This is a genomic window from Nocardiopsis sp. KDC1DS13DA1 (assembly GCF_055632325.1).
Genome location: NZ_JBVMUY010000029.1, coordinates 171,533 through 286,875, shown reverse-complemented (window position 1 = coordinate 286,875; position 115,343 = coordinate 171,533). Strand labels below are relative to the sequence as shown.

99 protein-coding genes and 1 other RNA gene (2 of these 100 running past the window's edge) are annotated in these 115,343 nt (G+C 71.4%); 55 read left to right on the top strand and 45 right to left on the bottom strand.

The genetic code is table 11. From position 1 onward, the window contains the following. The 8 genes from ACTVAJ_RS19325 to ssrA all read left to right on the top strand — a co-directional run. A protein-coding gene (locus tag ACTVAJ_RS19325; protein WP_470389590.1) for an NAD-glutamate dehydrogenase crosses the window boundary here: on the top strand, positions 1-336 show its end. Its footprint begins 4,530 nt before the window's first position; the window shows 336 of its 4,866 coding nt (coding positions 4,531-4,866); its start codon lies off the left edge, out of view; its stop codon occupies positions 334-336. 383 nt (positions 337-719) lie between these two features. Next, positions 720-2,852 carry a SpoIIE family protein phosphatase gene (locus ACTVAJ_RS19320; protein ID WP_470389589.1) on the top strand — a complete coding sequence of 711 codons (2,133 nt, stop codon included), beginning with the start codon at positions 720-722 and terminating at the stop codon, positions 2,850-2,852. A 60-nt stretch (positions 2,853-2,912) separates the two neighbouring features. Further along, entirely contained in the window at positions 2,913-4,034 is a 1,122-nt protein-coding gene (prfB, locus tag ACTVAJ_RS19315) for a peptide chain release factor 2 (RefSeq protein ID WP_470389588.1), read from the top strand. 371 nt (positions 4,035-4,405) lie between these two features. Then, entirely contained in the window at positions 4,406-5,095 is a 690-nt protein-coding gene (gene ftsE, locus ACTVAJ_RS19310; RefSeq protein ID WP_017596794.1) for a cell division ATP-binding protein FtsE, read from the top strand. A gap of 90 nt (positions 5,096-5,185) precedes the next feature. Further along, positions 5,186-6,097, top strand: a complete 912-nt coding sequence (gene ftsX, locus ACTVAJ_RS19305) for a permease-like cell division protein FtsX (protein WP_470389587.1) — start codon at positions 5,186-5,188, stop codon at positions 6,095-6,097. Between the two features lie 74 nt (positions 6,098-6,171). Then, complete coding sequence (gene smpB, locus ACTVAJ_RS19300) at positions 6,172-6,636, top strand: SsrA-binding protein SmpB (RefSeq protein WP_116244894.1); 465 nt, start codon at positions 6,172-6,174, stop codon at positions 6,634-6,636. Positions 6,637-6,659: 23 nt separating this feature from the next. Next, a complete protein-coding gene (locus tag ACTVAJ_RS19295; protein ID WP_470389586.1) occupies positions 6,660-8,708 on the top strand; it encodes a penicillin-binding transpeptidase domain-containing protein in 2,049 nt (682 codons plus the stop codon). A gap of 353 nt (positions 8,709-9,061) precedes the next feature. Then, positions 9,062-9,433, top strand: a transfer-messenger RNA (tmRNA) gene (gene ssrA, locus ACTVAJ_RS19290). A 652-nt stretch (positions 9,434-10,085) separates the two neighbouring features. On the opposite strand, the gene ACTVAJ_RS19285 is transcribed toward ssrA, so the two are convergent. Further along, positions 10,086-10,283: a hypothetical protein gene (locus ACTVAJ_RS19285; protein WP_470389585.1), complete on the bottom strand. Its 198-nt coding sequence runs from the start codon at positions 10,281-10,283 to the stop codon at positions 10,086-10,088. 559 nt (positions 10,284-10,842) lie between these two features. Between ACTVAJ_RS19285 and ACTVAJ_RS19280 the strand changes: the two genes are divergently transcribed. Together ACTVAJ_RS19280 and ACTVAJ_RS19275 are read left to right on the top strand one after the other, a co-directional pair. Beyond that, the gene (locus ACTVAJ_RS19280; protein WP_470389584.1) at positions 10,843-11,475 is read left to right on the top strand and encodes a hypothetical protein; all 633 of its coding nucleotides are present in this window, start codon (positions 10,843-10,845) and stop codon (positions 11,473-11,475) included. 14 nt (positions 11,476-11,489) lie between these two features. Beyond that, positions 11,490-12,353 (top strand): hypothetical protein, encoded by an 864-nt coding sequence (locus ACTVAJ_RS19275; RefSeq protein ID WP_470389583.1) that lies wholly within the window; start codon positions 11,490-11,492, stop codon positions 12,351-12,353. Positions 12,354-12,722: 369 nt separating this feature from the next. Here the strand turns inward: ACTVAJ_RS19275 and ACTVAJ_RS19270 are convergent, their stop codons facing one another. From ACTVAJ_RS19270 to nagA, 5 genes are all read right to left on the bottom strand, one after another. Further along, a complete protein-coding gene (locus tag ACTVAJ_RS19270; protein WP_470389582.1) occupies positions 12,723-12,869 on the bottom strand; it encodes a hypothetical protein in 147 nt (48 codons plus the stop codon). An 83-nt stretch (positions 12,870-12,952) separates the two neighbouring features. Then, positions 12,953-13,735, bottom strand: a complete 783-nt coding sequence (locus ACTVAJ_RS19265) for an isocitrate lyase/PEP mutase family protein (protein ID WP_470389581.1) — start codon at positions 13,733-13,735, stop codon at positions 12,953-12,955. Then, complete coding sequence (locus tag ACTVAJ_RS19260) at positions 13,732-14,595, bottom strand: cytochrome P450 (RefSeq protein ID WP_470389580.1); 864 nt, start codon at positions 14,593-14,595, stop codon at positions 13,732-13,734. The genes ACTVAJ_RS19265 and ACTVAJ_RS19260 overlap by 4 nt, the downstream gene beginning before the upstream one ends. Positions 14,596-14,716: 121 nt before the next feature. Further along, positions 14,717-15,025, bottom strand: a complete 309-nt coding sequence (locus ACTVAJ_RS19255; protein ID WP_470389579.1) for a hypothetical protein — start codon at positions 15,023-15,025, stop codon at positions 14,717-14,719. A gap of 83 nt (positions 15,026-15,108) precedes the next feature. Further along, positions 15,109-16,257 carry an N-acetylglucosamine-6-phosphate deacetylase gene (gene nagA / locus ACTVAJ_RS19250; protein ID WP_470389578.1) on the bottom strand — a complete coding sequence of 383 codons (1,149 nt, stop codon included), beginning with the start codon at positions 16,255-16,257 and terminating at the stop codon, positions 15,109-15,111. 612 nt (positions 16,258-16,869) lie between these two features. On the opposite strand from nagA, the gene ACTVAJ_RS19245 reads away from it, so the two are divergent. Beyond that, positions 16,870-17,385 (top strand): NADPH-dependent FMN reductase, encoded by a 516-nt coding sequence (locus ACTVAJ_RS19245; RefSeq protein ID WP_470389577.1) that lies wholly within the window; start codon positions 16,870-16,872, stop codon positions 17,383-17,385. Between the two features lie 254 nt (positions 17,386-17,639). Here ACTVAJ_RS19245 and ACTVAJ_RS19240 read toward each other — a convergent pair whose 3' ends face one another. After that, a complete protein-coding gene (locus ACTVAJ_RS19240; protein ID WP_470389576.1) occupies positions 17,640-18,548 on the bottom strand; it encodes a hypothetical protein in 909 nt (302 codons plus the stop codon). A gap of 463 nt (positions 18,549-19,011) precedes the next feature. Between ACTVAJ_RS19240 and ACTVAJ_RS19235 the strand changes: the two genes are divergently transcribed. The 8 genes from ACTVAJ_RS19235 to thiC all read left to right on the top strand — a co-directional run bounded on the left by ACTVAJ_RS19235 (position 19,012) and on the right by thiC (position 32,568). Next, positions 19,012-20,646, top strand: coding sequence for an SGNH/GDSL hydrolase family protein (locus tag ACTVAJ_RS19235; RefSeq protein WP_470389618.1), 1,635 nt, complete (start codon positions 19,012-19,014; stop codon positions 20,644-20,646). Positions 20,647-20,651: 5 nt separating this feature from the next. Beyond that, on the top strand, positions 20,652-22,562 hold the full coding sequence (locus ACTVAJ_RS19230; protein ID WP_470389575.1) for an MmpA family trehalose lipid delivery protein: 1,911 nt from the start codon (positions 20,652-20,654) through the stop codon (positions 22,560-22,562). Beyond that, positions 22,559-22,699 carry a hypothetical protein gene (locus tag ACTVAJ_RS19225; RefSeq protein ID WP_358569914.1) on the top strand — a complete coding sequence of 47 codons (141 nt, stop codon included), beginning with the start codon at positions 22,559-22,561 and terminating at the stop codon, positions 22,697-22,699. The genes ACTVAJ_RS19230 and ACTVAJ_RS19225 overlap by 4 nt, the downstream gene beginning before the upstream one ends. A 225-nt stretch (positions 22,700-22,924) precedes the next feature. Further along, entirely contained in the window at positions 22,925-24,274 is a 1,350-nt protein-coding gene (locus ACTVAJ_RS19220) for a glycosyltransferase family 4 protein (protein ID WP_470389574.1), read from the top strand. Beyond that, a complete protein-coding gene (locus tag ACTVAJ_RS19215) occupies positions 24,271-28,740 on the top strand; it encodes an alpha-(1->3)-arabinofuranosyltransferase (RefSeq protein ID WP_470389573.1) in 4,470 nt (1,489 codons plus the stop codon). The genes ACTVAJ_RS19220 and ACTVAJ_RS19215 overlap by 4 nt, the downstream gene beginning before the upstream one ends. A 17-nt stretch (positions 28,741-28,757) precedes the next feature. After that, positions 28,758-29,798: a cell envelope lipid trafficking protein PgfA gene (pgfA, locus tag ACTVAJ_RS19210; protein WP_470389617.1), complete on the top strand. Its 1,041-nt coding sequence runs from the start codon at positions 28,758-28,760 to the stop codon at positions 29,796-29,798. Between the two features lie 10 nt (positions 29,799-29,808). Beyond that, complete coding sequence (locus tag ACTVAJ_RS19205; protein ID WP_470389572.1) at positions 29,809-30,666, top strand: SOS response-associated peptidase; 858 nt, start codon at positions 29,809-29,811, stop codon at positions 30,664-30,666. 225 nt (positions 30,667-30,891) lie between these two features. Beyond that, on the top strand, positions 30,892-32,568 hold the full coding sequence (gene thiC, locus ACTVAJ_RS19200; RefSeq protein WP_470389571.1) for a phosphomethylpyrimidine synthase ThiC: 1,677 nt from the start codon (positions 30,892-30,894) through the stop codon (positions 32,566-32,568). A 273-nt stretch (positions 32,569-32,841) separates the two neighbouring features. Here thiC and ACTVAJ_RS19195 read toward each other — a convergent pair whose 3' ends face one another. Then, entirely contained in the window at positions 32,842-33,258 is a 417-nt protein-coding gene (locus tag ACTVAJ_RS19195; protein ID WP_470389570.1) for a DUF4345 domain-containing protein, read from the bottom strand. Between the two features lie 101 nt (positions 33,259-33,359). Next, positions 33,360-34,181 carry a methyltransferase gene (locus tag ACTVAJ_RS19190; RefSeq protein ID WP_470389569.1) on the bottom strand — a complete coding sequence of 274 codons (822 nt, stop codon included), beginning with the start codon at positions 34,179-34,181 and terminating at the stop codon, positions 33,360-33,362. A gap of 346 nt (positions 34,182-34,527) precedes the next feature. Here ACTVAJ_RS19190 and ACTVAJ_RS19185 point away from each other — a divergent pair, with 346 nt between their 5' ends. The 4 genes from ACTVAJ_RS19185 (at position 34,528) to ACTVAJ_RS19170 (ending at position 39,038) form a co-directional block, all read left to right on the top strand. After that, the gene (locus tag ACTVAJ_RS19185) at positions 34,528-35,202 is read left to right on the top strand and encodes a sigma-70 family RNA polymerase sigma factor (protein ID WP_470389568.1); all 675 of its coding nucleotides are present in this window, start codon (positions 34,528-34,530) and stop codon (positions 35,200-35,202) included. Continuing rightward, positions 35,199-35,555, top strand: coding sequence for a mycothiol system anti-sigma-R factor (gene rsrA, locus ACTVAJ_RS19180; RefSeq protein WP_470389567.1), 357 nt, complete (start codon positions 35,199-35,201; stop codon positions 35,553-35,555). The genes ACTVAJ_RS19185 and rsrA overlap by 4 nt, the downstream gene beginning before the upstream one ends. Before the next feature lie 835 nt (positions 35,556-36,390). Next, entirely contained in the window at positions 36,391-37,704 is a 1,314-nt protein-coding gene (locus ACTVAJ_RS19175) for an HD-GYP domain-containing protein (RefSeq protein WP_470389566.1), read from the top strand. Next, positions 37,704-39,038: an HD-GYP domain-containing protein gene (locus ACTVAJ_RS19170; protein ID WP_470389616.1), complete on the top strand. Its 1,335-nt coding sequence runs from the start codon at positions 37,704-37,706 to the stop codon at positions 39,036-39,038. The genes ACTVAJ_RS19175 and ACTVAJ_RS19170 overlap by 1 nt, the downstream gene beginning before the upstream one ends. A gap of 154 nt (positions 39,039-39,192) precedes the next feature. On the opposite strand, the gene ACTVAJ_RS19165 is transcribed toward ACTVAJ_RS19170, so the two are convergent. Further along, the gene (locus tag ACTVAJ_RS19165) at positions 39,193-39,933 is read right to left on the bottom strand and encodes a GntR family transcriptional regulator (protein ID WP_470389565.1); all 741 of its coding nucleotides are present in this window, start codon (positions 39,931-39,933) and stop codon (positions 39,193-39,195) included. Positions 39,934-40,077: 144 nt separating this feature from the next. Here ACTVAJ_RS19165 and ACTVAJ_RS19160 point away from each other — a divergent pair, with 144 nt between their 5' ends. After that, a complete protein-coding gene (locus ACTVAJ_RS19160; RefSeq protein ID WP_470389564.1) occupies positions 40,078-41,622 on the top strand; it encodes a histidine kinase N-terminal domain-containing protein in 1,545 nt (514 codons plus the stop codon). A gap of 373 nt (positions 41,623-41,995) precedes the next feature. Here the strand turns inward: ACTVAJ_RS19160 and ACTVAJ_RS19155 are convergent, their stop codons facing one another. Then, positions 41,996-42,250, bottom strand: coding sequence for a WhiB family transcriptional regulator (locus ACTVAJ_RS19155; protein ID WP_470389563.1), 255 nt, complete (start codon positions 42,248-42,250; stop codon positions 41,996-41,998). 288 nt (positions 42,251-42,538) lie between these two features. Continuing rightward, positions 42,539-43,471: a diacylglycerol/lipid kinase family protein gene (locus ACTVAJ_RS19150; RefSeq protein ID WP_470389562.1), complete on the bottom strand. Its 933-nt coding sequence runs from the start codon at positions 43,469-43,471 to the stop codon at positions 42,539-42,541. A gap of 148 nt (positions 43,472-43,619) precedes the next feature. On the opposite strand from ACTVAJ_RS19150, the gene ACTVAJ_RS19145 reads away from it, so the two are divergent. Then, positions 43,620-44,009: a hypothetical protein gene (locus tag ACTVAJ_RS19145; RefSeq protein WP_470389561.1), complete on the top strand. Its 390-nt coding sequence runs from the start codon at positions 43,620-43,622 to the stop codon at positions 44,007-44,009. 27 nt (positions 44,010-44,036) lie between these two features. Here the strand turns inward: ACTVAJ_RS19145 and ACTVAJ_RS19140 are convergent, their stop codons facing one another. The 4 genes from ACTVAJ_RS19140 to ACTVAJ_RS19125 form a co-directional block, all read right to left on the bottom strand. After that, positions 44,037-44,795 (bottom strand): RNA polymerase sigma factor SigF, encoded by a 759-nt coding sequence (locus tag ACTVAJ_RS19140; protein ID WP_051059085.1) that lies wholly within the window; start codon positions 44,793-44,795, stop codon positions 44,037-44,039. 41 nt (positions 44,796-44,836) lie between these two features. Continuing rightward, the gene (locus tag ACTVAJ_RS19135) at positions 44,837-45,262 is read right to left on the bottom strand and encodes an ATP-binding protein (RefSeq protein ID WP_470389560.1); all 426 of its coding nucleotides are present in this window, start codon (positions 45,260-45,262) and stop codon (positions 44,837-44,839) included. 125 nt (positions 45,263-45,387) lie between these two features. Next, complete coding sequence (locus ACTVAJ_RS19130; RefSeq protein WP_470389559.1) at positions 45,388-45,879, bottom strand: GNAT family N-acetyltransferase; 492 nt, start codon at positions 45,877-45,879, stop codon at positions 45,388-45,390. A 99-nt stretch (positions 45,880-45,978) separates the two neighbouring features. Continuing rightward, the gene (locus tag ACTVAJ_RS19125) at positions 45,979-46,569 is read right to left on the bottom strand and encodes a class I SAM-dependent methyltransferase (protein WP_470389558.1); all 591 of its coding nucleotides are present in this window, start codon (positions 46,567-46,569) and stop codon (positions 45,979-45,981) included. Between the two features lie 369 nt (positions 46,570-46,938). On the opposite strand from ACTVAJ_RS19125, the gene ACTVAJ_RS19120 reads away from it, so the two are divergent. Next, the gene (locus tag ACTVAJ_RS19120; RefSeq protein WP_470389557.1) at positions 46,939-47,376 is read left to right on the top strand and encodes a DoxX family protein; all 438 of its coding nucleotides are present in this window, start codon (positions 46,939-46,941) and stop codon (positions 47,374-47,376) included. A 107-nt stretch (positions 47,377-47,483) separates the two neighbouring features. Here the strand turns inward: ACTVAJ_RS19120 and ACTVAJ_RS19115 are convergent, their stop codons facing one another. After that, on the bottom strand, positions 47,484-47,675 hold the full coding sequence (locus tag ACTVAJ_RS19115) for a DUF397 domain-containing protein (RefSeq protein WP_470389556.1): 192 nt from the start codon (positions 47,673-47,675) through the stop codon (positions 47,484-47,486). A gap of 12 nt (positions 47,676-47,687) precedes the next feature. Then, a complete protein-coding gene (locus ACTVAJ_RS19110; RefSeq protein WP_470389555.1) occupies positions 47,688-48,527 on the bottom strand; it encodes a helix-turn-helix domain-containing protein in 840 nt (279 codons plus the stop codon). Positions 48,528-48,696: 169 nt separating this feature from the next. Here ACTVAJ_RS19110 and ACTVAJ_RS19105 point away from each other — a divergent pair, with 169 nt between their 5' ends. The 3 genes from ACTVAJ_RS19105 to ACTVAJ_RS19095 are packed head-to-tail and all read left to right on the top strand — an operon-like array spanning position 48,697 to position 49,363. Beyond that, positions 48,697-48,966 (top strand): hypothetical protein, encoded by a 270-nt coding sequence (locus ACTVAJ_RS19105; protein WP_470389554.1) that lies wholly within the window; start codon positions 48,697-48,699, stop codon positions 48,964-48,966. Continuing rightward, positions 48,966-49,205 carry a hypothetical protein gene (locus tag ACTVAJ_RS19100; protein ID WP_470389553.1) on the top strand — a complete coding sequence of 80 codons (240 nt, stop codon included), beginning with the start codon at positions 48,966-48,968 and terminating at the stop codon, positions 49,203-49,205. Before ACTVAJ_RS19105 ends, ACTVAJ_RS19100 begins: the two co-directional genes overlap by 1 nt. Further along, positions 49,202-49,363 carry a hypothetical protein gene (locus ACTVAJ_RS19095; protein WP_470389552.1) on the top strand — a complete coding sequence of 54 codons (162 nt, stop codon included), beginning with the start codon at positions 49,202-49,204 and terminating at the stop codon, positions 49,361-49,363. The genes ACTVAJ_RS19100 and ACTVAJ_RS19095 overlap by 4 nt, the downstream gene beginning before the upstream one ends. 115 nt (positions 49,364-49,478) lie before the next feature. Here the strand turns inward: ACTVAJ_RS19095 and ACTVAJ_RS19090 are convergent, their stop codons facing one another. The 7 genes from ACTVAJ_RS19090 to ACTVAJ_RS19060 all read right to left on the bottom strand — a co-directional run bounded on the left by ACTVAJ_RS19090 (position 49,479) and on the right by ACTVAJ_RS19060 (position 54,152). Further along, a complete protein-coding gene (locus ACTVAJ_RS19090) occupies positions 49,479-50,027 on the bottom strand; it encodes an ASCH domain-containing protein (RefSeq protein ID WP_470389551.1) in 549 nt (182 codons plus the stop codon). Continuing rightward, a complete protein-coding gene (locus ACTVAJ_RS19085; protein WP_470389550.1) occupies positions 50,020-50,430 on the bottom strand; it encodes a hypothetical protein in 411 nt (136 codons plus the stop codon). Before ACTVAJ_RS19085 ends, ACTVAJ_RS19090 begins: the two co-directional genes overlap by 8 nt. Before the next feature lie 252 nt (positions 50,431-50,682). Beyond that, on the bottom strand, positions 50,683-50,883 hold the full coding sequence (locus ACTVAJ_RS19080; RefSeq protein WP_470389549.1) for a hypothetical protein: 201 nt from the start codon (positions 50,881-50,883) through the stop codon (positions 50,683-50,685). Positions 50,884-51,077: 194 nt separating this feature from the next. Then, positions 51,078-51,311: a hypothetical protein gene (locus tag ACTVAJ_RS19075; protein WP_470389548.1), complete on the bottom strand. Its 234-nt coding sequence runs from the start codon at positions 51,309-51,311 to the stop codon at positions 51,078-51,080. Between the two features lie 156 nt (positions 51,312-51,467). Continuing rightward, positions 51,468-52,268, bottom strand: coding sequence for an amino acid ABC transporter ATP-binding protein (locus tag ACTVAJ_RS19070; RefSeq protein ID WP_470389547.1), 801 nt, complete (start codon positions 52,266-52,268; stop codon positions 51,468-51,470). Then, positions 52,268-53,230 (bottom strand): amino acid ABC transporter permease, encoded by a 963-nt coding sequence (locus ACTVAJ_RS19065; protein WP_470389546.1) that lies wholly within the window; start codon positions 53,228-53,230, stop codon positions 52,268-52,270. Before ACTVAJ_RS19065 ends, ACTVAJ_RS19070 begins: the two co-directional genes overlap by 1 nt. Positions 53,231-53,288: 58 nt before the next feature. Continuing rightward, the gene (locus ACTVAJ_RS19060; protein ID WP_470389545.1) at positions 53,289-54,152 is read right to left on the bottom strand and encodes an ABC transporter substrate-binding protein; all 864 of its coding nucleotides are present in this window, start codon (positions 54,150-54,152) and stop codon (positions 53,289-53,291) included. 389 nt (positions 54,153-54,541) lie between these two features. On the opposite strand from ACTVAJ_RS19060, the gene ACTVAJ_RS19055 reads away from it, so the two are divergent. Further along, the gene (locus tag ACTVAJ_RS19055) at positions 54,542-55,735 is read left to right on the top strand and encodes an NAD(P)-dependent malic enzyme (protein ID WP_470389544.1); all 1,194 of its coding nucleotides are present in this window, start codon (positions 54,542-54,544) and stop codon (positions 55,733-55,735) included. 105 nt (positions 55,736-55,840) lie between these two features. On the opposite strand, the gene ACTVAJ_RS19050 is transcribed toward ACTVAJ_RS19055, so the two are convergent. Together ACTVAJ_RS19050 and ACTVAJ_RS19045 are read right to left on the bottom strand one after the other, a co-directional pair. After that, the gene (locus tag ACTVAJ_RS19050; protein WP_470389543.1) at positions 55,841-56,947 is read right to left on the bottom strand and encodes a PadR family transcriptional regulator; all 1,107 of its coding nucleotides are present in this window, start codon (positions 56,945-56,947) and stop codon (positions 55,841-55,843) included. Then, a complete protein-coding gene (locus ACTVAJ_RS19045) occupies positions 56,948-57,799 on the bottom strand; it encodes a DUF4097 family beta strand repeat-containing protein (protein WP_470389542.1) in 852 nt (283 codons plus the stop codon). Positions 57,800-58,013: 214 nt separating this feature from the next. Between ACTVAJ_RS19045 and ACTVAJ_RS19040 the strand changes: the two genes are divergently transcribed. Continuing rightward, positions 58,014-58,595 carry a hypothetical protein gene (locus ACTVAJ_RS19040; protein ID WP_470389541.1) on the top strand — a complete coding sequence of 194 codons (582 nt, stop codon included), beginning with the start codon at positions 58,014-58,016 and terminating at the stop codon, positions 58,593-58,595. 65 nt (positions 58,596-58,660) lie between these two features. Here ACTVAJ_RS19040 and ACTVAJ_RS19035 read toward each other — a convergent pair whose 3' ends face one another. After that, positions 58,661-58,840 carry a DUF6104 family protein gene (locus ACTVAJ_RS19035; protein ID WP_073704231.1) on the bottom strand — a complete coding sequence of 60 codons (180 nt, stop codon included), beginning with the start codon at positions 58,838-58,840 and terminating at the stop codon, positions 58,661-58,663. Positions 58,841-58,855: 15 nt separating this feature from the next. Beyond that, positions 58,856-62,479, bottom strand: coding sequence for a multifunctional oxoglutarate decarboxylase/oxoglutarate dehydrogenase thiamine pyrophosphate-binding subunit/dihydrolipoyllysine-residue succinyltransferase subunit (locus tag ACTVAJ_RS19030; protein WP_470389540.1), 3,624 nt, complete (start codon positions 62,477-62,479; stop codon positions 58,856-58,858). A gap of 546 nt (positions 62,480-63,025) precedes the next feature. Here ACTVAJ_RS19030 and ACTVAJ_RS19025 point away from each other — a divergent pair. Continuing rightward, positions 63,026-63,400 (top strand): BlaI/MecI/CopY family transcriptional regulator, encoded by a 375-nt coding sequence (locus tag ACTVAJ_RS19025; RefSeq protein ID WP_470389539.1) that lies wholly within the window; start codon positions 63,026-63,028, stop codon positions 63,398-63,400. A gap of 26 nt (positions 63,401-63,426) precedes the next feature. Here ACTVAJ_RS19025 and ACTVAJ_RS19020 read toward each other — a convergent pair whose 3' ends face one another. The 3 genes from ACTVAJ_RS19020 to ACTVAJ_RS19010 form a co-directional block, all read right to left on the bottom strand. Next, positions 63,427-64,686 carry an MFS transporter gene (locus tag ACTVAJ_RS19020; protein ID WP_470389538.1) on the bottom strand — a complete coding sequence of 420 codons (1,260 nt, stop codon included), beginning with the start codon at positions 64,684-64,686 and terminating at the stop codon, positions 63,427-63,429. A 112-nt stretch (positions 64,687-64,798) separates the two neighbouring features. Further along, entirely contained in the window at positions 64,799-65,965 is a 1,167-nt protein-coding gene (locus tag ACTVAJ_RS19015; RefSeq protein WP_470389537.1) for an undecaprenyl-diphosphate phosphatase, read from the bottom strand. A gap of 125 nt (positions 65,966-66,090) precedes the next feature. Next, positions 66,091-67,194 (bottom strand): suppressor of fused domain protein, encoded by a 1,104-nt coding sequence (locus tag ACTVAJ_RS19010; protein ID WP_470389536.1) that lies wholly within the window; start codon positions 67,192-67,194, stop codon positions 66,091-66,093. Between the two features lie 204 nt (positions 67,195-67,398). On the opposite strand from ACTVAJ_RS19010, the gene rlmN reads away from it, so the two are divergent. Both rlmN and ACTVAJ_RS19000 read left to right on the top strand, forming a co-directional pair. Next, positions 67,399-68,496: a dual-specificity RNA methyltransferase RlmN gene (gene rlmN, locus ACTVAJ_RS19005; protein WP_470389535.1), complete on the top strand. Its 1,098-nt coding sequence runs from the start codon at positions 67,399-67,401 to the stop codon at positions 68,494-68,496. Between the two features lie 19 nt (positions 68,497-68,515). Continuing rightward, a complete protein-coding gene (locus tag ACTVAJ_RS19000) occupies positions 68,516-68,995 on the top strand; it encodes a hypothetical protein (protein WP_470389534.1) in 480 nt (159 codons plus the stop codon). A gap of 171 nt (positions 68,996-69,166) precedes the next feature. Here ACTVAJ_RS19000 and ACTVAJ_RS18995 read toward each other — a convergent pair whose 3' ends face one another. From ACTVAJ_RS18995 to ACTVAJ_RS18985, 3 genes are read right to left on the bottom strand one after another with little or no spacing between them, the layout of a single operon-like run. Further along, positions 69,167-70,765, bottom strand: coding sequence for an ABC transporter permease (locus ACTVAJ_RS18995; RefSeq protein ID WP_470389533.1), 1,599 nt, complete (start codon positions 70,763-70,765; stop codon positions 69,167-69,169). Next, complete coding sequence (locus tag ACTVAJ_RS18990; RefSeq protein ID WP_470389532.1) at positions 70,762-71,685, bottom strand: ABC transporter ATP-binding protein; 924 nt, start codon at positions 71,683-71,685, stop codon at positions 70,762-70,764. Before ACTVAJ_RS18990 ends, ACTVAJ_RS18995 begins: the two co-directional genes overlap by 4 nt. Positions 71,686-71,742: 57 nt before the next feature. Continuing rightward, entirely contained in the window at positions 71,743-72,420 is a 678-nt protein-coding gene (locus ACTVAJ_RS18985) for a TetR/AcrR family transcriptional regulator (RefSeq protein WP_470389531.1), read from the bottom strand. A gap of 154 nt (positions 72,421-72,574) precedes the next feature. On the opposite strand from ACTVAJ_RS18985, the gene ACTVAJ_RS18980 reads away from it, so the two are divergent. Both ACTVAJ_RS18980 and ACTVAJ_RS18975 read left to right on the top strand, forming a co-directional pair. Next, positions 72,575-73,402 carry a carbon-nitrogen hydrolase family protein gene (locus ACTVAJ_RS18980; protein WP_470389530.1) on the top strand — a complete coding sequence of 276 codons (828 nt, stop codon included), beginning with the start codon at positions 72,575-72,577 and terminating at the stop codon, positions 73,400-73,402. A gap of 238 nt (positions 73,403-73,640) precedes the next feature. Beyond that, complete coding sequence (locus ACTVAJ_RS18975) at positions 73,641-73,889, top strand: hypothetical protein (protein WP_470389529.1); 249 nt, start codon at positions 73,641-73,643, stop codon at positions 73,887-73,889. A gap of 273 nt (positions 73,890-74,162) precedes the next feature. On the opposite strand, the gene ACTVAJ_RS18970 is transcribed toward ACTVAJ_RS18975, so the two are convergent. Then, a complete protein-coding gene (locus ACTVAJ_RS18970) occupies positions 74,163-75,671 on the bottom strand; it encodes a CoA-acylating methylmalonate-semialdehyde dehydrogenase (RefSeq protein ID WP_470389528.1) in 1,509 nt (502 codons plus the stop codon). Positions 75,672-76,122: 451 nt separating this feature from the next. Beyond that, a complete protein-coding gene (locus ACTVAJ_RS18965) occupies positions 76,123-77,409 on the bottom strand; it encodes an aspartate aminotransferase family protein (protein ID WP_470389527.1) in 1,287 nt (428 codons plus the stop codon). A gap of 183 nt (positions 77,410-77,592) precedes the next feature. Between ACTVAJ_RS18965 and ACTVAJ_RS18960 the strand changes: the two genes are divergently transcribed. Together ACTVAJ_RS18960 and ACTVAJ_RS18955 are read left to right on the top strand one after the other, a co-directional pair. Beyond that, complete coding sequence (locus ACTVAJ_RS18960; RefSeq protein WP_470389526.1) at positions 77,593-79,197, top strand: PucR family transcriptional regulator; 1,605 nt, start codon at positions 77,593-77,595, stop codon at positions 79,195-79,197. A 154-nt stretch (positions 79,198-79,351) separates the two neighbouring features. Beyond that, positions 79,352-79,840, top strand: a complete 489-nt coding sequence (locus ACTVAJ_RS18955; protein WP_470389525.1) for an Lrp/AsnC family transcriptional regulator — start codon at positions 79,352-79,354, stop codon at positions 79,838-79,840. Between the two features lie 243 nt (positions 79,841-80,083). Here ACTVAJ_RS18955 and gabT read toward each other — a convergent pair whose 3' ends face one another. After that, positions 80,084-81,421, bottom strand: coding sequence for a 4-aminobutyrate--2-oxoglutarate transaminase (gene gabT / locus ACTVAJ_RS18950; RefSeq protein ID WP_470389524.1), 1,338 nt, complete (start codon positions 81,419-81,421; stop codon positions 80,084-80,086). A gap of 154 nt (positions 81,422-81,575) precedes the next feature. On the opposite strand from gabT, the gene ACTVAJ_RS18945 reads away from it, so the two are divergent. From ACTVAJ_RS18945 to ACTVAJ_RS18890, 12 genes are all read left to right on the top strand, one after another. Next, entirely contained in the window at positions 81,576-83,018 is a 1,443-nt protein-coding gene (locus ACTVAJ_RS18945) for a PucR family transcriptional regulator (RefSeq protein WP_470389523.1), read from the top strand. A gap of 386 nt (positions 83,019-83,404) precedes the next feature. Beyond that, on the top strand, positions 83,405-86,518 hold the full coding sequence (locus ACTVAJ_RS18940) for a DNA helicase (RefSeq protein ID WP_470389522.1): 3,114 nt from the start codon (positions 83,405-83,407) through the stop codon (positions 86,516-86,518). An 86-nt stretch (positions 86,519-86,604) separates the two neighbouring features. After that, on the top strand, positions 86,605-87,483 hold the full coding sequence (locus ACTVAJ_RS18935) for an Fpg/Nei family DNA glycosylase (protein WP_470389521.1): 879 nt from the start codon (positions 86,605-86,607) through the stop codon (positions 87,481-87,483). Positions 87,484-87,587: 104 nt separating this feature from the next. Continuing rightward, on the top strand, positions 87,588-88,607 hold the full coding sequence (locus ACTVAJ_RS18930; RefSeq protein ID WP_470389520.1) for a LacI family DNA-binding transcriptional regulator: 1,020 nt from the start codon (positions 87,588-87,590) through the stop codon (positions 88,605-88,607). A gap of 240 nt (positions 88,608-88,847) precedes the next feature. Continuing rightward, positions 88,848-90,551, top strand: a complete 1,704-nt coding sequence (locus tag ACTVAJ_RS18925) for an ABC transporter substrate-binding protein (RefSeq protein WP_470389519.1) — start codon at positions 88,848-88,850, stop codon at positions 90,549-90,551. A gap of 294 nt (positions 90,552-90,845) precedes the next feature. Further along, a complete protein-coding gene (locus ACTVAJ_RS18920) occupies positions 90,846-91,841 on the top strand; it encodes an ABC transporter permease (protein WP_470389518.1) in 996 nt (331 codons plus the stop codon). After that, a complete protein-coding gene (locus ACTVAJ_RS18915) occupies positions 91,838-92,749 on the top strand; it encodes an ABC transporter permease (RefSeq protein WP_470389517.1) in 912 nt (303 codons plus the stop codon). The genes ACTVAJ_RS18920 and ACTVAJ_RS18915 overlap by 4 nt, the downstream gene beginning before the upstream one ends. Next, positions 92,749-93,702, top strand: a complete 954-nt coding sequence (locus tag ACTVAJ_RS18910) for an ABC transporter ATP-binding protein (RefSeq protein WP_470389516.1) — start codon at positions 92,749-92,751, stop codon at positions 93,700-93,702. The genes ACTVAJ_RS18915 and ACTVAJ_RS18910 overlap by 1 nt, the downstream gene beginning before the upstream one ends. Positions 93,703-93,716: 14 nt before the next feature. Beyond that, positions 93,717-94,628, top strand: a complete 912-nt coding sequence (locus ACTVAJ_RS18905) for an ABC transporter ATP-binding protein (protein ID WP_470389615.1) — start codon at positions 93,717-93,719, stop codon at positions 94,626-94,628. A gap of 352 nt (positions 94,629-94,980) precedes the next feature. Next, positions 94,981-97,506: a glycoside hydrolase family 2 protein gene (locus ACTVAJ_RS18900; RefSeq protein ID WP_470389515.1), complete on the top strand. Its 2,526-nt coding sequence runs from the start codon at positions 94,981-94,983 to the stop codon at positions 97,504-97,506. Positions 97,507-97,783: 277 nt separating this feature from the next. Further along, positions 97,784-97,999: a cold-shock protein gene (locus ACTVAJ_RS18895; RefSeq protein ID WP_470389514.1), complete on the top strand. Its 216-nt coding sequence runs from the start codon at positions 97,784-97,786 to the stop codon at positions 97,997-97,999. A 192-nt stretch (positions 98,000-98,191) separates the two neighbouring features. Then, positions 98,192-99,355 (top strand): GDSL-type esterase/lipase family protein, encoded by a 1,164-nt coding sequence (locus tag ACTVAJ_RS18890; RefSeq protein WP_470389513.1) that lies wholly within the window; start codon positions 98,192-98,194, stop codon positions 99,353-99,355. Between the two features lie 143 nt (positions 99,356-99,498). On the opposite strand, the gene ACTVAJ_RS18885 is transcribed toward ACTVAJ_RS18890, so the two are convergent. From ACTVAJ_RS18885 to ACTVAJ_RS18855, 7 genes are all read right to left on the bottom strand, one after another. Beyond that, the gene (locus ACTVAJ_RS18885; RefSeq protein ID WP_470389512.1) at positions 99,499-101,070 is read right to left on the bottom strand and encodes a glycerol-3-phosphate dehydrogenase/oxidase; all 1,572 of its coding nucleotides are present in this window, start codon (positions 101,068-101,070) and stop codon (positions 99,499-99,501) included. Positions 101,071-101,415: 345 nt separating this feature from the next. Then, a complete protein-coding gene (locus tag ACTVAJ_RS18880) occupies positions 101,416-102,165 on the bottom strand; it encodes an MIP/aquaporin family protein (protein ID WP_470389511.1) in 750 nt (249 codons plus the stop codon). A 203-nt stretch (positions 102,166-102,368) separates the two neighbouring features. Beyond that, the gene (glpK, locus tag ACTVAJ_RS18875) at positions 102,369-103,868 is read right to left on the bottom strand and encodes a glycerol kinase GlpK (protein WP_470389510.1); all 1,500 of its coding nucleotides are present in this window, start codon (positions 103,866-103,868) and stop codon (positions 102,369-102,371) included. Positions 103,869-104,206: 338 nt separating this feature from the next. After that, a complete protein-coding gene (locus ACTVAJ_RS18870) occupies positions 104,207-104,998 on the bottom strand; it encodes an IclR family transcriptional regulator (protein WP_470389509.1) in 792 nt (263 codons plus the stop codon). A gap of 151 nt (positions 104,999-105,149) precedes the next feature. Continuing rightward, positions 105,150-106,163, bottom strand: coding sequence for a threonine aldolase family protein (locus ACTVAJ_RS18865; RefSeq protein ID WP_470389508.1), 1,014 nt, complete (start codon positions 106,161-106,163; stop codon positions 105,150-105,152). A gap of 66 nt (positions 106,164-106,229) precedes the next feature. Beyond that, positions 106,230-106,697 carry a MarR family winged helix-turn-helix transcriptional regulator gene (locus ACTVAJ_RS18860; protein WP_470389507.1) on the bottom strand — a complete coding sequence of 156 codons (468 nt, stop codon included), beginning with the start codon at positions 106,695-106,697 and terminating at the stop codon, positions 106,230-106,232. Then, on the bottom strand, positions 106,694-107,332 hold the full coding sequence (locus ACTVAJ_RS18855; RefSeq protein ID WP_470389506.1) for a type 1 glutamine amidotransferase family protein: 639 nt from the start codon (positions 107,330-107,332) through the stop codon (positions 106,694-106,696). Before ACTVAJ_RS18855 ends, ACTVAJ_RS18860 begins: the two co-directional genes overlap by 4 nt. A 220-nt stretch (positions 107,333-107,552) precedes the next feature. On the opposite strand from ACTVAJ_RS18855, the gene ACTVAJ_RS18850 reads away from it, so the two are divergent. The 5 genes from ACTVAJ_RS18850 to ACTVAJ_RS18830 all read left to right on the top strand — a co-directional run. After that, on the top strand, positions 107,553-112,841 hold the full coding sequence (locus tag ACTVAJ_RS18850) for an AAA family ATPase (protein ID WP_470389505.1): 5,289 nt from the start codon (positions 107,553-107,555) through the stop codon (positions 112,839-112,841). Positions 112,842-112,858: 17 nt separating this feature from the next. Then, positions 112,859-113,707: a lipase family protein gene (locus tag ACTVAJ_RS18845; RefSeq protein WP_470389504.1), complete on the top strand. Its 849-nt coding sequence runs from the start codon at positions 112,859-112,861 to the stop codon at positions 113,705-113,707. Positions 113,708-113,768: 61 nt separating this feature from the next. Next, positions 113,769-114,137 (top strand): BlaI/MecI/CopY family transcriptional regulator, encoded by a 369-nt coding sequence (locus ACTVAJ_RS18840; RefSeq protein WP_470389503.1) that lies wholly within the window; start codon positions 113,769-113,771, stop codon positions 114,135-114,137. Next, a complete protein-coding gene (locus ACTVAJ_RS18835; protein WP_470389502.1) occupies positions 114,134-115,102 on the top strand; it encodes a M56 family metallopeptidase in 969 nt (322 codons plus the stop codon). Before ACTVAJ_RS18840 ends, ACTVAJ_RS18835 begins: the two co-directional genes overlap by 4 nt. A gap of 133 nt (positions 115,103-115,235) precedes the next feature. Continuing rightward, positions 115,236-115,343, top strand: partial view of a DsbA family protein gene (locus ACTVAJ_RS18830; protein WP_470389501.1) — the 5' portion only. 666 nt of this gene lie beyond the right edge of the window; the window shows 108 of its 774 coding nt (coding positions 1-108); it begins with the start codon at positions 115,236-115,238; the stop codon falls past the right edge of the window.

The following is a 115,343-nucleotide window of genomic DNA, read 5'->3' as shown; positions in this document are numbered from 1 at the left end:
AAGGTCGCCGAGCTGTACTTCGAGCTCGCCGACCGGCTCGACATCAGCTGGTGGCGTGAGCGGATCATCGACCTGCCGCGCGAGGACCGGTGGGCGACGATGGCGCGCTCCGCACTCCGCGACGACCTCTACTCCGCGCACGCCGACCTCACCGGGCGCGTGCTGGAGGCGGCCGACACGGACTCGACCGCCGAGCTGCTCGACGCCTGGTCCGAGCAGAACAGCGACCGCGTGGAGCGGGCGGGGATCACCCTCTCGGAGATCCAGGAGAGTGAGCGCTTCGACCTGCCGACGCTGTCGGTGGCCCTGCGGTCCGTCCGCTCCCTGGTGGACTAGGGCCTGTTCGCGAACGGTGCCCCGGGGAGGCAGCGTCCCTGCCTCCGGGGTGCCCGGACCCGGTCCGAAGCGCGGCGGAGGACCGGGAACACCGACGAGGGGACGGCTGACGGTTTCCTGACCGAACCCTGGGGAAGGGGGGACGGGGCACGCGGTGTCGAACGCGTGCCCCGTCCCCCATCTGCGCGTATCGTGTTCGTATGAGTGCTTTCGCGCTTCTGGGCTGACACGCGACACCGGGCCGGCTCGGCCGCGGCCGACGACGGCGCCGCCGTCCGGAGGGCCGACGGGCGGTGCCCACGACGGGGACCGGGGGCTGGCGGGGCGCGGCGGGTGGCGCGTACGGGGACCCTCGTACGGGGCGCACGGGAGAGGGTGAGAGCGTGCGGGAGACCGACGGCTCCGACCCTGACACGGGCTCCGGACCGAGACTGCTGGACCGCGCCCTGGCCCGGGCCGTTCGGGAGACCGGAGCCTCGGTGGGCTCGGTGTACCTGTGGGCGCCGGGCGATCGGCTCCTGCGGCTGGTGGCGCTGGCCGGGGGTTCCCGGCAGGTCGCCGCGCCGTGGGCACGGGTGTCGCTGGTGGACCCGATCCCGGCGGCCGAGGCCGTACGCGAGCGGCGCCTGGTGTGGGTCGGGAGCCAGGCGGAGCTGGCCTTCCGTTACCCTCGGCTCGCGTTCGTACTGCCCTACCACCTCGCGCTGGCCGCCGCGCCGATCACGACCAGTACCACCGTGTGGGGCAGCGTGGTCCTGCTGTGGCCCGGATCGCGTCCGCCGCACCTGAGCGCGCGCGAACGCGAGGCGGTCGACAGCGTCTGCGACCGGATGGGCGCGGTTCTCCAGAACGCCGCCGAGGACGGTCACCCCGTCACGGCCGGAGGCGAGCCGCATGTCTGGTCCCCGCCGCGTCCTCGCCGACCCGGACTGGTCGAGGCGCTGGCCGCGGTGGACTTCGCGGGCCGCCTCCCGGAGGGTTGCTGCTCGCTGGACCTGGAGGGCCGGATCACCTTCATCGACGCCACCGCGGCCGATCTGGTCGGGAGCAGTGTCCCGCACCTGCTCGGGGCGCTGCCGTGGCAGGTGCTGCCGTGGTTGGACGACCTGGGCATCGAGGACCGCTACCGGGCCGCGGTGATCAGCCGTCGACCGACGTCCTTCACCGCGCTGTGCCCACCGGACCGGCGGTTGGACTTCCGGCTCTATCCGGACGCCTCCGGTATCAGCGTCCTCATCACCCCCGCTGACGGCACCGTCGCCGCCGTCAACCAGGGATCGGGGCACGCGGGCGACGCGTCCGCGCCGACGGGCTCGCTGTACGACCTGATGCGGCTGGCCGCCACGCTCACCGAGGCCGTCAGTGTCCGGGACGTGGTCGAACTGGCCGCCGACCAGGTCATGTCCGCCTTCGGCGCCCAGGGTTTCATCGTGTCCGTCACCGAGGGCGACCGGCTCCGCGTCGTCGGCCACCGCGGCTACCGGCCCGAGGTCGTCGACCGCCTCGATTACTCCCCCTTCCGGGACGAGACGTCGCCCAGCGTGCGCGCCCTGACCACGGGGGTTCCCCTCTTCTTCGCCTCCCCCGCCGAGATGGAGCGGATCAAGGCCGACATCCCGCGGTTGAGCGGAAGGGCGTCCTGGGCCTTCCTGCCGCTGATCGTCTCCGGCCGCCCGGTCGGGTGCTGCGTCGTCTCCTACGACCAGCCGCACTCCTTCACACCGGAGGAGCGGGCCGTCCTGTCCTCCTTCGCCGGGCTGATCGCCCAGGCCCTGGACCGCGCCCGCCTGTACGACGCCAAACACCAGATCGCCCACGGGTTGCAGACCGGCCTGCTCCCGGCCGCCCTCCCCGCGGTGCCCGGACTGGAGGCGGCCGCGCGCTACCTGGCCGCGGCCCACGGCATGGACATCGGCGGCGACTTCTACGACCTCATCCGCCTCGACGACACCACCGTCGCCGCCACCATCGGCGACGTCCAGGGCCACAACGTACGGGCCGCCGCGCTCATGGGGCAGGTCCGCACGGCCGTCCACGCGACCGCCGGAGCCTCTCCCGGGGAGGTCCTCAGCCGGATCAACCGCCTACTCACCGATCTCGACCCGGGCCTGTTCACCAGTTGCCTCTACGCGCACATCGACCTGGCGCGGCACCGCGCCCACCTGGCCTCCGCGGGGCACCCGCCCCCGCTGCTGCGCCACCCCGACGGGCGGGCCGAGGTCCTCGACCCGCCACGCGGGCTCCTGCTCGGTATCGACCCGGCCGCCGACTACGAGACCGTCGAGATCCCCCTGCTGCCCGGCGCCGTGCTCGCCCTCTACACCGACGGCCTCGTCGAAGCCCCGGGTACCGACCTCGGTGACGCCATCGCCGACCTCGCCGCCCACCTCGCGCGGGCCGGACACCAGCCGATGGACGTCCTCGCCGACGCCCTCGTCCGCCACGGCCGGTCCGCCGCTCCCCACAGCGACGACATCGCCCTGCTCCTGCTCCGGCCGAGCGCGGTCGGCGGATGAGGCCGACGGGCCCCTCCCCGGCCCGGGCGGGGGCCGTCGCGTACGCCCTAGACTGGGGGCGTGGCAGAACTGGACCCAGCAGAGAAAATCAAGGAGCTCGCGGCGACCCTCGCGAGTGTCACCGCCGTGGTGGACGTCGACGCGATGCGGACCGAGATCGCCGAACTGCGTGAACAGTCCGCCGACCCCGAACTGTGGGCCGACCAGGAGAACGCGCAGAAGGTGACGCGGCGGCTCTCCAGTCTGGAGTCCACGGTCAACAAGCTCGGTTCGATCGGGCAGCGCCTCGACGACCTCGGCGTGCTCTACGAACTCGCCGAGGCCGAGGAGGACGACGACACCCGGACCGAGGCCGACGCGGAGCTGGAACAGCTGCGCAAGGAGATCGGCGAGCTGGAGGTGCGCACCCTCCTCAACGGCCCGCACGACGAGCACGAGGCCCTCGTGACGATCAACTCCCAGGCCGGGGGCGTGGACGCCGCCGACTGGGCGCAGATGCTCCAGCGCATGTACCTGCGCTGGGCCGAGCGGCACGGCTACCCCACGGAGATCTTCGAGACCTCCTACGCGGAGGAGGCGGGCATCAAGTCCACGTCCTTCGCGGTCCGGGCGCCGTTCGCCTACGGCACCCTGCGCGGGGAGCACGGCACGCACCGCCTCGTGCGCATCTCGCCGTTCGACAACCAGAACCGTCGGCAGACCTCGTTCGCCGGGGTGGACGTCGTCCCTGTCGTGGAGCAGAGCGACCACATCGAGATCGACGAGTCCGAGCTGCGCGTGGACGTGTACCGTTCCAGCGGTCCCGGCGGCCAGGGGGTCAACACCACCGACTCCGCGGTGCGCATCACCCACATGCCGACCGGCATCGTCGTGTCCTGCCAGAACGAGCGTTCGCAGTTGCAGAACAAGGCGACCGCGATGTCGATGCTCCAGGCCAAGCTGTTGGCGCGCAAGAGGCAGGAGGAGCAGGCCGCCCTGGACGAGATCCGCGGTGAGTCGACGAGCAGCTGGGGCACCCAGATGCGCAACTACGTCCTGCACCCCTACCAGAGCGTGAAGGACGTGCGGACCGGGGCGGAGACCGGCAACACGTCGGGTGTCCTGGACGGTGACATCGACGGCTTCATCGACGCGGAGATCCGCTGGATGCGCAGCCGGGAACGGAACGACGGCCAGGGCTGACCCTCGGGGTGTCCCCGTCCGGGGACGGCGACACGTGCGGGGGCGGGCCGCCCGGGAACCCGGGTACCACCGGGGCACCGGGGCCGTCCGGACGCCTGTGCGACCGGAGTGGTCCGTGTCCCAAAGGTGATGAGGGCGACTCCGCACTTTTACCGAAAGGGCTATATATGAACGTTATCATCGGTTGACGCCTCCGATATGCTCGTGGCCATCGCTCGACGGTGCCATGATCTGGGTGGTGTGCCACGATCGGGACAATCCGGGTGGCGTGCCCCCATACACTGTCGATTGGCCATGCGGCCGGTACGATCCCGCGGGAAGCCGTGCTTCGACGCGGGTGCCCATACCTTCGAGACCCTTGTGATGCGCCTGTGATCCACTTCGACAACGTCACCAAGGTCTATCCGACCCAGAAGCGCCCCGCGCTCGACGGCGTTTCCATTGACGTAGACAAGGGCGAGTTCGTCTTCCTCGTCGGCCCCTCGGGCTCGGGTAAGTCGACCTTCCTCCGGCTGGTGCTGAAGGAGGAGAAGCCCGACAAGGGGCGCGTCCACGTCGCCGGCAAGGACCTCGCGCGCCTGTCCAACTGGAAGGTGCCGCACCTGCGCCGGCGCATCGGCTGCGTCTTCCAGGACTTCCGGCTGCTGCCGAACAAGAACGTCTTCGAGAACGTCGCCTTCGCGCTCGAGGTCATCGGCAAGCCCCGGCGGTTCATCCGCAAGGTCGTGCCCGAGGTCGTCGAACTCGTCGGTCTGGAGGGCAAGGCCGGACGCATGCCCGGTGAGCTCTCCGGTGGTGAGCAGCAGCGCGTCGCGATCGCGCGCGCGTTCGTCAACCGCCCGCAGATCCTGCTGGCCGACGAGCCCACCGGAAACATCGACCCCGCGACCTCGATCGGCATCATGAAGGTGCTCGACCGAATCAACCGCACGGGCACCACCGTCGTGATGGCGACGCACGACGCCGCCATCGTCGACTCGATGCGTAAGCGCGTGATCGAGCTGGAAGAGGGCCTCGTGGTGCGCGACCAGACACGCGGCGTCTACGGCCAGGCGTACTGACCTCTGGCGCGCCCGCGGCGCCGGGTCGCCGACCACCGCTGCGAGGACACCGGCGCGGCAAAGCTTCCAAGGATGGACCTGTAACAGATCATGCGAGCACAATTCGTTCTCTCCGAGACCTGGATCGGCCTGCGCCGAAACCTGACGATGACGGTCGCCGTCATCACCACGGTGGCCATCTCCCTCGCCCTGTTCGGTGGCGGTCTGCTGGTCAACCAGCAGGTGTCGGAGATGCGCAACTTCTGGGACAGCCGGATCACGCTGACCGTCTACATGTGCAACGACATCTCCCCGGCCGAGGCCTGCCAGGAGAACGGCGCCGCCTCAGAGGAGGAGCGCAACGCCCTCCAGTCCCAGCTTGAGGGCATGTCGCAGGTCGAGAGCGTCGAGTACATGTCCGCCGCCGAGGCGTGGGAGGACTTCCAGGAGCGGATCGGCTCCACGAACGAGGCGCTCGCCAACGCGGCCCAGGAGGGTGACATCCCGGACAACTTCCGGGTGCAGCTCACCGACCCGTCGCACTACAACACGGTGCGCGACGCGGTCTCCGGGGCTCCGGGCGTCGACAGCGTCTCCAACGACCAGAGCGTGCTGGAGGACTTCTTCGGCCTGCTCGACGGCCTCAAGTGGGCCGCCCTGGTGGTCGCGGGCGTGCAGCTGGCCGCGGCCGCGCTGCTGATCGGCAACACCATCCGCCTGTCGGCCTACAGCCGCCGCCGGGAGACCGGCATCATGCGCCTGGTCGGTGCGTCGAACTTCTACATCCAGCTCCCGTTCCTGCTGGAGGGCGCGATCGCCGGTTTCATCGGTGGTCTGATCGCCTCCGGGTTCATCGTGGCCACCCGGTTCACGCTGCTCAGCCGGATCGAGGAGTGGTTCCAGTTCGACGTGGCGGTGGACACGGGCGCACTGCTCGCCGTCATCGGCGTGTCGATCATCCTCGGTGTGCTGCTGTGCACCATCACCTCGTTCCTCACCCTGCGCCGCTACCTGAAGATCTGATCCGACGGTCGTCGGAAGGGGGCACGCGGGGGCAGGGGGCCGTGTGCCCCCGACCGTATTGAAGGGAAACCACTGTGGCACGGGAGACCGGTCGCAAGCCCATCGCGCAGAATCGGCGTGCCCGGCACGACTACCACATCGACGAGACCTACGAGGCGGGCCTGGTCCTGACCGGGACCGAGGTCAAGTCGCTCCGGGAGGGGCGGGCGTCGCTCGTCGACGGCTTCGCCCACATCCACGACGGGGAGGTGTGGCTGGAGAACGTCCACATCCCCGAGTACTCCCAGGGGACCTGGACCAACCACGCGGCCCGCCGATCCCGTAAGCTACTCCTGCACCGCGCGCAGATCTCCCGGCTCATCGGAAAGACCCGGGAGCCCGGATACACCCTGGTCCCGTTGTCCCTGTACTTCAGCGACGGCCGGGCCAAGGTCGAGATCGCCCTGGCGCGGGGTAAGCGTCAGTACGACAAGCGCCACGCCATCGCCGAGCGCGAAGCCAAGCGGGACATGGAACGCGCGCTTCGCCGCCGTCGATGAGGCGCCCGAAAGGAACACACACGGTGTCCCCCCGTCTCCTCGGCCGATTCGCGGCCGCCGGAAGCGGCGTGGCCATGGCCGTCACTCTGGCGGCGTGCACGCCCAACCCCAGCCCTGAGGTGGCCGTCCGCTCCTTCCTGCTGGCCTGGCAGAACGGGGACCACGAGCAGGCCGCCGCGTTCACCACCGGTGACACCGGTGAGGTCGCGGGCGCCCTGGCCGACGTCCACGACCAGCTCGACCTGGCGAACCTGCGGTTCGGCCTGGGGCCGATCGACCGCGAGGGCGACTCCGCGACCGCCGAGTTCGACGTGACCGCCGACCTCGGTATCGGCGACCCGACCTGGAACTACACCGGCCGGATGCCGCTGGAGTGGGGCCCGGACGGGTGGCGGATCACCTGGTCGCCGAGCGTGATCCACCCCGAACTGGACGAGGGTGAGCGGCTCGCGGTCAGCTACGAGATCCAGGAACGCGGCCAGATCCTCGACCGGGAGAGCCAACCCCTGGTCACCGGTGAGAGCGTGACCGCCTTCGGGGTGTACCCGGGGCGGATGGACGACGCCGAGGCGGGCGTGACCGCACTCGCCGAACTCCTCGACGAGGATCCGGAGCCGCTGCTGGACCGCGTGCGCTCCGCGCCGCCCGAGCAGTTCCAACCGCTCGTGCTGATGCGCGAGGCCAACGTGGACCAGGCGCTCGTCGACCAGGTCACGGCGATTCCCGGCGCGGGCACCGAGGCGGTCGAGATCAACCTGACGCCCTCCGTGGCCCCCGGAGTGCTGGGAGAGGTCGCCGGGACGGCGGAGCACCGGGTCTCGGCCCGCGTCCCGGGTCCGTACCAGGCGGGCGACACCGTCGGTCTGAACGGCCTCCAGAACATCTTCCAGAACGAGCTGGCGGGCTCGGCCACCACCCAGGTGGTCTCCCTGGGCGGTGACGGTGAGGAGACCGTCCTGGAGTCCTGGGAGGGCGACCTCAGCGGCGGTGTCGAGACCACCCTGGACGCGGCCGTGCAGCGCTCCGCCGAGGCGGCGCTGTCCACCCTGCCCGGGAACGGTTACCTGGTCGCCGTCGACGCCGCCAGCGGTGACGTCCTGGCCGCGGCGAGCGCGACCGGCGGTACCGCCGACGACGGAGCCCTCACCGGTTCCTACGCCCCGGGTGGCGTGTTCACCATCGTCTCCTCACTGGCGGCGCTGGAGTCGGGCGCGCTGGAGCCGGGCGCCGAGATGCCGTGCGGGTTCCAGACCGAGGTCGGCGGGCAGACCGTCACCAACCCGTCGGGGACCGTCGTGCCGCTGAGCCCGACCCTGGCCACCAACCTGGCGGCGCACTGCACCGTCGGGTTCGCGGACCTCGGGGAGCGGGTGGGCGCGGAGGCGCTCACCGAGACCGCCGCTCGGCTGGGCCTGGGCGCCGACTGGCAGCTGCCGCTGCCGGGCAACCCCGGCGAGGTGAGCATCGGTGACGGTGCGGCCGACGTCGCCCTGGCGATGAACGGCGAGCAGGGGGTGCGGGTGAGCCCGCTGTCCATGGCGCTCGCCGCCGCGGCCGTCGCCGACGGGACGTGGAACGCGCCGACCCTGGTCCGGGAGGAGGGGCCCGCCGAGGTGGCGCCCTCGGAGCTGGACGAGGCCGACCTGGAGGTGGTCCGGGAGGGGATGCGCCAGGCGGTCGCCACCCGGATGTCGAGTCTGAACCTGTACGGCGAGGAGGTCCTCGGCCAGGCCACCCGGACCGAGCAGGACGGGACGGCGCTGCACTGGTTCGTCGGCTACCAGGGGGACGTGGCCTTCGCGGTGCTGGCCGAGGTGGACCCCCAGCTGACCCTGACCGGTCACTACGCGATGAGTTCGGCGGGGTCCTTCCTCAACTACCTGGCCAACGGCGCGCCGGAGCCGGTGACGCCGACCCCGACGGAGGGCACCGGCGGTACGGTCGCGACCGGAGACGGGATCGGTGCCGCGAACGACGGGACCGCGGGCACGACCGGGGTCACCGGTCCGGCCGCTCCGACCGGGAACGCCTCGGGGACGACCGGGGACACCACGGGCCAGTCGGGTTTCTGAGCGGCTCCGGGACCAGCCGGACATCCGAGCGACCCTCCGGGCAACCCTCCGGAGGGTCGCTCGCGTCTTCCCCTATGACTGGGGCCGCGACAGGGGGTAGCGGCCCAGTAGGAGACAGGACCTCATCTCGGGGGAGGCTCTGTCGGTTCCCAAGGTCGGCCCGACCCTGCCGACCGCCCCCGCGGGAGGCGTAGACCTGTCTTGCGTCCGCGCCCGCGGGGGTTTCTCCCTGTTCGGACGGCCCCGGGAATCCGCTTGGTACCCACACCGTTGTACGGGTAGAGTGGTGCACGTCGAGCGCGCGTCGCTCGCGTGTCGGCCACCCGGAGACGGGCGGCTTTGACAACTTCACAGGGGGTGATCGGTTTCGACTTCGGTAGTCGTTCCAGGGGAAGCGGGTCGAGGGTTGCGTGTGTGACCTCGTAAATCCTGCATTCGCTTAAATTCAAGTGCCAATAAGAAGCACTCCGAGTTCGCTCTCGCTGCCTAAGCGATAGTGACTCTGTCGGTCTGAGCTCGTCATCGGCCCAGGTACCGGCATCAACTAGATGACTCACCGTCCGGATCAGGCCACGGGGCCCGGATGGGACACCTTCGTGGCTGGGCCCGTCAGCGATGTGTCTGTGTAAGCGCTGGGGCCGAGTAGAACGGCAGCACAGACTGCACCCGGAGAAGCCCTGGCTCGGTATTGAAGGACGCGGGTTCGATTCCCGCCACCTCCACTCGTTCGCGAGGCGGCCCTGTGCGCAAGCTCTGCTTGCCCGCGGGGTCGCCTCGTCGTGTTTTCCGGGGGCGCGCCAGGCCCCCGGCGTGCCCCCGGCCCTCGGCCTCCGAGGGGCGGTGGCGGAACCGATTCCCACGGTGACCGCCGTGGTGACCAGGGCCGTGGCCCTGGCGCTGCGGCACAGGGCCACCGTGGAAGACTTGGTCGTGCTGGCCGTGACCGGCCGGGCACGGGGCCGCTCCCCGCCGATCCCAGGTCGGGTGAGGGTGATCACATGGACAGCGCACCCTCCCTTGCCGTCCTCCGTCGCCTGTGCCCCTCGTGGGAGATCGACGCGTGTCGAGAACACGGGGGACCGGGTCGCCGTGCGCGACACCACGGGGATCATCCGGGCATGGCACCTGGAGATCCTGGGCAAGCGGTTGTGGGCCGTGTCCGGCCAAAGCCAACGGTGTCGTCCGGTGATCCCGTGGTCGGCTATCTGGGAAGCGGACGGTGGTTCGTTGGCGACGTCGCCGGAAGTCGGCGTACCTGCGACCAGACCCTCACCCGTCAGTACGGGATGCCCCGCTCACAGGTGAACCGGACCCTCGTCTCCGGACACCGTCAATGGGCCCGAGACCAGATCAACGACCTGATCCCGGACACCGACCTCACCTCAGGAGGCCGTTGACATGCTCACGCAACGGCCCTTCCAGACCTGCGTGGAACCCCGCTGAGGTCGCGGAGGTGATCCAGCCCGCGCAGTAGAGCTGCGCCAGCCGACCGGCCGGAGTGTCCAGCACGTCCGCGAACACCTCGCGCACCTTCTCGGCGGTCGGTGGATGGCACACCGAGTACGTCACCAACATGGCCGCGTCCGTCCCGGCCGGGGCGAGCTTCGTGCGCGCGGTCCTCCGGGGTTTGGGGTCGTGTCGCGGCGAAGATATCCAACACCCCTGGAACGAGGGAGCTGTTTCGTGAACGAGACCTACACCGGTTCCCACGAGAAGGACCAGTCTGCGGAGAACACCGTCACCTACGCCTGCGGGTGCCGTGCCGGGTTCTGCGAGTGCGTGTAGCCCCCATCCTGTGAGGCCCTGACCCCGTTCTCACAGCCCCGGCCGCCGTGTGTGGCCGGGGACTTTCGTGTGAGGTCTACCGAAGCGCGCTGACCATTCCCAACGTGGCTGCCGACGCGGAATCGACCCAGAGGCACTGCACCGTCCCGGATCACCATCTGAGGCGAGTCCTCGAAGGATTCATGCGGTTTGGTCGGGTTTCATGGCGAGACTGTTTGGTGACCGGATCCGGACACATCAACTTCGCCTGGTTCGGGGTTCGATACGGTTCGGCATACCCCGAGACAAACCGGGGCATGGCTGGATATCCCTTTCCGAAAGGTCCCCTGTGCGTATCCCCCGAAGGCGCGTGGCCGCCGTACTCGGCCTGACCTTGACCGCGACGCTCGGTACCGCAGGTGTGGCGGCAGCCCTGATCACCGACAGCATGTTTCCCACAGCTAACACCGCCAACGACTGCTGGAATCAGAATCCCCAGCAATACTGGCGGAACTACCCTTGCCGAACCGATAACTCCAACGTGTACTTCTACATGGATAGTGCCGGGGCGTTCGAACTGGAAAGTCCTGATCGTCGGGCTGTAGAGCAGACCATGAGCTGGGACTACGCCCCCACCGACCTGTATGTCGTCTACGATGACACCCCTGTCTTCTCGGGCGTCGGTGAAACCGACATCGTCTACCAGGAGGGTCGGGTACAGAACATACCCCCTAATATGGTGGGGTTGACCTGGTGCAACGACGCGGCCGGGGCCATCAGCGATGAGTGCGACCAACAGTATGTACGCATCCGGGGTAATGGAACGTACACTCGCGGACTCGCCTGCCACGAGACCGGGCACGCGGTCGGACTCCAACACGGAGAGAACTCCTCTCCTGAACTGTCCAATTCCGATTCCCGACTGGGCTGCCTGCATATCGATCCCCACAGCGGTCAGGGACTGGGGGCGCACAACCGCGACACGATCAACGCCACGTACTAGTCAGGAGGATCGCCATGTCTCGAACCAGCAAGCGAGTGTGGGCGTTCACCGCTGCGGGCGTGGGTGTGACCGCCGCTGCGGCCACGGTCGGTTTCACCGCCCTTACTTCTGAGCCTGATCCGGACGAACTACCCCTCACCAACGCCAGTGCCTCCTACCGCAGACCCGGCCAGACCGCCCAGGACTGGGTGACCTACGCCGATCACGTGGTGCTGTTCCGCGCGGTGGATGAGGTCGTGCACGACCCGGAGCCGATCGAGGTCGAGCGTGGTGAGGGGATGGTCGGCCGCACCGTCACACTCGAAACCCAGCGTGTGTTGTGGTCAGCGCCGAATCCGGCGCAGCCCGCACCTGAGGTGTATGAGTACCCAGCCTTCGGGTTCGTGTTCAACGACGGTGTGGACAACATGCACCCGGTCGGTACGCAGGATGAGCCACGTGTGGAGGTGGGGCACGACTACGTCATCGCGATCGACTGGGAGGAAGCGCGCTGTACGCCGGGGGACGAGCCCCAACCAGCGATGTGGATGGGGTTGGACAACAAATCAGTGGTTCCGGCGGACAACGGCGTGGTCGGCAACGGTGAGAGCGGGGGGCGTGTGGCCTCGGCGCAGGAACGTCGGAACTCCTCGGAGCGGGTCCTGCGTGCTGAGGGCACGTTCGAGGGTCGGATGATGGGCCACACCGTCGGATCACTTGCACGTGAGTTGGCCCGAACTGAGCCGCACCCGGCCCCGAGGGACTATGACAGTCAGGCTCCGCAGGTGTCCGGACTCCCTACCGAGGGTGCTGAACCCGGAGAGAACGCCCTGCCCGAGGGCGTGACGATGGAGGATCTGATGGAGTCCGTTCCGGAGGACACCTCCTGCTCTGAGTAGGGACGGGATGTCTTGTCCACGACGACACGGTCCCTCGACCACCGTCTCGGGTTCTGGCGGTCGTTGCAGCACCCCATCCCTGAAGGGGGGCGATGGACGACTTCGAGATCCGTGCGAGCCGGAAACCACAGGGGCACAGGAGGCTCCACGCCGAGCGTGAGCGCTACCTTGCCCTGGTGGAAGGAGAACGTGTCCGCGATCGGCACCCTGGTCGTGACCGTCTCGACCCTGCCCGAGCATCTCATCCGTGCCCTGAACGTTCCTTCGGCGTTCACGGCGGGATGGGAGGAGCCGAGTCTCTCCCGGGCGGTCCACACGCGTCCTTCGTGTTCACCCCCGCCGGCCACACCGCCGGCAGCGCGCTCCCTGTCACCTGAGGGCGATGGCGTACTCGTGGGTTTCGGGGGCCGCCTCGGGCCGGTCCTCCCGTGCCAGCGCCCCGGTCGTCGCGGCGGCGGAACCGATCCCCGCGGCGACCGCCGCGGTGACCAGGGCCGTGGTCCTGGCGCGTGTCATCTCTCCTCCGGGTGGGTCGCCTCGATCGTGTCCGCGGCCGGTGCGGCCGACGACCATCGTGCCCTAACGCCGCCCCGGAGCGGTCATCGGTAGGCGTCGGCCAGTGCCTGGGCCTCGGCGTAGGTGGGCAGGCCGTCCGGGACCGGCAGGTCCTCCCGCACGGCGGTCGCCGCCGCCACCGTCGCCTGGAGGGCCGCACGGAACAGCAGCGACCCGCAGCTGACGCGGCGCACACCCAGCGCGGTGAGTTCGGCCAGGGAGGGGCCGTCGGGGGAGTGCAGGATGTTGAGCGGCACCTCCAACGTGTCGACCAGGGCGCGGATCCGCTCCCGGTCGCGCAGACCGGGCACGAACACCCCGTCCGCCCCGGCCTCCTGGTACGCGGTCACCCGGTCGCCCGTCTCCTCCACCGGTCCCGACAGCCAGTGGGTGTCGGTCCGCGCGTTGACGAACAGCTCGGGCGCCGCACGCTTCACCGCGCGGATCACCGCCGACTGGTGTTCCGGGTCGGTGAGGGTGCCGTCGGCAAGCCCGTCCTCGATGTTGAGTCCGACGACGCCCGCCCGCGTCAGCGTGCGGGCGAGCTCGGCGACCTCGTGGGGGTCGTCGCTGAACCCACCCTCGACGTCCACGCTGACCAGGGCGTCCAGTCGGGCCAGGCCGCGGGCGAGCGCGACCGTCTCCGCCCTGGCGGCGCCCGCCGCGTCGGACTTGCCGGCCGCCGAGGCGACACCGAGGCTGGTCGTCCCGACCGCGCGGAACCCGGCCCCGACCAGTGCGGCGGCCGAGGCGTGGTCCCAGGCGTTGGGCAGCACCAGGGGTGCCCCGGTGCGGTGCAGGCCGCGGAACTCCTCGTGGGCGCTCATCGGTTCCCCTCCGCCAGGAGGACGTCGAGCACGCCGTGGGCCAGCGCCAGGGCGTGGGCGGAGCCGGGGCAGGGGCGGCGGCCGTGCCCGAAGGTGAGGTGGCCGGACATCGGACGGCCCGGGGCGGGCCGGTCGGGGTTGGGGAAGACGCCCGGGTCCCGGTTGGCGGCGGCGAAGTCGAGCACGAGGTCGGTTCCGGGCGCCACCCGGCGCCCCGCGAGGACGGCGCCGACCAGGGCCCGCCGGCGCGTCTGCCGGACCGGGGACGTGAGCCGCAGCGCCTCGGCCACGAGGTCCTCCGTGCCGATGTCGCCGGGGACGGAGAGGCCGAACTCGCCGACCACGGCGAGGGCGCCGCGGATCAGCCCCGCGGTGCTGTCACAGGACTGGGTCAGGAGGGCGATGCGCTGGGCGGTCTCCTCCCGGTCGCTCTCGGGCAGCAGGGCGGCCAGGGTCCGCACGCCCCCGTCGGCCGGGGCGACGTGTTCGTCGGGGGAGCCGGGCTGGTAGGCGGCGGCCACCGCCCGGGTGGCCGGGACGACCCGTGCGAGTGCGGCCGGGGCGACGCCCAGGTGGAGGGCGAGGATCTCGACGGGCACGAACGGCGCCGCCTCGGCGGGCACCTCCCGGGTCCTGGCGGCGGCCCGACCGCGCAGGAGGGAGGGGTCGAGGCCGGACAGCAGGTCCTCGGCGACCGCACGGCGGCGGTCGTGGTCGGTTCCCTCGCAGAACCGGACGGTGGTCCGCCGCAGCCGGTCCAGGGGGCCCTCCCCCTCGGGGGGCGGCGGTACGGCGAAGCGCGGATCGGCCAGGACGGTGCGTATCTCCGCGTGGTCGCGGACGTGGAGTACTGGAGTCATGCCGCGATCCTAGGACCGGGACGTTTCGGTGCCCGCCGAAGAGTTCCCGTTCCGGAGCGGCCCGCCGGGGAACGGACGGGGGCGGGTACCGGCCGCTGCCGCCCCCCGTCCGCGCGGTGGCTCAGGCCTCGGTGGCCCCCACCAGCCAGGCGACCTTGTGGGCCGTGACGCCCAGGCTCCCGCTGCTGCCCAGGTACACCCCGAACGAGGCGAGGAACGCGTGCCCGTGCTCCCGGCGCTCGCAGACCACGTCCTCCACCGCGTGGACCGACGCGGGGTTGCCGACCCTCAGCCTGGGCGAGGGGTCGTCCGCCACGTCGGTGGTGACGTCGTAGCGCGACAGCTCGGCGGCGAGTTTCTCCAGGTGTTCGCGTTCCTCGGTGGGCACGTGGGACGCCTCTTGGTCGTGTGCCCGTCTTGACTGGGCCATGGCGGATCCTTTCGTGTCGAGCGCTGTTCCTCGATGCCCCGACTCATTGTCACTCACAGTCAAGTTACCAGTACGTATAGCTCCTACGACACGCCGTCGGCCATCCACCCGCCGCGGTACATGACCCGTTCGACGGAGAGGTCCTCGGACATGAGCACGAGGTCGGCTGGGGCGCCGACGGCGATCCGGCCCGCACCCTCCAGTCCCAGCGCCGCGGCGGGAACCGAGGAGGCCGACCGCACCGCCTCGGGTACGTCGACCCCCAGGTCGGAAACCGCGTTGCGCACCGCCTGGGGGAGCACGATCGTGCTGGAGGCGATCGCGCCGGTCTCCACCAGCCGGGCCTCGCCCCCGCTGACCCGGACGCGCAGGTCGCCCAGCGTGTACTCGCCGTCCCCGAGGCCGGTCGCCGACATCGCGTCCGTCACCAGCGACACCCGGCCGGCGCCGGCCGAGGCGAACACCAACCGCGCGGCACCGGGGTGGACGTGCACGTTGTCCGTGATGAGCTCGACCGTCACCCGCTCGTCGCGCAGGGAGGCGGCGATCGGCCCCGGGTCGCGGTGGTTCAGCGGGCGCATCGCGTTGTACAGGTGGGTGGCGACGGTGGCGCCCGCGTCGAAGGCGGCGAGTGTCTGTTCGTAGGAGGCCTCGGTGTGTCCCACGGCGGCCACCACGCCGGAGGACGCGGCGGCGCGGATCAGCTCCAGGGCGCCCGGCAGTTCGGGGGCGACCGTGATCATCCGGACGTGGCCCCGTCCGGCCCGCAGCCAGCGGTCGAACTCGGCGGTGTCCGGGTCGCGCAGCAGCTCGGGGTCGTGCGCTCCGCACTTGGAGCGCGCGATGAACGGGCCCTCCAGGTAGATGCCCGCCAGTTCCCCCTCCTCGCACAGCTCGGCCAGCGCCGACACCTGGCGGACGGTGTCCTCCGGGGAGGCCGCGACCAGCCCTCCCACCAGCGACGTCACGCCCCGGGCACGGTTGAACGCGACGATCCGCCGCGCGCCCTCCGGGTCGGCGTCGGGGAACGCGTGCCCGGCCCCGCCGTGGATGTGGGTGTCCACCAGGCCCGGGGCCACCCAGCCCCCGCCGACGTCGTGGGTCCGGCCGGGGGGCGGCGCGCCGGTGCCGAGTTCGGCGACGCGGCCGTCCTCGACCCGCAGCCAGCCGTCGTGGACGCCGTCGGCGGTGACGACCCGGGCGTGGGTGAGTGTGACGGGAGTGTGCACCATGTTCGGGCTCTCTCTGGTTCTCGGGGAAGGGCGGGGTGCGGCCTGTGTGTCGCAAATTACACCGGCCCCCGCGGGGTCCCGGGCGCGGGGCCCGGGGCCTGTTCACGGGGGCGGGACCCCCTGCGGAACTGGGAAATCCTGACCTGTGGGACGCTTTGTCCACGAGGTGGACGTCCGTTCCGGGGGTGGTCCGGCCGTGACCGGAGGGGCGACACGCATTGACGATAGCGGTCGGCGCGCCGCATCATGGGGGCATGTCCGCCGGTGAGCTGCTTGTCCAGCGCCTGCATGTCGATCTTCGACAGCAGGCGAGCGCGCTCTGTCGTAGCTAGCGCCTTGCGGGGCCCGCGCGCCCCGCGCCACGGGTGTACCCCGTGCCCTCCGTGCCCTCGCAGACACCGGACACTCAGCTCTCCCAGTCACTGGGTTCCGGGCCGCCTTCCGGCCCGACGAGCACCCCTGCCAGGCCCGCACACCGAGTCCCGGACGACGGCGTCCGCGCCTGGTGTCGGTAGGGGAACGACGTCTCCTCCGGTGTCACCCAACGAACACCGCCCCTGACGCTTCCTCCGGTCGATCCCGGCTGGCTCTGACCGAACCCAGGAGTTCCGCATGACCCGCTTCACCGTGCTCGTCGCCGCCCCGCAGACCCGTTCCTCCGTCCGCGCCGCCGCACTGGACGCGGCGGCCGAGATCGCCGCCCGCGTGGGTGTCGACGCGCAGCCCTCCGTCGTCGACCTCGCGGAGATCGGCCCCGACCTGCTCACCGAGTCCGCGTCGTCGGTCGACGCCGCCCTGGAGCGGGTGCGCGAGAGCGACGTGCTGCTCGTCGCCTCCCCGCAGGTGCACGGCACCTACACCGGCCTGCTCAAGGTCTTCCTGGACCGTCTGCCCGAACTGGGCCTGGGACACGTCGTCGCGGTGCCGCTGGCCGTCGTGGAGGACCTGCGCAACAGCCGTGGGATCGAGGAGGACCTGCGCGTCCTCCTCGCCGACCTGGGCGCCTGGGTGGCCGAGCCCGGCCTGGTCCTGTCCGCGGACGAGACCGACCGGCCCGGACACGTCGTGAGCGCGTGGGCCGACGTCGCCGCGCCCGGCCTGAGCCAGGCCGTGGCCGTCGCGGTCTGATCCCGGACTCCGGGCCGCGCGGGGGCGCGGCCCCAAGGGTGTCCGCCCTGGTCCTGCGCTGCGCTTCGGACCGGGTTCGGGCGCCCGGGAGGCGGGTTGCTTCCTCCTCGGCGTCGCCTGTCGCTCGTACCTCGCTCGCGGCTCGCCTCGCCCGCCCGTCGCCCGCCACCACCCTCAACGGACGCCTACGGCGCAGCCCTCATCCATCAGCACCCCGCCGACGCCCGAACCAGAGCCCCCTGGGACGAAGGTCCTCAGCGGGCCCCGTCCACCGCGGTCGCGCGGCGGCGGCTGGTGTCGGCCTCGGCGCTGGCCACGTTCCCGCGGACCAGGACCACCACGACCAGGGTCAGCGCGAACCCGCCCACGCGCAGGGCGAACAGGACCGGGTCCTCGGGCAGGCTCTCGCCGAACAGGACGGTCCCGGCCACGACCATGAACACGTTGCCCACCACGTTCGACACCGGAGCGGTGATCGAGGCGCGCGAGCGCTGCAACGACGTCTGGAACAGCACGATCCCCACCGCCCAGCCCAGCGCGTACAGGTACGGGTAGGGCGACGTCAGCGCGGGCAGGACGGCCGCCACCACGCCGTGCTCGGCGAGCAGTCCGCCCAGCCCCTTGCCCTGGAGGCCGGCGCTGCCCTGGGCCAGTCCCGCCGCCGCACCCATCGCGGCGGCCGACACGTACCTGCCCCCGCGCCCCGCGGCGCCCATCACCGCCACGCACGCGACCACCGTCACCAGGCTGACGGTGACCAGGACGGGGGTGTTCGCACTGGTCCCCGTCTCGCCCCCGTCGGTGGTGGACAGTGTGAGCAGCCCGAGGGCGACCGGCATGATGCCGAGCGCCACGTACTCGCCCCGGGTGACGCGTTCGCCCATGACCAGGGTCGCGACGAGGAGTGTGGCCGCCACACCCGCCGCGAAGGCGGGCTGGGCGACCGACACCGGTGCCAGGCCCAGGGAGACGATGAGGCCGACACTGCCCAGGGCGGCGAACACGCAGCCGAACACCCAGCGCCGGTTGCCCAGCAGGACCCGGGCCAGATGGAGCGGCCGGTGGACGGAGATCGACTCCGACCCGTGCAGGGCACGCTGTTCGACGGTGAGGCCGACGGTGTAGACCATGGCGGAGGTCAGCGCGACCAGGAGTCCGATCACGGTGGATCCCTTCGGTCGGGACGGTGGTGCGGACCGGTCTGCAATGTATAACAAGTTCTAGTCTGCTCGTCACTGCGGACCGTTCGCACGGTGCCCGCCGGGGCCGACGTACTACCCTGTTGGTGAACCCCCTGTCCCCGTGTGATCGGCCGTGAACGGGGGAACCGTTCGTGACGGGTGAGAACCGGTTCCGGGTCTGCCCGAGTGACGTCACGCCGAGGAATGGGGCACGGTGCAGGACCCAGGCGAGCCCGACGGGGACGAGCCCGACAAGGACGACGACGAAGCCGCGGCGGGGGGCGACGCCGATCCCCAGCCGCCCCCCGGCGGAGCCGCGGACCGGTGGCGGGCCCTGGCCGACCGCGTCCTGCTCGGCCTGCGCCGCTTCGACCGCTTCCTCCCCGTCGCCCGGAACACCGACCCCGCCCGGTTCGAACCGGGCCCCCTCGGGCTGCTCGGCGTCATGCTCTCCGCGATGGCGGTCACCCTCCTGCTCGTCCAGACCGGTTCCGGCGGGGCCGGCGCCGCCCAGGGGGGTGAGGAGGGGCCGGTGGACGTCCCCGGCCCGCCGGAGGGCAGGCTCCGGCTCATGGTGGTGGGCGACTCCCTGGCCCAGGGCAGCAGCGGCGACTACACGTGGCGCTACCGCCTGTGGCGCCACCTGGGCGACTCCGGTGTCGACGCGGACTTCGTCGGACCCTACGACGACGTGTACGGGCTCGCGGACGGCGAGTTCGACCACGCCTACGCCGACCCCGACTTCGACACCGACCACGCGGCCCGCTGGGGGGCCACCGCCCGCGACCTCGCCGACGGCGTCGCCCGCGTGGCGGCCGAGCACGAACCCCAGTACCTGCTGCTCCTGGCCGGGATGGAGGACATCCTGGCCGGGGGCGGGGCCGACCACGCCCTGGCGGGGGTCGGTGAGACCGTCTCGACCGTCCGCGTGGCGCTCGCGGAGGTGCGCTTCGTCGTCGGGGAGCTGCCCGAGGTCGAGGGCACCGGTGACGACGAGCGGATCAACGAGGAGATCGACCGGTTCAACATGGGGGTGGTCGACCTCGCCCAGCAGCTGACCTCGCAGACCTCACCGGTGGTCGTCGCCCGGGTCGCCGCCGACTACGTGCCCTCCCGGGACAACTGGGACGACGTGCACCCCAACGCCCGCGGCGAACTGCGGATCGCCGCCGCCTTCGCCGACGCGCTCGCCGAACCGCTCGGTGTGGGCCGGGACTTCCCGCGCCCCCTGCCGACCGTGGCCACCGGGCCGCGCACCGCCCCCGAGCCCGACGCCGAGGAGTCGGCCGCCGGCCTGGTCCTGAGCTGGGACGCGGTGCCCGGCGCGACCGACTACCGGGTGGTCCAGCGCAGGCTGGAGCCGGACCCCGACGAGGCGTTCGTGCTGCCCGCCGAGGTGGAGGCGGACGGCGACCGCCGGTCGGTGCTGGTCGGAGCGCTGCTGAGCGGGGCCCGGTACGAGTTCGTCGTGCGCCAGTACAAGGGCCGGGAGGAGGGGGAGCACTCCGCGCCGCTGAGCCTGGTGTGGAGCCCGGATCCGCCCCCCGCCCCCACCGGCGTGCGCGTGGTCGACGGCGGCGCGACGGTGCTGTGGGACGCGGTCGAGGGGGCCACCCACTACGAGGTGTGGCTGCGCGTGCTGGCGTGCTCGCCCGGCGACGACGCCCGGGCGCCCGCGGACGCGCGCGGCGGGGCGCTGTCCGACGAACCCGGCCACGGGGACGGGGACCACCACGCGCCGACCGGTGAACCGCGGTCGTCCCCGACCCCCCGGCCTCCGCCCTCGCCGGAACCTCCGCCGTCCCCCCAACCCCCGCCCGATCCCGCCCCGTCCCCCGAGCCGACCTCCCCCGACCCCGTCCCGACTCCCGCTACGCCGCCCCCGCCCCGGGGGACGGAGTGCGAGCCGGTCGACGGCAGGGGGCCGGGCGGCGGCCAGGGGTGGTACCCCCAGGGGCCCACGGGGGCGGAGCCCCGCTGGGAGGCGACCGTGAGCGGCCCGTACGAGGTCGTGGTCCGCGCCCACCGCGACTATGTGGAGGGCGGGTACTCCGCGCCGGTCCTCCTGACGGACGGGTGAGGGCGGTGCGCCGCCTCGACCGGGTGCTGCCGTGGGCGGTGGGCCTCCTCGCCGGTGTCCTGGCGCTCGGACCGGCGCTGGGCCGCGGTTACGTGCTCCGGTACGACATGGTGTTCGTCCCGGAGCCGTCCCTGACGACGGTTCTGCGCGGAGCCGACGGCTTCCCCCGTGCGATCCCCAGCGACGCCGTGGTGGCGGCGCTGTCCGCGCTCGTCCCCGGGGACGTGGTGCAGGCGGTGGCGCTGCTGGGCGTGTTCACCGTGGGCGGCGCGGGCGCGGCACTGCTGCTGGCGCGCCCGGGCGGCGGGGCCGCCCGGCACGTGGCCCCGGCGGCCGCCGGGATCGCCTACGTGTGGAACCCCTTCGTCGCCGAACGGCTGCTGCTCGGCCAGTGGGCGATGCTTCTGGGATACGCGGGGCTGCCGTGGGTGGTGGGCGCTGTGGTCCGGTTGGGATCGGTACGGCCCGTCGCGGGGCTGGCGGGTCTGCTGTGCGCACTGGTCCCCGCCGCCGTGGGCGGTTTCTCGTCCGTGGTGCTGACCGCGCTCACGGCCGGTCCCGTGGTCCTCCTGCGCCGCGCGGGTGGAGCCGGGAACGGTCCTGGGTCCGCACCGCCCCCGGAACCGACCCACCCTGGCGGGGGCGGTGCGTGGCCCGCGGTGTCGCGGGCCGCCCGCGGACCGCGCGGGCGCGTCGCGGCGACGGGCCTGTTCCTTCTCGCCCTGCTCCTGGTGTCCCTGCCGTGGCTGCTGCCGTCCCTGGCCAGCGGTGCGGGGACCGACCCGGCGGGGGTGGCGGCCTTCGCCGCGCGCCAGGACACCCCCTTCGGTGTGGTGGGATCCCTGTTCCTCCTGGGGGGCGTGTGGAACTCCGGGGCCGTTCCGGCGGGCTACGGCGAGCCGGTGACGGCGACCCTGCGGTTGGCGCTGTGCCTGCTGGCGCTCACGGGTTGGGTGTGGTGGCTGCGCAGGGAGCGACCGGTGTTCGGTGCCGGTCTGTCGGTGGCGGCCGTGGTCGGCTTCGGGATCGCGCTGCTCGGGACCGCCGAGGCGGGACGGACCGCGCTGTCCTGGCTGATCGGGTTCTGGCCGGGTTTCGGGCCGTTGCGGGACGGTCAGCTCTACGTCGCCCCCCTCGCTCTGGTCCAGGCCCTCGGACTGGGGGCCGCGGCGGGGTGGTGCGCGAGCCCTCGTCCCGGGGCGCGGTCGGTGTGGCGGCTGGGCGCGGCGGTGTTCGCAGTGTTCCTGCCGATCGTGGTGCTGCCCGGGCTGGCCTGGGGCGCAGGGGGTCGGCTGGTCCCGGCGGACTATCCCCGGGCGTGGATCGAGGCCCGGGACGCGGTGGCCGCCGACGACCGCCCCGGAGCGGTCCTCGTCCTGCCCTGGAGCGCCTACCGGGGGCTGGACTGGGCCGGGGAGCCGGTGGTCGCGCTCGATCCGGCGACCAAGCTCTTCGACCGCCGCACGCTGTGGAACGACGACCTGCGGGTCGGGACCCCGGACGGCGGGACGGTGGTGGTGGCCGGTGAGGACACCCGTGCGCGCGAGGTCGCCCGGGCCCTGGGCACGGACCCGGCCACGGGGCTGCCGAGGATCGACGACCCGGAGGGGTTCGCCGGGCTCCTCGGCGGTCTCGGCGTGCGGTACGTGGTGGTCTCGGCACCGATTGATAACGAGTTCTTGTTGACCGTTCCCGGGGTGTCAGTCGTGGTCGAAGGTCCTGACATGGTCCTTTTCCGGGTGGATGATCAGCACGTGAAGGCGGATAAAGGTAGCGGAACGGGGTTGGAAGTTACCGGGGGGTTAGTTACAGTTGGGGCAATCGTCTGGTCTATAGCTAGATCAGGTTCTAGTCTCGTTCTCCAGCGTTCCGGTTTCAGAGCGAGGCCGGGCGCGCGGAAGGAGATCCCCAAGTGATCAAGGTAATCGCCGCCTGCGTGATCGGCGCGGCTCTGGCGGGAGGGGCCACCGTGGTGGCCACCAACGTCGCCACCGAGTCGACCGCGACCGCGGAACCGGTGAACGAAACCCTCTACAACTACGGCGACCGCTAGACCGCCGCCGTCGGAGAGGACCGGGGCGCCCCGTCCGGTGCGGGGTGTCCCACCCTCCACCCCTCACGGCCGGGGCGAACCCGGCCGCCCCTACCAGACGTCCGGTCGACGGGCCTGCTCGGCGTGCGCTCCGTGCTTCCCTCCCGTGATCGCTCCCTGGACTCGCGTCGGTACGCAAAGTGATCGACGCCGGTTCCGGCCGGACACCGCGCGGAAGGAGAGCGTGTGGTCATCGAGAAGGTCCACCACAGGGTCGGACCCGGCGTGCCCAGGCCGATCCTCCCCGCCCCTGACCCGGCGGCCGACGTCCCCGCGGCGGGTTGCGCCCCAACCCCGACCGACTCCGGCCCGACGGAGGCTCCCACGGAGACCGACCCCGGCCCGCGCCTGGACGGTGTGCGCCTGGTGATGATCAACTGGCGCGACCCGTGGCAGTCCACCGCGGGTGGGGCCGAGGAGTACGCCTGGCGGATCAGCCGCCACCTGGCCGAACGCGGCGCCATCGTCACCTTCCTCACCAGCCGCGAACCCCACCAGGCACGCGTGGAGACCCGCGACGGCATCGTCATCCGCCGGATGGGCGGCCGCTTCACCGTCTACCCGCGCATCATGGCCTGGCTCGCCCTGTGGCGGCGCGAGTACCATCTCGCCTTCGACTGCATGAACGGCATCCCCTTCCTCTCCCGCCTCGTCCTGCGCCGCCGGACCAGGGTGGTCAGCGTGGTCCACCACGTCCACGACCTCCAGTTCAACGCCTACTTCCCGGCCCCGCTCGCCTGGTTCGGGCGCTTCATGGAGTCCGCCGTCGCCTCCCGCGTCTACCGGAACTGCACCACCGTGACCGTCTCCGAGTCCTCCCGCGCCGCCATGCGGGACAAACTCGGCTGGCGCGCCCCGATCGAGATCGTCCACAACGGCGGCCTCCCCGCGCCCGAGGACCCGCGCGCCTCCGGGCGGACGCCCGCGCGCGACCTCTCCCGCCCCGCCGTCGTCAGCCTGGGCCGCCTCGTCGTCCAGAAACGCGTCTCCCGCGTGGTCGACCTGGCCGCCACCCTCCACGACCGGCACCCCGGCCTGAGCGTGCACATCATCGGCCGCGGTCCCGAGGGCGAACACCTCGCCGACCAGGTCGGGCGCGACGGCCTCCACGACCGCGTCCACCTGCACGGATTCCTTCCCGAGACCGACAAGAACGCGGTCCTGGCCGCCTGCGACCTGCACGTCACCGCCTCCCGGTTCGAGGGCTGGGGCCTGACCGTCATCGAGGCGGCCCGGCTCGGCGTCCCCACCGTGGCCTACGATGTGGACGGACTTCGCGATTCGGTCCGCGACGGTGAGACCGGTTGGCTGGTGCGCGAGGGCGAGGAGATGGCCGACGTGGTCTCCCGGGCGCTCAAGGAGCTCTCCGACCCCCACCGCGCCGAGGAGGTCCGCCGGGCCTGCCGGGCGTGGGCCGCCCGTTTCACCTGGGCGGCCAGCGGCGCACGGATGACCCGTCTCGTCGCCGCCGAACTCGGCCTGGCCGTGGCGGAGGACGGGATCGACACCGCGACGGGGGAGAAGGCGGGGAATTGACTTCGGCGGAATCCACCGCCAGGCGCGAACCGGAGGATTCCAGAGCACCGTCCGCCCCTGGCGGACCGCTGGACCACACGCTGCTCTCGCGGCTCAAGGTCCTCACGGTGTGTCTGCTCTTGGGCGCGCTGGCGGCCAGCATCGACCCCGGCAGGATCGTCAGCGACACCAAACTCGACCTGACGGCCAACCCCGGGGGGTTCCTGGAGCGCGCCCTGCACCTGTGGGACGCCTCCTACTTCGGGCAGATCCAGAACCAGGCCTACGGGTACCTCTTCCCCAACGGCCCCTTCCACCTGCTCTTCGACACCCTGGGCACACCCGACTGGATCACCCAGCGGCTGTGGATGGCGGTCCTGCTCGTCGCCGCCTTCCTGGGCGTGTACAGGGTCGCCGGGGCGCTCGGCCTGGGCACGGTCAACACGCGCATCCTCGCCGGGGTCGCCTACGCCCTGGCCCCCCGCGTGCTCACCCTGCTCTCCTACAACTCGGCCGAGCTCCAGCCCATGCTGCTCATGCCGTGGATCCTGCTGCCGCTGGTGCTCGGCGCCCAGGGCAGGCTCTCCCCGGCCCGCGGGGCCCTGCTGTCCGGGCTCGCCTTCCTGATGTGCGGCGGCACCAACGCCGCCTCGGAGCTGGCCGTCCTCGTGGTCCCGGGCCTCTACCTGCTCACCCGGGCCAACGGCCCCCGCAAGTGGCGGCTCATGGCCTGGTGGACGGGTGCGCTCGCGCTCGCCTCGTTCTGGTACGTCGTACCGCTCGTGCTCATGTCGCGGTATGTGTTCTCGTTCATGCCCTACACCGAGGACGCGGCCGTCACCACGGGTGTGACGTCCCTGCTCAACGCGGTGCGCGGCACCTCCAACTGGATGGGTTTCCTGCCCGACCAGGGCAACACCGCGCTGCCCTCGGGTGCGGCGCTGTCCACCACCCCGTGGCTCATCGCCCTCACCGCCCTGGTCGCCGGGCTCGGCCTGGCCGGGCTGATCAACCGGCGCACCCCCGAGCGCCTCTTCCTCATCGCCTGCGTCCTCACCGGTACGGCGATCATCGTCGCGGGCTTCACCGGGGACCTCACCGGCCCCCTCGCCCCCCTCATGCGCGACCTGCTCGACGGTGCCCTCGCGCCCTTCCGCAACGTGCACAAGTTCGACGCCCTGATCCGCCTGCCGCTCGTCCTCGGCCTGGCCCACCTGCCCGTGGTCGTGGCCCGGGACCGGGCCGAGCGCCGGGGCGCGGTCGCCGCACCCCGCGTGTACCGGGCCGTGGCGGGCGGGAGTTGCGCCCTCCTCCTGGCCACCCTCCTGCCGATCGGCACCGTCGGCATCGCCCCCCGCGGCGGTTACGAGGAGCTTCCCGAACACTGGCGCGAGGCGGCCGCGTGGCTGGGCGAACGCTCCGACGAGCGCGGGATGACCATGGCCCTGCCGGGTTCGGCGCGAGGCGAGTACGAGTGGGGCCGCCCCCTGGACGAACCCATGCAGCCGCTGCTCACCGGGGCCTGGACCAACCACCAGATCATCCCGTGGGGCTCGGCGGGCGTCTCCCGGCTCACCCACGAGATCGACCAGCGCGTCTCCTCGGGACGGGGCTCGGCCGGGCTCGCCCACACCCTGGCCCGGATGGGCGTCACCCACCTCGTCGTCCGCAACGACCTCCAGCGCACCGGCAACAACGGCGGCTGGCCCGCCCGCGTCCACCAGGCGCTGGGCGACTCACCGGGGATCAGCCAGGTCGCCGAGTTCGGCCCCGTCATCGGCTCCCTCGACCACCAGCCCGCCGCGCGCTGGTTCGACCAGCCCTACCCGGCGCTGACCGTCTACGAGGTCGCCGGGGCCGCGCCCACCGTCGGCACCGTCCCCGCCGACGCGACCGTCCGTGTCACCGGCGGCCCCGAGTCCCTCCTCCACCTGGCCGAACAGGGACTGATCGACGACGACCGCCCCGTCCTGCTCGGCGACGATCCGGGCGCGGACGCGATCGCCCCCCAGGACACGGTGGTCACCGACTCCGCGCGCCGCCGCGAGGTCGTCTACCCGGACGTGCGCCGCAACGTCTCGGCCACCCTGACCGAGGACCAGGAACTCGAACGCGACGTCCCCGCACCCGACATCCTCGACCCGGCGTGGGAACCCTACGTCGCCCACGCCGAGGACCTGGGCGTCGCCTCGGTCACCGCGTCCTCCTCCGAGAGCGGCGCCGGTGCGCGCGGCTCCGACCGCGACCCCGGCCACGCACCGCACGCCGCACTCGACGACGACCTCACCACCGCCTGGCGCTCCAGCGCCTTCACCGGAGCGCTCGGCCAGTGGCTGGAGGTGGAGTTCACCGAGCCCCGCGACGTCGACGGCCTCACCATCGCCTTCGACCAGCTGCCCGGTGAGCCGCCGCCCTCCCGGGTCACCGTCGTCACCGACAACGGCGAGACGGAGGTGCCGGTCGCCGAGACCGACGAACCGCAGGAGCTCATGGCCCCGCCCGGAGCGACCGCGACCCTGCGCGTGAGGGTCGACGAGCTGGCCTGGGAACCGGAGTACCGCTTCGGCACCCGCGTGGGCATCACCTCCCTGTCCCTGCCGGGGCTGGAGGCCGCCCGCACCCTGCGCGTTCCCGGACCGTCCGACGCCGGCACCCTGCTGTTCACCGGCTCCACCGGCACCGCGCCCGGGTGCATGGAGGGCTCCCACGTGTGGGTGTGCAACTCCCGTCTGGAGGTCCAGGGCGAGGACGCCAGCCGCCTGGACCGCACCTTCGGGCTCTCCGCCGCGTCGGCGGCGGGCGCGCACCGGGTGTCCGGCGAGGTGGTGCTCACCGACCCCCGCGAGGCGGAGAACGCCGCCAACCGGGTGAGCCCGTACCCGCACGTGACCGCCTCCTCCACCGCTGTGGAGCACCCCGCCGCGATGGGCCGGGGCACACTCGACGACGACGAGTCCACCGTCTGGTACCCCGACCCGGAGGAGAAGCGGCCCTGGCTCGACATCGAGCTCGGCGAACCGACCGAACTGGACCACCTGGAGGTCTCCTTCCCCCGGGCCGACAGCGTGCTCCGGCCGATCAGGGTCACCGTCGAGGGCGGCGACACCGTCCGCGAGGGCTGGCTCGACGGCAGCGGCCGCGTGGACTTCGCTGCGCTGACGGCCGAGTCCGTGCGCGTCACCTTCGAGCGCCCCGAGGGCCAGGACCTGGAGATCGGCACCATCACCCTGCCCGGGGTCGACCCGGTGGAGCCCCTCCCCGAGGGGGACGCGGCGACCGCCTGCGGTCTGGGCCCCACACTGCGGGTCAACGGCCAGCGGGTGGAGACCCGGATCTTCGCGGGTACGCTCGCCGACCAGCTCACCGGCCGCCCGCTGCGCTACGAGAGCTGCACCGACCTCGACCTGACCGAGGGCGAGAACCGGATCATCGTCGACCCCGGCAACCGGTACGACGTCCGCTCCGCCCTCGTCGAGACCGACACCTCCCTGGCCGACCGCGCGCCCGTGGAGACCGCCGAGGTCGAGCGGGTCCGCACCTGGGGGCCGGGCGAGCGCCGCTTCGACGTCGCCGTCGACGAGGAGAGCCTGCTCGTCGTCAACGAGAACTTCAACGAGGGCTGGGAGGCGACCCTGTCCGGTGCGGAGGGTGTGCTGGAGCCGGTCCGGCTGGAGGGCTGGAAACAGGCCTGGGTGCTCCCCGCCGGGAGCCAGGGCACCGTCACGCTCACCTACACGCCCGACACGGCCTACCGGACCGCGCTCGCGGTGGGCGCCGGGCTGGCCGGTCTCCTGGTGGTCCTGGCACTGTGGCCGCGTCGGCTCGTCCCCGCCGCGCTCGCGCCGGCGGTCGCCCGCGCGGCCGGGGCGACGGGACGCGCCGGCCGGGCCCTGCCCGCCGCGGGACCCGGATGGCTGAGCCGGTGGACGGTCCTGCCCCTGGGCCTGGCCTACGGAGTGTGGGTGGCGGGCGCGGTCGGCGCCGCCGTCGTCGCCGTGATCCTGCTGTGCGTCTGGTGGCTCGGCCGCCAGGCGCCCAGGGGGCTGCGGCACGCCCGACCGGGCAGACCCTCCCTGGGCGGGCGGACACTGCCCCACCTGGCCGGGCCGTGGACGGTCACGGTCGCACTGGCGCTGGCGGGCCTGGCCATGGCCGTCGGCACCCACCTCGCCCTGTACATGCCCTTCCACGACGTCACCGAGGTGTTCGGGGGAGCGCTGCGCGGTTGGGTGGCCCAGGCGCTGTGCCTGCCCGCCCTGACCCGGCTCGTCCTCGCCCTCGGCCAGCGCGGGGACGACACACCGCCCCCCGGTGGGGCCGCCCGGACCCGGATCCCCGAGCGGCTCCGCACCGTACCGTTCGACGGGCCCGACCGGGTCGGAGCGGCGTCGGCCGACGGGAACGGGAGCGGCGACGGGAACGGACACCGCAACGGTGACGGATCCGCGCCCGCACCCGACTCCGACGTCGAGGAGGCCCGCACGTGAGCGCACCGACCGAGGACATCGGCGTGGCCGGGGACGAGGGGACCGCCGCGGCCGTCCGGCCCGGCGACGACCCTCCGCCCCGCAGGGGCACCCTCCTGGTGGCCGCGGGGGCGTTCCTGCTGACCCTGGCCGCCCTGCTGCCCCTCTACGTCCACGACCGGGTGGCGCTCCTGCCCGCCTCGGCGGAGTTCGAGCTCAGGATGGTCGACGAGGACGCCGCCTACCTCGACGCGTCCACGTGGTCCCTGCGCGAGGGGGTCGAGCTCCGGCGGGTCGTCAGGGTGGACGCCACACCGCACGGCGGTGACTGGTCGGCGTGGGAGATGTCCGTGGACGTGTCCACCCCGGAGCGGATGATCGACCACTGGAGCCGCCGCGTCATCGTCGACCGGGCGACCGGCCGCGCCGTCAACTGCTGCGGTGAGCACGTCAACGGCGACCGGGCGGTCCGGCAGGCCGGGCTCGTGTTCCACTGGCCCGCGGGAGCCCCCGCCGAGGACGTCACCCACTACGACGCCGAGGTGCGCTCGGCGCCGCGCCTGGAGTTCGGGGGCGAGGGCCAGGTGGCCGGGGTGCGGGCCCGGCGCTACACCCAGACCGTCGAGTCCACCCAGGTCCCCGACTCGGCCAGGTCGGTGCCCGCGGCCCTGTTCACCCCCGGCGCGGAGGGGACGGTCACCGCCGCGCGGTGGGTGGAGATCACCCGCACCTACTGGGTGGAGCCCGTCAGCGGTCTGGTCGTCAACGCCCAGGAGGCCCGCTCCGAGAGCCTGCGCCCGCGCGGCGGAGGCGGTGAGGTCGGACTGCTCTCCGCCGAGCTGACCCTGTCCGAGGGGCAGGTGGCCGGCCTCGCCGAGCAGGCCCGCGTCCGCGCGTTCCTGCTCACCGCGCTCGACACCTGGGCGCCCTGGGGCCTCGGCCCGCTGGGTGCGCTGGCCGTCCTGACCGGCCTCGTCCGGGCGTGGCTGACCCGGGACACGGCGTCGCGCGACAGACGCGCCATGCGCGAGCACTCCGACTGGGTGGACGGACTCGGGGAGACCGGGCGCACCCCCTAGGATCAGACACATGTGCGGTCGCTATGCCCAGTCCCGGAACCTGCACCAGCTCCGGCTCGCCTTCGACCTCCCCGAGGAGACCATCCCGGAGGAGGCCGACCCCCGGGCGTGGCCCCCGCTGGACGACCTGCCGCCGGACTACAACATCTCCCCGGGCAGGCCCGTCCACGCCGTGCTCGGCCCGCCCCCGCGCGGGAGCCAGGAGACGGACGAGCCCGCCGGGCCGCGCCACCTGCGCACCCTGCGCTGGGGACTCGTCCCCTCCTGGGCCAAGGACCGCAACGTCGGCTACCGGATGATCAACGCGCGCAGCGAGACCGTCGCCGACAAGCCCGCCTTCCGCGCCGCCTTCCGGCGCCGCCGGTGCCTGCTGCCCGCCGACGCCTACTACGAGTGGCAGCTCATCGCGGCTGACGGCCGCGCCGAGCCGGGTACCTCGCCCGCGACCGACCCCCAGCACCGCAAACGCAAGGCGAAGTCGGCCAAGAAGCCGTTCTCCGTGCACTACGACGACGGAGCGCCGCTCGCCCTGGCCGGGATCTTCGAGCGCTGGCGCGACCCCGGGACGGACGAGAAGGACCCCGGCGCCTGGCTGTGGACCTGCGCGGTCATCACCACCGAGGCCGCGCCCGAACTCGCCCACATCCACGACCGCATGCCGGTCGTCGTCCCCTCCGACGACTGGGCGGCCTGGCTCGACCCCGAGTCCGGCGCGGCGGACCTGGCCCACGTCATGGCGGGAACCCCGGTCGACCGTTTCGCGATCGACGAGGTGTCCACCGACGTGAACAGCATCAAGAACAACGGGCCGGAGCTCCTCACCCCCGTTTCCCCCGCCGAGGGTGACGGGCCGGACACACTTTTCTGACCACGGGGCGGCTGGACACGGCCCGGGGGCCTCTGTGTATGGTGTGCGAGGCCACACGGCCACGCGCCCCGTTCCGGGCGCACGCACGTCGTCATCCCATCGTTGACGTGCGCACATGTGAATACGCAACGCGGGAGCTCGCGCCATGGCGGGCTGAGAGGGCGGCTCAACGGTGTCGCCGACCGCAGAACCTGTTCGGGTAATTCCGACGTAGGGAGGCATGCCATGACGGCTGCGGACAGCCGCGCCACGAGTCCCACCGCCGACGAGCGCCAGGTGACCACTGGTCCCATCATGGGATCACGGAAGGTCTACCGCGAGATCGACGACCCCGCCGGTTTCACGCTCCGCGTCCCGCAGCGCCGGGTGGAACTCAGCAACGGCAGCCACTTCGACCTGTACGACACGTCAGGTCCGTACACCGACTCCACCGCCGACATCGACGTCCACCGGGGCCTGCCCGGCACGCGGCAGGAGTGGATCGACGCCCGCCAACCCGTCGACGGCGCGGTCACCCAGCTGGCCCACGCCAAGGCCGGGACCATCACCCCCGAGATGCGCTTCGTGGCCACGCGCGAGGGCGTGGACCCCGAGTTCGTGCGCCAGGAGATCGCCATCGGCCGCGCGGTCATCCCCGTCAACCGCAGGCACCCGGAGTCCGAGCCGACCATCATCGGCAAGAACTTCCTGGTGAAGATCAACGCCAACATCGGCAACTCCGCGGTCACCTCGTCGGTGCCCGAGGAGGTCGAGAAGATGGTGTGGGCCACCCGCTGGGGCGCCGACACCGTGATGGACCTGTCCACCGGCAAGCGCATCCACGAGACCCGCGAGCGGATCCTGCGCAACTCGCCGGTCCCGATCGGCACCGTGCCCATCTACCAGGCGCTGGAGAAGGTCGACGGCGACCCCACCAGGCTGAGCTGGGAGATCTACCGCGAGACCGTCATCGAGCAGGCCGAGCAGGGCGTCGACTACATGACCGTCCACGCCGGCGTGCTGTTGCGCTACGTGCCGCTGGCGGCCAGGCGCGTCACCGGGATCGTCTCGCGCGGCGGTTCGATCATGGCCGCCTGGTGCCTGGCCCACCACAAGGAGAGCTTCCTCTACACCCACTACGAGGAACTCTGCGAGATCCTGCGGGCCTACGACATCACCTTCTCCCTGGGTGACGGCCTGCGGCCCGGCTCGATCGCCGACGCCAACGACGAGGCCCAGTTCGCCGAGCTGCGCACCCTGGGCGAGCTCACCCACATCGCCCGCGCGCACGACGTGCAGGTGATGATCGAGGGCCCGGGGCACGTGCCGATGCACAAGATCGCGGAGAACGTGCGCCTGGAGGAGGAGCTGTGCGGCGAGGCGCCGTTCTACACGCTCGGCCCCCTGGCCACCGACATCGCCCCCGGCTACGACCACATCACCTCCGCCATCGGCGCCGCCCAGATCGGCTGGCACGGCACGGCGATGCTCTGCTACGTCACCCCGAAGGAGCACCTGGGCCTGCCCAACCGGGACGACGTCAAGACCGGCGTGGTCACCTACAAGCTCGCCGCGCACGCCGCCGACCTGGCCAAGGGCCACCCCCGGGCGCAGGAGTGGGACGACGAGCTGTCCAGGGCGCGGTTCGAGTTCCGCTGGCAGGACCAGTTCCACCTGTCCCTGGACCCGGAGACGGCGCAGTCCTTCCACGACGAGACGCTGCCCGCCGAACCGGCCAAGACCGCGCACTTCTGCTCCATGTGCGGGCCGAAGTTCTGCTCCATGAAGATCTCCCAGGACGTGCGCAGGTACGCCGAGGAGAACGGCCTGGACACGGTCGAGGCGATCGAGAAGGGCATGGCGGACAAGTCGGAGGAGTTCGCGGCCTCGGGCAACCGGGTGTACCTGCCGCTGGCCGACTGATCGCGGCCAGCGGTGCCGTGGGAGGACGGCCCGCGGCACCGCTCCCGCCGCCGCGGCCGGTCCGTCCGGCCGCGGCGCGCCCCGCCCGGGGGCGCCGCTACGGTGTCCCCGGAGACCGGGACACACCCCGGTGGGACAGGGGAGGGGCCGCCTGATGGGTACCACCGCGACGACGGTGACGGAGGTGTCCCACACGCGCGGGGGCGGGAGCTGTCCGCGCGCAGTGAGCTGACACCGCTGTCGCGGTCCGGGGCCGCCCGGGCGCCTCCCGCCCTAGCGGTCGGCCCGCCCGGGGGCGGGCGCGCGCCCGCGTTCCACGGCGAGGCGGTGCCAGAGCACCAGCGCGGGCGGGACGACCAGTTCCACGGCGAGCAGCACGAGCATGAACGGGTCGGGGGTCCCGGCGACCGCGATCGACAGGAGCCGGGCGAGTCCGCCCAGGAACACGGCACCGCACACCGCGCGCAGGAGCGTGCCGCGCTCGGCCACCCGCGGGACCACGGTGAACAGCGCGACACCGACCGACAGCCACACCGCCGCGAAGAACCGGTAGTTGCTGTCGACGTTCACGGGCACGTCGGTCTCGCCCGGCAGTGCGGCGGGGCCGAGCGCGACGTCCATGACCCCGGTCGCGACCACGACGAGCGCGAGGAGGGCGATGACGGCCTGGAGGGGGCGGGGGGAACGCACGGGAGGACTCCCTTCGTGGAGGTGTACTCCGGACCCTAGGCCACGGCCTGACGGTTCCTCCGCCGCCCCCGTCCCCCGCGTTCCAGCGGGGGAGGCCCGGGTCAGCCCGGCTTGCGCGCGCTGGCCACCAGGTGCACGCCCACGTAGTCGTCGGACTCGGTGGCGCGCGTCTCCATCTCCACCAGGCGGCCCATCGACCGGGGGTCGCGGGCGAGCATCCCCTCCACCGTGGACGGCGACAGCACCGTGCGCGGCTTGATCCACTCCAGTTCGAGCCCGGCGTCGGCCAGGGTCTCGGTGAGCTGCTCGGAGGTGAAGCACCGGGTGATGGAGCCGTCCGGCCAGGGCACCAGCAGCACGTCGGCGCTGGGCGCGTGGCTGAGTTCGGGCCAGCAGTCCTGTTCCGCCAGCAGCGCCATGCCGAGCACCACGGAGTCGACGCACACGAGCGTCCGTCCCCCCGGGCGCAGGACCCGCGCGATCTCGGTCACCGACGACTCCGTGGCCAGGTGCCGCGACAGGACGCGGTTGTCGGCGATCACCCCGTCGAAGACCTCGGAGGCGAACGTGCGCAGCAGGGCGGAGTCGCCCACCACGTGCCGCAGCCGCCCGCGGGGGGCCGGGCGCGGCACCCCCGCGTGCCCGTTGACGAGGGTCAGGGGCCGGCGCACCGCCATGTCCTCGGACGGGAGCAGGGTCACCACGTCGTGCCCCGCGGCGACGGCGCGGTGGGTGCCCTGGAAGTCCGGGGTGGACAGGTCGAGCAGCCGGGCGGGCGCGGGCGGGAGCCAGCGCGCGAGCTGTGTCTCGGCGACGGCCCAGTAGAAGCGCCAGTAGTCCGACAGCCGGTCGGGTGCGGCGAACTGGGCGGCCGGGGACCGTGGGCGGTCCGATGCCGGGGTCGAGGACGGTCGCACGTGCACTCCTCTCCCATCCTTGTGTGGTCCTACCCGCACTCTCCCATGCCCTACCTCCGACGATGACGCCAAACGACAAAGTTCACCGCGAGGCGGCCCCCTTCTCCCCGCCGGGCCGGAATCAGCGCGCGGAGGGCGTTGTTGTCACCGACACCGCGCGGGACGCAGGGTCCCGAGCGCGGCAACGGATGTTGGGGAGGAATCTTCGGCTATGTCGACCGCCAGCGCGTGCCTGGAACGCGAGGAGGCCGTGTCCGCGCCACGCGGCGCCGGTGCGCGGGGCCCGGGTGCGGAGCCGTATCTTGGGGATATGGATGCTCCAGCCGGGACCAGCGCAGGGAGGCCGACGGGCTTGGAAGAGGGCCAGGAGACAGCACGTGAGCGGGAGGAGCGCTTCGAGAGGGACGTGCTTCCCTTCCTCGACCAGCTCTACTCCGCGGCGCTGCGGATGACCCGTAACCCCGCCGACGCGGAGGACCTCGTTCAGGAGACGTTCGCCAAGGCGTTCGGTTCGTTCCACCAGTTCAAGCAGGGGACGAACCTCAAGGCGTGGCTGTACCGCATCCTCACCAACACCTTCATCAACTCCTACCGCAAGAAGCAACGGGAACCGAAGCAGGCGGGGACCGAGGACGTCGAGGACTGGCAGCTGGCGCAGGCCGCCTCGCACACGGCCGCGGGACTCAAGTCGGCCGAGGCCGAGGCGCTCGAACACCTGCCCGACACCGACGTGAAGCGGGCGCTCCAGGAGTTGCCCGAGGACTTCCGGATCGCGGTGTACCTCGCCGACGTCGAGGGCTTCGCGTACAAGGAGGTCGCCGAGATCATGGGCACGCCGATCGGGACGGTCATGTCCCGGTTGCACCGGGGGCGCCGCCAACTCCGGTCCCTGTTGGAGGAGTACGCGGTGGACCGCGGTTTCCTGCCGACGGCGAGGACGGCGGCCTCCGCCGGTACCGTCGCGTCGGGGGCGTCCGCGGGCGGTCGGGGACAGGCGAACGGGTCGGATCGAGGAGATCGGCAATGAGCGGCGGCCACGGCAAGGACAGCGACACCCCCTGTAGCGAGGTGCTCGACAAGCTCTACACCTATATCGACGGTGAGCTGGAGGAGGGCAACTGCGAGCAGATCAGGCACCACCTGGACGACTGCGCGCCCTGCCTCGACGAGTACGGGCTCGAGGAGGCGGTGAAGAAGCTCGTCGCCAAGCACTGCGGGTGCGACCCGGTGCCCCTGGACCTGCGGGACAAGGTCCTCGGCCGGCTCGCCCGCGCACGTGAGGAATCCCTGGAGCGCGAGGCGAACGCGGACGGGGAGAACCTTGTGCGCGAGGTGAAAGAGGGCGAGGGAAACCTCGTGCGCGAGGCAAGTTCGGAGTAACCCGAGCCCGCCTTCGGGGCGGCGTCAGCGACCGCGACGCGCGGTGGCGGTGACTGGATTTCCGGTCACCGCTTCTTTTTTATGTCTTATGCTCTGCTGTCTTGAATTGTCATACGATGTCGTGTCATGAGTGTTCTGTAGTTGTTTGTGAGTATGTCGGGCTGGATTCCCCGTGTCTGCGGGGGTTTTGGACACGTGTCCACCCGGGTGCGGCGGGGGAGGGGTGTCGACACGCCCGGAGCGCTCGCCCTCTTTCGCGTCGTGACCGACTCGGAATGATTTTTCCCGCCGATCGAGATCCGTCGATCAACTGGTTACTACGAGTAGTCAACGCAGGTGGAGGTGGACGGGTGCGCGGGGTGGGATGGGCTCGCCCATGGACTTTTCGGCGTCGCTGGCCAGTGTTGTTCGGTGACTCAGAGTTATCAGTCGAGGTTACGATTTGAATTAGTAATTCCATACTTCGGAATTACTGGTGAGTTGGGTTCTCCGCCCGGGTTGCGGTTCGGGTTGTGGGTAATCAGGGACCCGTGTCGGCCCGTTAAACTGGACGCCATATCCAACGAATGGGGTAATTTACGCCGCGCCTCCAGGGGAATGGGGGGTGCGCGGCGTCGGGGGGAGAGGGGACAACCGTGTTCATCAGCATGCTCCACGTGGCGATGATGGTTCTTTGGACGGTATCCGCCTTCGCCGGATGGTCCTGGTGGTAGAACGGAACCGGTGAAATCATGACAGTCCGGTCGTCGTCGGCAGGGGGTGAACGGGGGTGCGGGCTCTTCCTGGGGGCGCGCGTGTCTACGTCGGAATCATCGTTGTCAGTGCTGTCACCATCGTGCTGGTCGGGCCGTATTCGGGCATCAACCTGAAGACCCTGGTCCTCGTGGCCGTCCTTTTCGTGGTCGCCGAGTCCATCAGCACCATCGTCGTCTCGAACGGCAAGATGGGGATGTCGCCGAGCTCGGCGGTGTCACTGGCCGCGGTCGTTCTGGTGGGACCGGTCGGGGCGGCGGTCGTCGGTTTCGCCTCCTGCCTGACCATTCGCAAGCAGATCCTCGTCAAACGCGCGTTCAACGGCGCGCAGTTCGCCCTGGCCGCCTACGCGGCCGGGCATGTCTACCTCCTGTGCGGAGGCACGGTCGGTGAACCCGTCCGCCAGGACTTTCCCATGATCCTGCTGCCGTACCTGGCGGCCGTGATCACCCACACCGTGGTCAACTCCGCGCTCGTCGGCGTCCTGATGTGGACGCTCGGCGCGGTCCGGCCCCGGCGCAGGAGCCCGATCCACTGGCGTCCGCTGGTGGCGGTCGAGCTGTCCTCGATCGGCTACCAGATGCTCGGGCTGGCCATCGCCGCGGTGTGGGGCGGGGTCGGCGTCATCGCGCCCCTGCTGGTCCTGCTGCCCCTGTTCATCGCGCGCTGGACCTTCGCCCAGCAGGCCGACGAGGCACGGGCCCACGAGGCCACGCTGGCCACGCTGTGCCAGGCGGTCGAGACCAAGGACTACTACACGCGCGGCCACTGTATGCGCGTCGCCGAGGGCTCCGCCATGATCGCGCGCGAACTGGGTATGCCCGCCGAACGGGTGCAGAAGATCCGCTACGCGGGGATGCTGCACGACATCGGCAAACTCGGGGTGCCCACCAAGGTGTTGCAGAAGACCGGGAAACTCACCGACGACGAGTACGCGGCGATCAAGCTGCACCCGACGCGCGGCTACGAGATCGTGCGCGAGATCAGTTTCCTCGACGAGGCCCTCGCCGGGATCCGCCACCACCACGAGCGGCTGGACGGGCGCGGCTACCCGATGGGCCTGGTGGGCATGGAGATCCCCGAGTCCGCCCGCATCATCAGCGTGGCCGACGTGTTCGACTGCCTGACCTCCACGCGCTCCTACCGCAAGGCGTGGTCCGTGGAGGACGCCATCGTCGAACTGCGGGACTGTGTCGGGACGCAGTTCGACGGACGGATGGTCGAGGCGCTCGTCCGGGCGGTCGAGCGCGAGGGCTGGAAGACCCCGGACATCGCCGAGCCGCCCGGGGGCTGCTACGAGGCCGCCGAGAAGGCGGTCGGGCGGGCCGGCGCACCGGCCGCCGAGGGCTCGGCGCACGCTCCCGCCGAGGCCGTTCCGGGCGGGCGTGACCGATGATGACCCAGAGGCAGTCCGACGATGCCCCGTCCACCCGCCCGCCGCTCACCGGCCCCGAGGGCGGTGTGCTCGGGTTCCAGAGATCCCGGGGACCGATCTGGCGCACCACGCGTCCCGTCCGCGCCGTGCTCGTCGCGGCGGCGGGGGCGGGCACGCTGGCCGCGGTCGTGTGGACCGCCGCGCACGGGGCCGTCGAGCCCTACGTGGCGCTCACCTTCTGCCTCGTCATCGCCCTCGGCGAGCTCGCGCGGATCACCCTGCCCGGACACCGGGAGGTCGCGCCGATCGCCTCGGCCGGGGCGATCAGCTACGCGTTCCTGGTCAGCCTCGGCGACGTGCCCGTGCAGCACTCCGCCGCACAGGTGGTCGCCGTGGTCGGGCTGGGGTTGGCGTTGGGCGAGCTGCCGCACGTCGCGGTCGGCCGGAGCCCGCGCGTGGAGGACCTGGCCCGGCGGGTCCTGGCCGTGATGCTCGTCGCGGTCGCCTTCCGACCGCTGGTCACGCAGCTGTCGCTGACCGAACCCTCGGTACGGGTCACGCTGGTCATGGCCTCACTGGTGCTGCTCGCCTGGCTGATGGACGCCGCGATGGCCGGTGTGCTGCGCGCCGAGCGGCTGCGTACCAACCTGCTGGTCGCGGTGCGCGACGAGGTGCGCGCGCAGTTCGCGACGGGTGCGGCGATCGGGGCCAGCGGCGTGCTGATCGCGCTGGCCTGCACGGTCACCGGTCTGGTGGGGCTGGTGGTGTTCAGCGCCCCGCTCCTGGTCTCCCAGGTCGCCTTCCGGCGGCACGCGGAGGTGCGGCGCACCTACCTGGAGACGGTGCGGGCTCTCTCACGGGTCACCGAGGTCGGCGGGTACGTGGAGAACGGGCACTCGCGCAGGGTCAGCCACCTCTCCCACGGCATCGCCTGCGAACTGGGCTTCTCCGAGGACCAGCTGCTGGAACTGGAGTACGCCGCCCTCATGCACGACATCGGGCAGCTGTCCCTGCGGGAGCCCATCGCGGGCGGTGCGACCGTGCTCGCCTCGCCCAGGGAGCAGCGGAGGATCGCCGAGCTGGGGTCGGCCATCATCCGGGAGACCGGGGTCCTGGACAGCGTCGCCGAGGTGGTCCGCCGACAGTGCGAACCGCTGGCCGGGGACGGGGACGAGGGGGTGCCGCCGCTCGCCAGCCGGATCATCAAGGTGGCCAACGCCTTCGACGACCTCGTCGGGGAGAACGGCGACGACGAGCGCCGGGCCGCCGTCCTGGAACGGCTCCGGATGGACACCGACAGCGAGTACGACCCGAGGGTGGTCGACGCCCTGGCCACCGTGCTCGCCCGCGCGTGAGGGCGCCGCCGGGGTGCCGCACGACGGGGCGGGCCGCGAGCGGGGAACGGGTGGCAGGCCCAGCCGAGGATGAGGCGTCCCCGGCCGTCGGGGCGCCCGGACACGGTCCGGAGCGCGGCGGAGGACCGGGGAAACACCGTCGGGCGCGGACGGCTCAGTCCGTCGGGGGGCGCAGGCGGGTGACGAACTTGTACCGGTCGCCGCGGTAGAGCGAACGCACCCACTCGACGGGGTGGCCGTCGGCGTCGAAGCTGTGCTGGCAGTGCAGCACCAGGGGCAGGCCGACGTCCACGCCCAGCAGCCGCGCCTCGTTGGGAGTGGCCAGCACCGTCTCGATCGACGCCTCCGCCTCCGCCAGCGACACGTCGTAGGCGCTCGCGAGAGCCTCGTAGAGCGACGCGTAGCGGTCGAGCTGCCTCCGCAGCCCGGGGAAGCGCCGCGCGGCCAGATGCGCCGTCTCCACGGCCATCGGCTCACCGTTGGCCAGCCGCAGCCGCTCGATCCGCAGCACGCGTCCGCCCGACCGGATCGCCAGGAGCTCGGCGAGCTGGTCGTCGGCGTTGATGTAGCTGACGTCGAGGATGCGCGTGGCCGGGTGCAGCCCGTGCGACCGCATCTCCTGCGTGTAGCTGGTCAGCTGGAGGATCTGCGCGACCTTCGGCTTGGCCACGAACGTGCCCTTGCCCTGGATGCGCAGCAGGCGGCCCTCGACCACCATCTCCGTCAGCGCCTGGCGCACCGTCGTGCGCGACGTCTCGAACTGGGTGGCCAGAGCGCGCTCGGGGGGCACCGGGTTGCCCGCGGGCATCGCCTCGATGAGCTCCAGGAGCTGCTTCTTCACCTGGTAGTACTTCGGCACCCTGGGGTTGCCGTCCAGTGTGCGCTGGCCTGTCATCGGTGTCCTCCCACGCGTCCCGACTCCGTCCACACACCCCTCCGGTGTGGTCGGCGCGGCGGGCCGTGCGGCCGCCGACTGGTGTGGACCACTGGTCGAGTGCGTATCTCTTGAGTATGCACGCCTTCATGGGATGATTTGTGAGTGCCTCACCTCAGTGATCTCATCCGACGCCACACCTCACTCAAGCAGGCGGACCTGGAGTGGATCCACTCCCTGGTCTCCGACTGGCAGCTGCTCGCGGACCTGTCGTTCGCCGACCTCGTCCTGTGGGTGCGGCTGCGCGGTGACGACGGCTGGGTGGCCGTCGCCCAGATGCGGCCGACGACGGGGCCGACGGCCTTCCAGGACGACCTGGTGGAGACCGTCCTGCTGGACGACATGACCGACGTCACGTCCAGGTCGGCGCCCCGGGTGATCGGGCGCCGCGCCCTCGTCGACCGCGCCTGGGCCGAGGGGCGGATCTGCCGGGACGGCGACCCCGACTGGTCGGGCGGCGTCCCCGTGCGGGAGGAGACCATTCCCGTGCGCCGCGAGGGCCGGCTCATCGGGGTGATCCAGCGCAGCACGAACCTCAGCTCCGCGCGCACCCCGAGCCGCCTGGAGCTCACCTACCTCCAGAGCGCCGGGGACCTGGCCCAGATGATCGCCGAGGGCGCGTTCCCGTTCAGCGACCAGGAACCGCTCATGGTGCGCTCCCCCCGGGTCGGCGACGGACTGCTGCGCCTGGACCAGAACGGCGAGGTGGTCTACGCGAGCCCCAACGCGCTGTCGGCCTACCGGCGCCTGGGACTGGCCGCCGACCTCGTCGGGGCCCGGCTGGACCGCACCACGCTGGAGTTGGCCGCGCAGGGGGAGGCCCGGGACGAGGCGCTCAACTACACCGCCAGCGGCCGCGCGCCGCAGGAGGCCGAGGTGGAGGCGCGGGGGGTCACCGTCCAGCTGCGCGCGATACCGCTGGTCATCGACGGAGTGCGGATCGGCGCGCTGGTCATGGTCCGCGACGTCACCGAACTGCGGCGGCGCGAGCGCGAGCTGCTGACCAAGGACGCGACCATCCGGGAGATCCACCACCGGGTGAAGAACAACCTCCAGACGGTCGCGGCGCTGCTGCGGCTGCAGTCGCGGCGGCTGGACGTGCCGGAGGCGCGCGCGGCGCTGGACGAGGCGGTCGGCCGGGTGGGGTCGATCGCGATCGTGCACGAGATGCTGTCGCACACGCCCGACGAGGTGGTCGACTTCGACGACATCGCCGACCGCGTCATGCAGATGGCCGCCGAGGTCTCCTCGACCGGCAGCACGGTGGTGCCGCGCCGGGAGGGCGGATTCGGGCTGCTGTCGGCGCTGGTGGCCACACCCCTGTCCATGGTTCTGGCGGAACTGGTGCAGAACGCGGTGGAGCACGGTCTGGGGCAGGGCCCCGGAAAGATCGAGGTCCGGGTCCGCCGCTTCGACGCCGTGCCGGGCCACCCGAGGGCGAGCAGCCTGGAGCTGGCGGTGTTCGACGACGGCGGGGGACTGCCGGAGGACTTCGACCTGGAGGGGACGACGAGCCTGGGGCTCCAGATCGTGCGCACGCTCATCGTGGGCGAGCTGGGCGGAACCCTGGCGATCAAGCCGAGGGAGGACGGGGGGACCGAGGTGGCGATCAGCCTTCCCCTGGAGCACGACGCGGGGGAGGTGCCCTGAGGGCGGGCCCGGCGTTCTTCACGCCACCTGTGCCTCAGGGGGGTTGCCGTTCGGGCACCGGCAGGGTTCTGCGGGGCGAGGCCAGCCGCGTAGCGAGGAACGAGCGGTAGGCGCCGCCGAGGGCGAGGAATCCCTGCCTTCGGGGTGCCCGGACACGGGCCGAAGCGGAGCGGAGGGCCGGGAGGTCTCGCGGTTCCGTTTCTTGGGTCGGTTGCCCGAGGGGGTTGCCGTTCGGGCACCGGCAGGGTTCTGCAGGGCGAGGCCAGCCGCGTAGCGAGGAACGAGCGGTAGGCGCCGCCGAGGGCGAGGAATCCCTGCCTTCGGGGTGCCCGGACACGGGCCGAAGCGGAGCGGAGGCCCCAGAGGACACCGCCTAGGCACGCACCATCGGTCGGCGCGTGGTGCCGCGCTTGCGCAGCAGGCGCCGCTCGTCCTCGCTCATGCCGCCCCAGACGCCGCCGTCCTGGCCGCTCTCCAGCGCCCACTTCAGACACGCCGAGCTGACCGGGCAGCGCTGACAGACCTCCTTGGCCTCCTCGATCTGGATCAGTGCGGGGCCGAAGTTGCCGATGGGAAAGAAGAGCTCGGGGTCTTCGTCACGGCAGGCTGCGTCATGGCGCCAGTCCATGCGGTCCACTCCTCACGGTGAGGCGATCGGGGGTTGTGAACATTTTCACGATCGGTCGGTGCGCAGGGCGCCCGGTGGATGGTTCCCACCGGAGGGTGTCAGGGCCGAAGCGGTCAGGTTTCACCCCACGGCCATGTGGGAAGCGCCCCAATTAACTCGCCCGTAACTCATGGCGATAACTTGAGCGTGACAGGCCCGCAGGGTCGGTGCAAGAGCTCTCGGGGTCAAAGGTCCCGATCGGCGTGTCGGGTGCGTCACAGTGCCCGTGAATGGTGTCTTTCGAGCCAATTAACAGATGATTCGTAATGCCTTCGGTACCGAGTGGAAGTTGACCTGTTCGCGGTCTCCCAGGTATTCACCATCGATTTGGAAGGCCCTGGGGTGGGACGACGAGATCTCCAGTGAGTCCAGGTCGTGCCAGGTGAGGTACCCGTCGCCGATCGCCGGTAGACCCTTGGGAAAGAACATCTGCGAAAGTACCCAGCCGGTGAGGGCGTGCGAGGAGTTGGTCAGCGCGAATGCGTCCAGACCCAGCTCGAAACGGGACGCGGGCGTGGGCTGGAGCGGTAGCGAGCCAGCGTAGGTCCACGGCGTGGTGTTGGTGACGAGGGCGAAATAGGCCCCGTCCCGGGGCGGTCCGCCCGCGGACACGCGCAGTGAGGGATCGCGGATATCTCCGCGGAAGAACAGCTTTACCGCCACTTCCGCGTACAGGGCCGGTGTGGCCCTGCGGCCGTGGGCGCGCTCGTGCTCGACCTGTTGGACGACGTCGGCGTCCCACCCGAACCCGGCGCAGAACGTGAAGTAGCGGTCGTCCTGGTCGCTCGTGATCCGCCCGAGGTTGATCTCGCGTTCGCGGCCCGCGCGGATCGCCTCCAGCACCGCGCTGGTCGCCTCGACCGGGTCCCCGGACACGCCCAGGGAGCGGATGAACACGTTGGCGCTGCCGCCGGGGATCACGGCGTAACGGGGGCGGCGCAGTCCGTCTGGGGTCGCCAGGAGCCCGTTGACCACCTCGTTGACGGTGCCGTCACCGCCCAGGCTCAGGACCAGCTCGAAACCGTCCGCGGCGGCCTTGCGGGCCAGCTCGCTGGCGTGGTCGCGGTAGGCGGTCTCGACGACGGTGACGTCCAGCTCGGCAGCCAGGGCGCCCACGATCACCTCTCGGGTGCGAGTGGTCGTCGTGGTCGCCTGGGGGTTCACGATGAAAAGGGCGCGCACGGCCCCAAGTGTAGGCGGTGCTCCGCGGGGGTTCCGGTGTCCCCGGGGCCCGTGGCGGCCCGGGATCCCCGCCTTGGGCGGGGGAACGGGCGTGAGCTGGGAGGGGAGCCGGATGGGGGCCTCCCGCGCGCGCGTATAGGCTCGTCGCGTGTCTACGCGTCCCGTCACCCTGCTCGTCGCCGCCGCGCTGGAGGCCCTGATCGGGCTCGCCGCGGCCGTCGGCGGCCTCTACAGCCTCGTCACCGCGGCCACCGGTCAGGCGGCGTCGGTCACCTCGGCGATCCCGCTGGCCTTCCTGGGCGTGGGATCCGGTGCCCTGCTGGTGTTCGTCGCGCGCGGCCTGCTGCTGCTGCGTGAGTGGGCCCGCACGCCCGTGGTGGTCACGCAGCTGTTCCTCGCGGTGGTGGCGTACTACATGTTCACCAGCGGACAGCTGCTCATGGGCGGCGTCCTGCTGGCGGTGGCCCTGTGCACCGCCGCGGCGGTCCTGGCGCCACCGACGACCGCGGCGCTCTTCCCCCGGGACGAGGGGGAGTAGCTCCGCGGCCGCGGGTGGACCGGCCGGTCAGTCGTCCGTGGTCAGGGCCTGGCGCAGCTGGGCCAGGGTCCGCGCCAGCAGACGTGACACGTGCATCTGCGAGATCCCCAGCTCCTGGGCGATCTGCGACTGGGTCATGTTGCCGAAGAAGCGCAGCAGCAGGATGCGCTTCTCCCGCGGGGGCAGTTGTTCGAGCAGTGGTTTGAGCGACTCGCGGTACTCCACGCCCTCCAGGGACTCGTCGACGATCCCCAGGGAGTCGGCCACCGCAGGGGCGTCCTCGTCCCCGCTGTCGGGCGCGTCCAGGGAGACCGTCGAGTAGGCGTTGGCGGACTCCAGGCCCTCCAGCACCTCCTCCTCGGTCATCTGGAGGTGCGCCGCGAGTTCGGCGACGGTCGGCGAGCGCCCCTCCCGCTGCGACAGGTCGCTCACCGCCTTCGTGAGTGAGAGCTTGAGCTCCTGGAGGCGCCGGGGAACCCGCACCGCCCAGCCCTTGTCGCGGAAGTGGCGCTTGATCTCGCCGACGATCGTCGGGGTGGCGTAGGTGGAGAACTCCACCCCGCGCTCCAGGTCGAACCGGTCGATCGACTTGATCAGCCCGATCGTGGCCACCTGGGTCAGGTCGTCGAGCCACTCGCCCCGGTTGCGGAACCTGCGTGCCAGGTACTCGACCAGGGGCAGGTGGAGCTCCACGAGCTCGTCGCGGATGCGCCGCCGCTCCTCGGAGTCCGCGTCGAGTTCGTTCAGGCGCTCGAACAACTCTCTCGCGCGGGCCCGGTCGGGCACCGCGTGCTCGGTCTTCGCTGTCAGAGCGGGCCCCCTTTCGCTCACGCGGACTCCAGCGTGCCGCGACGCTTGTACAGGACGATGTGCACCCGGTCGTCCGCTCCGACGCCCGCGTCGACCTCGCCCGCCAGGGCGGACAGGACGGTCCAGGCGAAGGTGTCACGCTCGGGGAGGCGGCCGTCGGCGGTCAGCACCGAGACGCAGATCCGCATCCCCTCGGGGGTGAGTTCGAACTCCGTGGTCAGTTCTGTGCCGGGCAGAGCCTGGGTCAACAGCATCGCGCAGGCCTCGTCGACCCCGATCCGCAGATCCTCGATCTCGTCGAGGGTGAAGTCGAGGCGCGCGGCCAGACCCGCCGTCGCCGTCCGCAAGACGGACAGATAGGCGCTGTCCGCGGGCATGTTGACGGTGACGGCGTCCCGGACGCCGATGGCGTCGGCCGTGGGCACAGCGGTTTCTTCGGTCACGTCCCTCCTTCGGGGGGCGAGGTTGCCGCTTGAATGCAATGTATCTCGTTTCACCCTGCCACCGCCGCAGGGAAGTGAGATCGTGTCCGCCCGATCCGGTACGAACGTGAGACGAACAGCCCTTCTCAGGAGTTTCGGGAACCCAGTTCGCGCAGCGCGTCGCCGTCCAGTCGGCGGACCGTCCACCCGTCCATCGGCTTGGAACCGAGCGCGGCGTAGAAGTCGATCGCGGGCGTGTTCCAGTCCAGGACCGACCACTCCAGCCGCGTGTAGTCGCGCTCCACGCAGATCCGCGCGAGGTTCCTGAGCAGGGCGAGGCCGTGGCCGTGGCCGCGCAGGTGCGGGCGGACGTAGAGGTCTTCCAGGTAGATGCCGTGCCTGCCGGTCCAGGTGGAGAAGTTGAGGAACCACAGGGCCATGCCCGCGGGCTCCGTCTCCCCGTCCTCCCCGACGTGCTCGGCGACGTGGCCGTACACGGCGGCGTCCGGCCCGAAGAGGGCGGTGCGGATGTCCTCCTCCGTGGCGGTGGCCGACTCCGGCTCCTTCTCGTACTCGGCGAGCTCCCTGATCATCCGGTGGATGAGGGGAACGTCGTCGGGGCGGGCTGGCCGGATCATCGGATCACCTCGGTCGGGGGAGGAAACGAACCCCTCCAGCCTATGCGCGGGACGGGGGTCCACCGGGGCGGAGGCCGGCAGCGGCCGGCCGGGGCGGGGTCAGGTGGGGCGGTGCGCCACCATCCTCTCCACCAGGCCGAGCATGAGGCGGTCGTGGTGGCCGACCTCGAAACCGACCTCCAGCGCGACCTCCCGTGGCAGCCGACGCGGGTGTTCGCGGCGCCGTTCCACCAGTCTGGCGGGGAAGCGGGTGTACTCGATGTGGTCGACGAGGAGGAGGCGGCCGCCCGGAACCAGGACCCGGTACATCTCCTCCATCGCGCGGCGCTGGTCGGGGACGGCGCACAACGACAGCGTGGACACGACGGTGTCGAAGGAGCGGTCGGGGAACCCCGTCCGCTGGGCGTCGCCCTCGACGAACCGGACCGGGCGGCCCAGGCCGTCCGCCCGCTCCCGGGCCCTCCCCAGCATCTCCGGACTCAGGTCCAGTCCCGTCAGCTCGACCTGCGGCGGGTAGTACCGCAGGTTGCGGCCGGTCCCGACGGCGACCTCCAGTGTGCGCCCGCGTGCGCCCGCGCACAGGATCTCGCGGGTGCGGCGCAGGGCGGGGCCCTCCAGGGCCTCGCCGAGGTCGTACCGGGCGGCTCTGCGGTTCCAGAGCTCGCGTGCGCGCTCGGTGCGCGGGTCCATGTCCTCCCCCGAAGGCCGTACCGGTGCCCCTGCGTCACGACTCTGCTGTGGCGGCGGCGCCGGGTCAAGCGCGGTGGCGGGTGTTTCCCCGTCCGTTCCCGAGCGCACCTCAGACGACTCCGTGTCCGGACCCTCGGAGGTCCGGTGCTGTGTGCGGATACATGGTCGCCTTCCTCAGCGGATCGTGTTCTCCCATGGCTCACTACCCGCCCTGGGGCGTCCCAAGGCGCGTTGGAACCAACTGTCCCCATCCGGCCAGCATCCGGAGCCGGTTCGAGAAATTCTGCCGGACGTGTCGATCCCGGCCCGGCCCGTTCGACCTGAGGGTGAGAGTCCGCCACGAAGGTCATCCGAACGAAGGACAGGGACATGACGACCATCGACACCGTGAAGACGCACACCCCCCGCCGCGCGGCCAACGTCGGTCTGTGGGTCCTCCAGATCCTGCTGGCCGGGGCCTTCCTGATGGGGGCCTACGTCAAGCTCGCGGCCACGCCCCAGGCGGTCGAGGGCTTCGAGCAGATCGGTCTGGGCCTGTGGTTCATGTACGCCATCGGTGTCATCGAGCTGGCGGGCGCGGTCGCACTGCTGGTCCCGGCGCTCAGCGGACCGGCCGCGCTGGGTCTGGTCGCGTTGCTGGTCGGGGCGACCGTGACCCAGTTGCTGGTGGACGAGCCGGTCACCGCGCTGGCCCCGGTCGCCTACCTCGTGCCGATGCTCCTGGTCGCCTGGGCGCGCCGTGCCCGCACCGCGCGCTTCGTCCGTCTGCTGTCCGGCCGGGGTCAGAGCGCGCTTCGGATGCCCTGACGGAGCCGTCGGCCTACTGGCGTGCCCTTATGTTGGCGGGTACCGTGGGTCAAGGATGAATGCAGAGGAGGCCCCGGCCATAGCGGTCGGGGCCTCCTCGCGTTGTACTACTCCGCGTCGCGGCGCGCAGCGGCGAGGAAGGCGTGCCACTCGGCCGAGTCGGCGAACGAGATGTGCCCCAGTCGCCGGTTCTGGGTGTCGCGGACAGCGGCTCCAGAGGGCAGGTCGGCGACCTCGACGCAGTTGTCTCCCCTGCCGCTGTAGCTGGACTTGCGGAAGTTCAGGTCGGATGAATGCATGACGTGTCCTTGCTAGATGAGTGATTCCAGGAACCGGACAGAAGCCTCCGGAGACTCCGCCTCGCTACAGATGTGGCCGAAGATACTGACGTATTCCTGGATCGCCTCTGGTTGCTCCAGGTACAGGTCCTCGGTGGCGGTCTCGATGTACACCAGTGGCAGGTCAGCCGGATCGGGGAAATCCAGAATCATGAAGGCTCCCTCCATCGAGGCGTGGGAGCCGGTCTCATCTCGTATGACCTGGATGTCGACGTTCGGTCGCTCGGCCATGTTCGCCAGATGCCGGATCTGAGCGGCCATCACTTCGGGGCCACCCACACGTTTGCGGAGTGCGGCCTCGTCGACCACGGCCCACACGCGTGGTGGGTCGTCATTGGCCAGGATCTCCTGACGGCGCATGCGTCCGGAGACCTTGCGTTCGATGTCGCTGTCACTGAGGACGCGACTGCCGCGAAGAACCGCTGCGGCGTATTCCGGGGTCTGGAAGAGGCCGGGGATGAGGAGCGCCTCGAAGGTGCGGATCATGCTGGCACCGGACTCGAAGTCGGCCAGACCGCCGCGCAGCACATCCCGGTACTCGACCCACCAGCCACGAACACGGGCCTCACGGGCGAGAGACATCAGCGCCTCCCGCATTTCGCCGCTCAGCTCGTAGACCTCCGCGAGGTCCTTCATGTCGCGCACTGAGGGGAGCTTCCACTCGTTGCGCTCCATGCGGCTGAGCTTGCCGGACGCCCACCCCAGCTGCTTGTTGACGCCGTCGATGGTCTTCCCGTGCTCCTCGCGCAGACGTCGCAGCAAGGCGGAGAGTCGCCTTCGGCGTGCGCTGGGGCTGTACCTGCTGTCGGCCACGCTGTGTCACCTCCTGGCCTGCCTGATCATAGGCCAGCTCTAGGGAATCAGACATATCACCCACATGTGATTCGCATCTTGAGAAAAGCATGTCACGTATCGCATGATGGTTCTAAGCATTCATCCGGTCGCTGAGAGTCAGCGACTCCGTGCTCTGAGGAGGCGCTCTGTGCGCTACCTGCTCCTGTTCCTGTTGGCGCTGTGGCCCCCGTCCCGCGCCGTGGTCCGGCCCCCGGTGGCCGACCGCGTCCCCGGCGCCGTGCGTCGGTGCGTGCGCGAGGCCGCCCGCCCCCGTCGCGCGGCGCGTGCCCGCCGCTACGCCCGTCCCGGCCCCGCGCTGCCGTCGATCGTCTCCGGGCCGGGCGACCTGCTGCGACTGGTCCCCGGGCCGCGACCGGCCGCCGCCGGTCTGAGCTGGCTGAGGGCGGGGTGGCGGTGATGGACAGCCCGGAGGTGCGCCGTGCGCTGGGGGAGTTGATCGCCGGTCGGTGGGTCGTCTCCTACGAGGTCGACGACGCGGGGGTGAAGACCTACACCGCCCGGCGGCCGGTCGGCTGGTCCGGCGACGGCGACCCGTTCGAGCGGTTGGAGGCGCCCTCGTACGGGGAACTGTTCTCGGTCATCTCCCGCCGTGGGCCGCGCGTCATCCCGCCGCCCCGGGACGGAGGCACGCGGTGAGCGAGCACCCGGAGGACGCCCCGCTGACGCCCGAGGAGGAAAGGGCGGTCGAGGTCCAGGGCCGCTGGGTCGCCCTGCGGATCGCCTGGGAGGACAGGCTCCGCGCCCGAGGCGAGCGGGTGCCGGGCCCGTTCGAGAACGTCGAGTGGGGCGACTGACCCGCCAGGGCGAACGTGTGCCCCGCGCGCCGAGCGGCACGCGGGGCACACGTGACGGAGGGGCGTCATACCCTCTCAGGACTGCCCGCGGTGCTGCGGCTTTTGCCGCAACGGGCTACGGGTCGACGAGTTCGATACCGATCGCGACCACACCCAGAGCCTCACGTTCAGGCGGATAGATCTCCCGAATGTTGCGAAGCTGGTCCTCGCGCGACGCGGTCGGGTTGACCGACGAGACCGGCTCATGCTCGAACATCTCGTCGAAGTCGGAGTACCGGGTGATCCGGGTGATCCGGGTGAGCGCTTCCTCCTCACGGCACTTGAACCGGAGAAGGTCACCTTCCTTCAACCGCTGACGGCTGCTGTCGTTGACTCTGATCTCGGTTGTCTTCTTCCCCGCCGCGATCAGGTCGAAGTACCGTTTGTAGATGCCCATCTCGTGCGCGCGGGGACGCTGGTCGAGGTCGGCGGGGCGGGAGTTCATCAATCGGCCCAGTTCCTTGACGGTGAAGCTTCGGAAGAAGTGCTTCGGATCGGTGAGCAGTTCGCCGACGAGCCACAACAGCGCGTCGACGTAGTGGTCGGTGCTGCCCGGCCACGTGGTCGTGTCGAGCATCCACGGTTCGACGTCGGCTGGCAGCGTGTCCGCTCCGCGGTCACGCAACAAGGACTTGGACAGTTTCGCACCCGTGGGAGCGAGGACCTGCGGTGTGAAGATGCGCAGCGGCATACGTGCCCCCGGGGGTGTCCAGGACACCGAGGGCGCCGTCGACGAGTTGGGAGCCGAACGCCCAGTCGCCGCCCTTGAGCATCACGCGCAACGTGGTGTCGTCGCGCACCAGCAACCGCTCCTTGACGAGATTCCGGTACAGGGTGGCCAAGTCGATGTAGGCGTCGTTCTCGGGGTCGATGTCGATCTCGTACGGGCCGTGGTCAAGGCAGACCGCGGCGAAGCAGGCGCCGTCCTCGTCGAGGTGTACCAGCTTGGTCCGGTCGGTGCGCTTCTCCGCCCAGCCGCATTCGGGGCAGGGGACCCGGATGTGCACGACCCCGTGTGAAGGCGCCATCCACCACCGGATCTCGTCAAGACGCTTCAGCGTGCGGAGGAACTCGCTCCGGGCGATCTTCGCCAGCAGGAACGCCGTCGTCTGAACCAGGTTGATGTCCAGGTGCGGGGGCCGTGATCTGAGTGCCGACGACGAACTCGATGCGCTTGGGTCGCATGGCGTGTACGTGGGGGCGCAACATGTCGATGGAGCGCAGAAGGGCGTTGGCCAGAACCGAGTTGGGTGAGAGCAACAGGGGTGGCCGACACGGTGTCACCTCTGGGGCTTGGGTATGCGCACGTTGTTGAAAATGAAGTCGACTCGGTGCTCGGTCGACTCGGCGGACACGGTGCAGAGTGACAGCGTGGACACGACGGTGCCGAAGAAGCGGCCGGGGAACTCCGGTCGCTGGGCGTTGCCCTCGGCGAGCCAGATCGAGGCGGCCCAAGTCGTCGGCGCGTTCTCGTCAAGCACGGCGGAGGGCGTTTTCCCGTCTCCAATGTGTACGCCGGATCGCTTTGACGGCCGCCATCACGAGCCGATGATCATTGACAGGACGAAAGAATTCCCGTGCACACGGGTTCTGGATCTCATTCGTGTGCGCGGGGCCTGGAGGTATGTGGCCGGAGCTGGGCACTGTTGGTGGAAGCGCCCGCCAACGGGCTTCGTCAGTTGTACAAGTAGTTCACGGACAGAGACCAGCCGTAGTCGCCGACGTAGGTACAATCGAACTCAATGCCATCATAGTAGTTGACCTGTGCGGCTCCGCGTCTTTGGCACTCCGCCTTGTCCGGATAGTAGCCTACCCACCTCCAGCTCAAGGCGTTGGCGGCGTTGGAGATGCCCACCGTCATTCCCAGGGAGAGGAGGAGGGCAGCGACTACTTGAGCGAATCTCTTCACCAGGGGAATTCCAATCATTGGGGGGCAATTCGTAATTACCCTAGCATTGGGTCTTATGACTGGAAAGAGCGGTGGTCGGTACTGTGCGTTATGGCTGGTCAACAGGTGGGGTGATCGGGTGCTTTGCGCGTCGGGTGACGCGCAAAGCACCCGTCTTCACAGCACCTTCGAGAGGAACGCCTGGGTCCGCTCCTGCCGGGGGTCGGTCAGCACGTCCTGCGGGGTCCCGGCCTCGACGACCACACCCTCGTCCATGAAGACCAGGGAGTCGCCCACCTCACGGGCGAACCCCATCTCGTGCGTGACCACGACCATGGTCATGCCGCCCTCGGCCAGGTCCCGCATGACGTCCAGGACCTCGCCGACCAGCTCCGGGTCCAGTGCGCTGGTGGGCTCGTCGAACAGCATGAGCGACGGCTCCATGGCCAGCGCCCTGGCGATCGCCACCCTCTGCTGCTGGCCGCCGGAGAGCTGCTCGGGGTAGGCGTCGGCCTTGTCCGGCAGCCCGACCTTCTCCAGGAGCTCCACGGCCTTCTCCGTGGCCTGGGCCTTCGGCACCCGCTTGACCTGGACGGGCGCCTCGATGATGTTGCCCAGCACGCTCAGGTGCGGGAACAGGTTGAACCGCTGGAACACCATCCCGATGTCGCGGCGCTGGGCCGCGATCTCGTGGTCGCGCAGCTCGTACAGCCGCCCGCCCCTCTGCCGGTATCCCATCAGCTCGCCGTTCACCCACAGGCGCCCGGCGGAGAGCTTCTCCAGGTGGTTGATGCACCGGAGGAAGGTGGACTTGCCGGAACCGGAGGGGCCGATCACGCACATGACCTCGCCGCGCTTCACGGTGAGGTCGATCCCGCGCAGGACCTCCAGCCGCCCGAACCGCTTGTGGACGTTCTCCGCGACCACCAGGGCGTCGGGGTCGTTCGGGGTCATCGGGTTCTCAGGAGTCTCGGCCATCAGTGCGCACCTCCGACGGCACGGTTGCGAACGCTGTTCTGGCCCGGGTTGAACCTGCGCTCGACGAAGTACTGGCCGACCATGAGCACGCTCGTGATCGCCAGGTACCACAGGCACGCGGCGACCAGCATCGGGAAGATCTGGTAGCTGCGGGTGCCGATCGCCTGGAGCTGGTAGAACAGCTCGATGGTCACCGGCACGTAGGCGAGCAGCGCGGTGTCCTTGAGCATCGCGATGGTCTCGTTGCCGGTCGGCGGGATGACCACGCGCATGGCCTGGGGCAGGGTGATCCGCCAGAGCACCTTGGTACGGCTCATCCCGAGCGCCTGGGCGGCCTCGGTCTGGCCCTTGTCCACGGACTGGAGCCCCGCCCGGATGATCTCGGCCATGTAGGCGCCCTCGGACAGCGACAGGGCGAGCAGGCCCGCCGTGTAGCCGCTCAGCAGGGTGCGGGCGTCGATCGAGAAGAACCGGAGGTCGCCCTCGATCCCCAGCGCGGCCAGGAGGTAGTGGTCGAAGGGCACGCCCAACTCGATGGTCGAGTACAGGATGGCCAGGTTGCCGAAGAGGACCGCCAGCACCAGGCGGGGCACGCCGCGGAAGAACCAGGTGTACAGCCAGGAGACCGACGTCAGGACGGGGTTGCCCGACAGCCGCATGACGGCCAGCACGACCCCCAGGAGCACGCCGATGAGCATCGACAGCAGCGTGGCGCTCAGGGTGATCCACACACCGCGCACGACCGGTTCGGAGAACATGTTCTCGAACATGAACGGCCAGTCGAACGCGTCGTTCGTGAACAGCATGTGCACGAACATGGCGGCGAGGAGCAGGATGAAGCCCGCGGCCACCCACCGTTCCGGGTAGCGGACGGGGACGGCGGTGATGGGGCCGGCGGAGCGGTCCGGGTCCGGGGTCTGGACCTTCCTCGGACCGCCCGCCGGTTCGTTGGGTGAGGACACGTCTCGGTCTTTCACTCGGTGGAGTGGTCTGGTGCGCTTGTCGGGGGTCGACCGCTACCTAGCCGTCAACGGACGGGTTGACCTCGGCGGTTTCGATCGCACCGGACCCGATGCCCCACTCCGCGAGGATGTCGTCGTAGGTGCCGTTCTCCATGAGGGTGTCGAAGGCCGCCGCGAGCTCCTCGGCGAACTCCGTGTCCTCCTGGGGCACGACGATGCCGTAGGGGGCGGCGTCGTACTGCTCGCCGATGAACTCCAGGACGCCGTCGCCGGTCTGCTCCAGGGCGTAGGCTGCGGTGGGCATGTCGGCCAGCGAGGCGTCGTTGAGTCCGGAGACGACCGTCTCGGTGGCCTGCGGCTGGTTCGGGAAGCGCTCGATCGTGACGGGTTCCTCGCCCGCCTCCTCGCACGCCTCGCTGCGGGCGGTGATGTCCGTGTCGTGCGTGGTGTTGGACTGCACGGCGATCCGCATGCCGCACGGGTTCTCCGGGTCGACGTCCTGCGGGTTGCCCGCCTGGGCGAACCACTGGGTGCCGGAGGAGAAGTAGCTCACCATGTTGACGGCCTGCATCCGCTCCTCGGTCACGGTGAAGGAGGAGGAGCCGAGGTCGTACTCACCGCTCTCGACGCCGATGATGATGGAGTCGAACGTGGTGGGCACCCACTCGGACTCCATGCCCATCTCGGCCAGGGCGGCATCGACGAGGTCGACGTTGAAGCCCTGGACGGTCTCGCCGTCGTCCTCCAGGAACTCACCGGGAGCGTAGGCGGCCTCCACACCGATGACCACCACATTGGAGTCCTGCTCGGAGGCAGAGGAGTCCCCGCTGCCGCCGCCGCAGGCGGTCAGCGCCAGGACGCCGGTGAGGGAAAGGGCACCGAGGAGGGTCCGCCGTGCGGACCGGGGCGTGTGCGTGGCCATGGTGGGGTCTCCTTCGAGCGCACGTCGTGCCTGGCCGAGGCGCGGGCAGGGGGCCGAACGCCCAGCTCCCAGGCAACATCCACGACATTCTGTACAAAAAGGGGCTACTGGGGTGCCGTCAATGGTGGCTACCCGGGATGTTCCTGTGGTCACCGTTGTGAGAGGATTGCGTAACGGGTCAACCCCGTGAGAGGCGGCCGCGCAGAACTCACATAGGAGTCCGGCGAAGAACGGCCCTCCCCGGAACGCACCTCCGGTCCGACGGGACCGGTGCCGTGGAGGCTCCCCTAGCACTCACACGTCTTCGCGCGTGGCCCCCGCCGCTACCCAGTCCGCCCTCGTCATGGCCGACGTCGGGCGTACACGCGAAACCTGAGGGGTTTGAGAAGTTGTCCACTGATGCGCACACCCATGACACGCCCACCGACCTGGACCAGGATCCGGCCTTCGCCCTGCACCGGGGCGGCAAGCTGCACGTGACCTCCTCCGTCGACGTCAACGACCAGGCCAGCCTGTCCCTCGCCTACACGCCCGGGGTCGCCCGCGTGTGCGACGCCATCGCCGAGACCCCGGAGCTCGTCGAGACCTACACCTGGAAGAGCAACCTGGTCGCCGTCGTCACCGACGGCACCGCCGTCCTGGGCCTGGGCAACATCGGCCCCGAGGCGTCCCTGCCGGTCATGGAGGGCAAGTCGCTGCTGTTCAAGCAGTTCAGTGGTGTCGACTCCGTGCCGATCGCGCTCTCCTGCACCGACGTCGACGAGATCGTCGAGACGGTCGTGCGCATGGCCCCGTCCTTCGGCGGCATCAACCTGGAGGACATCTCCGCGCCGCGCTGCTTCGAGATCGAGCGCAGGCTGCGTGAGCGCCTGGACATCCCGGTCTTCCACGACGACCAGCACGGCACCGCCATCGTGGCCGTCGCCGCCCTGCGCAACGCGGCCCGTCTGACCGGCCGGACCCTCGGCGACCTGCGCGCGGTGGTCTCCGGTGCCGGTGCGGCCGGTGTCGCGGTCACCAAGATGCTCCTGGACGGCGGCATCGGCGACATCGCCGTGGCCGACTCCAAGGGCATGATCTACGAGGGCCGCGAGGGCCTCACCCCGGTCAAGCAGGAGCTGGCCGCCAGCACCAACAAGGCGGGGCTCCAGGGCTCGATCGAGAGCGCCCTGGCGGGTGCCGACGTCTTCATCGGCCTCTCCGCCGGTGAGGTGCCCGAGTCGGTCGTGGCCACGATGGCGGAGAACGCGATCGTCTTCGCGATGGCCAACCCGAACCCGGAGGTCCACCCGGACGTCGCCCGCAAGTACGCGAGCGTCGTGGCCACCGGCCGCAGCGACTTCCCCAACCAGATCAACAACGTCCTGGCCTTCCCCGGCGTGTTCCGGGGCGCGTTCGACTCCGGCGCCAGCGACATCACCGAGAACATGAAGCAGGCCGCCGCCACCGCGCTGGCCGACCTGGTCGGTGACGACCTGTCCGCCGACTACATCATCCCCGGTCCGTTCGACGAGCGGGTGGCCCCCGCCGTCGCGGCCGCCGTCGCCGCCCAGGCGCGCGAGGACGGCGTCGCCCAGAAGTAGTTCGGACGCGGTGCCGACGCCCGGACACGGGTGGGGCCCGGAGAGCATGCCCCCGCGGCGCCTCCGGGCCCTCTTGTGTTCCCGGGGATTCCCCCGTCCCCGTCCTCAGCTCCCGCGGTTGCCGTCCGTGCCGGTCCCGGGGCCGTCCTGCTCGTCGACCGCGGTGCCCCAGGGGTCGGCGGCGGAACTCCCGTCACCGGGCGGCGTCGGCCGGGCCCCGGGCTCCTCGGCGCGGGGCTCCTCGGAGCCTCCCCCGGCGGTGGAGGTCCCGGTGCCGGCCGTGGTGTCCGGCCCCTCCTTCGCCCCCTCTCCCGGGCGCTCCTCGTCCCCGTGCTCCTCGGAGCGCTCACCGGGCGGTCCCCAGCGGCGCATGTCCCGGCGGATCACCTCGACGGTGTCGTCCAGGATGCGCCGCAGGTCGCTGGCGGCGGCCTCGCCGACGTGACCGGCCTCCCGGGCCACGTCGCGGACGCGCTCGGAGAAGTCGCGCAGGGCCTGGTCGAACTCCGGGGTGTGCGAGCGGTCGGAGCCACGGCCCCAGGCCGCGCCGAACGCCCCGCTGAACCCCTGGGCGAAGCGCTCCCACTCGCGGGCCCACGGGCCGCCGTCGCGGCAGCGCTCCCGCTGGTCCTCCTCGCGGCGCTCCCCGCCGTGCGCCTCCTCGGCGTCCTCCGCGGTGGAGGTGCCGGAGGTGTCGGAGGTGTCGGCACGCGGGGTCTCCCGGACGCCCTCGCCCTCCGGTCCCGCCTGCTCGCCCTCCTGCCCGCTCTCCCGCGTCCCGGCCGACCCGCTCCGGGGCTGCGCGGTCGGTTCGGGGGCCGGGCGGCGGGCGCCGCCGGACGCGTACTTCAGCTCCTCCCGCAGCGAGCTGATCGTCGCCCGGACGTCCTGCTTGACCGCCCGGGCGATGTCGCGCACCGAGTCGGTGATCTCCCGCTCCAGGTCGTCCAGGTCGCCGCTGCGCTCACGCAGCTCCTGGCGGCCCTTGTCGGTGAGGCGGTAGACCTTGCGTCCGCCCTCCTCGGTGTGGGTGACCAGCCCCTCCTCCTCCAACCGCGCCAGGCGCGGGTAGATGGTGCCGGGGGAGGGGGAGTACACGCCCAGGAAGCGGTCGCGGAGCAGGCTGATGATCTCGTAGCCGTGGCGCGGGCTCTCGTCCAGCAGCTTGAGCAGGTAGAGCCGCAGCCTGCCGTGGCCGAAGATGGTGGTCATTCAGGCCCCCTCGGGAATAGCCGCGGGTGTGGCGGGGGCACGGCGCAGCAGCGCGGTGCGCGCCGACACCGTGTTGGTGGTGATGGACGCGGGGTCGACGCCGGGGCCGATCTTCCCGCTGAGGACGTTGCGGGCCGGGGCGCTGCGCCGGTCCAGGGAGAAGTCGGTGTCGAGCTTGCCGGTGATGGAGCGCATCTCGACGGTCGCCGAGGTCTCCGCCGGGACGCGCAGGGCGATCTCGCCGGACACCGAGTTGAGGCGGACCCGCCCTGAGGGGGCGAGGTCGGTGTCGGCCAGGATCTGGCCGGAGGCGGTCTTGGCACTGAAGTCCGCGAGCCGCCCGCCCGCGACGGCGAGCTGGCCGCTGACGCTGTTGAAGGCCAGCGAACCGGACGGGTTGCGGACGGAGGCCTGGCTGTTGGCGGTGGTGATGTCGGTCGCGCCGGAGGAGTCGTCGAGGGTGATCTCGCCGGAGGCGGTCCGGATACTGGTGCGGGAGCCCAGGCCGGCGCCGACGACGGGGGCGCTGACCGTGTTCACCTCCACCGGGCAGTCCGCGGGGATGCGCAGGTTCACGGTGGCCCTGCGGCCGCCCATGCCCTTGTAGCTGTTGAGCTGGACCGGTCGCAGCCGGTCGAGGAGGCCCTGGCTCGTGAGGTCCTCGTAGTGGATGGTGAGGATCCCCGCCTCCTGGGTCACCAGGACCGGTTCGCCGACGATGTCGGTCACCTCGAAGGTGACCGGGTCGTCGGTGGGGAGGATGTTGACGTGACCGCCGATGATCCTGACCTTCAACGCGACGATGCCGTCGAGTGTGTGGGTCATCGGCTTGTCGATGGTCCAACGTGCCATCGTGCACCCTTTCGCTCGCTCGATGGTTTCACGATATGTCGCGAGTCGGGCGAACTCAAGATATGTCGCGGATCTCGGGGGTGGTTCAGGGACGTGTCGGGGCGGACCCTGAGGTTGACTGGTGTCCTTTTTGTCACTTTTGCAGGGTTTCCTTGGAAGGTCCCCCGGCGTCTCGACCGGCGCGGACGAAGAACCACTCCAGGAGCCTCCGAACATGCACCATCCCCCGAACCCCGACCCCGCTCCGCTCCGGCAGGAGCCCTACCTCCTCCCGCCGCCGCAGCCACAGGGCCGGCCGCACCGCGTGCCGCCGGTGCGCACCGACCGGATGCCGCTCGCCCTGAGGTTCCTGCGGGTGCTGTGCGTCCTGTACGCGACCTTCACCCTGTTGGGGGTCCCGGTCGCCGTCATCCTGCTCCTGAGCCTGGACAGCACCCCCTACATGACGGCGGAGTGGTACGCCGAGTGGGGCCTGGCCGTTCCCCGGCTCTGGCTCTGGGCGGTGGCGTACCCCCTCCTCGCAGCCTTCTACTTCCGTGCCGCCGCGCGACTCGGCCGCGGCGGCAGGACCGCGCGCGGCGCCGTGCTCACCGCCCTGGTCCTCGACCTGGCCCGGGCGCTGGTCGACGTCACGGTCCTGACCGTGACCGATCCGCTCGTGGACGGCTGGGTGATGGCGGCGGTCTCCTGGGTCGTCGGCCTCGTGGTCAGCCTGGTCGTCCCCGGGTTCCTCCTCCTGCTCCTGTGCCTGCGGTCCAGCCGGGACTGGCTCCGCGTCACCGACACCCGGGCCTGAGTCAGGACACGCGAAGGGGCCCGGGTCGCGATTTTGACCCGGGCCCCTTCGCGTTCGTTACGGCCCTACTCGTCGTCCTCGTCGTCCAGCCTGGCCAGCCAGGTGGCCAGGCGGTCGACGGGCGTCTCGAACTCGGGGTTGATGTCGGTGAACGCCCTCAGCTGCTCGGCGAGCCAGGCGAAGCTGACCTCCTCGTCGCCGCGGCGGTTCTCCAACTCCTCGATTCCGCGATCGGTGTAGTACACGACGCTCCGCCAGCCCTAGTCGGCCGGGGGGAACACCGTGTCCACCAGGGCACGCTGCTCCGCCTCGTGCCGCTTGGCCGAACCCGCGGCCGGAGCCGAGGAGGCCGGGCGCGAGATCCGGGTGAACGGACGGTCGAGCTGCTCGGAGAAGACCAGCGCCACGAACGGCCACGGGCCCATGTTCGCGGGCTCCTCCTGGACCCACAGGACCTCGCCCGCGTTCGGGAAGGACTTGAGCTGCTCCCGGATCTCCTCGGTCGGCAGCGGGTAGAGCCGCTCCGCGCGGATGATCGCGGTGTGCTTGTCCCCGCTCTTGCGGCGCGCCGCGTCCAGGTCGTAGTAGATCTTGCCCGAGCAGATCACCACGCGGCGGACCTTCTCGGGGGCGATGCTGTCGTCCCCGACCAGCGGCCGGAAGTGGCCGGAGGTGAAGTCCTCGGCGGCCGACGTGGCGGACTTCAGCCGCAGCAGCGACTTCGGCGTGAAGATCACCAGCGGGCGCTCCAGCGGCGACTTCGCCTGCCAGCGCAGCAGGTGGAAGTAGCTCGCCGGGGTGCTCGGCATGGCGACCGTCATGTTCTCCTGCGCGCACAGCTGGAGGAAGCGCTCGATACGGGCGGAGGAGTGGTCCGGCCCCTGGCCCTCGTAGCCGTGCGGCAGCAGCATGGTGACGCTGGAGCGCTGGCCCCACTTCTGCTCGCCCGCGCTGATGTACTCGTCGATGACGGTCTGGGCGCCGTTGACGAAGTCGCCGAACTGCGCCTCCCACATGACCAGCGCGTCCGGGCGGGTCAGCGAGTAGCCGTACTCGAAGCCCAGTGCCGCGTACTCGCTCAGCAGCGAGTCGTGCACGTGGAAGCGGGTGGTGCCGTTGTCGAACTGCTTGAGCGGCGTGTACGACTCACCGGTGTCGCGGTCCATCAGCGTGGCGTGCCGCTGGCCGAAGGTGCCGCGACGGCTGTCCTGGCCGATGAGGCGGACGGTGTGGTCGTCCAGCAGCAGCGACCCGAAGGCCAGCAGCTCACCGGTCGCCCAGTCGATCGCGTCGCTCTCGACCGCCTGCGCGCGGCGGGCGATCTGCGGCGCCAGCCGCGGGTGCGCCGTGAAGCCGTCGGGCAGGTTGACCTGCGTGTCGATGACCCGCTTGACCGTCTCGGTGCTGATCGCGGTCTCGACCACGGAGTGGTCCAGACGGCCCTCGGTGAACACCTCGGGCTTGACCACCGAGCCCGGCTCGACCGGGTTCTTCTCGACCTCGCGGGTCTCGGTGAAGGCGCGCTCCAGTTCGTTCTGGTAGTCGCGCAGGGCCGACTCGGCCTCCTCCACCGTGATGTCGCCGCGGCCGATCAGGGCCTCGGTGTACAGCTTGCGGGTGGAGCGCCTGGCGTCGATGACGTCGTACATCAGCGGCTGGGTGAACGCGGGGTTGTCACCCTCGTTGTGCCCGCGGCGCCGGTAGCAGACCATGTCGATGACGACGTCCTTGTTGAACGCCTGCCGGTAGGCGAAGGCCAGGTGCGCGACCCGGACCACGGCCTCGGGGTCGTCCCCGTTGACGTGGAAGATCGGCGCCTGCACCATCCGCGCCACGTCGGTGGCGTACACGCTGGAGCGGCTGTCCGACGGCGAGGTGGTGAAGCCCACCTGGTTGTTCACGATGACGTGCACCGTGCCGCCGGTGCGGTAGCCGCGCAGCTGGGACAGGTTCAGGGTCTCGGCGACCACGCCCTGGCCGGCGAACGCCGCGTCGCCGTGGATGAGGATCGGCAGCACCGTGAACCCGTGCGGACCCTTGTTGAGCAGGTCCTGCTTGGCGCGGACGATGCCCTCGGCCACCGGGTCGACCGTCTCCAGGTGGGACGGGTTGGCGGCCAGGGAGATCCCGATCCTGTCGCCGTCGGGCGTCTCGAAGACGCCCTCGGTGCCCAGGTGGTACTTGACGTCACCCGAACCGTGCGCGCTGCGCGGGTCCAGGTTGCCCTCGAACTCGCCGAAGATCTGCCCGTAGGACTTGCCGCAGATGTTGGCGAGGACGTTGAGGCGGCCGCGGTGGGCCATGCCGATGACGGCCTCGTCGAGCCCGGCCCGGGCGGCCTTGGAGATCACGCCGTCCAGCAGCGGGATCAGCGACTCGCCGCCCTCCAGGGAGAAGCGCTTCTGACCGACGTACTTGGTCTGGAGGAAGGTCTCGAAGGCCTCGGCGCTGTTGAGCCGGTGCAGGATGCGCAGCTGCTCGTCGCGGTCGAGCTTCTCGTGCTCACGCTCGACGTGCGCCTGGATCCACTCCCGCTCCTCCGGGCTCTGGATGTGCATGTACTCGATACCCACCGTGCGGCAGTAGGTGTCGCGCAGCACGCCCAGCACGTCGCGGAGCTTCATGACCTGCTTGCCGCCGAAGCCCCCGGTGGGGAAGGAGCGGTCCAGGTCCCACAGGGTCAGCCCGTGCTGGAGGACGTCCAGGTCGGGGTGGCGGCGCTGCTCGTGGTCGAGCGGGTTGGTGTCCGCCATCAGGTGGCCGCGCACGCGGTAGGCGTGGATCAGCTCCTGGACCCTGGTGGTCTTGTCGAGCTGGGTGGCGGTGTTGACGTGGATGTCCTGGACCCAGCGCACCGGCTCGTAGGGGATGCTCAGCGAGCGGAAGATCTCGTCGTAGAAACCGTCCTCGCCCAGCAGCAACTGGTGGATCCGCTTCAGGAACTCACCGGACTGCGCACCCTGGATGATGCGGTGGTCGTAGGTGGACGTCAGCGTCATGACCTTGCTGATGCCCAGCTCGGCCAGGGTGTCCTGGGAGGCCCCCTGGAACTCGGCCGGGTACTCCATGGCGCCCACGCCGAGGATGGCGCCCTGGCCGGGCATCAGACGCGGCACGGAGTGCACGGTGCCGATGCCGCCCGGGTTGGTCAGGCTGATGGTGGTGCCCTGGAAGTCGGCCACGCCCAGCTTGTTGTTGCGGGCCTTGCGGACGATGTCCTCGTAGCCGCTCCAGAACTCGCCGAAGTCCATCTCGTCGGCGCCCTTGATGGAGGGCACGACGAGCTGGCGGGAGCCGTCCGGCTTCTGCAGGTCGATGGCCAGGCCGAAGTTGACGTGCTCGGGCTTGGCCACACCGGGCTTGCCGTCGACCTCGACGTAGGAGTGGTTCATCTCCGGCATCGACCTGAGCGCCTTGACCATGGCGAAGCCGATGAGGTGGGTGAAGGAGACCTTCCCGCCGCGTGCGCGCCGGAGATGGTTGTTGATGACGATGCGGTTGTCGAACAGGAGCTTGACCGGGACCGCGCGCACGCTGGTCGCGGTCGGCAGCGCCAGACTCGACTCCATGTTGGTCGCGGTCCGCGCGGGTGCACCGCGCAGTCGCTCCTGCTTGACCTGGAGAGCATCGTCGCTCTTGGGTTCGGCTGCCTTGGTGGCCTTCTTCGGCGCGGGGGCCGCGGGGGCCTTGGTCTTCGGGGCCTTGGCTGCCTTGGTGGTCCCTCCGCCCTTCGCACCGGAGTCCGCGGGCTTGTAGTCCGCGAAGAAGTTCCACCAGGCCTTGTCAACGGAGTTGGGATCGGTCAGATACTTCTGATAAAGATCCTCGACCAACCACTCGTTGGGGCCGAAATCTGTCAGGGGTTGAGACGCCTCAGACGACACGGCGGAGATCGCCCACTTCCGCAGCTCGCTAGTGAATGTGGATGGAGACGGGTGGCTGCTGGCAAGGCGGGCTCAATGAACACATGGGTGGTCCCCGTGGTCCGGGGAGTATCTGACCTGGCCAGCACTCGTCCTGGTCCCAGGCTACTTGTACCGCTCTCCAAGCGGGGAACGCGAGCGTTGTTGAAACTAGGAGATAGCTAACAATCTTTCACAACGCCGTTGGCTCTACGTGGTGGTATGCGGGCGGAGGGTACGTGCGGTGCCTTGAATGTACTGGTTTGTGGCGTTTTCTGGGTGGGAGAGAGTTGACCGAGTCCGGCCATGCCGGATGTGGCGTGTCACACGTGTCCCGCGGTGGCCACGGTCCGGAGGCGCGGGGACACTCCTTCCGCGCCCCCGGAGCCACCCGGGGTCGCGAAACGCCGGTCATGCCCGCCACGGGTGCACGGATCTGTGCGCTGTCCGGCGTTTTCCCGCGCGAGAGCTGTCTGCGTGCCTACGATCACGGTACGAACTGGGGACACACGGCAGGGGGTGGGCACCGTGAGGGGGCTCGGGGAACTCGAGGCGGCCATCATGGACGCGCTGTGGCGGGCCGAGGGGCCGCTGTCCGTGCGCCATGTCCGCGAGACCATGGTCTACGACCGGGAAATCGCCTACACGACCGTCATGACCGTCGCCAACATCCTCTTCCACAAGGGGCTGCTGGACCGGGAGAAGGCCGGGCGCGCCTGGGTGTACTGGCCGCGCGAGACGCACGCCGAGTACACCGCGCGCGTCATGGACGAGGTGCTCAACGAGGGGCCGGATCCGGGGGCCACCCTGCTCAGCTTCGTGGAGCGGTTCAGCGACGAGGACATGGCCCGCTTCCACCGGCTGCTCGACCAGGCCCGCGGCCGCCGCGGCATCGCCAGCTGAACCGTGCCGTCGCCCCGTGTCCCCGGTCAGCGGCGGCGCAGGTTCCGCACGCTGGCGGAGGCGACCGCCGCCAGGGTCGCGGCCACCGTCAGGCTCGCCATCAGCGCGATCGACGGCTCCGCGCCGATCCGCTCGGCCAGCGGCCCCGCCACGACCGACCCCACCGGCATCGCCACGAACGATCCCAGCGCGTCGTAGGAGTACACGCGCGACAGCCGCTCCGGGGGCACGTTCTCCTGGACGGACACCTCCCATGCCACGCCGAACTGTTCCACGGCCAGGCCCGCCACGAACATCGCGGCGAAGAGCAGGAGCAGCGGGGCCCGGAGTGACAGCGCGTACAGCGGCACGGTCTGCACCAGGATCAGCGCGACACCGAACAACAGGGCCCGCTCCGGCTGCCACCGGGCCGCCAGGGCGCCGCCGATCAGGAGCCCCGCGGAGTTGACCGCCATGAGCAGGCCCCACTCGGTCCGGCCGAAGGTCGCGTCGGCCACCGCCGGGCCCAGGACGGACGTCGTCGCCGTCCAGGAGGCGTTGACCACCATGAACTGCGCCACGACGATCCACACCCACCGGCGGGACGTGAACTCGCTCCACCCCTCCCGGAGGTCGCGCAGGACGCTGGAGCCCTCCTCCTCGGCCCGGCGTGCCCCGCCCGGCACCCGCAGGAGGACGAAGGCCACCCCGGCCAGGGTGAACAGCGCCGCGTCCGCGGCGATCGCCCATCCGGCCCCCACCAGACCCACGACCGCGCCGCCCAGGGCCGCCCCGGCGAACATGCCCGTGTGCGTGCCGACCCGCAGCATCGCGTTGGCCGGACGCAACAGCGCGGGAGGGACGGTCTGCGGGGTCAGGGCCGCCGCGGCGGGGAGGTTGGCGGCGGCCGCCGCGCCGTTGAGCAGGCTCAGACCGACCATGAGGGGCAGCGACGCGGTTCCGGTGAGCAGGGCCAGGGCCAGGGCGCCCTGGCTGGCGGCCGCGAGCGCGCAGCCGCCGCGCAGCACCAGGGACCGGGGGAGCCGGTCGGCGATCACCCCGCCCAGGAGCAGCAGACACACGTTGGCCATCGACCGCGCGCCCACCACCAGCCCCACGTTCACCAGGGAACCGGTCGTGTCCAACACGGCGAAGGCCAACGCCACCGAGGCCATGCCGTTGCCCAGGTACATCAGGGAGCGGCCGAGCGCCAGCGCCCGGAACGCCGGGTGCCGCAGCGGGGCCAGGAGCCCCGCCCCGCGCGGTCCCGCGGGTGCCCGCGGGACCGTCTCGTCTCTTTCCGTCACGCCACGCCTCACGTCCCCGGTTCGCCCGACCCCGCCGGAGCACGATGCCAGGACGGGGGCCGCGCGTCCACGGGTTTTCGCGTCCGGCGGCGGCCGGTTCAGACGGAGGCGCTCACCCGGTCGCCCGAGGGTCGTAGGTCTGACCCGTGATCGGGTTGGTGGCCAGCCCGGTGGCGGGGTCGTAGTCGACGTCCATCCCCAGGTCGGGGTCGTGCAGCAGACCGGTCTGGGGGTTGCGCAGCAGACCCGAGTCGGGGTCGATCTCCCACCCCGTCACCGGGTCCACCTCCGGCGTCGCCGTCGGCTCCGCGGAGGCCCCGGGGGAGGGTTCGGGGGTGGCCCCCGCGTCGGCACCGGTCCCGGGCGACGGGCTCGCCTCGGGCTCGGGTTCCTCCTGGTCCCGGCCGTCCTGGTCCTCGGCGATGACCTCGCTGCGTCCGGCCTGCGACTCCGCGCCGCCCTGGGGGTCGAGCGCGCCGAAGCTGACCAGGGCCAGGATGAGGATGCCCAGACCCACGCGGTAGTAGACGAACGGCATGAAGCTGTGGGTGGAGATGAACTTCATCAGCCACGCGATGACCGCGAAGCCGACGACGCCCGCGATGACCGTTCCCACCAGGGTCGCCCCCCAGCCCGCGTACTCGTTGCCGCCGATGTCGGTGAGCTTGTACAGGCCCGCGCCGAAGACGGCGGGCAGCGCCAGCAGGAAGGAGTACTCCGCCGCTTCCTTGCGGTTGAAGCCGAGCAGCATCCCGCCGGTGAGCGTGCCGCCGGAGCGGGAGACGCCCGGGATCAGCGCCAGCGCCTGGAAGAGACCGAAGGTCAGGCCCCGGGAGACGGTGAGGTCCTCCAGTCCCCGGTGCTTGCGGGTGTACTTGTCGGCGAGGCCGAGGAAGACGCCGAAGATGATCAGGTTCAGCGCGACCAGGCGCAGGTCGCGGAACACGCTGTCGATCTGCTCCTCCAGGAGCAGCCCCAGGACCACGATGGGGATCGAGCCCAGGATGACGTACCAACCCATCCGGGCGTTGACGTCACCGCGCAGTTCGCGCACGAACAGCGACCTGGTCCACGTCGACAGGATCAGCCAGATCCTGCGCCGGAAGTAGATCAGCACGGCCAGTTCCGTGCCGAGCTGGCTGACCGCGGTGAAGGCCGCTCCCGGGTCGGGCCAGCCGAAGAGCGCCGACACCACGCGCAGGTGGCCGCTGGAGGAGATCGGCAGGAATTCCGTCAGCCCTTGGACCAGGCCAAGGATGATCGCTTCGAGCAGGGACATGTCGGTGGTCGCTCCGTGGTGGAAGCCCGCGGCAGGAGGTACCGGGGCACGCACGGCGAAGGGGCCGTGGCGGTATCTGGAAGGGGTGACCTGGGCAGCCTATCCAGAGTTGCGCCCCGAGCGGGTCACGGGCGGGACGCAGACGGTCCCAGCACCCAGCTGCGCCCCTCGGCGGCGAGCTTCTCCACGAGCGTGGCGCTGTCGTGCTCCTTGGCGAACAGGTGCTCCGGCCGGGTGATCGGCACGATCCACAGCCACCGCACCGGGTCGCCCTGGAAGGAGAGCCCCGACGTGTCCGGCGGCCGGTGGTCGGTCCGTGCGACCAGCGCGGACGGGTCCTCCAGCAGGAGCACCGCCCCCGCGTCGCCGCGCATCGTCCGGTCCTCGGGGTTGTCCAGCCACTTGACCGTGTGCCCGGTCCCGAACCACGTCACCGCGCGCCACGGGAACGCGCCGATCCACCGGAAGATCCGCGCGGCCCGGTGCGCGGGCATCGTGGTGGCCAGTGCCAGCTCCACCCGGGCGTGCCGTGAGGTGTCGGCCATGTACCGGTCCAGGGTGGGCATGCGCTGCCCGCACATGCCCACGGTGGACAGCACCGTGAACGGCCGCCCGGCGCGGGGCGGCCGCTCCGAGAGCCGCAGCAGCGGCGGGTGGCCGTCGGACACGTCCCAGTAGTGCCCGGGCTCGCCGACACGGCGGTTCAGGTGGCTGAGCACGGTGCGCTGCACACTCCGCCACGCGCCCGCGGCCCGCCGCCAGTCCCAGTAGGCCTCGGCGTGCACCACCCGCGGCCACAGCTGGTCGCGCACCGAGTCCAGGTCCCAGGCGAAGGCGCTGCGTCCGATCGCCTCACGCGCGTACCCCGGGAGTCCGCTGTCGGCCTCGGCCCAGCCGGGGATCACCGCGAGCAGCCCCTCCTCGTCGATCAGGGCGACGCCGTCGCCCTCCTCGAACCACACGGCGCGCAGGTGCGCGGGGTCCAGGCGCGGCCGGCCCTGCGGGTGCTTGGTGTGCGCCTCGGGCATCAGCGGGGCGCGGCCCTCGAACAGCCCGCCCTCCTCGCCGGCGACGGGGGCGGCGTCGTGGTTGGCCAGCCACACGGGGACCCGGATGCGGCCGCGCGCGTCGAGCAGGTAGGCGGCCGTGGTGCGGGAGTCGCACTCGACGACGACCCGGCGGCTCTGGTAGGGGCTGACCTCGTCGAGCAGGACGTCGATCCCTGTCACCGGCCCTCCCGCGTGCCGTACCCGTGTTGTCGCCCGCGTCCGGCCCCGGACCAGCCCGGTCCGTCCGGACAGTGCGTAGAATCGACGGTAGTGCCCTGACAGGCGGAGCCGCACCGCAGCCGCGTATAGGTCGTATAACGACCGGAGCCGCGCGGTCCCCGCGCCGGGCCCACGACCACCGACGCCACTCCGTTACGGATACCTATGCCCGCCGAGCTCACCTTCGTCGCCCCCCGCCGCGCCCAGCCGCCGCGGCACCTCGCCGACCTCAGCCCCGAGGAGCGGGCCGAGGTCGTGTCGGGTCTGGGGGAGAAGCCCTTCCGTGCCAAGCAGCTCGCCAAGCACTACTTCGGCCACCTGGAGTCGGACACCTCGGCGATGACCGACCTGCCCGAGGCCTCCCGGGAGAGGCTGGGGGAGGCGCTGCTGCCGACCCTGCTCACACCGGTCCGGCACATCACCTGCGACAACGGCATGACCCGCAAGACCCTGTGGAAGGCCTTCGACGGGGTGATGTTCGAGTCGGTGCTCATGCGCTACCCGGACCGCGTCACGCTGTGCATCTCCTCCCAGGCCGGGTGCGGGATGAACTGCCCGTTCTGCGCCACCGGACAGGCGGGGCTGACCCGCAACCTGTCCACGGGAGAGATCGTCGACCAGGTGGTGGCCAGCGCCCGCGACCTGGCGCGCGGCGAGGTCGCCGGGGGCCCGGGGCGGATCAGCAACATCGTCTTCATGGGCATGGGCGAGCCCATGGCCAACTACAAGCGGGTGCTCCAGACCGTGCGCCGGATCACCGACCCGGTGCCGAACGGGCTGGGGATCTCCCAGCGCGGCGTCACGGTGTCCACGGTCGGCCTGGTGCCCGCCATCGACAAGCTCATCGCCGAGAGCATGCAGGTGCGCCTGGCGATCTCCCTGCACGCCCCCGACGACGAGCTGCGCGACGAGCTGGTGCCGATCAACACCCGCTGGAAGGTCCAGGAGGTCCTGGACGCCGCGTGGCGGTACGCCGGGACCACCGGCCGCCGGGTGTCGATCGAGTACGCGCTGATCAAGGACATCAACGACCAGGCATGGCGGGCCGACCTGCTCGGCAGGCTGCTCAAGGGCCACCTGGTGCACGTCAACCTCATCCCGCTCAACCCCACGCCGGGCTCCAAGTGGACGGCCTCGCGTCCGGAGGACGAGCGCGAGTTCGTCCGGCGGCTCCAGTCGCACGGGGTGTCGGTCACCGTCCGCGACACGCGCGGCCAGGAGATCGACGGCGCCTGCGGGCAGCTCGCCGCGGCCGAGCGCTGAGCCGCCCGGACGGCGCCCCGTGACCGAGACCCTGCTGGCCTTCGCGGTCGCCGCCCTCTCCGGCCTGGTCCCGGTCATCAACATCGAGGTGTACCTGGTGGGCGCCGTCGCCCTGACCGACGGCGGCGCCCTCACCCTGACGGCGATGGCGGTCGCCGCCGGGCTGGGCCAGGCCCTGGGCAAGCTGCCCTACTACCACGTGGGCCGGGGCACCATCTCCACGCCGTGGCTGCGCCGCAGGGCCGCCACTCCGGGGCGCTGGACCGAGCGGGCGGCGCACTGGCGGCGCAGGGCCCAGGAACAGCCGGTGTGGGGGGTCGGACTGGTCGCGCTCAGTTCGTTCGCGAGCGTTCCGCCGTTCGTGGTGGTGTCGGTCCTGGCCGGGGTCGTGCGGCAGAACGTCGTGGTGTTCTTCCTGGTCACGTGGGTCACCCGCACCGCGCGTTTCCTGGTGGTGGTGTTCGCCCCGGCCTGGGCGATGTCCTTCCTCCCTGGGTGAGGCCCCCAGGCGCACTCTGCCGCGTCAATGAGTGATGTGAAGAATATGCCGAATGATTCTTTATAACCGATTCGGTGTTTTCTGTGTGGTGATCGAGCGTATTGACCGTTCTCTTCCGAACGGTGTTGACTTCTCCGCTCCCACCGGACCGCCCGACCTGGCGGAGCGGGGTCAGGCGCTGACCAGGTCGCGGCGGCGGAAACCGCCCAGACCCGCCGCCGTCGCGGCCCCGGCCGCGGCCAGGACGACGAGGAAGGGCACCGCGTCGAACTCCTCCAACGGGAGCTGCGACAGGATCTGGAACGGCCCGGCGTCCAGCATCCATCCGGGCAGGTCCATGATCAGACCGAACACGGTCACGACCAGGCCGTAGCCGTACCAGGCCCACACCAGCCCGACCAGGCGCGGCGCGACCCCGAGCAGCAGGGTGGTCAGTCCGACGAACAGCAGGACCACGGGCAGCTGGGCGGCGCCCGCCTCGGCCACCGTGCGGATCCAGTCGGGGTCCTCGGTGACCAGTGCCGCCCCGAGCCCCATCGCCAGCCCGCCCAGGAGCAGGACCAGGGTCGCCGCCAGGGCGCTGACCAGGACCGCCGAGCCCATCCACCGGATCCGGCCCACGGCGGCGGCCAGGGTCAGCTCGGCGCGTCCGGCGCTCTCCTCGGCGCGGGTGCGCAGGACCGAGAGGACGGCGAAGGCCACCGCGGCCATCACGACGTAGAGGACCAGCATGCCGAGGAAGCCGTTGGTCATGTTCTCCGCGTCCAGGCCCATGCGCCCCAGCAGTTCGGGGTTCTGCTCGACCATCACGTCGATCTCGGAGACGAGTGTGCCGAAGGACAGCGCGAACAGCGCCACGGCCACCGTCCACACGATGACCGACACCCGCTGCTGGCGCAGGTGCAGGGCGAACACCCCGTTCAGCAGGGGGCTCGCCCCCGCCGGTCCCGGACGCGCGGCGACCAGCCCCGCGCCCAGGTCGCGCCGGTCCGCCAGCGTGTAGGCGACCGCGAACAGCACCGCGATGACCAGCGCGTACAGCGCCAGCGGCCACCAGCGCAGGTCGTCGAACATCCGGGTCTGCTGGGCCCAGGCGAAGGGTGAGAACCACGACGGGGCGCTGCCGCCGCGCTCGGCGACGTCGCCGACGACGCGGAACATGAACAGCACACCCACCGCGAGGAAGGCCAGCCCGCTGGCGCCCCGCGCGTGCTCGGACACCTGGGCGCACACGGCGGTGATCGCGCCGAAGGTGATCCCGGCCAGGGCGATGCCGCCGCCGAAGGCCGCCGAGTCGGCCACGGCCAGGTCGTTGAACACCATGACCAGGGTCAGGAGTCCTCCGATGACACCGCAGACCAGCGCGTTGGTGACGAGCGCGGCGGTCATCTGCGCACTGGAGCCGAGCACGTTGGCGCGCAGCAGTTCGGCGCGCCCGCTCTCCTCCTCGGCCCGCGTGTGGCGGACCACGTGCAGGACGCTCATGACCGCCAGGGCGACCAGCAGAGTCTGGGTCATCTCGTTGGCGACCATCGAGCCGAGCCGGTACTCGTCCAGGCCGTATCCGGGTCCGCCGAAGACGACACCGGTCGGCGTCGCCATGACGGCGGCGCGCGCCATCCGCTGGGCGGGCTCGGCGAACATCTCCGCCAGGGTCGGCACGGTCATGGCGAGCAGGCCGACCAGGGAGGCCGTCCATACCGCCATGCGCACCCGGTCGCGGCGCAGGATGAACCGGATCAGGTGCCCGGTCCCGGTGAACGTGCTCATTCCGTGCCCCTCCCCTCACCGTTGAGGGCGGCCAGCTCGTCGCCGTAGTGGCGCATGAACAGCTCCTCCAGGGAGGGCGGGTTGCTGACGAGCGAGCGGACGCCGAGTCCGGTCAGGGCGCGCAGGGCCTGGTCCATCCGGTCGTTGTCGACGTCGAAGGTGACGCTGCCGCCGTGGACGGACAGGTCGTGCACCCCGGGGAGGCCCGCGAGCGCGCTGGCGTCGCCGTCGGTCGTGGCGCGGACCGTGGAGCGGGTCAGGTGACGCATCCCGTCGAGGGTCCCGGACTCGACGGTCCGGCCCCTGCGGATGATGGTCACGGTGTCGCAGAGCTTCTCGACCTCGGCCAGGATGTGGCTGGACAGCAGGACCGAGCGGCCCTGGGCACTGGCCTCGCGGACGCAGTCGGTGAAGACCGACTCCATGAGCGGGTCGAGGCCGGAGGTGGGTTCGTCGAGGATGAGCAGTTCCGCGTCGGAGGCCAGGGCGGCCACCAGCGCGACCTTCTGCCGGTTGCCCTTGGAGTAGGTGCGCGCCTTCTTGGTGGGGTCGAGTTCGAACCGGCCGAGCAGGTCGCGCCTGCGGACCGGGTCGACCGAGCCGCGCAGCCGTCCGAGCAGGTCGATGGCCTGGCCGCCGGTGAGGTTGGGCCACAGCGCCACGTCTCCGGGCACGTAGGCCAGGCGGCGGTGCAGGTCGACGGCGTCCCGCCAGGGGTCGCCGCCGAGCAGGCGGGCGGTGCCGCCGTCGGCCCGGAGCAGACCGAGCAGGACGCGGATGGTGGTGGACTTCCCGGCGCCGTTGGGGCCGAGGAACCCGGCCACCTGGCCGGGCTGGACGGTGAGGTCGAGGCCGTCGAGGGCCTTGAGGTTCCCGAAGCTCTTCTGGAGTCCGCGTACCTCGATGGCGGGTGATGACATGGGTGTCTCCTGGGGGATGACGCGTGGGTGGTGATCGTGAACGTGGCCGCCGGGGGTTCAGGACGTCTCCTCCGGCGGGTCGCTCACGTACAGGAGGTAGGCGTCGAGCATCGAGCGGTCGGCGAGCAGCCCCTCGGTGTAGAGCTCCAGGGCCGGGAGCGTGAAGTCCTCCGTCCACTCGCGGATGACCGCGCGGAAGTCCACGTCGGGTCCGGGGTGGCGCAGTGTGACGAGCAGCAGCAGCGATCCGGCCGCGTTGGCGGCCAGCCAGCGGGCCCGGGCCCGGGGTGCCCGGCTGGGGCGGACGGTGCCCGCCTCGACCCCGGCGTCGAGGTAGGACTCGATGTCGGCGGCCATGTGCTCGTACAGAGTGCGGGCCAGCTCCCCTCCGGCCTGGAGGCACCGGAAGAGGAACGCCATGTAGGGCGCGAACTCCTCCGCCTCGGCGAGCTGGTGCAGGACGGTCTTGTGGTCGGCGTCGGTCTCGGTGATGGACGCCGTCTTGACCTCGCGGACGATGCGGGTGACGTGCTCCTCGCAGGCGGTGCGCAGCTTGGCCTTGGTGCCGAAGTGGTGCATGACGAGGGCGGCGGAGACCCCGGCGCGCTCGGCGATCTCACGGACCGGGACGTCGAAGCCGTGCTGTCCGAAACAGTCGATGGCCGCGTCGCGGATGCGCGCGCGGGCGGTGAGGTCCTCCGTGCGGTCGGGGGGCCGTTGCGGTGTTGAACCCATGTTCATGAGACTAAACGCATGTTCAGCATTCTGACAAGATGTTCAGCACCACGGGTTCGTCGAAGTCGGGGATCCGCCCCGCTCGGGGCCCCGTAGACTGCGGGGCACGGTCCGGGGCGCCCCAGACGCTCCGGCGTCGAGGAGGGAGGCATCCATGGTGCGGATCGCGGTCGCCCAGTTCGCGCCGGGCCAGGACAAGGCGGAGAACGCGCGCTCGGTCGCCGAACTGGCGGCCCGTGCCGCGTCCGAGGGTGCCGACGTGGTCCTGCTGCCCGAGTACGCGATGTTCACCGCGTCGCGGACCGACCACCGCTACGTGAAGTCCGCCGAGCCCCTGGACGGCCCCTTTCTCTCCGCCGCGGCCGACACGGCCCGTTCGGAGGGCGTGCACCTGGTGCTGGGGGTGAACGAGACCACCGTCGGGGAGGGCGGGGCGGGTGAGGCCACCCACTTCACCAACACGCTCGTCGCGCTGGGCCCGGACGGTCGGCGGCGCGCCCTCTACCGCAAGATCCACCTCTACGACGCGTTCGGTGCCCGCGAGTCGGACGTGATCAGCCCCGGGCCGATCGAGGAACCGGAGACCTTCACCGTCGACGGCGTCGTCTTCGGCCTCCAGACCTGTTACGACCTGCGGTTCCCGGAGGTGGCTCGGCGCATCGCCGACGCCGGGGCGCACGTGCTGCTGCTGGCGGCGCAGTGGGTTCCCGGTCCGCTGAAGGAGGACCACTGGCGCACGCTGGCCCGGGCGCGGGCGATCGAGAACACCGTCTACGTCGCGGCCGCCGGACAGGCGGCGCCGTCGGGGGCGGGCGGGAGCATGGTGGTCGACCCGATGGGCACGCCGGTCGTCTCGGTGGGGGAGCAGCGCTTCGCGGTCGCCTCCGCGGAGGTTTCGGCCGCCCGGGTCGAGGAGGTCCGTGCCATCAATCCGGCCCTGTCGCTGCGCCGATTCGCGGTCACTCCGCGCGACCTGGACTGAGGCCCCGTACCCCTACTACTCAGTAGGCATCGGGCAAATCAGATGAATCCACGTCTCTTAACTGGGGTCTTCCCAGGGTTCGTTACTTAGGGTTATGATTTCCGTGCACGGAGTGATTTGGATCGGTCCGGACACTTCCCAGTGCCGGGAGCCTCTGATTCGATAAAGAGCCGGTAACTATCGGCCCGCCAGACTGTCCTAAACCACGGGGGGAGCAAGGACATTGCGCGGAACGAGCATGGTGTGTGCAACGGGTGCACGGCCTGACGACACGTCGGAAACCTACGTCTACGACCCGGAGGCGCTGACGGGGGACCAGCGCATGGGGGACGCCTGCGCCGTCTGCCACACCCGGTGGCCCCGACCCCGTAGGGTCCTCGGGCGGCTGCCGGACGGATGCCGCGTGTACGGGTGCCAGGAGTGCGCGGACCTCGTCGGCGCGGGGGCCGGTACGGCCTCCGGCCGGCCGGTGTACGCCGCCCGCTAGCAGCGGGGCGAAAGCCCGCGAGTCCCGTTCGGGAGCCCAGGGCGAACACGGTCGCGCTCCGGGTCCAGGGGGAGAGTCGGACCCGGAGCGCTTCCGCTGACGCGCCCGCTTCCATGGGGAGGAGGGGAATTGAGCGCGTCCTTCCAGGATGGTCTCCGTGGTCTCCTCCACCGGCCACTCCCCGTGAGGAGCGGCCGCCACCAACGATACTCCGTGTTGTCCGTGGTCGACCGTCAGTAAGAGAGATCCGTCCCGATTTCCCGTTAGGACGACCTAACCGTTCGTGGGAAAGCCCAGGTTGACGCCGCCCTCGGGGCGCCTTCCCGGGTCCGTCCAGCGCGCGGTGACCGCCTTCGTGCGGGTGTAGAAGTGCACACCCTCCGTCCCGTGCGCGTGCGAGTCCCCGAACAGCGACTGCTTCCAACCGCCGAACGAGTAGTAGGCCATCGGCACCGGGATCGGCACGTTGATCCCCACCATGCCGACCTGGATCTCGCTTTGGAACCGCCGCGCCGCGCCCCCGTCGTTGGTGAAGATCGCGGTTCCGTTGCCGTACCGGTTGTCGTTGATCAGCCGGACGGCCTCGTCGTAGTCCGACACCCGCACCACGCTCAGCACCGGCCCGAAGATCTCGTCGCCGTAGCAGTCCATCTCCGGGGTGACGTGGTCCAGCAGCGACGGACCGAGCCAGAACCCGTCGGACTCCCCGCCCAGGACCGGGTGCACGCGGCCGTCGATGGCCAGGGTCGCGCCCTGCTCGACACCCGAGTCCAGGTACGAGGCCACCTTGTCCCGGTGCTCGCGGGTGACCAGCGGCCCCATCTCACTGCGGTCGTCGTCGCCCGGGCCCACGCGCAGGCGCTCGACCCGCTCGCGGATCCGCGCGATCAGCTCGTCGGCGACCGAGTCCACCACCGCGATCGCGGAGATGGCCATGCAGCGCTCACCGGCCGAGCCGAACCCGGCCGAGACCGCGGAGTCGGCCGCCAGGTCCAGGTCGGCGTCGGGCAGCACCACCATGTGGTTCTTCGCGCCGCCCAGCGCCTGCACGCGCTTGCCGTGCTCGGCCGCCCGGCCGTAGATGTACCGGGCGATCGGGGTCGAACCCACGAAGCTGACCGCCGCCACGTCCGGGTGCTCCAGCAGGCCGTCCACCGCGACCTTGTCCCCCTGGAGCACGTTGAACACCCCGTCGGGCAGCCCGGCCTCGGCCCACAGCTCGGCGAGCAGCAGGGAGGCCGAGGGGTCCTTCTCGCTGGGCTTGAGCACGAAGGTGTTGCCGCAGGCGATCGCGACCGGGAACATCCACATCGGGACCATCGCCGGGAAGTTGAACGGGGTGATCCCGGCGACCACGCCCAGCGGCTGGAGGATGGAGTAGGAGTCCACGCCCGTGGAGACGTTCTCGGAGTAGCCGCCCTTGAGCAGGTGCGGGATGCCGCAGGCGAAGTCGACGACCTCCAGGCCGCGCGCCACCTCACCCTTGGCGTCGGAGACGACCTTGCCGTGCTCGGCGCTGATCACCTCGGCCAGGCGGTCGCTGTTGGCGCGCAGCAGCTCGCGGAACCGGAACAGGACCTGGACCCGCCTGGACAGCGACGTGTCGCGCCAGCCCGGGAAGGCCTCCCTCGCCGAGCGCACGACGGCGTCGATCTCGGGCTGCCCGGCCAGGTCGACCGTGCCGGAGACCTTCCCGGTCGCCGGGTTGTACACGTCCGCGCGACGCTCCGCGGGACCCTGGTGGCGGGCTCCGCCGATCCAGTGTGTGACGTTCTCGTTCATCGTTCCCTCTTCGTCGAGTACCGGAGCCGTCCACGGGCGGCCGGTCCGGGACCGGCCACCCGCGGCACTCCGTGTCTGCCTGTCGACAGGGGGCGCCCAGCAGCCACCCTGCGTCGTCCTGTTCGTACGGTCCTGTTCGTGCGGCCTCGCGGGCTCGGCCGGGGCTCGGGGCGTGGAGGACGGGGTCCTGCCCGCCCGTCACCCGCCACCGCCCTCAACGGACACCTTCGGTGCGGTTGCCTGGTCGGTCTCGCCGGTCGCTCGTTCCTCGCTCGCGGCTCGCCTCGTCCTGCAGAACCCCGTACGCCCCGCTGTGCCTGTGCGGCCTCGCGGGCTCGGCCGGGGCTCGGGGCGTGGAGGACGGGGTTCTTCGTCCTCGGTCTCGCCGGTCGCTCGTTCCTCGCTCGCGGCTCGCCTCGTCCTGCAGAACCCCGTACGCCCCTCGCGCACCTCAGGCCTGGGCGTCGACCGCGCGCACCGCGTCCAGGAGCAGGTCGCGCCCCTCGGCGGCCTCCTCGGTGGACAGGGTCAACGGCGGGGCCATCCGCAGCACGTTGCCGTGCACGCCGCCCTTGCCGACCAGCAGCCCGCGCTCGCGGGTGCCCTCCAGGACCCGCCCGGCCAGCTCCGCGGACGGGGCGCCCGTCTCCGGGTCGACCATCTCCACGGCGAACATCAGGCCCTTGCCGCGCACGTCACCGACACTGGGCAGGTCGGTCAGCGGGCGCAGGCCGTCGATGATCAGGCCGCCCTGGCGCAGCGCGTTCCCCTGGAGGTCGTGCTCCAGGACGTAGTCGAGGGTCGCCCCGGCCGCCGCCATCGACACCGGGTTGCCGCCGAACGTGGCCACGCCCAGCGCGTGCAGGCGGTCCATCAGGTCACCGCGGGCCACGACGCCGCCGACCGCGAAGCCGTTGCCCAGCCCCTTGGCGAAGGTCATCGCGTCCGGGGTGACACCGTGGTTGCCGATCCCGAAGAAGCTCGTCCCGGTGCGGCCCCAACCGGTCTGCACCTCGTCGGCGACGAACAGGATGCCGTGCTCGTCGAGGACCTCCTTGTAGGCGGCGTACAGGCCGTCCGGCGGCATCGCGAAGCCGCCCACGCCCTGGATCGGCTCGGCGATCAGGCACGCGACGTTGGGCGCGGTGGTGTCCAGCACGTCGCGCAGGTCGGCCACGCAGGCGGTGGTGTACTCCTTCTCCGACATGCCGCGGAAGGCGGGTGCCGCGCGGTCGGTGCCGTGCAGGTAGTGGACGTTGAGCGGGGACAGCGAGGAGTTCTTCCACCCCCGGTTCCCGGTCACCGCCACCGTGCCGAACGAGCGGCCGTGGTAGCTGCCGCGCATGGCGAGCACCTCGTCGCTGCCGCGCGCGTAGGTGGCCAGGAGCAGCGCGGTCTCGTTGGCCTCGGTCCCGGAGTTGGTGAAGAAGACCTTCGCGTCGGGGATCCCGGACAGCCGGGCGATCTTCTCGGCCAGCTCGACCTGGCCGCGGATGAGGTAGAGGGTGGAGGTGTGCACGACCCCCTTGGCGATCTGGCGCTCCACCGCCTCGCGGACCTCGGCCACGTCGTAGCCGATCATGTTGGTCACGATGCCGGTGAAGAAGTCGAGGTAGGTGCGGCCCTCGGCGTCCGTGACGCGTGATCCCTTGCCGCCGACGATCTCCAGCGGGGTCTCGTAGTACAGGGGAAGCCAGGAGGGCATGACCGCGCGGTGGCGCGAGAGAAGTTCCGACATGCCCCCAGTCTCTCCGCGCCCCCATCGGATGACCAGGATCACCATGTTGACAACATGGCGGTCGGTTTTACGGGGTGTAAATCCCGGTGGTCGGCGCCGCTGCCGTGGTCAGGTGCCCGGATGGTGATTCAGGGTGTAACGGGTCAGGGCTGCGGACCTGACAGTGCGTCCTAGTATGAGGGGGTGCTTCCCACTCTCGCCGAGGTCCTCCAGCTACCCGCCCTCCAACGCGCCCGCCCGCGCGTCGTGGTCGGTTCCGACCGCCTGGACGTCCCCGTGCGCTGGGTCCACATCGCCGAGGTCACCGACCTGGCCCACCTGCTGCGCGGCGGTGAACTGGTGCTCAGCACGGGTATCGCCATGCCCGACGACCCCGACGCCCTGCGCCGCTACATCGACGACCTCGCCAACGCCGGGGTCAGCGGGATCGCGGTCGAGCTCGGCCGCAAGTACCACGCCGAACTCCCGCCCGCCTTCCTGGACGCCGCCCGCGACGCGGGGGTGCCCGTCGTCCTGCTCGACCGCGAGGCGCGGTTCGTCGAGATCACCGAGGCCGTGCACATCCGCGTGGTCAACGAGCAGCTGGAGGAGCTGCGCGAGTCGGAGAAGCTGCACTCGGTCTTCACCCAGCTGTCGGTGGAGGGCGCCGACACCGCCCAGATCCTGCACGAGGTCGCCCAGCTGTCCGGCTGCCCGGTGGTCCTGGAGAACCTCACCCACCAGGTGCTGGCCTGCGACCTCAACGGGGAGGACCCGGGCACGCTGCTCACCTCGTGGGAGAGCCGCTCACGCGCGATCCGCTCGGGCAGCCACACCGTCCACGCGCCCAGCACCGGCTGGCTGGTCACCACCGTCGGCGCGCGCGGCCAGGACTGGGGGCGCCTGATCCTCATCGCCGGAGCCACCCCCACCCCGCGCCAGAGCATGCTCATCGAACGCGCCGCCACCACGCTGGCGCTCGGTCGGCTGCTGGAGCGCCACCAGGAGAGCCTGGAGCGCCAGACGCACCGCACCATCATCTCCGGCATCATCGACCGCGCCTACTCCGACCCGGAGGAGGCGCTGGTCCGGGCGCGGGCGGTCGGCGTGCCGCTCAAGGGGCGCGAACTGGTCGGGCTGGTCCTGCGGCTGCGCGAGAGCGGGACCGGGCTGGCGGGACAGGCCAGGCTGTCCGACACCGCCGAGGGCGCCGCGCGCGCCTGCCGGGAGCTGCGCCTGCCCGCGCTGGTGGGTTCGCTCGACGACCTGCGGGTGGGCATCCTGCTGCCGCTGTCGGGCAAGCAGCGGCTGGAGCCGACCCTGCACATGCTCGCCGAACGGGTGCGCAACGCGATCGGGGACGCGGCCGTGCTGGCCGTGGGGTCGTCGGCGGACGGTATCCGCGAGGTGCGCCGGTCCTTCCTGGAGGCGCGGCAGGTCGGCGACGTGGCCGTCCGCCAGAACGACCAGCGCCCCTTCTACCGCCTCCCCGACCTGCACCTGCGCGGGCTGCTGCACCTGTTCCGCGACGACGAGCGGCTCCAGACCTACGTCGAGCGCGAACTCGGGCCGCTGCTCGACCACGACGCCAGACACGGCGACGACCTCACCGACATGCTCCGCCGCTACCTGGGCGCGGGACGCAACAAGGCGCTCGCCGCCAGCCGGGCCCACCTGTCCAGGCCCGCCTTCTACGAACGGCTGCGCCGGATCTCCAACGTTCTCGACGCCGATCTGGAATCCGTGGAGACCTGTCTGTCACTGCACGTGGCCCTGTTGTCCCTGGACTCGGTGCGCGACGACCGCTGATCTGGGGGGACGCCGGGTACCCAGGTTCGGCCTCCGGTCGGAATCGGCCGTGCAGTAACGTGGAATCCGTCGTTGGTGGATGATGCAGCGGCGAATTCCAGAAGTTCACAGCCCAGAATTCATCGGATTCTTGTGGATGCAAGCGGAGGATCATGTGACCCACCAGGCGGACTCCGGTCCCGCACGCAGGAACAACGGCGTCGTCCTCGACGACACGGCCAAGCGCATCATCGAACTGCTCCAGGAGGACGGGCGGCGGTCCTACGCCTCCATCGGCAAGCTCGTGGGCCTGTCCGAGGCGGCCGTGCGCCAGCGCGTCCAACGCCTCCTGGAGGCCGGGGTCGTCCAGGTGGTGGGCGTGACCGACCCCATGATGCTGGGCTTCAGCCGCCAGGCGATGATCGGCGTCCGCACGAGTGGTGACCTGAACACGGCGGCCGACGCCATCTCCGACATCCCGGGCGTGGAGTACGTGGTGATCACCGCGGGCTCGTTCGACCTGCTGGTGGAGGTCGTGGCCGAGGACGACCCGCGGCTGCTGGAGATCCTGGCGGACATCCGCGCGGTCGACACGGTGGACACCACCGAGACCTTCCTCTATCTCAAGCTCCGCAAGCAGACCTACGCCTGGGGTACACGCTAGGCAGCGCCCGCCCTGGTCCTCCGCCGCGCTTCGGACCGTGTTCGCCACCCCCGGAGCGGCCGGGTCGAGGGGGAGAGCGCCTGGAGTGGCCCCGTCCGCGCCCAACGAGACGCGCGGACGGGGCCGTGCCTTGGCGAGATCACGGAGGGCGCGGGCATACCAGTAGCCTGTCGCGGAGGACCGTGATCGGGCGATGTCCGCCAAGGTGGTTCGGGGACGCTCCCGGCGCGGTGCGCCTCGGGGTCAGAGCCGGGCGAAGGCCTCGTCGAGGATGTCCAGCCCCTCGTTCAGGAGCTCGTCGGAGATGACCAGCGGCGGCAGCATCCGGACGACGTTGCCGTAGGTGCCCGCGCTCAGCAGGATCAGGCCCTGCTGGTGGGCGTGGGAGAGGACCTTGCCCAGCGCCTCCGGGTTGGGCGTCTTGTCCGCGTCCTTGACCAGCTCGATCGCGATCATCGCACCGCGGCCGCGCACGTCACCGATGATGTCGTACTTGGCGGCCAGCTCGCGCAGACGGCCCAGCATGAGTGCGCCGATCTGCCGGGCGCGCTCGACCAGGCCGTCGGACTCGATGGCCTCCAGGGCGGCCAGCGCGGCGGCGCACGCGGCCGGGTTGCCGCCGTAGGTGCCGCCCAGGCCACCGCCGTGGACGGCGTCCATCAGCTCGGCGCGGCCGGTCACGGCGGCCAGCGGAAGGCCGCCCGCGATGCCCTTGGCGGTCGTGATGAGGTCGGGGACGATCCCCTCGTGGTCGCAGGCGAACATGTCGCCGGTGCGGGCGAAACCGGTCTGGACCTCGTCGGCGACGAACACGATGCCGTTGGAGCGGCAGAAGTCCACGATCGCGGGCAGGAACCCGGCGCCCGGCTCGATGAAGCCGCCCTCGCCCTGGATCGGCTCGATCACCACGGCGGCGACGTTCTCCGGGCCGATCTGCTTGGTGATCTGGTCGATGGCGGCCCTGGCGGCCTCGGGGCCGCAGTTCTCGGCCCCGGTCGCCCAACGGTAGGGGTAGGCCATCGGCACGCGGTAGATCTCGCTCGCGAACGGCCCGAAGCCCTGCTTGTAGGGCATGTTCTTGGCGGTGAGGCCCATGGTGAGGTTGGTGCGGCCGTGGTAGGCGTGGTCGAAGACGACCACGGCCTGGCGGCCGGTGGCGCTGCGGGCGATCTTGACCGCGTTCTCCACGGCCTCGGCGCCGGAGTTGAGCAGGATCGAACGCTTCTCGTGGTCGCCCGGGGTGACGCGGTTCAGGGCCTCGCACACGTCCACGTACGCCTCGTACGGGTTGACCATGAAACACGTGTGGGTGAACCGGCCGAGCTGCTCGGCGGCGCGTTCCACGACGCGCGGGTCGGCGTTGCCGACGTTGGTCACCGCGATGCCGGAACCGAAGTCGATCAGGGCGTTGCCGTCGATGTCCTCGACGATCCCGCCACCCGCGCGCTCGACGTAGACCGGAAGCACGCTGCCGACGCCCTGGGCGACCGCCGCCGAACGGCGCTCCTGGATCGCGCGGCTCTTGGGGCCGGGGATCTCCGTGACGATCCGGCGTGACTGGACGACCTCGGACGTGGCCATGCGGCTGCCTCCTGTGAACGGGCTCGGGTGAGGGAGTCGATCCGACTGCCATGACCTTAGGCGGCGCGGAACGGGTCAGACATGGACACGGTGGATAATTGATCCAGGCACCTGCGCCAATGCGGCGCGAGACACGCGGACGGAGGGAGAACGGATGCCCCCGACCCTGGGCGCCCTGCTGCGGACGCCGCGTCTGCGGCTGCGCCTGCTCAACGGCGAGGACCAACTGGACCGGAGGGTCGCGTGGGTCGCGGTCAGCGAACTCACCGACCCCACCCCCTACCTGGCCGGGGGCGAACTCGTCCTGACCACCGGGGTGCGTTGGGCGGACAGTGACCCCGACCACCGCGACTACGTGCGCCGACTGGCCGAGCGGAGGGTGTCCGGGCTCGGGTTCGGGGTGGGCGTCGTCCTGGACGAGACCCCCCGTCCCCTGCGCGAGGCCGCCGCCGAGTTCGGGGTCCCGCTGGTCGAGGTGGCGCGGGAGACACCGTTCATCGCGGTGGGCAAGGAGGTGTCGCGGCTGCTGGCCAAGGAGGAGTACGAGGGGCTCACCCGCGCGTTCGCGGCGCAGCGCGAACTCACCCGGGCCGCCCTGTCGGGGGCGCCGGAGATCGTCGACCGCCTCGCCCGCGACCTCGGCGGCCGGGTGCTCCTGCTCGGCGACGACGGCGCCGTCAGACACGCGGCGCCCGCCGGCGCGACGCGGCACGCGGACGTGATCGCGGGCGAACTGCCCCGTCTCCGGGAGGCGGGCGTGCGCGCCAGCGCCTCCGTGGAGTCGTCGGGTGACCGGGTGTCCGTCCAGCCGCTGGCCACGGGGCGGCGTGTGCGCGGATACCTGGCCGTGGGGACCGGCGGTCCCCTGGGGTCGGACGAGCGCACCCTGGTCAACGCCGCGGTCTCCCTGCTCTCTCTCGAACTGGAGCGCAGCGGTCGGGGCTCCTCCGCACAGGCGGGGGAGGGCGTTCTCGTGGCGCTGCTGACCGGGGCCCTGGACCCCCGCCACGAGGGTTCGGCCCCGCTGCGCGCGATGCTCCCGGACGAACCGGTGGTGGTCGGTGCGGGCGACGCCGTCGGGGCGACCCATCCGCCCGAGGGCGTGCTCGTCGCGGAGCACGAGGGGCGCGCCCTGCTGCTGGCCAGGGCCGGGACCCCCGGCACCGTGATCCGCGAGGTGCTGGCGGGACCGACCGGGGTGAGCGAGCCCGTCGCCTACACCGAGCTCGACGCCGGTCTGGCCCAGGCCGAACGCGCGCGGAGCGTCGCCCGGGAGGGGGACGGCGGCGTGGTGCGCGCGGGCGACCTGCCCGGGGGGCTGCTCGGTCTGGCGGAGACCCCGGTGGGGACGCGCATGGCGGAGGACCTCCTCGCACCGCTCACCGCCCAGCGCACGGGGGCCGAACTCCTGGCCTCGCTGCGCGCCTACCTGGCCAGCGCGGGTCGCTGGGACGCCGCCGCCGAGTCCCTGGGAATCCACCGGCACACCCTCCGCTACCGGATGACCCGCATCCGGGACCTGCTTCCCGGGGACCTGGACGACCCCGACCACCGGGCGGAGCTGTGGATCGCCCTGCGGGTCCTCGGGGTCCGGTAGTCGTGCCCGCCCTGGTCCCCCGCTGCGCTTCGGACCGGGTTCGGGCGCCCGGGAGGCGGGTTGCTTCCTCCTCGGCCACGCCTGTCGCTCGTACCTCGCTACGCGGCTCGCCTTGTCGTGCAGCACCCCGCCGACGCCCGAACGGTGCCCGCCCTGGTCCTGCGCTGCGCTTGGGACCGGGTTCGGGCGCCCGCCGCGCCTGCGCCGCCGCCGTGGCCCCGCACCCATGAGCGCGGTGGACACGTGGCGTGCACGATGTCGTCACCCAGCGTGAAAGTCGGTGCGGTTTCCCTGTTCGACCGGCCCGGGTCCTGTTCTTGCATGACAATGGGCGTTGCTGGCGGGCGGTAATCACCCGATCACGGAATGGCGGGCCGGGGGGCGACGTGAGGTCACTGCGCGACGACGAACAGCAGATCGGCGGGCCGATCGTGCCCGGGGGGATCACCGGAATACCGGGCCCCGTCACCACCCAGGTCGGGCGGTCCGGAGTGGGATCGGCGTCGCTGCGCTGGAAGCCCCCGCTCGACCACGACGAAGTGCGCTCCGTCCTCGCCTACCTGCGCGCCTGTCTGAGCCGCGAGGCCGTGCACACCCACGTCGTGCGACCCCACGACCTCGACTCCGACTCCTGCGCCTGCCTCCCGCCCGGCCCCGAACTCCTGTTCAGCGGTGTCCGCGACACCGTGCCCCTGCCGCCGGAGGCGGCCCGGATCCTGCGCCTGGCCCAGACACGCGGCCAGGCCCTGCGCTACGGGTACCCGCTGGTGGTCCTGGGGCAGGGGGCCGACCGCGTCGCCCTCCCGCTGCTCACCACGGACGTGCGCGCCGTGGACGACCTCGACGGGGTCCCCTGCGAACCCGGCCTCCGTACCGAGACCGGGACCGCGGTCCGCGCCGTCGGCCAGCCCGACGTCAACGCCGCCCTCCTCGCCCGGCTCGGCGTCACGGACCCCGACGACCTGTTCGAACTGCGCACCCGTCTGCGCACCGGAGCCCCCGACAGGGGCCAGCGGCCGGCGGCCGTCGCCGGCCTCGCCGCGAAGGTGCGCACCCTCCTCTCCCGGCTGGAGGTCGAACGGGTCGACGACATCGACCCCCTCGGCACCAGGGGACGGCCGACCGCCCCCGGCAACGGGGCCCACAACGTCGCCGTGCTCTTCCGCGCCGGGCCCGGCGGCCAGCTCGACGGGGACGACCACGAGCCCGGCTCCGTCGAGGGCGTCCTCGCCGACCTCGACCCCTCCGACCGGGACGGCCTCGACCCCGAGGCCGCCGTCACCACCGCGCTCGAACCCTTCCTCGGCAGGTCCGCCAACGCCCGGCCGCTCCACCCGGACCAGGCCCGCCGCCCCCCGGCCGACCGGGCCGCCCGGCAGACGACCGCCGCCCGGGCGCCACAGGACACCGCCACGGCGGTCCCCGTCTCGGTCACCCCGCTCAACCAGTCCCAGTACACGGTGCTGGGCGCCGCCATGCGCGACCAGCTCACCGTGGCGGCCACCCCGCCCGGCAGCGGCGCCCACGACCTGGTCGACGCCCTCGTCCGCACCGCGGTCAGCAACGGTCAGCGCGTTCTGGTCTGCGCGCCCACCGAGGGCGACCTCGTCGAGCTCACCCGCCGCGCCGCCGTCGCTCCGGGGCACCCGGTCGTCCGCGTCGGCGGCCCCGAACACCGCGCGGCCGAGATCCGCCAGCTCAACCGGCTGCTCATCGACCACGCCGGGACCGCGCCCCCGACCGTGCCCGAGGGCACCGGCGGCGAACCCCCCTCGCACTGGGCGGACCTGGCCGACGACTGGTCCCGGGTCCGGGAGGCGTGGCGGGCCATGGACGCCATGGCCTCCGGCGGGCACGCGCTCGCCCAGCTCGCGGAGGAACGCGGCCGCAGTATCGCGTGCGGCTGGGATCCCGACGCCCTGTTCACTCCCGAACGCGGCGGCCCCGAGTACTGGCTGCACCGGGCCGAGCGCGCCGGGGCGGGCGGATTCGTCGGCCTCCAGCACCGGTCCGCCATCCGCCGTGAACTGGGGGTGAGCACCGACCCCGACAGTCTGGCCCGGCTGTGCGCCATCGCCCGGATGGAGAGCGAGTGGCGGGCCGCCGTCGACCGGCGGACCCGCTGCGCCCCGCTCGGTGAGCTCACCAGCGGACTGGCCGACGCCCTGGCCGGACACCGCAGGTCCAGCTCCGCCTGCCTCAGCGCGGCCACCGAACCGAGGCTCTGGCGCGGCCGGGCGGCGATCGAGAACCGCCTGGAGACCCTCAACTGGCACCACGGCACCGGCTGGCCGGGCGTGTCCAACCTGTTGGACACGCTGCCCACGTGGATGTGCCGCACCGACCAGGTCCGCGCCCTCCCGCCCCAGGCCGGGCTCTACGACCTCGTGATCGTGGTCGGGGCCGAGCGCACCCGGGCCGCCGAGGTGTTGCCCGCCCTCTACCGCGCGAGCCGGGCCGTCGTGCTCGGGGACCCCGCCCACCCGGGGCCGATGAGCGTGCTGGAACCCGCCGAGGAGCGCCGGGCACTGACCGCCGCGGGTATGACCGCCGACCAGCTCGACGACCGTGGGCTGCGGCACGGGTCGGGGTCGGCGCTGCGGGCCGCCTACAAGGCCGCGCCGCCGCTGCTGTGGCTGGACGAACACGTGGGGGCGGCCCCCGCGCTCGCGAAGGCCGCCTCCCGGCACTGCTACGGGGGACGGCTCGCCGTGTGCACGGTCCCCGACCCGGCGGGCGGCCCCGCCCTGGAGTGGCACGACGTCCGCGGCACGTGCGAGGCCGCCCCCGGTGCCTCCTACGTCAACCGGGACGAGGCCTACCGCGTGGCGGTGGTGGTCGACGAGATCGACGCCGGCTCGCCTCCCGACCACGTGATCGCCGTGGTCGCCCCCACCCAGCCGCAGGTGGCGCTGATCCGCCGCCAGCTCCGGCGGCGGCACCAGCGCCACGACGTGCGGGTGGGCGGGCCGGAGCTGCTCGGCTCCGATCGGGACGCCGCCGACGTCACCGTCCTGTCGCCGATGCTCGCGGCGGCGGCGCCCGCCGTCGCCGAACGCAGGGTGCGCCGGATGCTCCACCTGTGGTCGTCGGTGCTCACACGCACACGCCGACGCCTGGTGGTGGTCGGCGACCGGGGGTACTGGGTCGGCGGCGACGGGCCGCTGGCCGACCTGGACGCCCTGGTGTCCGGTACGCGCGCGGCGGCCGGGGCCGATCCGGCCAGGGACGCCCTCGTGGACGAGCTGCGCGGCGCGGGCACCTCGGTGGCCCCGCTCCAGACCGTCCAGGGCTGGACGGCGGACCTGGTCGTGCGCTTCGCCGCCCGGCGCCTGATCATCCTGCTCGACCGGGAGCCCGACGGCCGCGCCCTGCGCCACCTCATCGTCCGGGGCGAGGCGCTCAACCGGGTCACCGGGGACCCCGTGGTCCTCGTCCCCGCCTGGCGCTGTCTGGCCGACCCCCGCGCCCTGGTCGAGGAGATCCTCTCCGCCTACTGACCACGGAACGGACTACGCTGATCGCAGCACGATGTCCGGGTCGCGGTGGTTCGTCCGCTCCCCGGGGCGCGGAGGGGAGAACACGGGTGCCTGAGGGCCACACACTGCACCGTCTGGCGGCGCACTTCGACAAGACCTTCGGCGGCGGCGCGGTGCGCGCCTCCAGCCCGCAGGGCCGGTTCGCCGACGGAGCCGCGCGGGTGGACGGCCGGGTGCTCACCGAGAGCGAGGCGCACGGCAAGCAACTGTTCCTCGGCTTCGACTCCGGGGAGTGGCTGCGGGTGCACCTGGGTCTGTACGGGGCGTGGACCTTCGGTGACGCCGACGGCGAACGCCACCTGGGCGCGCCCCGCACCGGGGGCGCGGGCCGCCGCGAACTGGCACGGGACGCCGAGGGCTTCGTCGTGCCGCCCGCCCCCGTGGGCACCGTGCGCGCCCGGCTCGTGAACACCTCGGGCTGGGCCGACCTGCGCGGCCCCTCGGCGTGCGAGGTGATCACCGAGCCCGAGAAGCGCGCCGTCCAGGACCGGCTGGGCCCGGACCCCCTGCGCGCCGACGCCGACCCCGAGCGGGCGTGGCGGACGGTGAGCCGCTCGCGGACCAGCATCGCGGTGCTGCTCATGCGGCAGGACGTCATCGCGGGCATCGGCAACATCTATCGGGCCGAGTCCCTGTTCCGGGCGGGGATCGACCCGCTCACCCCGGGCCGCGACCTGACCCGGGGCCAGTGGTCCGCGCTCTGGGACGACCTCGCCGCCCTGCTCCGCGACGGCGTGCGCGACGGCTACATCATCACCACCCGCCCCGAGCACCGCCCCGACCCCGACGCGCGTCCGGTGCCCCGGCCGGACACGCTGTACGTGTGCTACCGCACGGGTGAGCCCTGCCGCGTGTGCGGCTCCCCGGTGGCCTCCGCCGAACTGGCCGGGCGCACCCTGTACTGGTGCCCCGGCTGTCAGGGCTGAGCCCCTTTCCGCACACGGTTTCCCGGCCCGGTGGCGTAGACTCCCAGCCGCGTTCTTAACCGGTTCAGTTTCCATGTGTTCATGGGGGTGCGTTGGGGTCTCAGATGCGGCGACCGACCATTGTGGACATCGCCCGGGTGGCGGGGGTGTCCAAGGGGGCGGTGTCCTACGCGCTCAACGGCAAGCCCGGGGTGTCCGAACGGACGCGTCAGCGCATCCTGGACATCGCCCGCGACCTGGGGTGGGCGCCGAGCGGCCCCGCGCGCGCCCTGTCCCCGGGGGGCCGGGTCGGCGCCATGGGGCTCGTCGTCGACCGTCCCGCGCACGCCCTGGGCGTCGAGCCGTTCTTCATGCAGCTGGTGTCGGGGATCGAGACGGAGCTGACCGCGGCCGGGGTGGACCTGCTGCTGCACGTCACCGAGGACCAGGAGGCGGAGATCGCCGCCTACCGGCGGTGGGCCGCCGAGCGGAGGGTGGACGGCGTGATCCTGGTCGACCTCCGGGTGGACGACCCCCGCGTCACGGCCGTGGAGGGACTGCCGCTGCCCGCCGTCGTGCTCGGCGGTCCGGAGGGCGCGGGCGGACTGCCCTGCCTGCACTCCGACGAGGCCGCCGCGATGCGCGAGGTGGTGCGCTACCTGGCCGCTCTCGGGCACCGCAGTATCGCGCGGATCGCGGGCCCGGAGGGCCTCCGGCACACCCGGGACAGGACCAGGGCCTTCCGGGACGCGGCCGTCGGGGCGGGACTCGGGCGGACGCGTACGGTGCACGCCGACTACACCGGCGAGGCCGCCACGCGTGCCACACGCAGACTGCTGGCCCTGGCGGAGCGGCCCACCGCACTGGTCTACGACAACGACCTCATGGCCGTGGCCGGTCTCGGCGTGGCCCGCGAGATGGGTGTGGACGTCCCCTCCCAGCTGTCCATCGTGGCCTGGGACGACTCCGTCCTGTGCGCCCTGGTGCGCCCCTCGCTGACCGCGGTCGTGCGCGACACCCTCTCCAGCGGACGCGAGGCGGCGCGGATGCTGATCGGGCGGGTGGCGGACGAGCGGGTCGAGAGCCGTCAGGCCCCGCCCGGGGAGCTGCACCCGCGCGCGAGCACCGGTCCGCTCGCCCCCTGAGGCGCCTCCGGAGCGCCTTCCCCGGGGCGGATGCGCAGGTCCTCCCGTTACAAGCGGATAACGCCCGTGCTGCCGGGGATTGACGACCCTGAGTCGGACATGTTGTTGTGGACGTCACTTACCCGGTTCAGTAACGGCCTTCCGCGCCCCAGTTTGGGAGCGCTCCCAGCCTGCCGTCCCAACGTACGGCGGAAGGAACACCCCCACCCGAAGGCCGACCGGGGAGAAGGAGGAGTCCTGATGAGAGCTCTGCGGGTTCCGGCTGCCCTCGCGGCCCTGGCCCTGGCGGCCACGGCGTGTTCGGGCGGCGGCGGAGAGGGTGGCTCGGGTGCCTACCCCCGGAACGAGACCCTGTACACCTCCGGCACCGCCTGGGGGCCGCCCGTGAGCTGGAACCCGTTCATGCGGGGCCAGTACGCGGTCGGCACGATCGGACTCGTCTACGAGCCGCTCTTCCTCTTCGACCCCACGGAGAACGAGTACGTTCCCTGGCTCGCCGAGAGCGACGAGTGGACGGCCGAGAACGTCCACGAGATCACCCTCCGCGAGGGCATCCAGTGGACCGACGGCGAGCCCCTCGACTCCCAGGACGTCGTCACCACCCTCGAACTCGGCCAGATGGACGCGTCCCCCTACAGCAACGTGTGGGACTACGTCGAGAGCGTCGAGGCGACCGACGAGCGGACGGTCACCGTCACCTTCACGGAGTCCCGCCCGCAGGAGTGGATGAACTGGGCCTACGCGAACCCGATCGTCCCCGACCACATCTGGGCCGACAGCAGCGAGGACGACCTCGTCGACAGCCCCAACGAGGACCCGGTCGGCACCGGCCCCTACGTCTACGGCGACCACGCCGACGACCGCATGATCTGGGAGCGCAACGACGACTGGTGGGCGGTCGAGCAGCTCGACCTGGACATGGACGCCCGCTACATCGTCGACATCGTCAACGCCTCCAACGAGGTGACGATGAACATGCTCGCCCAGGACGAGCTGGACCTGTCGAACAACTTCCTGCCCGGCATCGACCAGCAGCTGGAGAACGACGAGACCCTCACCAGCTTCTACGACGGGCCGCCCTACATGCAGAGCGCCAACACCGCCTGGCTGGTGCTCAACCACGACCGCGAGCCCATGAACGACGTGGCCTTCCGCCAGGCGCTCGCGCGGGCCATCGACATGGACCAGATCATCGAGGGCCCCTACTCCAACCTGGTGGAGGCGGCCAACCCCACCGGCCTGCTCCCGAGCTGGGACCAGTACGTCGACCACGAGCTGGTCGCCGAGGCCGAGATCGGCTACGACCCCGACGAGGTCATCGCCCTGCTGGAGGACGCCGGGTACCAGGACGAGGACGGCGACGGCTTCGTCGAGACGCCCGACGGCGACCCCATCGAGCTGACCCTCATGGTTCCCTCCGGCTGGACCGACTGGATGGAGGCCGCGCGCCTGATCGCGGAGAACGCCCAGGCGGTCGGCATCAACGTCGAGGCGGAGTTCCCCGAGTTCGACCTCCTGGTCGACAACCGCAACTCCGGTGAGTTCGACATGCTCGTCAACAACGAGCGCCAGCAGAGCAACTCGCCCTGGACCTACTACGACTACCTCTTCCAGCTCCCGGTCCAGGAACAGCAGACCACCGTCAACTTCGGCCGGTACGAGAACGAGGATGCCTGGGAGCTCGTCGAGCAGTTCGCGGCCGTGCCGACCGACGACGTGGCGGCCGCGGCCGAGATCAGCGCGCAGATCCAGGAGATCCAGCTGGCCGAGATGCCCGCCATCCCGCTCTGGTACAACGGCCTCTGGTCGCAGACGAGCAACGTGTACTGGACCAACTGGCCGAGCGAGCACGAGGACACCCCGAACTCCGCCGCCGCCCTCTGGAACGGGTGGCTGGAGCTGGGCGGCGTGCTCACGCTCGCCGAGATCGAGCCGGCCGGCTAGCGGTGTTCGTTGAGGGCCTCCGCTCCGCTTCGGCCCGTGTTCGGGCGCCCATGCGGCCAGGGATTCTTCATCCTCGGCTTCGCCTGACGCTCGTTCCTCGCTAGCGGCTCGCCTCGTCTTGCAGAACCCTGGCGGCGCCCGAACCCTCCGGGGTGGGAGCGCTCCCCTCCCTCCTCTCCAGTCCGGCCGGCCCGAGGCACACGGCCGGCCGGGCGGTCCCGGCAGGACCCTCCCCCCTCGGTGCGGGTCCTGCCGGGACCCACGTCCGCCGACAACACCCGAAAGGTCAAGCGCGTGTTGCGCTACATCGGCCGCAAGCTCGTCATCTACCTGTTGACGTTCGTCATCGCGGTCACCATCAACTGGATGATCCCCCGGTTCATGCCGGGTGATCCCGTACGGAGCATGCTCGCCCGCGCCTCGGTCAGCGACCCCGCGGCACTGGAACGCATGAACGCCTACTACAACGAGGTCTTCGGTTTCGACACCCCGCTCCACCAGCAGTACCTGAGCTTCTGGGGTGGACTCCTCCGAGGCGACCTGGGCGTCAGCATCATGCTGTACCCGGAGCCGGTCACCGACGTCATCATGCGGTCCGTGCCCTACACCATGGCGGTGCTGCTCCCGGCCATCCTGCTCAGCTGGATCGTCGGCAACCGCTTCGGCGCCTTCGCGGCCCGCAGCAAGGTGTTGGACAACACGATCCTCCCGGTGGGATACGTCCTCACCGCGACGCCGTACATGTGGCTGGCCCTGCTCCTGGCCTGGGCGCTCGGCGTCGTCGCGGGGATCTTCCCGGTCGCGGGCGGATACAGCTACGCCCTACGGCCGGAGTTCTCGTGGGTGTTCGTCTCCGACCTGATCAGCCACTGGTTCCTGCCGTTCCTGTCCATGTTCGTCGTGGCGCTCGGCGGGTGGGCGATCGGGATGCGCAACATGATCATCTACGAGCTGGAGGCGGACTACTCCACCTACCTCCAGGCCCTGGGCGCACCGCGCCGCCTCATCCGCCGCTACGCGTTCCGCAACGCGATGCTGCCGCAGATCACCGGTCTGGCGGTCCAGCTCGGCACGCTCATCGCCGGCGCCCTGCTGACGGAGATCGTCTTCAACTACCCCGGCCTGGGCACCCTCATCCTCGACTCCCTCAACAACCGTGACTTCTTCCTCCTCCAGGGGATCTTCCTCTTCGTGGTGGTCGGCGTGCTGATCGCCAACTTCATCATCGACATCGTCTACGTCCTGATCGACCCCCGTACCCGGGTCCAGATGACGGGAGGTGCGGCATGACCGACGTCGCTGGCGCCCCTGGCACCGACGGAGCGGGCACGGCGCCCGAACCGGCCGCCGAACGCCGACGCTCCGAGACCCTCCACTTCGCCCGGCGCAACCCCAAGCTGCTCATCGGCTCGGGCATCGTCCTGGCCCTGCTGCTCACCGGCCTCCTCGGCCCGCTCTTCATCGATTACGACCCCAACGAGTACGTCGGGCCGCAGAGCCAGCCGCCGAGCGGCGAGTACTGGCTGGGCACCACCAGCTTCGGTCAGGACGTGTGGGCGCAGTTCGTGTACGGCCTGCGCTCCACCTTCCTCATCGGGGCCTTCGGCGGCGGGGTGGCGTTCGTCGTCGGCACCGCCGTCGGCTTCCTCGCCGGATACAAGGGCGGATGGGTGGACGAGGTCCTCAACATGATCACGAACGTGGTGCTGGTCCTCCCGGCGCTGGTCGTGCTCATCGTGGCCGTCGCCTACCTCGACGCGCGCGGCGTGTTCGTGCAGGGCGTGTTCATCGGCCTGACCTCCTGGCCGTGGGCGGCGCGCGCGGTCCGGTCCCAGACCCTGTCCCTGGCCACCCGCGACTTCGTGGACCTGGCCCGGCTCAGCGGACGGCGGACGTGGCGGATCATCACCGCCGAGGTCGCCCCGAACATGAGCTCCTACCTCGTGATGACCTTCATCCTGCTCTTCGGCGGCGCCATCCTCATCGCCGCGGGCCTGGACTTCATCGGCCTCGGACCGACCAACGGCGTGTCCCTCGGCCTGATGCTGGAGAACGCGGTCGCCTGGAGCGCCCTCCAACTCGGGCTGTGGTGGTGGTTCATCCCGCCGGGGCTCGGCATCACCGTGATCGTCGGGTCGCTGTACATCCTCAACGTCGGGTTGGACGAGGTCTTCAACCCCAAGCTGCGGGAGCTGTGATGACTCTGCGCGTGAAGGACCTGAAGGTCTACTACCAGACGCTGCGCGGGGACGTCCACGCCCTCGACGGGGTCTCGTTCGACCTCGCCGACGGCGAGATCATGGGCCTGGCCGGTGAGTCGGGCTGCGGCAAGAGCACCCTGGGCAAGAGCCTGATCCGGCTGGACGCGCGGATGCGGCACGTCGGCGGCACGGTCGAGCTGGACGGCAGGGACGTGCCGATCGCCGACGACGACGCGATGGTCCCGCTCCGCTACCACGAGATCTCGCTCATCCCGCAGTACGCGATGAGCGCGCTCAACCCGACCCGCAAGATCGGGCGGATGATCAACGAGCTGCTCCGCGCCCGGGGCGTGCGCCCCGCTGACGTCGACGGGGAGCTGCGGCGCCGCCTGGAGCTGGTCGGCCTCGACCCGGAGGTGCTCGACCGCTTCCCGATCGAGCTGTCCGGCGGGATGAAGCAGCGCGTGGTCATGGTGATGTCCACGCTGCTCAACCCCTCCCTCCTGATCGCCGACGAGGTCACCTCGGCACTGGACGTGTCCACCCAGCGCTCGGTCGCCGAGTCCCTCGTGGAGTTCCGCGACCGCGAGTACGTGCGCAGCATGGTCTTCGTGACCCACGACATCTCGCTCGTGTACCAGATGGCGGACACGATCATGGTGATGTACGCCGGGCGCATCGCGGAGAAGGCGCCGGCCAGGTCCATCATCGAGGACCCGCGGCACCCGTACACGCGGATGCTCGTCTCGGCCCTGCCCGAGGTGGGGAGCACGGTCAGCGGCGGGCGGCTGGAGGGCATCCCCGGCACCCCGCCCGGACTCCTCGACCCGCCCCAGGGGTGCCGTTTCCGCGCCCGCTGCCCCATGGCCTTCGACAGGTGCGCCGAACAGCCGCCGCTGGTGGAGATCGAACCCGGCCACTGGGCCGCCTGCTGGAAGACGGGGGAGTGACGGTGACCGAGACCCTGCTGGAACTCGAACACGTGCACAAGGTGTACCGGACCGGCGCCTTCGGCGGCGGACGCAAGCGGGCGGTCCGCGACGTCAGCCTGACCGTGCGGGCGGGCGAGGTCGTCTCGCTGATCGGCGAGAGCGGCAGCGGCAAGAGCACCCTCGGCAAGATGGTGCTCGGCCTCTCGCGCCCGACGGAGGGCCGGATCCTGGTCGGGGGCACCGACATCGCCACCATCCGCGGGTTCGCCGCGCGCAAGGAGTACTACCGCCGGGTGCAGGGGGTCTTCCAGGACCCGTTCAGCTGCTTCAACCCCATCTTCAAGGCCGACCGGGTCTTCGAGATGGTCCGCGGCTCCTACTTCCCCGAGGTGTCCGACGCCGACTGGCGGGACCGGGTGCTCACGGCGCTCGGCACCGTGCGCCTGGACCCGGGCAACGTGCTGAACAAGTACCCCCACCAGCTCAGCGGCGGGCAGCTGCAGCGGATGCTCATCGCCCGGGCCCTGCTGCTGGACATCCGGCTCCTGGTGGCCGACGAGATCATCAGCATGCTGGACGCCTCCACCCGGATCGACGTGCTCAACCTCCTCGCCGACCTCAAGGAGCGCGGCCTCGGCATCCTGTTCGTCACCCACGACCTGTCCCTGGGCAACTACGTCAGCGACACCTCGGTGATCCTGCGCAGGGGGGCGATCGCCGAGATGGGGCCGACCACCCGGGTCTTCGACAACCCGCTGCACCCCTACAGCCGCCACCTGCTCTCCTGCGTGCCCCAGCTGCACCGCACCTGGGCGGAGGTCGACGCCGAGCTGGCGGCCCGTCCTCCGGAGGACGTCGAACTCCCGACCGTGGCCGACGACGACACCTCGGCCCCGCTCCTGGAGGTGGAGGAGGGGCACTTCGTCGGGATCGACCAGTCCTGAGCCCGCTCATGCGAGCTCACGCGCTCGGCCGGGGCTCGGGGCGTGGAGGACCGGGTTCTGCCCGCCCGTCGCCCGCCACCGCCCTCAACGGACACCTTCGGTGCGGTTGTCTGGTCGGTCTCGCCGGTCGCTCGTTCCTCGCTCGCGGCTCGCCTCGTCCTGCAGAACCCCGTACGCCCCGCTGTGCCTGTGCGGCCTCGCGGGCTCGGCCGGGGCTCGGGGCGTGGAGGACGGGGTTCTTCGTCCTCGGCTGCGCCGGTTGCTCGTTCCTCGCTCGCGGCTCGCCTCGTCCTGCAGAACCCCGTACGCCCCTCGCATCCATCACCATCACACGAACGGAATCGGAGTCCCCATGACCGTCTGGTTCGACCTGAGCGACGGGTGGACCGTGGCTCCCGTCACGCCCGACCCCGGGTCCCCGGCCGCCGGTCTCGGAGCGCTGCCCGCGACCGTGCCCGGGTGCGTCCACACCGACCTGCTCGACGCCGGGGAGATCGACGACCCCCACACCGACGACAACGAGACCCGGCTCGGCTGGATCGGCCGCACCGACTGGGTGTACACGCGCTCCCTGAGCAGGGAGGCGGCGGAGCTCGGCGGCGCGGAGGGCGCCGACGGCGGCCCACCCGAGCGCGTGGACCTGGTATGCGAGGGGCTCGACACGGTCGCCACCGTGCGGGTGGCCGGGCACGAGGTGGGGCGTTCGCAGAACATGCACCGCGCCCGCCGGTTCGACGTCACCGAGGCGCTGGCCTCGGGCGGGGACGACCCGGAGCTGGTCGTGGAGTTCTCCTCCCCGTACCGGTACGCCGAGGCCAACCGGGACCGCATGGGCCCGCTGCCCGCCGCCTACGACGAGCCCTACCAGTACATCCGCAAGATGGCCTGCAACTTCGGCTGGGACTGGGGGCCGACGCTGGTCACCTCCGGGATCTGGCGGCCGATCCGCCTGGCCGCCTGGTCGACCGCGCGCCTGGCCGCCGTCCGACCCCTGGTGACCGTGGAGGGGGCGGTCGGCGACGGTCCCGCGCTCGGCAGGGTGCGGGTGCACGTCGACCTGGAGCGCACCGCCTCCGGACGGGGGACCGCGCTGGAGCTCACCGCCCGTGTCGCCGGTCTCACCGCCACGGTGACCGCCGATCCGGGCGAGGACACCGCCGTCCTGGAACTGGAGGTGCCCGACCCCGACCTGTGGTGGCCGCGCGGTCACGGCGACCAGCCGCTGTACGAGCTGGCCGTGCAGGTGCGGGCCGGCGGGCGGGTGCGCGACACGTGGCACCGTCGGATCGGCTTCCGCGAGGTCGCGGTGGTCGACGCGCCCGACGAGCGCGGCACCGGGTTCGCGGTCACCGTGAACGGGCGGCGCGTCCTGGTCAAGGGGGCGAACTGGATCCCCGACGACACCTTCCCCGCCCGCGTCGACGCCGCCCGGTACCGGGAGCGGATCGGCCAGGCGTGCGCGGCGGGAGCCAACCTGCTGCGCGTGTGGGGCGGCGGGATCTACGAGTCGGACGACTTCTACCAGGCGTGTTCGGAGCTGGGGGTCCTGGTCTGGCAGGACTTCCTCTTCGCCTGCGCTGCCTACCCGGAGGACGAGCCGATCGCGGCCGAGGTGGCGGCCGAGGCGCGTGAGGCGGTCGTCCGGCTGTCCCCGCACGCCAGCCTCGCGGTCTGGTGCGGCAACAACGAGAACCTGTGGGGGCACGAGGACTGGGACTGGAAGCCGGTCCTGGACGGGCGGCCCTGGGGCGCCGGGTACTACCTCGACCTGCTGCCGCGCGTGGTGGCCGAGCTCGACCCGACCCGGCCCTACCTCCCGGGCAGCCCGTACTCACCGGGGGAGGGACGACACCCCAACGACCCCGACCACGGCGTCATGCACGTCTGGGACGTCTGGAACCAGCTCGACCACACCTGTTACCGGGACCACCGGCCGCGGTTCGTGGCCGAGTTCGGCTACCAGGCGCCGCCGAACCACGCCACGCTGCGCGCCGCGGTCTCCGACCACCCCCTGGCCCCCTCCTCGCCGGGCGTGGCCCACCACCAGAAGGCCGAGGACGGCGACGCCAAGCTCGCGCGGGGGCTGGCCGAACACTTCGGTGTGCGGGATCCGGGCTACGACGACTGGCACTACCTGACCCGGGTGCTCCAGGCGCGGGCGCTGGAGCTGGGCATCGGGCACTTCCGCTCCCTGTGGCCGCACTGCACGGGGACGGTGGTGTGGCAGCTCAACGACTGCTGGCCGGTGACCTCGTGGGCGCTGGTCGACGGCGCCGGACGGCGCAAGCCCGCGTGGTACGCGGTGCGCGGGGCGTACGCCGACCGGGTCGCCACGGTGCAGCCGACCGAGGGCGGGCTGTGCGTCGTGCTGGGCAACGACACCGACGAGGAGTGGACGGCGGAGGTGACCGTGGCACGGCACGCCGTCACGGGCGGGGACGGGGTCCTGGCCTCGTCCACGCACCCCGTGCGGGTGGCTCCCCGAGGGGCGCTGCGGGTGCCCGTCCCCGACCGGGTGTCCGTGCCGGGACGGGCCGCGGGGGAGGTGCTCACGGTCGACGGCGCGGGGGAGCGGGCGTGGTGGTTCTTCGCTCGGGACCGGGATCTCGACTACGAAAAACCGGAATTCGACGCCGAAACACGTGTGGACGGCGGGGATTTGCGGGTACGGATACGGGCCCGCGTCCTGTTGCGGGATCTGGTCGTCGAGGCTGACCGCCTCGATCCGTCGGCTGTGGCGGACCACGGCCCGGTGACCCTGATGCCGGGGGAGGAGCACACGTTCGTGATCACGGACGGTGCTCGTCTGGACCCGGAGACGGTTCTCGCGGCACCTGTTCTGAGGTGCGTCAACGACGTTCTGGCGACATCCGGGTGAGCGGAGGGTGACGTCCCGGTGACCAGTGTCACGGCCGTGTGCCCAGGCCGCCGGAGGGCGGTTATTCCCCCGGGCTCCGTGCGGGTTGCCACACCGAAATCCCCCGCGGACTGGCCTGGCTGTGATACGTTCGTGAGTGATTGTTAGTCGTTGAATTTCGCAGTTGGTGTATGCCCGCGGAGTTTGTGACCGGCGGGCGGTTTCTCGTGGATCGGCTCGCGGCAATTACTCGGGCGTGTGTGTAGGCGTCCGTGTAGACCGAGCTGAAGGAGAGAACATGGCTCAGGGCACTGTTCAGGGTACTGTGAAGTGGTTCAACGGCGAGAAGGGCTTCGGCTTCATCTCCCCCGACGACGGTGGGCCCGACGCTTTCGTCCACTACAGCGCGATCCAGGGGACGGGCTTCCGTAACCTCGAGGAGAACCAGCGCGTGGAGTTCGAGATCGTCGCCGGCACCCGCGGCCCGCAGGCCGAGAACGTCGTCGCGCTCTAAGCGGTAACGCAGTAGGACGCCCCCGGAGGTTTCGATCCTCCGGGGGCGTTCTCGTGTGCCCGGTCCTGGGGCCGCGCGGGCGGGTCGCCGCGCGTCCACACGCGCGCAAAAAGCGCGTGCGCCGCCCGGCCCGCCCTGTCAGGCTGTGCGTGCCCCCAGACCGACGACGTCCCCGAGGCCGGACCGATGACCATGACCGAACTGATCACCACACCCGTCAGCCCGGACATGCTGCGCGGAGCCGTCGAGGTGGAGCGCACCGAACGCGGGGTCCGGCCGCACCGCCTTCCCGCCTGGGCCCGGCGGCAGTTCCCCGACGAGGCCCTGGCCAGGATCGAGGCCCACACCTCCGGAGTGCGGCTGTGCCTGCGCACCCGCGCCACCGCGGTCGAGCTGGAGACCGTGCCGACCAGGACCCTCTACCGTGGTGCGCCGCCGCCCCCGGCCGGTGTGTACGAACTGCTGGTCGACGGCCTCAGGAGCGGTCGGGGCGTCGTGGCCGGCGGCGACGTCGTCACCGTGGACATGATGACCCAGACCGGTACCACCACCCGCGGCCGGCCCGGCACGGTCCGGTTCTCCGGGCTGCCCGACAGGGAGAAGGAGGTGGAGGTCTGGCTGCCCCACCGGGAGGCCACCGAGCTGATCGCGCTGCGGACCGACGCCCCGGTCCTGCCCGCCGCCGACCGCGGCCGGAGGGTCTGGCTGCACCACGGAAGCTCCATCAGCCACGGCTCCAACGCCGACGCCCCGACCGCGATCTGGCCCGCGATCGCCGCCGAACGGGGCGGCGTGGACCTGGTCAACCTGGGGTTCGGCGGCAACGCCCTGCTCGACCCGTTCACCGCGCGCACGATGCGGGACGCCCCGGCGGACCTGATCAGCGTCAAGATCGGCATCAACCTGACCAACAGCGACCTGATGCGGCTGCGCGCCTTCACCCCGGCCGTGCACGGCTTCCTCGACACCGTCCGGGACGGGCACCCGGACACCCCGCTGCTCGTGGTCTCACCGATCCTGTGCCCCATCCAGGAGGACACCCCCGGGCCGGTGATGCCGGACCCGGACGACGCGACGCTGAGCTTCCGGGCGACCGGGGATCCGGCCGACCGGGCCGCCGGGCGGTTGACGCTCAACGTCATCCGGGACGAGCTCGCCCGCCTGGTCGAACGCAGGGCGGCCGACGACCCGCACCTGTACCACCTCGACGGCCGTGTGCTCTACGGGGAGGCCGACCACGACGAGCTGCCGCTGCCGGACCGGCTGCACCCGGACACCGCCGGGCACCGGCGGATCGGGGAGCGGTTCGCGGAGGCGGTCTTCGCCGGCGGCGGGGCCTTCGCGCGGACGGTGTAGGAACGGGGCGGCCCGGCGGCCGGGGTGTGGACCCGGCCACCGGGCCGTCGGGGCGTGTTCCGCGGACACATACGCAGCATCTGCGGAACACGCCCTCAGAACCGGCCGCCCCTCCAGGGAGTGCGGAGCGGCCGGAGGCGCGGTCAGCCCTGCTGGAGCAGGGACTCGGCGCGCTGGCGCACCTCGGGGGTGTCCAGCCCGCGCACGGTCACGGTGGTGCGGCGGCGCAGGACGTCGTCGACGGTGACCGCCCACTCGCGGTCGCGCGCGAAGACCACCTGGGCCCAGATGTCGGGTCCGTCGGGGTGGATGCGCTCGCCCAGCCCGGGCTCGTCGCGCACCAGGCCCGCGATGTCCATCGCCAGGCTCCCGTAGTGCGAGGCCAGGTGCCGCGCGACCAGCGGGTCCAGGCGGGCGCCCGGCTCGCGGTCGATGATGATCCGGTGCGTGACCGCCTCGGGGCTGGCCAGCCCGGGCAGGGGCACTGTCTTGAGCGGGTCGGACATGTCCTCGGCCAGCGGCACGGCCGAGACCTTGCGCAGCTCGTCGAGGATCGTGCGGCCGATGTGCCGGTAGGTGGTCCACTTGCCGCCCGCCACCGACAGCATTCCGCCGCGGCCCTGGGTGACCACGGTCTCCCGCTTGGCGGAGCTCGTGCCGCCGGGGCCGCCGGGCAGGACCCGCAGACCCGCGAACGAGTAGGTGATGTTGTCCGGGTTGAGGTAGGGGGCGTCGATGCCCAGAGCGGCCTCGCCGAGGATCTGGTCGACGTCGCCGGGGACGACGCCCACGTCGGCGGGGTCGCCGGTGAACTCCTCGTCCGTGGTGCCCAGCAGCAGGCGGCCCTCCCACGGGATGGCGAAGGAGACGCGGTACTTGTCGACGGGGATGGTCAGCGCGGCGCGCCACGGCTCCGGCGTCTTCAGCACCAGGTGGGCGCCCTTGGACAGGCGCACGCTGGGCGCGACGCCGGGCTGCTCCATCTCCCGCAGGCGGTCGACCCACGGGCCGGTGGCGTTGAGCACCAGCCGCGCGTCGACGCCGAACTCCTGCCCGTCGACCCGGTCGCGCAGGTCGGCGCCGGTCACCCGGCCGCGCGTGGTGCGCAGGCCCGTGACCTCGGCGTGGTTGAGTACCACCGCGCCCGCGTCCACGGCGGCGCGGACGGTCATGATCGCCATGCGGCTGTCGTTCATCTGGTGGTCGCTGTAGGCGGCCACCGACTTCAGGCCCCGGGTGCGCAGGCCGGGGGCGAGCCGCGCGGCCTGGTTGGGGGACAGGAGGCGGCCCATGCCGTCACCGAAGGCGGACAGCGCCGAGTACAGGAACACGCCCGCGCCCATCTTGGCGGCTCCGTGGGGGCCGCCGGAGTAGATGGGGACGAGGAACGGCATGTGGTTGACCAGGTGGGGAGCCACGTCGGAGGCGAGGGAGCGGCGCTCCTTGTGGTTCTCCGCGACCAGGCGGACGTTGCCGGTCTGGAGGTAGCGCAGACCGCCGTGCACGAGCTTGGAGGAGGCGCTGGAGGTGGCACCGGCGAAGTCGCCGGCGTCGACCATCGCGACGCGCAGACCGGCCTGGGTGGCGGTCCAGGCGGCGGACGTGCCCAGGATGCCGCCGCCGATCACGAGGAGGTCGAACGTGCCCCGGGCGAGTTCCTCGCGCGTGTGCGCGCGGGAGGAGGCGGTGTCGTGTTGGTGGGTTCTGGCGGTCATGGCTGGGTGCTCCGTCCGTTCGGGAGGGATGGCGGGTGCCGCGCCTGTACCTGAACGGGCTCTGACGTTTCAGGCAGGTGTCCCCTGCATAATACGACAATGCCGAACGATGGTGAAGATAGACCTGCTGCTTACCGATGAGTACGGCCCGGATCGCGCGTCTTGACGGGGAAACCCGCGAGCGGTTCCCACCCTTGATGACCGCGCGAATGCAAGCGGTAGTTATCGTTCGATATTGTCGAACGCTCTGGTCAGTACCAGTCGCGGTGCGGGGGTGCGCACACGCGGGGAGCCGGGTACCGCCCCCGTGGCGGTACCCGGCTCCCCGCGTGTCCGGGACGGGCGTCAGCCGCCGAACCCGGTCAGCTTCCAGATCCAGGCTCCGATGACACCGCCCACGATCGGGGCGACGACCGGGATCCAGGCGTAGCCCCAGTCCGAGGACCCCTTGCCCGGGATCGGCAGCAGCGCGTGCGCGATACGCGGGCCCAGGTCGCGGGCCGGGTTGATCGCGTACCCCGTCGGGCCGCCCAGGGACAGGCCGATCGCGAACACGAGCAGACCGACCAGGAGCGGGGCCAGACCGGTGGCGAACAGGGCCGACAGGTCCACCTCGTCCCCGGAGACGTGCCCGGAGTTGGCGCCGATGCCGAGGATGCCCAGGACCAGCATCGCGGTGCCGACGAGCTCGGTGACGAAGTTGGCGACGGGCTTGCGGACGGCCGGTGCCGTGCTGAAGACCGCGAGCTTGGAGTCGGGGTCGTCGGTCGGCGCCCAGTGCGCGTGGTAGACGAGGTACACCAGCACCGCACCGGTGAAGGCGCCCGCCATCTGGGCGGCGATGTAGCCGGGCACCAGGGACCACGAGAAGTCCCCGATACTCGCCAGCGCGATGGTGACCGCCGGGTTGATGTGGGCGCCGCTCGTGGTGCCCGTGACGTAGACGGCCATCGCGACCGCCATACCCCAGCCGAACGTGATGACGATCCAGCCGGCGTTGTTGGACTTGGACTTGGCCAACACCACGCCGGCGACGACACCGCCACCGAGCAGGATCAGGATCGCCGTACCGACGAACTCTGCCAGATAAACCATGAGGACCTCCGCCCCGGAAGGGGCATGCGGGGTGCGGGAGGTCCGTCGCTCCGCGTCGGGGGGCGCGGGAGCGGGGCGACGTTGGACACACCCGTCACGTGATGGGGATGCGCGGGGCACGCGAGGTGCCCCGGGTGCCGCTCCCAGGGATCCCCGGCGGTCGCCGGAGGCCCCCGGGGGCGGTCGTCAGAGGAGGCGGCGGGCTACTGCTCGTCGGGGTGCTCGACCCAGTCCAGCGTGCGCTCCACGGCCTTGTTCCAGTTGCGGTACTCGCGGTCGCGGACCTCGGGGTCCATCTTCGGGGTCCACTCCGCGGCCTTGTGCCAGTTCGCGCGCAGGGTCTCCACGTCCGGCCAGTAGCCGACGGCCAGACCGGCGGCGTAGGCCGCGCCGAGGCACGTGGTCTCGGCGACCATCGGGCGCACGACCTCGGCGTCCAGGACGTCGGACAGGATCTGCATGAGCAGGTTGTCCGCCGTCATGCCGCCGTCGACCTTGAGCGTGGTCAGGTCGATCCGGGAGTCGGCGTTCATCGCGTCGACGACCTCGCGCGTCTGCCAGGCGGAGGCCTCCAGGACGGCGCGGGCGATGTGGCCCTTGTTGACGTAACCGGTCAGACCGGCCACGACACCGCGGGCGTCGCTGCGCCAGTGCGGGGCGAACAGGCCGGAGAAGGCGGGCACGATGTAGCAGCCGCCGTTGTCCTCGACCGTGCGCGCGAGCGTCTCGATCTCGGGGGCGGTGGAGATGAGGCCCAGGTTGTCGCGCAGCCACTGCACGAGCGAGCCGGTGACGGCGATCGAGCCCTCCAGGGCGTACACCGCGGGCTCGTCGCCCAGCTTGTAGCCGAGCGTGGTGAGCAGGCCGTTCTGGGAGGTGACCGGCTCGGTGCCGGTGTTCATGACCAGGAAGGTCCCGGTGCCGTAGGTGCCCTTGACGTCGCCCGGGTCGAAGCAGGTCTGGCCGAACAGGGCGGCGTGCTGGTCGCCGAGCGAGGAGGCCACGGGGGTTCCGGCGAGGTAGCCGCGGGCGGTCCCGTACACCTCGGAGGAGGAGCGGATCTCGGGGAGGATCGCGGCGGGGATGCCCATCGCGTCCAGGATCTCGGCGTCCCACTCCAGCGTGTGCAGGTTCATCAGCATGGTCCGGCTGGCGTTGGTCACGTCGGTGACGTGGCGGCCGGTCAGCTTCCAGATGAGCCAGGTGTCCATGGTGCCGAACAGCACCTCGCCGCGCTCGGCGCGCCCGCGCAGCCCGTCGACGTTGTCGAGCAGCCAGCGGAGCTTGGGGCCGGAGAAGTAGGTGGCCAGGGGCAGGCCGCACTTCTCGCGGAAGCGGTCCTGGCCGCCCTCGTTGCCGAGCTCGCGGACGATGTCGTTGGTGCGGGTGTCCTGCCAGACGATGGCGTTGTGGACCGGCTTGCCGGTCTCGCGGTCCCACACGACGGTGGTCTCGCGCTGGTTGGTGATGCCGACGGCGGCGACCTGGTCCGGGGTGATGTCGCTCTTCTGGAGGGCCTGCTGGACCACGACCTCGACGTTGGTCCAGATCTCCTCGGCGTCGTGTTCCACCCAGCCCGGCTGGGGGAAGATCTGTCGGTGCTCGCGCTGGTCGACCGAGACGATCCGCCCGTCCCGGTCGAAGAGGATGCAGCGGCTCGACGTGGTGCCCTGGTCGATCGCGGCGACGTACTGCTGACTCATCGGGTTGTTCGCCTTCCGGTGGACGGCTGCGGGTGGGAAGCCGGGATGGGTGTCGAACGGGTGAACTCGGTGTTGACCGAACGGCGTACGACATTGACGTATGAAGTACGCGTCAGTTTCATCCGTCTTTCCTTCCCATGTCAAGACGGTGTGACGCAATCGTGTCGCGTGGGTCACATGTCACGGAGAGTGAGCGTCGATGGGCTCACGTGAACTGTGCCAGGACCGGTGTCCATGCGGAACGCACCACTCCGACCAGCGGTTTCACGGCGCCCGAACACGGTCCCGGGTGCGGCGGAGGACGGCGGCGGGCGGCGGCGGGCGGCGGCGGGCGCCTCCTAGTAGGGGGACGCGCCCAGGTCGCGTGAGATGGCGCGGGCGGCGTCGCGGACGTAGGAGACCTGCTCCATGTCCGGTTTGCCGTCGTCCGAGGCCAGGCGCTCCACGGCGCCGCGCACCCCGATCCCGCCCACGGTGACGCCGCGGCGGTCCCGGATCGGGGCGGCGATCGACACCTCGCCCTCGACCAGTTCCTCGGCCTCCCAGGCCCAGCCGTTGTCGCGGACCTCCACGAGCTGCTCCTCCAGCGTCACCGGGGAGACGACGGTGTGCCGCGTGAAGGCGGGCAGCGACACGACGCCCTCGCTCTCGGAGGCCGGGGTGTCCTCCTCGGGGATGGCCAGGGGGTCGAAGGCCATCAGGACCTTGCCGATCGCGGTGGCGTGCAGGGGCAGCAGGTCGCCCACGTCGAGCGTCTGGCGGGTCGAGTCCGGGCGGAAGACGTGGTGCACCACCAGGACCTGGTTCTTGTGCAGGGTGCCGATGCGTACGCTCTCGCCGCTGCGTGAGGCGAGGGTGTCCGCCCAGTTCAGCGCCCGTGTGCGCAGTTCGTTGCCGTCCAGGTACCGGGTGCCCAGACTCAGCATGCCGCCGCCCAGGCGGTAGCGCCCCGACTCGGGGTCCTGCTCGACGAAGCCGACGTGCTGGAGCGTGCGCAGGATGCCCAGCGCGGTTCCCTTGGGCAGTTCGAGCGACCGCGAGATCTCCGCCAGGCTCAGCCCCCGGGCGCCGCTGGCCAGGAGCCGGAGGATGGCGGCGGCGCGTTCGATCGACTGGATTCTTCCCGGCATGGGGGTGCAACCACTCTCTAGTACGACAATGTCATACGCGAAATGCTACTACGCGATGTGACGCGTCACACCTCGTTCTGGTCCCGGATCCGCGTGCGGTCGGGCAAGTGTAGCCCTCGACCCCTGCTCTGACCTGCGCGGGAGGGGAGGATCACAGCTCCTGGGCGGACGTGACGATCCCGTTCGCGGCCTCGTCGACATTGCTGTCGGTGATGTCCAGGTGCACGGTGAGCCGGACCAGCGACCGGCCGATCGCCAGAGCGGCCACACCGTGTCCGGCCAGCAGTTCGACCAGGCGTGCGGCCGTCCCCTCCGGGGACTCCAGCAGCACCATGTTGGTCCTGGCCTCCGCGGAGAGTCCCGGGGCACCGCCGATCCGCCCGGCGAGCAGCGCGGCGCGCGCGTGGTCCTCCGGGATCCGCTCCCGGTGGTGGCGCAGCGCGTGTAGGGCGCCCGCCGCGATGATCCCCGCCTGCCGCATCCCGGCGCCCAGGAGCTTGCGGGCCCGCCGGGCGCGGCGGACGGTCGCGGCGTCACCGGCCATGGCCGAACCCACCGGCGCGCCGAGCCCCTTGGAGAAGCACACCGACACCGTGTCGAAGCCCGCCGCGACCTCGGAGGGCGCCGCGTCCAGGGCGGCCGCGGCGTTCCACAGCCGGGCTCCGTCCAGGTGCGCGCGCATGCCGTGGCCGTGGGCGAAGGCGACCACCCGCCGCTGCTCGGCCAGCGGCACGACCTGGCCGGTGAAGGTGTTCTCCAGCCACAGCAGCGCGGGTTCGGCGCGGTGCGCGTCGCCCGCCCGCGCCCCGCTCGCCCACGCGGTCAGGAGGTCGTCGGCCGGGAACGGGGCACCGGAGTACAGGCGCGGCTGCACCCGGGACAGGACCGCGGCCGCCCCCTGCTCGGAACCGATGAGGTGGTGGTGCTCATGCGCCCACACCTCCTCGCCGCTGCGCGTGGACACGTACAGCGCGAGCTGGTTGGCCATGTGCCCGGACGGCACGTAGACCGCGGCCTCCTTGCCCAGCAGGGCCGCGGTCTCCTCCTCCAGCGCTCGCACGGTCGGGTCCTCGCCGAACACGTCGTCGCCGACCTCCGCCTCGGCGATGGCGCGGCGCATGGCCGCCGTGGGGCGGGTCACCGTGTCGGAGCGCAGGTCGATCATCGGGGTTTCCTTCCACCGGGTGCGGAACCGACGATACTGCCGGAGCCCGGGTGGCTCCGAGGCGCGTCAGCCGTCCCCGATCCGCTCCAGTGCCCGGGAGAGCAGCCGGAGCGTCTCCAGGGCGCGTCGGGCCTCCTCCTCGCCCAGTTCACCCACCAGCTCCTCGGCGACCCGTGCGTGGTCCGGCCGGATCCGGCGCATCGCCGCCCGGCCTTCCTCGGTGAGGGCCAGCAGCTTGGCCCGGCTGTGCGCCGGGTTCGGCCGGTACTCGGCCAGCCCCTGGTCCACCAGCAGGTCCGCCATGCGCTGCACGCTCTGCCGCGAGACCCCGAACCGCCGGGCGACGGCCGACACCGGCCGGGGCTCGTCGGTCACCGCCCCCAGCACCTGCCAGCGGGCCGCCGTCAGCCCCGCCGGTCGGGCCAGCTCCTCGGCCACCGCCATGAGCTGGCCGTTGAGGCGGAACACGGTGAGCGCGGTCCCCGACAGCAGGTCGGAGGGGCGTTCGTCGGACGGGGGCACGGGCGGGGTCATAGGCGGGACGCCTCGGCCAGGACGGCGAAGGCCTCCGGGTCGTGCTGGGCGAAGAGCCGGTACCAGGCGTCCAGAACGCGCGGGGAGTACAGGTCCAGCGCCGCGAAGATCTCGCGCGCGAACTCGATCGGGGCGGTCGGGCCGGCGGTGATGAGGTCCCCGTCGGTCACCGCCAGATCGGACCGGTAGTGGGAGATCCCCGTGTAACCGGTGGCCAGGAGGTACTCGGGGGCGGCGCTGGTGTGGGCGCGGTCGTCGAGCAGCCCCTCGCGGGCCAGTCCGGCCGTGGCTCCGCAGATCGCGGCGACCGGGACACCGGCGTCGAGGAAGATCCCGGCGGCGGAGGCGAAGGGGGACAGCGACTCGGGGTCGGCGTCCCAGCCGTCCGCGCCCGGGAGGATCATCATCGCGCTCTCGGAGGGCTTGAGCTGGTGGAGCGCGATGTCGGGCAGGATGCCGAGTCCGCCCATCGTGGTGACGGGCGCGCCGGTCAGGCCGACGGTGACCACGTCGTACCGGCCGGGGCGGCGCTGCGCGTGTCCGTTGCGGATGTGCGCGACGGCGTGTCCGACCTCCCAGTCCGCCATCTGGTCGTAGACGGCGAGGTGGACGGTCCGCTTGAGTGGTGCGTTCATGACAACATCCTGTCATCGTGACAACATGGTGTCAATGGGGTTCGGGGTGCTGTCCGAGAGTGGTGGCGGGGTGGTGTGCCCGGTGGTCCGCGCCGTGATGACACGTTAGGGACTCCGTGCGGTGCGCGTGGGCATAATGGACCAGAAACGATCTGCCGTGCCTTTTCGGGCAGTGCACAACTGCATATTCCCCCGAACGAAAACGGAGAGGTTGACCCCCTTGCCGACCGGAACCGGCCGTCGCTTCCTCATCACCGTCGGCGTGTCCAGATACCAGCACCTGCCGAGTGAGGAGCAGTTGGCCAGCGTCGGGGACGACGTGCGTACCGTGCGGGACCTGTTCGCCGGCCTGGGCTACGTGTCCGTTCTGGAAGGGGTCGGGGAGTACGACGGCGCGAACGGAATCCGGGAGAAGATCCGTTTCTGGGCGGACGACGTCGAACTCGACGAAACCGACATCGTCGTCGTGTATTTCGCGGGCCACGGATACGCGCCCGACCGTGACCGGCACTACCTCTGCTGCTGGGACACGAAGATCGAGAACCCGGCCGCCACCGCGCTGGCCACCGAGGACCTCGCGCGCGTCCTGTGCGAGGGCCGCGGGAGGCTGCGGCGGCTCATGGTCGTCCTCGACACCTGCTCGGCCGGGGCCGGGGCCTCCGACGCGGTCGGGTACGCGCTCCGCACCCTGGCCTACCGGTTCACCGGCGGCGACGTGTCCGCGTCGGTCTGCTTCCTGTCCTCGGCCCGGGCCAAGGACCTGGCTCAGGAGGGCGCGTTCGCCCCCGCGCTGCGCGAGGCGGTGGAGGCCGCGACCGAACGGGCCGGTCAGCGCCAGCCCTACCTCGACCTGGCGTCGGTGGTGCAGCACGTCAACGACCACTTCGGTGAGCTGGGCGTCCACCAGCGCGCCGAACTCGCCAAGGGGGCCGGAACCGGCCTGGACCCCTTCCTGCCCAACCACTCCTACCGCGCCGACCTGCCCGCCGAGGGCACGGACCTGGACCTCCAGCGCCAGGCGGCGGAGCTGATCGAGCACTACGGGCCGCGCTCGCGCGGGGTCGAGTTCGAGTCCGAGCAGGGGCGCTACTTCAGCGGCCGGGAACGGGTCCTGCGCGAACTGGTCGACTGGATGACCGCCGCCGAGGGGGACGGGCGGGGACGGATCGTCACCGGGAAGCCGGGGTGCGGGAAGTCGGCGGTGCTGGGGCGGATCGTGACGGTGTCGGATCCCGACTACCGGCGGCGGCTGAACCTGGGCGAGGCACCGGAGGGGACGCTCGCCCCGGAGGGGACGGTGGCGGCCGCGGTCCACGCGCGGCACAAGCGGCTGGAGGAGGTGGTCGAGCGGATCTCGGAGGCCGTCGGAGCGAAGTCTCGGGCCCCCTCGGCCGCCGGACTCCTCCAGGAGCTGGCGCTGCGGGCGCAGACCTCGGAGAGGCCCGTGGTCATCGTCGTGGACGCGTTGGACGAGGCGGGGTCGGGGACCACCGCCGACTTCGTGGGCCGGGGAGAGCCGCGCCGCATCGCCCGTGAACTGCTGCGGCCCATGGCCGAGATCCCGAACGTGCGGCTGCTGGTGGGGACCCGCAGGGAGGTGGTCAGGGCGCTGGAGTCGGCGATGACCGTCATCGACCTGGACACCCACCCCACCGACACCCAGGAGGACATCCGGGGGTACGTGCGGCAGCTGCTGCTGGCCGCCGACGAACGGAGCGTGCGGACGCCGTACGCCGAAGCCCCCGAGCTGGCCGACCGGGTGGCGCGCGGGGTGGCGGGCCGGGCGGCGGGGGTGTTCCTGGTCGCGCGGTTGACCGCACGCAGCCTCCGCAAGGAGGAACGGCCGATCGACGTCTCCGCCCCGGGGTGGGAGCGGTCGCTGCCGAGCGGTGTGGGGGAGGCCTTCGACGACTACCTGGAACGGTTCGGCGAGGAGGAGGACCGGGTCCGGCGGATCCTGACGCCGCTCGCCTTCGCGGAGGGCCAGGGGCTGCCCCGGGGCGGCACCTGGACCGCGATGGCGTCCGGCCTCTCCGGGGTGGAGTGCACCGACGCCGACGTGGGTGACGTGCTGCGGTTCGCCAGCGACTACGTGGCCGAGGTGAGCGAGGGGGAGCGGTCGGTGTACCGGCTCTACCACCAGGCGCTCGCCGACCACCTGCGCACCTCCTACACGTGCGACGCGGCGCGGGCCCAGGACCGGATCGTGACGGCCCTGCTGGCCACCGTGCCGCGGCGACCGGACGGGGAGGGGCCGGACTGGTTCTCGGCGCTGACCTACATCCGGGACCACCTGGCCACGCACGCGTCGGACACGGACCACTTCGACGCGCTGGCGGAGGACCCGGTCTTCCTGCTGGCGGCCAGTCAGCGCCCGCTGCTGCGGGTGCTCAACCGGGCGTCCGGAGAGGAGGCCAAGGCCGCGAGGACCGCCTACGAGCAGGTGGCGCATCGTCTGTCGGGGGACTTTCCGCTGAAGGGTCGCACCGCCGACCTCCAGCTGTCAGCGAGGAGGTGCGGTGCGGACACCCTCGCGGAGCGGATCGACAAGTCGAGGCTGCCGTCGACATGGCGTACCAAGTGGGCGTGGTGGTCGACGAGCGGCGCGCACCGCCAGTTGGTGGGGCACACGAAGGCCGTCACCTGCGTGGCCACGACCTCCCTGGACGGCCACCGTGTCGCGGTCACGGGAGGTGATGACAAGACGGTCCGGCTCTGGGATCTCAGCACCCAGAGTCAGATGGGGGAGGCGTTGAGCCTCCCGGTACGCCCCACATGCATCGCCCTGGGAGAGGTGGGCGAGTACTCGGTTGCGGTGGTCGGCAGCATTGACGGCCGACTGAGAATCGTGGACCTGTCCACCAACCGGATCCTGGGAGACCCTCTGGAGGGTCACACCAACCTGATCAACGACGTCGCGCTGGTGTCCTTCCACGGCCTCCCCCTCGCACTGACGTCGAGCCAGGACGGCACCGCCCGGTTGTGGGACCTGTCGGCCGGATCCCCGATCGGCCCTCCTTTGGCGGCACATGGAAGCACGGTCGAGGCTGCTGCCCTGGGTGTCGTGGAGGAACGGATCATCGGGGTGACCGGCGGAGCCGACCGCCGGGCGTTCGTGTGGGACCTGACACCGCTGCTGTATGTCCCGGACGCTGGGGTTCGGCACGCCAACGACGCCTGGGGCTCGGACACCACGGTGGCCGAGGAGATGGCGGGGGTGCGCTGTGCTCCGTTCATGGCCCATATGGCGACGGTGTCCGCGATAGCCCTGACCGTGACACCCACGGGCCCCGTCGTGGTCAGCGGTGACATGAACGGGATGCTCAACCGCTGGAATCCGCTCGACCGGCAGCAGACCGGGCAGCCCACCCTCGCCCACCCGAACAGGATTCCCGGGCTCGCCGGTGTTCTCTCTCTCGACGTGGGCACGTCGTCGGGACGGCCGATGGTCCTGACCAACGGATGTGATGACGCCCGTGTGTGGGACCTGGAAACCATGCGTCAGCAGGGGCACCCGTTGCGTGGACACTCTCTGGGGCTGAACGGATCCGCCCTGAGCTGTCGCCCGGACGAGAGCTTCGCGGTAACAATCAGTGCCGACCTCACCGCCCGTGTGTGGGATCTGTCGGCGGATCAGCCGGAGGCGGGGCACGTCGAGTCGATCGACGCGGTCGCGGCCGCCACCCACGAGGGGCGCTCGTACGCGGTCACCGGAGGGACCGAAGGATTGCTGTACGTCTGGGACCTGGAGCGACTCCGCGGTGTCGTCCGCCCGCTGGAGACGAACCAGGGCACCATCCGAGCGGTGGCGCTGGCCTCGGTGGCCGACGACATGGTCGCCGTGACCGGGGGTGATGACATGAGCTTGAAGGTCTGGCGCCCGCTGCGGGACCGTGAGTGCCAGGTTCACCTGACCGGGCACACCAACGCCGTGACCAGTCTCCAGGTGGTCGAGTTGGACGGTCGACCGCTCGCGTTCAGCGGAAGCGAGGACGGAACCATCCGGGTGTGGGACCTGGCAGCGGGGACCGAGGCGGCGGGGCCGATCACCGGTCAGATCGGGGGTATCCGCCACATGCGGGCACGGGTGGAAGCCGGTGTCCTGTCACTCGTCGCCTGGACGACGCACGACCACCTCTACATGTGGACCTGGGACGGCGGATTCGACACGGCGCCCGAACGCGTGGTCGAGAGGGAGGCAAGGGACTGGGGGCGCAGACTCCGCACGATCGGGATCGGCTTTCTCGGTGGAACCGCGGTCGCCATGGTGACGAGCGGGGCCAACGATCTGCGCTGTTACTCCGTCGACCGGTGGACGCAGATCGGCCGGGCCGTACAGGGGCGGGGAACGACGCTCTACAGCGCCACCGTCTCCCCTTCCGGAGGCGGCCGCCTCGTCGCGGTGATGACCGCGCCCAAGGCCGTCCACCTGTTCGACCTGGACTCGGGTGCCCAGGTCGGGTCTGCACTGTTGTTCAGTGAGAACGGGCTACCCGGTGGCGTGTTCGTGCGGACGGCGTCGGGGCCCGGGTTTCTCACCGTCCACAAGGCGCAGGCACGGTTGTGGGATGTGGCGACCACCAGTCCCGTCGGTGAGGCCTTCTCCGGGCTGGACCACCGGATCCGGGGCGTCAGCGTGGACGAATCGGCGGGAACGGTCCGGACCATGAGCGTTGACGGGGTGCTGCGGACACACGATGTCGAGACCGGTCGGCTGACCGAACCGCTGCTTCCGAGCCGAAACACGGGTTTCTCCCTCAGCAGGGTCACCGAGACGACGTACCTGGCACCGAGTTGGAATCAGGTGACCCTGGTCGACACTGCCGCCAGGAAGGCACTCGGCTCCTTCCACGAACACGACCTCGATCCGTGGAGCGAGTGTGCCGTGCATGACCTGGATGACCGGACCCTCGCGGTGACCGCGGGCAAGGACGCGTGCCTCCACGTGTGGGACCTGGCGGACGGACGACGACTGGGCGAGCCGTTGAGCGGTCACACCGCCAGCGTCAGCGACGTACGGATCGCGCGTGTCGGCGATCGGCACCTTTTGGCCAGTGCGTCTGAGGACGGCACCATCCAGGTCTGGGACCTGCGGACCAGGGAGCGGGTCGCCGGGCCGTTCGGCGGTGACGGAACCCAGTGGTCCGCCGTCGACGTCGCCCGGATCGGGGAGCGCGGACTGCTCGTCGGAGGGACAAGGGAGGGAGAACTTCTCCTTTGGGACACACGGGAATGGTCCCCTCTCCGGTTGCCGGTACCGAGGTTGAGCGACGGTGTCACCTGGGTGCGCATCGTCGAGGCCGACGAAGTTCCGCTCATCGTCGCCGCCAACCTGGAGGGTGTCATCCGGGTCTGGAACCACGCCGCGCGGAGCATGGTCGGTGAGATCGGTACCGGGAGCAAGATCAACGACCTCGCGATCACCCGTTCCGGCGACCTCTACGCCGCCACCGACTCCGGACTCGTCGCCCTCCACCTGGACACCTCCTCCCTCACCCGTCCCTCCTGACCTCACAAGGAGCCCCCGTGCCCCGGATCGTCTGCGTCCACGGCATCGCCCAGCAGTTCAAGGGCGCCAGCACCCTCCTCGCCGACTGGGCCCCGGCGCTCGCCGACGGCGCGGACCGCGCGGGGGTGAGGATCGGGAGCGACGACGTCGCCATGGCCTTCTACGGCGACCTCTTCCGCCCGGCCGGCCACCGCTCCCTCGGCGTCCCCCCGTACGACGCCTCCGACGTGGCCGAGGGCCTGGAACAGGACCTGCTGCGCGCGCTGTGGGAGGAGGCCGCGCGGACCGACCCCTCCGTCCCCGGCCCCGACGCCCCCGTCCGCTTCGGCGCCCCGGGCTGGGTCCAGCGCGCGCTGACCGCCCTCTCCCACCACCCCTCCTTCGCCGGACTCGCCGAACGCGCGATGATCTTCGACCTCAAACAGGTACACGCCTACCTCACCGACCCCGGGGTCCGGACGTCGGCGCGGGAACGGGTCCTCGACCGGCTCACCCCCGACACCCGCCTGGTCGTCGCCCACTCGCTCGGCAGCGTGGTCGCCTACGAGGCCCTGTGCGCGGCCGGGAGCGCGCCCCGGCTCGACCTGGTGACGCTCGGCTCGCCGCTCGGGATCTCCGGGCTGATCTTCGACCGCCTCACCCCGCCGCCCTCCGAGGGCCGGGGCACACGCCCGCCGACCGTCGGGGCGTGGACCAACGTCGCCGACCGGCGTGACGTGGTCGCGCTGGTCAAGGAGTTGGACCCGCTGTTCGGCGGGGTCGACGACCAGCCGGTGGACAATGGTCCCAAGGCGCACGACGCCGCGCCCTACCTCACCTCCCGCGAGGTGGGCGAGGCGGTGGCCGCCGCGTTCACGGAAGGGTGACGGGCGCGGGCGCTCACTATCCTTGAGCGAGAACGGACGTCAGGTGCGGGGCGCAGGTGACATGGTTTCTGGTCTTGGACCGCTGGAGTCGGCGGTCATGGAGGTCCTGTGGGGGGCCTCCACCCCCCTGAGCGTTCGTCAGGTGCTCGGCTCCCTGCCGGAGGGGACCGCCTACACGACCATCTCCACCGTGCTGGAGAACCTGCGGCGCAAGGGCTGGGTCCGGCGCGAGCGGACCGGCCGTCTGTGGTTCTACGAACCCCTGCGCGACCGCTCCACCCACGCGGCCGAACGGATGCGCGACGCCCTGGAGGGCGGCCGGGACGCCGAGGCCACGCTCCTGCGCTTCATCGACGGTATGCGCCCGGACCAGGTGCGCACCCTGCGCTCCCTGCTCGCCGACCTTCCCGACGACGGGGAGGAACCGTGATCTGGTTCCTCGCCGCCGCCTGCGCCGTGTTCGCGCTCGGCCTCGGGGGCGCCCGGCTGGTGCGGCGCGCCGCGGGGGCGCACGGGGCCGGTCCGCGGACCATGCTGGCGCTGTGGACGCTGGCCACGGCGGTGTGGATCGCCTCCTGCGTGGCGCTCGCCGCCCTGCTCACCGCGGAGCTGCTGGGTCCGGCGGTCAAGGGTGTCGTGGCCGCCTGTCTCAGCCTCCTCCAGGCACTGGAGCGCCGGGAGGCGGCCCCGGGGGTCGGTGCCGCCGCCGCGCTGCTCCTGCTCGGGTCGGTCCGTCTGGCCTGGACGGGGCTGCGGCGCGGGTGGGCGGGCCGGTCGTGGCGGCGTTCGCACGACCGTGAGCTGCGGGCGGGGGCGCGACGGCGCACCCTGCACGGTCAGCGGGTGTGGCTCGTCGACACCCCCGAGCGCGGTGCCTACTGCGTCCCCGGGAGCCGCGGGGGCGTCGTCGTCACCAGCGGTGCCCTGGCGGCGCTGAGCGAACGCCAGACGCGGGCGGTCCTGGCGCACGAGCGGGCCCACCTGGCGGGCCGACACCACCTCCTCGTCGGCTGGGCGCGCCTGCTCGCCGCCGCCTTCCCCAGGGTTCCGCTGCTCAGGGCCGCGGCACACGAGGTGCCCGTGCTCGTGGAGTGGGCGGCCGACGACCGCGCCGTCCGGGAGGTGGGGACGCGCCCCCTGGTGTACGCCCTGGCCCGCCTCGCCGAGCCCCGGGCCGACCACGGGGACGCCGCTCCGGCTCTGTCCATCGGCGGTGCGTGCCCGGTCGAGCGGGTCCGGCGGCAGATCGCCCGGACCCGGGAGCGCCCTCGGCCCCGGGCGCGGGCGCTCGTCCGCGTCGTGCCGACGGTGGTCCTGTTGGCGGCCCCGCTCCTGTTCACGGTGGCCGCCACCGTGGTCGGTGTGCTCGCCCCGCACTGCGACTGCGCGGCCTGAACGCCGCCTCCGGCCGGCGCCGGTGACGCGTGACCCACCGCTCATCCCGCGCTCCGGCGTTTCGTTCTATCGAGAATAGAAGATCTTCTATGCTCGATAGAAACAAATTCCGGATACGGGAGAGGGGTGGGGTATGCCCACGTCGTCGCAGGGGCGTTCGGAGGGGCGGGGTGGGGCCTGGCGGGGCCTGCTGTGGGCCGGAGCGGCCGTTCTCGTCATCGCTGGGCTGCTCGCGGCCAAC

Excerpts from the sequence above, each read along its gene's own strand:
- ftsX (WP_470389587.1), top strand. The coding sequence starts at position 5,186 with ATGCGAGCACAATTCGTTCTCTCCGAGACCTGGATCGGCCTGCGCCGA.
- ACTVAJ_RS19285 (WP_470389585.1), bottom strand. The coding sequence starts at position 10,283 with ATGTTGGTGACGTACTCGGTGTGCCATCCACCGACCGCCGAGAAGGTG.
- ACTVAJ_RS19275 (WP_470389583.1), top strand. The coding sequence starts at position 11,490 with ATGTCTCGAACCAGCAAGCGAGTGTGGGCGTTCACCGCTGCGGGCGTG.
- ACTVAJ_RS19270 (WP_470389582.1), bottom strand. The coding sequence starts at position 12,869 with ATGACACGCGCCAGGACCACGGCCCTGGTCACCGCGGCGGTCGCCGCG.
- ACTVAJ_RS19265 (WP_470389581.1), bottom strand. The coding sequence starts at position 13,735 with ATGAGCGCCCACGAGGAGTTCCGCGGCCTGCACCGCACCGGGGCACCC.
- ACTVAJ_RS19260 (WP_470389580.1), bottom strand. The coding sequence starts at position 14,595 with ATGACTCCAGTACTCCACGTCCGCGACCACGCGGAGATACGCACCGTC.
- ACTVAJ_RS19255 (WP_470389579.1), bottom strand. The coding sequence starts at position 15,025 with ATGGCCCAGTCAAGACGGGCACACGACCAAGAGGCGTCCCACGTGCCC.
- nagA (WP_470389578.1), bottom strand. The coding sequence starts at position 16,257 with ATGGTGCACACTCCCGTCACACTCACCCACGCCCGGGTCGTCACCGCC.
- ACTVAJ_RS19245 (WP_470389577.1), top strand. The coding sequence starts at position 16,870 with ATGACCCGCTTCACCGTGCTCGTCGCCGCCCCGCAGACCCGTTCCTCC.
- ACTVAJ_RS19235 (WP_470389618.1), top strand. The coding sequence starts at position 19,012 with ATGCTCTCCGCGATGGCGGTCACCCTCCTGCTCGTCCAGACCGGTTCC.
- ACTVAJ_RS19205 (WP_470389572.1), top strand. The coding sequence starts at position 29,809 with ATGTGCGGTCGCTATGCCCAGTCCCGGAACCTGCACCAGCTCCGGCTC.
- thiC (WP_470389571.1), top strand. The coding sequence starts at position 30,892 with ATGACGGCTGCGGACAGCCGCGCCACGAGTCCCACCGCCGACGAGCGC.
- rsrA (WP_470389567.1), top strand. The coding sequence starts at position 35,199 with ATGAGCGGCGGCCACGGCAAGGACAGCGACACCCCCTGTAGCGAGGTG.
- ACTVAJ_RS19170 (WP_470389616.1), top strand. The coding sequence starts at position 37,704 with ATGACCCAGAGGCAGTCCGACGATGCCCCGTCCACCCGCCCGCCGCTC.
- ACTVAJ_RS19165 (WP_470389565.1), bottom strand. The coding sequence starts at position 39,933 with ATGACAGGCCAGCGCACACTGGACGGCAACCCCAGGGTGCCGAAGTAC.
- ACTVAJ_RS19155 (WP_470389563.1), bottom strand. The coding sequence starts at position 42,250 with ATGGACTGGCGCCATGACGCAGCCTGCCGTGACGAAGACCCCGAGCTC.
- ACTVAJ_RS19130 (WP_470389559.1), bottom strand. The coding sequence starts at position 45,879 with ATGATCCGGCCAGCCCGCCCCGACGACGTTCCCCTCATCCACCGGATG.
- ACTVAJ_RS19125 (WP_470389558.1), bottom strand. The coding sequence starts at position 46,569 with ATGGACCCGCGCACCGAGCGCGCACGCGAGCTCTGGAACCGCAGAGCC.
- ACTVAJ_RS19120 (WP_470389557.1), top strand. The coding sequence starts at position 46,939 with ATGACGACCATCGACACCGTGAAGACGCACACCCCCCGCCGCGCGGCC.
- ACTVAJ_RS19115 (WP_470389556.1), bottom strand. The coding sequence starts at position 47,675 with ATGCATTCATCCGACCTGAACTTCCGCAAGTCCAGCTACAGCGGCAGG.
- ACTVAJ_RS19100 (WP_470389553.1), top strand. The coding sequence starts at position 48,966 with ATGGACAGCCCGGAGGTGCGCCGTGCGCTGGGGGAGTTGATCGCCGGT.
- ACTVAJ_RS19085 (WP_470389550.1), bottom strand. The coding sequence starts at position 50,430 with ATGGCGCCTTCACACGGGGTCGTGCACATCCGGGTCCCCTGCCCCGAA.
- ACTVAJ_RS19070 (WP_470389547.1), bottom strand. The coding sequence starts at position 52,268 with ATGGCCGAGACTCCTGAGAACCCGATGACCCCGAACGACCCCGACGCC.
- ACTVAJ_RS19060 (WP_470389545.1), bottom strand. The coding sequence starts at position 54,152 with ATGGCCACGCACACGCCCCGGTCCGCACGGCGGACCCTCCTCGGTGCC.
- ACTVAJ_RS19050 (WP_470389543.1), bottom strand. The coding sequence starts at position 56,947 with ATGACCACCATCTTCGGCCACGGCAGGCTGCGGCTCTACCTGCTCAAG.
- ACTVAJ_RS19045 (WP_470389542.1), bottom strand. The coding sequence starts at position 57,799 with ATGGCACGTTGGACCATCGACAAGCCGATGACCCACACACTCGACGGC.
- ACTVAJ_RS19040 (WP_470389541.1), top strand. The coding sequence starts at position 58,014 with ATGCACCATCCCCCGAACCCCGACCCCGCTCCGCTCCGGCAGGAGCCC.
- ACTVAJ_RS19015 (WP_470389537.1), bottom strand. The coding sequence starts at position 65,965 with ATGTCCCTGCTCGAAGCGATCATCCTTGGCCTGGTCCAAGGGCTGACG.
- rlmN (WP_470389535.1), top strand. The coding sequence starts at position 67,399 with ATGCCCGCCGAGCTCACCTTCGTCGCCCCCCGCCGCGCCCAGCCGCCG.
- ACTVAJ_RS18995 (WP_470389533.1), bottom strand. The coding sequence starts at position 70,765 with ATGAGCACGTTCACCGGGACCGGGCACCTGATCCGGTTCATCCTGCGC.
- ACTVAJ_RS18990 (WP_470389532.1), bottom strand. The coding sequence starts at position 71,685 with ATGTCATCACCCGCCATCGAGGTACGCGGACTCCAGAAGAGCTTCGGG.
- ACTVAJ_RS18985 (WP_470389531.1), bottom strand. The coding sequence starts at position 72,420 with ATGGGTTCAACACCGCAACGGCCCCCCGACCGCACGGAGGACCTCACC.
- ACTVAJ_RS18980 (WP_470389530.1), top strand. The coding sequence starts at position 72,575 with ATGGTGCGGATCGCGGTCGCCCAGTTCGCGCCGGGCCAGGACAAGGCG.
- ACTVAJ_RS18975 (WP_470389529.1), top strand. The coding sequence starts at position 73,641 with ATGGTGTGTGCAACGGGTGCACGGCCTGACGACACGTCGGAAACCTAC.
- ACTVAJ_RS18970 (WP_470389528.1), bottom strand. The coding sequence starts at position 75,671 with ATGAACGAGAACGTCACACACTGGATCGGCGGAGCCCGCCACCAGGGT.
- ACTVAJ_RS18965 (WP_470389527.1), bottom strand. The coding sequence starts at position 77,409 with ATGTCGGAACTTCTCTCGCGCCACCGCGCGGTCATGCCCTCCTGGCTT.
- gabT (WP_470389524.1), bottom strand. The coding sequence starts at position 81,421 with ATGGCCACGTCCGAGGTCGTCCAGTCACGCCGGATCGTCACGGAGATC.
- ACTVAJ_RS18945 (WP_470389523.1), top strand. The coding sequence starts at position 81,576 with ATGCCCCCGACCCTGGGCGCCCTGCTGCGGACGCCGCGTCTGCGGCTG.
- ACTVAJ_RS18930 (WP_470389520.1), top strand. The coding sequence starts at position 87,588 with ATGCGGCGACCGACCATTGTGGACATCGCCCGGGTGGCGGGGGTGTCC.
- ACTVAJ_RS18925 (WP_470389519.1), top strand. The coding sequence starts at position 88,848 with ATGAGAGCTCTGCGGGTTCCGGCTGCCCTCGCGGCCCTGGCCCTGGCG.
- ACTVAJ_RS18915 (WP_470389517.1), top strand. The coding sequence starts at position 91,838 with ATGACCGACGTCGCTGGCGCCCCTGGCACCGACGGAGCGGGCACGGCG.
- ACTVAJ_RS18910 (WP_470389516.1), top strand. The coding sequence starts at position 92,749 with ATGACTCTGCGCGTGAAGGACCTGAAGGTCTACTACCAGACGCTGCGC.
- ACTVAJ_RS18900 (WP_470389515.1), top strand. The coding sequence starts at position 94,981 with ATGACCGTCTGGTTCGACCTGAGCGACGGGTGGACCGTGGCTCCCGTC.
- ACTVAJ_RS18895 (WP_470389514.1), top strand. The coding sequence starts at position 97,784 with ATGGCTCAGGGCACTGTTCAGGGTACTGTGAAGTGGTTCAACGGCGAG.
- ACTVAJ_RS18890 (WP_470389513.1), top strand. The coding sequence starts at position 98,192 with ATGACCGAACTGATCACCACACCCGTCAGCCCGGACATGCTGCGCGGA.
- ACTVAJ_RS18885 (WP_470389512.1), bottom strand. The coding sequence starts at position 101,070 with ATGACCGCCAGAACCCACCAACACGACACCGCCTCCTCCCGCGCGCAC.
- ACTVAJ_RS18880 (WP_470389511.1), bottom strand. The coding sequence starts at position 102,165 with ATGGTTTATCTGGCAGAGTTCGTCGGTACGGCGATCCTGATCCTGCTC.
- glpK (WP_470389510.1), bottom strand. The coding sequence starts at position 103,868 with ATGAGTCAGCAGTACGTCGCCGCGATCGACCAGGGCACCACGTCGAGC.
- ACTVAJ_RS18870 (WP_470389509.1), bottom strand. The coding sequence starts at position 104,998 with ATGCCGGGAAGAATCCAGTCGATCGAACGCGCCGCCGCCATCCTCCGG.
- ACTVAJ_RS18865 (WP_470389508.1), bottom strand. The coding sequence starts at position 106,163 with ATGATCGACCTGCGCTCCGACACGGTGACCCGCCCCACGGCGGCCATG.
- ACTVAJ_RS18860 (WP_470389507.1), bottom strand. The coding sequence starts at position 106,697 with ATGACCCCGCCCGTGCCCCCGTCCGACGAACGCCCCTCCGACCTGCTG.
- ACTVAJ_RS18855 (WP_470389506.1), bottom strand. The coding sequence starts at position 107,332 with ATGAACGCACCACTCAAGCGGACCGTCCACCTCGCCGTCTACGACCAG.
- ACTVAJ_RS18840 (WP_470389503.1), top strand. The coding sequence starts at position 113,769 with ATGGTTTCTGGTCTTGGACCGCTGGAGTCGGCGGTCATGGAGGTCCTG.